Annotated in this window: 77 protein-coding genes, 2 tRNA genes, 3 rRNA genes and 1 pseudogene (1 of these 83 running past the window's edge); 35 read left to right on the top strand and 48 right to left on the bottom strand. The window is 59.7% G+C overall.

Annotated features, from left to right (window positions below; all coding sequences use genetic code 11):
- Together DKK74_RS00415 and DKK74_RS00410 are read right to left on the bottom strand one after the other, a co-directional pair.
- A protein-coding gene (locus tag DKK74_RS00415; RefSeq protein WP_110412289.1) for a dicarboxylate/amino acid:cation symporter crosses the window boundary here: on the bottom strand, nt 1-225 show its start. 1,110 nt of this gene lie to the left of the window's left edge; only the first 225 of its 1,335 coding nucleotides appear in the window; the start codon lies at nt 223-225; its stop codon lies off the left edge, out of view.
- A gap of 165 nt (nt 226-390) precedes the next feature.
- A complete protein-coding gene (locus tag DKK74_RS00410) occupies nt 391-672 on the bottom strand; it encodes a metal-sensitive transcriptional regulator (RefSeq protein ID WP_110412288.1) in 282 nt (93 codons plus the stop codon).
- A 119-nt stretch (nt 673-791) separates the two neighbouring features.
- Between DKK74_RS00410 and DKK74_RS00405 the strand changes: the two genes are divergently transcribed.
- Nucleotides 792-3,650 carry a heavy metal translocating P-type ATPase gene (locus DKK74_RS00405; RefSeq protein WP_110412287.1) on the top strand — a complete coding sequence of 953 codons (2,859 nt, stop codon included), beginning with the start codon at nt 792-794 and terminating at the stop codon, nt 3,648-3,650.
- Between the two features lie 21 nt (nt 3,651-3,671).
- On the opposite strand, the gene DKK74_RS00400 is transcribed toward DKK74_RS00405, so the two are convergent.
- From DKK74_RS00400 to DKK74_RS00380, 5 genes are all read right to left on the bottom strand, one after another.
- Nucleotides 3,672-4,763, bottom strand: coding sequence for an alpha/beta fold hydrolase (locus DKK74_RS00400; protein WP_110412286.1), 1,092 nt, complete (start codon nt 4,761-4,763; stop codon nt 3,672-3,674).
- 36 nt (nt 4,764-4,799) lie between these two features.
- Entirely contained in the window at nt 4,800-7,130 is a 2,331-nt protein-coding gene (locus DKK74_RS00395; protein WP_110412285.1) for a YhgE/Pip domain-containing protein, read from the bottom strand.
- Complete coding sequence (locus DKK74_RS00390) at nt 7,127-9,763, bottom strand: YhgE/Pip domain-containing protein (RefSeq protein ID WP_110412284.1); 2,637 nt, start codon at nt 9,761-9,763, stop codon at nt 7,127-7,129. Before DKK74_RS00390 ends, DKK74_RS00395 begins: the two co-directional genes overlap by 4 nt.
- Nucleotides 9,764-10,040: 277 nt before the next feature.
- Complete coding sequence (locus DKK74_RS00385) at nt 10,041-11,348, bottom strand: chloride channel protein (RefSeq protein WP_219997330.1); 1,308 nt, start codon at nt 11,346-11,348, stop codon at nt 10,041-10,043.
- A 57-nt stretch (nt 11,349-11,405) separates the two neighbouring features.
- Nucleotides 11,406-13,814 (bottom strand): S9 family peptidase, encoded by a 2,409-nt coding sequence (locus DKK74_RS00380; protein WP_110412283.1) that lies wholly within the window; start codon nt 13,812-13,814, stop codon nt 11,406-11,408.
- 342 nt (nt 13,815-14,156) lie between these two features.
- On the opposite strand from DKK74_RS00380, the gene DKK74_RS00375 reads away from it, so the two are divergent.
- From DKK74_RS00375 to pknB, 8 genes and pseudogenes are all read left to right on the top strand, one after another.
- Nucleotides 14,157-15,020 (top strand): InlB B-repeat-containing protein, encoded by an 864-nt coding sequence (locus DKK74_RS00375; protein WP_110412778.1) that lies wholly within the window; start codon nt 14,157-14,159, stop codon nt 15,018-15,020.
- 209 nt (nt 15,021-15,229) lie between these two features.
- Nucleotides 15,230-15,934 (top strand): FhaA domain-containing protein, encoded by a 705-nt coding sequence (locus DKK74_RS00370; protein ID WP_015021121.1) that lies wholly within the window; start codon nt 15,230-15,232, stop codon nt 15,932-15,934.
- A 33-nt stretch (nt 15,935-15,967) separates the two neighbouring features.
- Nucleotides 15,968-16,486, top strand: coding sequence for an FHA domain-containing protein FhaB/FipA (locus tag DKK74_RS00365; protein ID WP_110412282.1), 519 nt, complete (start codon nt 15,968-15,970; stop codon nt 16,484-16,486).
- Nucleotides 16,487-16,492: 6 nt separating this feature from the next.
- Nucleotides 16,493-18,061 (top strand): BofC C-terminal domain-containing protein, encoded by a 1,569-nt coding sequence (locus tag DKK74_RS00360; RefSeq protein ID WP_110412281.1) that lies wholly within the window; start codon nt 16,493-16,495, stop codon nt 18,059-18,061.
- A gap of 2 nt (nt 18,062-18,063) precedes the next feature.
- Nucleotides 18,064-19,587 carry an FtsW/RodA/SpoVE family cell cycle protein gene (locus DKK74_RS00355; RefSeq protein WP_110412280.1) on the top strand — a complete coding sequence of 508 codons (1,524 nt, stop codon included), beginning with the start codon at nt 18,064-18,066 and terminating at the stop codon, nt 19,585-19,587.
- The gene (locus DKK74_RS00350) at nt 19,584-21,047 is read left to right on the top strand and encodes a peptidoglycan D,D-transpeptidase FtsI family protein (RefSeq protein WP_110412279.1); all 1,464 of its coding nucleotides are present in this window, start codon (nt 19,584-19,586) and stop codon (nt 21,045-21,047) included. Before DKK74_RS00355 ends, DKK74_RS00350 begins: the two co-directional genes overlap by 4 nt.
- Nucleotides 21,044-21,874 (top strand): annotated as a pseudogene (locus DKK74_RS00345) (serine/threonine-protein kinase); the annotation flags it as partial. The gene DKK74_RS00350 and the pseudogene DKK74_RS00345, both read left to right, overlap by 4 nt.
- A gap of 158 nt (nt 21,875-22,032) precedes the next feature.
- The gene (gene pknB / locus DKK74_RS00340) at nt 22,033-24,192 is read left to right on the top strand and encodes a Stk1 family PASTA domain-containing Ser/Thr kinase (RefSeq protein ID WP_110412277.1); all 2,160 of its coding nucleotides are present in this window, start codon (nt 22,033-22,035) and stop codon (nt 24,190-24,192) included.
- Between the two features lie 90 nt (nt 24,193-24,282).
- Here the strand turns inward: pknB and DKK74_RS00335 are convergent, their stop codons facing one another.
- From DKK74_RS00335 to DKK74_RS00310, 6 genes are all read right to left on the bottom strand, one after another.
- Nucleotides 24,283-25,485: an MFS transporter gene (locus DKK74_RS00335; protein ID WP_110412276.1), complete on the bottom strand. Its 1,203-nt coding sequence runs from the start codon at nt 25,483-25,485 to the stop codon at nt 24,283-24,285.
- Nucleotides 25,475-26,494 carry an ADP-ribosylglycohydrolase family protein gene (locus tag DKK74_RS00330; RefSeq protein ID WP_181414836.1) on the bottom strand — a complete coding sequence of 340 codons (1,020 nt, stop codon included), beginning with the start codon at nt 26,492-26,494 and terminating at the stop codon, nt 25,475-25,477. Before DKK74_RS00330 ends, DKK74_RS00335 begins: the two co-directional genes overlap by 11 nt.
- A 32-nt stretch (nt 26,495-26,526) precedes the next feature.
- Entirely contained in the window at nt 26,527-27,462 is a 936-nt protein-coding gene (locus tag DKK74_RS00325; protein ID WP_181414835.1) for a carbohydrate kinase family protein, read from the bottom strand.
- Between the two features lie 121 nt (nt 27,463-27,583).
- Nucleotides 27,584-28,582 (bottom strand): LacI family DNA-binding transcriptional regulator, encoded by a 999-nt coding sequence (locus DKK74_RS00320; RefSeq protein WP_110412273.1) that lies wholly within the window; start codon nt 28,580-28,582, stop codon nt 27,584-27,586.
- Nucleotides 28,583-28,917: 335 nt separating this feature from the next.
- A complete protein-coding gene (locus DKK74_RS00315) occupies nt 28,918-30,033 on the bottom strand; it encodes a class E sortase (RefSeq protein ID WP_110412272.1) in 1,116 nt (371 codons plus the stop codon).
- Nucleotides 30,034-30,789 carry a DUF881 domain-containing protein gene (locus DKK74_RS00310; protein ID WP_110412777.1) on the bottom strand — a complete coding sequence of 252 codons (756 nt, stop codon included), beginning with the start codon at nt 30,787-30,789 and terminating at the stop codon, nt 30,034-30,036. It lies immediately after the preceding gene.
- Between the two features lie 90 nt (nt 30,790-30,879).
- Between DKK74_RS00310 and crgA the strand changes: the two genes are divergently transcribed.
- Nucleotides 30,880-31,326 carry a cell division protein CrgA gene (gene crgA, locus DKK74_RS00305; protein WP_110412271.1) on the top strand — a complete coding sequence of 149 codons (447 nt, stop codon included), beginning with the start codon at nt 30,880-30,882 and terminating at the stop codon, nt 31,324-31,326.
- A gap of 367 nt (nt 31,327-31,693) precedes the next feature.
- Here crgA and DKK74_RS00300 read toward each other — a convergent pair whose 3' ends face one another.
- Complete coding sequence (locus tag DKK74_RS00300) at nt 31,694-32,455, bottom strand: rhomboid family intramembrane serine protease (protein ID WP_110412270.1); 762 nt, start codon at nt 32,453-32,455, stop codon at nt 31,694-31,696.
- Nucleotides 32,456-32,609: 154 nt separating this feature from the next.
- Here DKK74_RS00300 and DKK74_RS00295 point away from each other — a divergent pair, with 154 nt between their 5' ends.
- Both DKK74_RS00295 and DKK74_RS00290 read left to right on the top strand, forming a co-directional pair.
- The gene (locus tag DKK74_RS00295) at nt 32,610-32,840 is read left to right on the top strand and encodes a hypothetical protein (protein WP_046322139.1); all 231 of its coding nucleotides are present in this window, start codon (nt 32,610-32,612) and stop codon (nt 32,838-32,840) included.
- Nucleotides 32,841-32,973: 133 nt separating this feature from the next.
- A complete protein-coding gene (locus tag DKK74_RS00290; RefSeq protein ID WP_110412269.1) occupies nt 32,974-33,393 on the top strand; it encodes a sterol carrier family protein in 420 nt (139 codons plus the stop codon).
- A gap of 27 nt (nt 33,394-33,420) precedes the next feature.
- Here the strand turns inward: DKK74_RS00290 and DKK74_RS00285 are convergent, their stop codons facing one another.
- Nucleotides 33,421-33,804, bottom strand: coding sequence for a DUF3073 domain-containing protein (locus DKK74_RS00285; RefSeq protein WP_110412268.1), 384 nt, complete (start codon nt 33,802-33,804; stop codon nt 33,421-33,423).
- Nucleotides 33,805-33,957: 153 nt separating this feature from the next.
- On the opposite strand from DKK74_RS00285, the gene trpS reads away from it, so the two are divergent.
- Nucleotides 33,958-35,043 (top strand): tryptophan--tRNA ligase, encoded by a 1,086-nt coding sequence (trpS, locus tag DKK74_RS00280; RefSeq protein ID WP_110412267.1) that lies wholly within the window; start codon nt 33,958-33,960, stop codon nt 35,041-35,043.
- Here trpS and DKK74_RS00275 read toward each other — a convergent pair.
- On the bottom strand, nt 35,040-36,872 hold the full coding sequence (locus tag DKK74_RS00275; RefSeq protein ID WP_110412266.1) for a threonine/serine ThrE exporter family protein: 1,833 nt from the start codon (nt 36,870-36,872) through the stop codon (nt 35,040-35,042). The genes trpS and DKK74_RS00275 overlap by 4 nt on opposite strands.
- A gap of 192 nt (nt 36,873-37,064) precedes the next feature.
- Here DKK74_RS00275 and DKK74_RS00270 point away from each other — a divergent pair, with 192 nt between their 5' ends.
- Entirely contained in the window at nt 37,065-39,824 is a 2,760-nt protein-coding gene (locus tag DKK74_RS00270) for a phosphoenolpyruvate carboxylase (RefSeq protein ID WP_110412265.1), read from the top strand.
- A gap of 279 nt (nt 39,825-40,103) precedes the next feature.
- Nucleotides 40,104-43,637 (top strand): RCC1 domain-containing protein, encoded by a 3,534-nt coding sequence (locus DKK74_RS00265; protein WP_110412264.1) that lies wholly within the window; start codon nt 40,104-40,106, stop codon nt 43,635-43,637.
- 516 nt (nt 43,638-44,153) lie between these two features.
- On the opposite strand, the gene DKK74_RS00260 is transcribed toward DKK74_RS00265, so the two are convergent.
- Genes DKK74_RS00260 through DKK74_RS00240 form a run of 5 tightly spaced genes read right to left on the bottom strand, consistent with a single transcriptional unit; the run spans nt 44,154 to nt 51,136 of the window.
- Nucleotides 44,154-45,791, bottom strand: coding sequence for a glycoside hydrolase family 36 protein (locus DKK74_RS00260; protein WP_110412263.1), 1,638 nt, complete (start codon nt 45,789-45,791; stop codon nt 44,154-44,156).
- 45 nt (nt 45,792-45,836) lie between these two features.
- The gene (locus tag DKK74_RS00255) at nt 45,837-47,957 is read right to left on the bottom strand and encodes an alpha-galactosidase (protein ID WP_110412262.1); all 2,121 of its coding nucleotides are present in this window, start codon (nt 47,955-47,957) and stop codon (nt 45,837-45,839) included.
- 45 nt (nt 47,958-48,002) lie between these two features.
- Nucleotides 48,003-48,866: a carbohydrate ABC transporter permease gene (locus tag DKK74_RS00250; protein ID WP_110412261.1), complete on the bottom strand. Its 864-nt coding sequence runs from the start codon at nt 48,864-48,866 to the stop codon at nt 48,003-48,005.
- Between the two features lies 1 nt (nt 48,867).
- The gene (locus DKK74_RS00245; protein ID WP_110412776.1) at nt 48,868-49,848 is read right to left on the bottom strand and encodes a carbohydrate ABC transporter permease; all 981 of its coding nucleotides are present in this window, start codon (nt 49,846-49,848) and stop codon (nt 48,868-48,870) included.
- A 34-nt stretch (nt 49,849-49,882) separates the two neighbouring features.
- Nucleotides 49,883-51,136, bottom strand: coding sequence for an ABC transporter substrate-binding protein (locus DKK74_RS00240; protein ID WP_110412260.1), 1,254 nt, complete (start codon nt 51,134-51,136; stop codon nt 49,883-49,885).
- A 310-nt stretch (nt 51,137-51,446) separates the two neighbouring features.
- On the opposite strand from DKK74_RS00240, the gene DKK74_RS00235 reads away from it, so the two are divergent.
- On the top strand, nt 51,447-52,460 hold the full coding sequence (locus DKK74_RS00235; RefSeq protein WP_110412259.1) for a LacI family DNA-binding transcriptional regulator: 1,014 nt from the start codon (nt 51,447-51,449) through the stop codon (nt 52,458-52,460).
- 157 nt (nt 52,461-52,617) lie between these two features.
- Here DKK74_RS00235 and DKK74_RS00230 read toward each other — a convergent pair whose 3' ends face one another.
- Nucleotides 52,618-54,369: an FAD-dependent oxidoreductase gene (locus tag DKK74_RS00230; RefSeq protein ID WP_110412258.1), complete on the bottom strand. Its 1,752-nt coding sequence runs from the start codon at nt 54,367-54,369 to the stop codon at nt 52,618-52,620.
- Between the two features lie 120 nt (nt 54,370-54,489).
- Nucleotides 54,490-55,053, bottom strand: a complete 564-nt coding sequence (locus DKK74_RS00225; protein WP_046322122.1) for a peroxiredoxin — start codon at nt 55,051-55,053, stop codon at nt 54,490-54,492.
- 158 nt (nt 55,054-55,211) lie between these two features.
- Here DKK74_RS00225 and DKK74_RS00220 point away from each other — a divergent pair, with 158 nt between their 5' ends.
- The 3 genes from DKK74_RS00220 (at nt 55,212) to DKK74_RS00210 (ending at nt 59,106) form a co-directional block, all read left to right on the top strand.
- Entirely contained in the window at nt 55,212-56,558 is a 1,347-nt protein-coding gene (locus DKK74_RS00220; protein ID WP_110412257.1) for a hemolysin family protein, read from the top strand.
- A 194-nt stretch (nt 56,559-56,752) separates the two neighbouring features.
- Nucleotides 56,753-57,232: a Dps family protein gene (locus tag DKK74_RS00215; protein WP_110412256.1), complete on the top strand. Its 480-nt coding sequence runs from the start codon at nt 56,753-56,755 to the stop codon at nt 57,230-57,232.
- A 227-nt stretch (nt 57,233-57,459) separates the two neighbouring features.
- Nucleotides 57,460-59,106, top strand: coding sequence for a Na+/H+ antiporter NhaA (locus DKK74_RS00210; protein ID WP_181414834.1), 1,647 nt, complete (start codon nt 57,460-57,462; stop codon nt 59,104-59,106).
- A 91-nt stretch (nt 59,107-59,197) separates the two neighbouring features.
- Here the strand turns inward: DKK74_RS00210 and DKK74_RS00205 are convergent, their stop codons facing one another.
- Both DKK74_RS00205 and DKK74_RS00200 read right to left on the bottom strand, forming a co-directional pair.
- Entirely contained in the window at nt 59,198-59,965 is a 768-nt protein-coding gene (locus DKK74_RS00205) for an SDR family oxidoreductase (RefSeq protein WP_110412254.1), read from the bottom strand.
- Between the two features lie 480 nt (nt 59,966-60,445).
- Nucleotides 60,446-61,054 (bottom strand): M48 family metallopeptidase, encoded by a 609-nt coding sequence (locus DKK74_RS00200; protein ID WP_181414833.1) that lies wholly within the window; start codon nt 61,052-61,054, stop codon nt 60,446-60,448.
- Nucleotides 61,055-61,158: 104 nt separating this feature from the next.
- Here DKK74_RS00200 and DKK74_RS00195 point away from each other — a divergent pair.
- Nucleotides 61,159-61,232 (top strand) — tRNA-Ile (locus DKK74_RS00195).
- A 37-nt stretch (nt 61,233-61,269) separates the two neighbouring features.
- Nucleotides 61,270-61,342, top strand: a tRNA-Ala gene (locus tag DKK74_RS00190).
- A 340-nt stretch (nt 61,343-61,682) separates the two neighbouring features.
- Here the strand turns inward: DKK74_RS00190 and DKK74_RS00185 are convergent.
- The 5 genes from DKK74_RS00185 to DKK74_RS00160 all read right to left on the bottom strand — a co-directional run bounded on the left by DKK74_RS00185 (nt 61,683) and on the right by DKK74_RS00160 (nt 68,358).
- Complete coding sequence (locus DKK74_RS00185; RefSeq protein ID WP_181414832.1) at nt 61,683-62,747, bottom strand: Abi family protein; 1,065 nt, start codon at nt 62,745-62,747, stop codon at nt 61,683-61,685.
- 783 nt (nt 62,748-63,530) lie between these two features.
- Nucleotides 63,531-63,866: a Na+/H+ antiporter NhaC family protein gene (locus DKK74_RS00175; RefSeq protein ID WP_258334430.1), complete on the bottom strand. Its 336-nt coding sequence runs from the start codon at nt 63,864-63,866 to the stop codon at nt 63,531-63,533.
- An 8-nt stretch (nt 63,867-63,874) separates the two neighbouring features.
- Nucleotides 63,875-64,003, bottom strand: coding sequence for a hypothetical protein (locus DKK74_RS08775; RefSeq protein WP_258334391.1), 129 nt, complete (start codon nt 64,001-64,003; stop codon nt 63,875-63,877).
- Between the two features lie 535 nt (nt 64,004-64,538).
- The gene (locus DKK74_RS00165; RefSeq protein WP_181414831.1) at nt 64,539-66,287 is read right to left on the bottom strand and encodes an amino acid ABC transporter ATP-binding/permease protein; all 1,749 of its coding nucleotides are present in this window, start codon (nt 66,285-66,287) and stop codon (nt 64,539-64,541) included.
- Entirely contained in the window at nt 66,271-68,358 is a 2,088-nt protein-coding gene (locus DKK74_RS00160; protein WP_110412248.1) for an ATP-binding cassette domain-containing protein, read from the bottom strand. The genes DKK74_RS00165 and DKK74_RS00160 overlap by 17 nt, the downstream gene beginning before the upstream one ends.
- 219 nt (nt 68,359-68,577) lie before the next feature.
- Between DKK74_RS00160 and DKK74_RS00155 the strand changes: the two genes are divergently transcribed.
- The 8 genes from DKK74_RS00155 (at nt 68,578) to DKK74_RS00120 (ending at nt 80,008) form a co-directional block, all read left to right on the top strand.
- Entirely contained in the window at nt 68,578-69,186 is a 609-nt protein-coding gene (locus DKK74_RS00155; protein WP_015021078.1) for an MptD family putative ECF transporter S component, read from the top strand.
- Entirely contained in the window at nt 69,183-69,881 is a 699-nt protein-coding gene (locus DKK74_RS00150; protein ID WP_110412247.1) for an energy-coupling factor transporter transmembrane component T, read from the top strand. The genes DKK74_RS00155 and DKK74_RS00150 overlap by 4 nt, the downstream gene beginning before the upstream one ends.
- On the top strand, nt 69,859-71,310 hold the full coding sequence (locus DKK74_RS00145; protein WP_181414830.1) for an ABC transporter ATP-binding protein: 1,452 nt from the start codon (nt 69,859-69,861) through the stop codon (nt 71,308-71,310). Before DKK74_RS00150 ends, DKK74_RS00145 begins: the two co-directional genes overlap by 23 nt.
- A gap of 164 nt (nt 71,311-71,474) precedes the next feature.
- A complete protein-coding gene (locus DKK74_RS00140; RefSeq protein WP_045923831.1) occupies nt 71,475-72,176 on the top strand; it encodes an ABC transporter ATP-binding protein in 702 nt (233 codons plus the stop codon).
- Nucleotides 72,177-72,178: 2 nt separating this feature from the next.
- Entirely contained in the window at nt 72,179-75,637 is a 3,459-nt protein-coding gene (locus DKK74_RS00135; RefSeq protein WP_110412245.1) for an FtsX-like permease family protein, read from the top strand.
- A gap of 103 nt (nt 75,638-75,740) precedes the next feature.
- Nucleotides 75,741-78,554 (top strand): ABC transporter ATP-binding protein/permease, encoded by a 2,814-nt coding sequence (locus tag DKK74_RS00130; RefSeq protein WP_110412244.1) that lies wholly within the window; start codon nt 75,741-75,743, stop codon nt 78,552-78,554.
- A gap of 101 nt (nt 78,555-78,655) precedes the next feature.
- Nucleotides 78,656-79,498: a formate/nitrite transporter family protein gene (locus DKK74_RS00125; protein WP_258334390.1), complete on the top strand. Its 843-nt coding sequence runs from the start codon at nt 78,656-78,658 to the stop codon at nt 79,496-79,498.
- Between the two features lie 123 nt (nt 79,499-79,621).
- A complete protein-coding gene (locus DKK74_RS00120) occupies nt 79,622-80,008 on the top strand; it encodes a nuclear transport factor 2 family protein (protein ID WP_258334389.1) in 387 nt (128 codons plus the stop codon).
- A 102-nt stretch (nt 80,009-80,110) separates the two neighbouring features.
- Here the strand turns inward: DKK74_RS00120 and DKK74_RS00115 are convergent, their stop codons facing one another.
- On the bottom strand, nt 80,111-81,445 hold the full coding sequence (locus DKK74_RS00115) for a gluconate:H+ symporter (RefSeq protein ID WP_110412241.1): 1,335 nt from the start codon (nt 81,443-81,445) through the stop codon (nt 80,111-80,113).
- 124 nt (nt 81,446-81,569) lie between these two features.
- The gene (locus DKK74_RS00110) at nt 81,570-82,349 is read right to left on the bottom strand and encodes a glucose 1-dehydrogenase (RefSeq protein WP_110412240.1); all 780 of its coding nucleotides are present in this window, start codon (nt 82,347-82,349) and stop codon (nt 81,570-81,572) included.
- 321 nt (nt 82,350-82,670) lie between these two features.
- Between DKK74_RS00110 and DKK74_RS00105 the strand changes: the two genes are divergently transcribed.
- On the top strand, nt 82,671-83,705 hold the full coding sequence (locus tag DKK74_RS00105; protein ID WP_110412239.1) for a LacI family DNA-binding transcriptional regulator: 1,035 nt from the start codon (nt 82,671-82,673) through the stop codon (nt 83,703-83,705).
- 155 nt (nt 83,706-83,860) lie between these two features.
- Here DKK74_RS00105 and rrf read toward each other — a convergent pair.
- From rrf to DKK74_RS00085, 5 genes are all read right to left on the bottom strand, one after another.
- Nucleotides 83,861-83,977, bottom strand: a 5S ribosomal RNA gene (gene rrf / locus DKK74_RS00100).
- A gap of 169 nt (nt 83,978-84,146) precedes the next feature.
- A 23S ribosomal RNA gene (locus DKK74_RS00095) occupies nt 84,147-87,217 on the bottom strand.
- A gap of 171 nt (nt 87,218-87,388) precedes the next feature.
- Nucleotides 87,389-87,610: a hypothetical protein gene (locus tag DKK74_RS08660; protein ID WP_146210516.1), complete on the bottom strand. Its 222-nt coding sequence runs from the start codon at nt 87,608-87,610 to the stop codon at nt 87,389-87,391.
- A gap of 11 nt (nt 87,611-87,621) precedes the next feature.
- Nucleotides 87,622-89,146: ribosomal RNA gene (locus tag DKK74_RS00090) — 16S ribosomal RNA — on the bottom strand.
- Together the 16S, 23S and 5S rRNA genes form the textbook arrangement of a ribosomal RNA operon.
- Before the next feature lie 526 nt (nt 89,147-89,672).
- Entirely contained in the window at nt 89,673-90,509 is an 837-nt protein-coding gene (locus tag DKK74_RS00085) for an alpha/beta fold hydrolase (RefSeq protein ID WP_181414829.1), read from the bottom strand.
- A 584-nt stretch (nt 90,510-91,093) separates the two neighbouring features.
- On the opposite strand from DKK74_RS00085, the gene DKK74_RS00080 reads away from it, so the two are divergent.
- From DKK74_RS00080 to DKK74_RS00065, 4 genes are all read left to right on the top strand, one after another.
- A complete protein-coding gene (locus DKK74_RS00080) occupies nt 91,094-94,081 on the top strand; it encodes a glycoside hydrolase family 3 protein (protein WP_110412237.1) in 2,988 nt (995 codons plus the stop codon).
- 244 nt (nt 94,082-94,325) lie between these two features.
- Entirely contained in the window at nt 94,326-96,755 is a 2,430-nt protein-coding gene (locus DKK74_RS00075; RefSeq protein WP_110412236.1) for a glycoside hydrolase family 3 C-terminal domain-containing protein, read from the top strand.
- On the top strand, nt 96,748-97,419 hold the full coding sequence (locus tag DKK74_RS00070; protein WP_219997329.1) for a hypothetical protein: 672 nt from the start codon (nt 96,748-96,750) through the stop codon (nt 97,417-97,419). The genes DKK74_RS00075 and DKK74_RS00070 overlap by 8 nt, the downstream gene beginning before the upstream one ends.
- A gap of 175 nt (nt 97,420-97,594) precedes the next feature.
- Entirely contained in the window at nt 97,595-98,644 is a 1,050-nt protein-coding gene (locus tag DKK74_RS00065) for a glycosyltransferase family 2 protein (RefSeq protein WP_110412235.1), read from the top strand.
- Here the strand turns inward: DKK74_RS00065 and DKK74_RS00060 are convergent.
- The 3 genes from DKK74_RS00060 to DKK74_RS00050 form a co-directional block, all read right to left on the bottom strand.
- A complete protein-coding gene (locus DKK74_RS00060) occupies nt 98,608-99,975 on the bottom strand; it encodes a sensor histidine kinase (RefSeq protein ID WP_110412234.1) in 1,368 nt (455 codons plus the stop codon). The two genes, DKK74_RS00065 and DKK74_RS00060, sit on opposite strands and share 37 nt — an antisense overlap.
- Nucleotides 99,972-100,682 (bottom strand): LytR/AlgR family response regulator transcription factor, encoded by a 711-nt coding sequence (locus DKK74_RS00055; protein ID WP_029678392.1) that lies wholly within the window; start codon nt 100,680-100,682, stop codon nt 99,972-99,974. Before DKK74_RS00055 ends, DKK74_RS00060 begins: the two co-directional genes overlap by 4 nt.
- A gap of 119 nt (nt 100,683-100,801) precedes the next feature.
- Nucleotides 100,802-102,160: an MFS transporter gene (locus DKK74_RS00050; protein WP_110412233.1), complete on the bottom strand. Its 1,359-nt coding sequence runs from the start codon at nt 102,158-102,160 to the stop codon at nt 100,802-100,804.
- 209 nt (nt 102,161-102,369) lie between these two features.
- Between DKK74_RS00050 and DKK74_RS00045 the strand changes: the two genes are divergently transcribed.
- On the top strand, nt 102,370-103,320 hold the full coding sequence (locus tag DKK74_RS00045) for a DMT family transporter (protein WP_110412232.1): 951 nt from the start codon (nt 102,370-102,372) through the stop codon (nt 103,318-103,320).
- Here the strand turns inward: DKK74_RS00045 and DKK74_RS00040 are convergent.
- From DKK74_RS00040 to dnaA, 8 genes are all read right to left on the bottom strand, one after another.
- On the bottom strand, nt 103,269-104,381 hold the full coding sequence (locus DKK74_RS00040) for a VanZ family protein (protein ID WP_110412231.1): 1,113 nt from the start codon (nt 104,379-104,381) through the stop codon (nt 103,269-103,271). The two genes, DKK74_RS00045 and DKK74_RS00040, sit on opposite strands and share 52 nt — an antisense overlap.
- Nucleotides 104,382-104,439: 58 nt before the next feature.
- The gene (locus DKK74_RS00035; protein ID WP_110412774.1) at nt 104,440-105,066 is read right to left on the bottom strand and encodes a DUF3566 domain-containing protein; all 627 of its coding nucleotides are present in this window, start codon (nt 105,064-105,066) and stop codon (nt 104,440-104,442) included.
- A 104-nt stretch (nt 105,067-105,170) separates the two neighbouring features.
- A complete protein-coding gene (gene gyrA / locus DKK74_RS00030; RefSeq protein ID WP_110412230.1) occupies nt 105,171-107,888 on the bottom strand; it encodes a DNA gyrase subunit A in 2,718 nt (905 codons plus the stop codon).
- Between the two features lie 46 nt (nt 107,889-107,934).
- A complete protein-coding gene (gene gyrB / locus DKK74_RS00025; protein ID WP_110412773.1) occupies nt 107,935-109,983 on the bottom strand; it encodes a DNA topoisomerase (ATP-hydrolyzing) subunit B in 2,049 nt (682 codons plus the stop codon).
- Between the two features lie 292 nt (nt 109,984-110,275).
- On the bottom strand, nt 110,276-110,773 hold the full coding sequence (locus DKK74_RS00020; protein ID WP_110412229.1) for a DUF721 domain-containing protein: 498 nt from the start codon (nt 110,771-110,773) through the stop codon (nt 110,276-110,278).
- Nucleotides 110,770-112,032, bottom strand: a complete 1,263-nt coding sequence (gene recF / locus DKK74_RS00015; protein WP_110412228.1) for a DNA replication/repair protein RecF — start codon at nt 112,030-112,032, stop codon at nt 110,770-110,772. Before recF ends, DKK74_RS00020 begins: the two co-directional genes overlap by 4 nt.
- Before the next feature lie 29 nt (nt 112,033-112,061).
- A complete protein-coding gene (gene dnaN, locus DKK74_RS00010) occupies nt 112,062-113,186 on the bottom strand; it encodes a DNA polymerase III subunit beta (protein WP_110412227.1) in 1,125 nt (374 codons plus the stop codon).
- A 414-nt stretch (nt 113,187-113,600) separates the two neighbouring features.
- Nucleotides 113,601-115,343 (bottom strand): chromosomal replication initiator protein DnaA (dnaA, locus tag DKK74_RS00005; RefSeq protein WP_110412226.1); only part of this gene is annotated, 1,743 nt, incomplete at its 5' end.

The raw sequence follows: 115,343 nt of genomic DNA, 5'->3' as shown, positions 1-115,343 counted from the left end.
GAGGGGCACCACGAGGGCCGATATGACCTCGGACCAGACGTTACCGAATGCCCCCACATAGGTCGTGTGACCTGAGAAGCCCACACCCACCAGGATTCCCAGCACCGTCGCTATGATGACCCGCCAACTGAAATTGACCTTGGTCCTCCTGCTCAGCAGGGCCAGCCCTGCAAAGAGAATGACGACCACTATCAGGGCCGCCCAATCCCAACCTGTTTCCGACATTGCCTCTCCCTCATCGAGCTCTCCTCCCCAGGGCCAAACGGCCTAGGGTTGGGGTTCAATCTAACAGGAAAGAGACGGAAGTCCAGCGATTCCCGGAAGAATGCCTATACCCGTTGCTTATGGACTGCTATTCCCGGGCGGATTAGGCCTGGCTGACGAGGGTTGCTAGGAGCGGACCAGGCGGGCAATGGCATCGGAAGCCTCCTGCATCTTCTCGTCGGCCTCCTCGCCTCCCTTTTCGGCAGCCTCACGGACGCAGTGGTTCATGTGGTCGTCCAACAGGGTCAGAGCCACCGACTTCAGGGCGCTGGTCGAGGCTGCGATCTGGGTGAGGATGTCGATGCAGTAGGTGTCCGACTCGACCATCTGCTCAATGGCCCTGACCTGGCCCTCGACACGCCGGAGTCTGGTGATGGTCCGCTTTTTGTCCTTGGCATATCCGGGCAAGGTTTACTCCATTCCTGTTCGCTCCATGGCCTTCATGGCGGAGCCGGGACCGACCCGTTCCCATGAAACCCATCTCGAAATTCACTATCAGTATACCCCTGGGGGGTATAGTGAGGCACATGAGCAGCATCCTGGTCCTCATCGCAGCCCTGGCCATCACGGCGGGCATCATCTGGTACTTCTTCGCGCCCAGAAAGGCCACCCAGGCCAAGGATGAGGGCGGCGTCCAGACCGTCCACATCACAGTCAAGGGCGGATACAGCCCTCAGCTGATCCAGGTTCAGGCCGGACGGCCGGTCAAGCTGGTCTTCGACCGCCAGGAGAGCGGGGAATGCTCCTCACACGTGGTCTTCAATGACTTCAATATCGACAAGACCTTGCCCGCCTTTCAAACGTCGACCATCCAGCTGACCCCTCCCAAGGCTGGCGACTATCCCTTCGCCTGCGGGATGAACATGCTCCACGGGATGCTCCGGGCCACCGATGGACCGACGACCGGCGGTGCCGAGGCACAATCCGAACAAGCACAAAGTAGCCAGTCACAAGACGAGCGTTCACAGGCCGAGGCCGCCGAATCCACCAAGTCCGCCCAGCCCAATGGCGGCAGCGACCAGGACGAGGCCGACCAGGAGCGCACAGCAGAAATCCGTGACCTGACCAGACGATTCATCGTAGCCCTGGTCTTCACGCTCCCGGTTTTCATCCCGGCCATGTTCGGCATGTTCCTGCCCATGCCCCACATTCTGATGAACCCCTGGGTCCAGCTGGTCCTGATATTGCCGGTTATGTTCTACTCGGGCTGGCCCATCCACCGCACCGGGTGGCTGGCCCTGGCACACCGGGCCCCGGAGATGAACTCCCTGGTCGCCCTGGGCACTGCCACAGCCTTCCTGTATTCACTGGTGGTCACCGTGGCCCCGCAACTCCTGCCTGAGGGAAGCCGCGAACCATATTACGAGGCCGTGGGCACCATCATTACCCTGATGATCCTCGGCCAGATCCTGGAGGCACGGGCCCGGCGCGGCACCGGCGATGCCATCCGCGCCCTTGTCGGGCTGAGGCCCAAGACCGCCACCGTGGTGAGGACCGGCCAGGACGGCAGGGAGGCCACCCAGGAGATCGCCGTCGACGATGTGGCCGTCGGAGACGTGATTCAGGTCCATCCGGGCGAGAAGCTGCCGGTGGACGGCCGGGTCATCTCCGGATCATCCTCAGTGGACGAATCCATGGTGACCGGCGAGCCCATGCCCGTCCTCAAGCAGGAGGGCGATTCCCTGGTCGGAGCCACCGTCAACGGCACAGGCTCCCTGCGCTACAAGGCCACCCAGGTTGGGCAGGACACGGTTCTGGCCCAGATCATCCGGCTGGTCAAGACGGCCCAGACCTCCAAGGCACCCATCCAGAAACTGGCCGACCGCATATCGTCCATCTTCATTCCCGGGGTCATCCTGGTGGCGCTCTGGACCTTCGTGGCCTGGTGGGCGTTCGGCCCCATACCCCGCGGCGTATATGGAATCGTGGCGGCGGTCTCCGTCCTGGTCATCGCCTGCCCCTGCGCCCTGGGCCTGGCCACCCCCCTGTCCGTGACGATCGGCACCGGACGTGGCGCCCGTGCCGGCGTGCTCTACCGGTCGGCGGAGGCCCTGCAGGGAGCGCATGACGTCGACACCATCGTCCTCGACAAGACCGGCACCATCACCCAGGGCCGACCTGAACTGGCTGATGTCCAGAGCGTGCAGGGGATGGATGAAGGCCTGCTGATCAAGGCGGCCGCGAGCGCCGAGAGCAATTCCGAGCACCCCCTGGCCCAGGCCATCGTCCAGGCTGCCAAGGACCGCAACCTGGAGCTGGTCCCGGCCAAGGACTTCGACTCGGTTACCGGCGCTGGCATCGATGCGACCTTCCCCTCCGGCTCCTTCGAGGCAGACAGAGGAACCCCGCATGTTCTTGTCGGCAACCGCAGACTGCTCGAGGGCAAGGGAATCGAACTTGAGAACGAAATAGCGGACCAGGCTGGCGCGCAATCCCTCTTGGACACTGCCCGTAGCTGGGAGGATCATGGCCGCACGACCATCTTCGTAGCCATCGACGGCAAGCTTGCCGGGGTCCTGGCAGTGACCGACCAGGTCAAAACCGGCTCCAAGCAGGCCATCCACGACATGAACGAGCGTGGCATCCAGACCATCATGTTGACCGGCGACAACCAGGGCACCGCCGAGCAGGTCGGGAGCCAGGTGGGAGTCACCCGGGTGGTGGCACAGATCCATCCCGAGGACAAGGCGAGCATCGTCAAGGCCCTTCAGACCCAGGGGCACAAGGTGGCCATGATCGGCGACGGCATCAACGACGCCCCAGCCCTGGCCCAGGCCGACCTGGGCATGGCCATCGGCACCGGAACGGACGTGGCCATCGAGTCCGCCGACGTGACCTTGGTCTCGGGCGACCTGAACGCGGCCGTCAAGGCCATCGACCTCTCAGCAGCGACCATGCGCAACATCCATCAGAACCTCTGGTTCGCCTTCGGGTACAACGGCCTGGGCATCCCCATCGCCGCCGGCGTGCTCTACCCCTTCATCGGCCTCCTGCTCAACCCCATGATCGCCGGCGCAGCCATGGCCTTCTCCTCCCTGTCAGTGGTGCTCAACGCCAACCGGCTTCGGCACACACCCCTGAAGGCCAGACCGATCAAGGAGACCAGGCCGATCGACATGGATGCCCTGACCAGGGACCTCAGTATTTCCAACCACCAAGAACACAACCAAGAGAAAGGAAATGAGATGGGACTCTTCCATCATCATGACGACATGCAGCAGGATCAGGCAGCGACGGACAAGGTCACCGACCCGGTCTGCGGCATGACCATCGACCCCAACACAGCTGCAGCCAAGCGCGACTACCAGGGCAAGACCTACTACTTCTGCTCTCAGAACTGCGTCGATACCTTCGACGCCGACCCGGAGAAGGTGCTCAACAAGTAGGATCGTGCGTTCTTCGTCTGATCAGCGGTCGTCAGCGAGCTGCCAGGGCTGGTCAAGAAAGTCGAAGATGCGCTCCAAGTAAGGCCTCAGAACCTTGTCGGGCATCTGGTAGAGCTCGTGCATGCTGCCCGGGACACGCACCAGCGTAGCCTGGCAGCCACCCTGCTGGACCTGGTCGACAAAACGGTTCTGGGGTATCGGCAGTACAAATCGGTCAGGCTGTGCTTGGAAAAGCAGCAGAGGGGTCTCCACCCGACTGCACCTGTCGGGTCGCAGTATGGCCCGGCTCATCTCCAGGCTCTCCCTGACCCAGCCGAAGGTGGCGGCGCTGGTCTGGTAGTGCAGCTCCTTGGCTCGCAACTTATGGGTCCAGGACACCCGAGCCTGGCTGCCGTTGGGGTACTTGCCCATGTCCAATTCGGGACGAAACGGTCCGAATCCCGGGACCATGCTGCGAGAGCGGCCCATCATGCAGGCTGCATTGGCTGCAGTCCAGGCCACCGAGGGCATGAATCCGGTCCGCGGTGCAATCATCGGCGATGACAGGACCGCCTTATCAATAAGAGAGGGGAAGGTTTCCAGCATCCTCGCAGCTATACCGCCGCCCATGGAATGGGCATAGAGCACCATGGGCTTGTCCTGGGCATATTGCTGGCCCACCTGCGAGCAGAAGGCAGCTAGATCCGCCACATACCGATGCCAATGATCCACCCAGATCAGACTGGGATCGTTCACGCCCCGGCCGGAGAAACCGTGCCCCCAATGCTCGGGAATGCAGACGGAGTACCCCTGCATAAGGAAGTACCAGGCCATCTCTTGATACTTGTCGGCGAATTCCGAAAAACCGAAGGAGATGATTACAGCCCCGCGCACGCGAGCTGATCCAGACTCCACCGCACCCTGACGGAAAAGCGTCCTGTCATAGCAGACGTAATGCAGAAGCCGGGAAGGATCCACCCCGCTGAGATGGGCCTTGTCCAACAAGGTTCCCCCGTCCTCGCCGCCGTCATGGGAGATCATCCATCCGTCACTGCGACAGGAGGCCAGGTCAGGAAGGACGCGATCCTCCATGATTTGGTCGTAGCGGCGCTCCTCAACCAGTTGGACGCTCATGCTCTCACCCTATACCACCTTCTGTTGGACTCGGCCCTACATGAGCCGCGTGCTCTCAAGGTTTCTGACGATCCAGTCATTGAGGCGGATGACAGGCTTGCGCAGGACCAGCCCCAACAGCAACGAAGGCACAAGGAAGAGAGCCAGGATGGCCATCTCCCGCCAGAACTCCATACCGTAGGCTCCGGCAACAGCCGACTGCATGGCCCCGATGGCGTGGACGAAAGGCAGGAAGGGATAGACCCCTTGGAAGAAGCCGGGCAGAGTCTCCATGGGGAAGGTGCCGCCCGAGCCGGCCACCTGCATGACCAGGAGGATGACAGCAATAGCCTTGCCGATGTCACCGAAGGAGACGACCAAGGTGTAGATCAGATTCATGAAGACGAATGAGGCGAATACCGCCACCAGCACGAACATCAGCGGATGGACGCACTGGACTTTCAAATAGAAGAGATCTCCCAGGGCGATGAGGCAGCCCTGGAGGATGGCCAGCAAGGCGAAGACCGCGAATCTGCCGAAGTACTCCTGGTAGAGCTGCAGGCCAAAGCGACGGGCATTGCCCGGTGACTCGGGGCGGAAAGCTCCCCAGGAGCGGCGGCCCTCGGAATCCTCATCCAAGTCATCGGCCCTCTTCCAGGCATCCTGTAGGGAGTCCAAGTGCAGGACGAAGGCCTTCTTCTTGTCTGACAGGGCCACCTTCATCATGGCTGCCAAAATGGTGGCACCCACCCAGATGGAAAGGATGGTGTAGAAGGGGGTCATCGCCGACCCGTAGTTCATGACGGGGAAGACCGCATGCCGATGGATGCCGACCGGCGAGGACAGAAGTGCGGCCAGGGTTTCGGAATCCCCACTCAGCAGGGATTTGGCCTCCTGGGTGTCTTTGCCCTGCGAAGCCTGGGTCAGGTGTCCCCCCAGGTCATTCAGCCGCTTGGATGCCTGGTCCAGACGCTGAGAGATCTCACCCAGTTGGTCCTTGGCCTGGCTGATGTCATTGGTCATAGGTCCCGTCAGCCCAGAGGCGCCCTTGACGGTCCCATCCAGGCCCGTCAGCAGCCGATCGGTCGAGGTGACCACGGTGTCCATGGAGGAAGCCAGATCGTCCAGGCGAGGCTTCAGATCCTTACGGTATTGGTTGCGGACCTGATCCACCGAGGCGCGGGCCTGGGCGATTCTGTTCTTCAGATCCTGCCGCTGCCCGCCCAGCTTGTCCTTGCCTTCCTTGGCTGTCTGAGAGGCCTGGCTGATCCGGTCTGCCAGGTCGCGCTGGGCTGCCTGGGCTGCGCGCATTCCGGCCTGGGCCTGATCGATGGCGGTCAGAAGAGCCTGGCGCTGCTCCGCTGTCAGATTGGAGTCGGATTCCACAGTGCTGCGCAAATCCTCCAGGCTGGCGATCATCCGGTCGTAGTCGGCCGCCGAGTCTCTGATCCGTTGGCTCAGATCGCTCAGCTGACTGCTGACGGCATCGCTCTGCTGGCCCACCTTGTCGAAGGCATCGTCGATCTTGGAACCGATGGTGTCATAGGCGCCCGAGGCCTGGTCAAGGGCCGCGTCGACCGCCTGGGCCGACCCGGAGAGGGACTTGCCCAGATCCTTGGACCCCTTGGTTCCCTGGTTCAGGGCCTTCCTGGCATCGGCCATGGCGGAGTCGGATCGGCCCAGGATCCTGCCGGTGGAGTCAATCATCTTTCCGGAGGAGTCCAGAAGGCCCGCATAGGCATTCACCTGGCTGGAGGCGGTGGTCAGCCGCTGTGACATCTGGTCGATGTGGCTGGTCGTCCTGGCCAGATAATCCTGAACCTGGGAGCTCTGGGAGTAGGTGAAGACCTGGCTGGCCAGGTCAATCCCCACCTGACCCACGGTCTTGACGAAGGTCTTGTCGATGGTCGTGGCCACAGTGTCGGCCCCTTGTTCGGTGACATGGGGAGCAATGGCGTTCTTCTTCTCATTCAGGTAGTACTCAAGGTTGGCGTGCTTCACATCCTGCGAGAAGAGGGTCATCATGTCCGCACTGAAATCCTTGGGGATGACGATGGCAGCGTAGTACTCGCCTGAGCGCACCCCGTCCAGGGCCTGGTCGCGGTTGACGAACCTCCAATCCAGCTGGTCGTTGGCCCGCAGAGTACTGGTGACCGTCTCTCCCACGTTGATTTTGATCGGGATCAGGTCGGACTTGTACCCCTTGTCGGTGTTGGCCACGGCCACCTTGATGGCCTTGGTGTTCTTGTAAGGGTCCCAGCTGGCGGCGATGTTGAACCAGGCATAGAGGGCCGGGACGATGATCAGTCCCATCAGGACGATGATAGCGATGACGTTGCTGGTGGCATCAGCCAGGTCCTTGCGCAGAATCCTCCAGATGTTCCTCATCGGCGGTCACCATCCTCGGGAGCGTCCTCCTCATCGCGATTCAGGACTGATTCGCGCACGGCCGTAGTCAACCTGGTCATGGCCGAAGGACCCTGCCTGCGCGGACGAATCAGGTTATGGAAGTCCATGCCGGGACGTTCGGTCAGGCCCAACTGCTGCACATAGCTGTCGCAGATGTACTCGACGATGATCAGATAGGCGTCGATCAGAATGATGGATGCGATGCAGGCGATCAGCATGACGATCTTGGCCTCGGTGCTGAAGAGCAGGATAAGGAAGAGGACCGGCAGCAGGACCAAGGCCAGACCAGCCCGGATCAGCGTTGGATAGAGGGCCAGGAAACGATGCGCCCGCCGCCTTATGACGGCACGGTAGTCGCCCTCGCCCAGGATGGAGCGGGCCAGGCTGTCCAGGCTCAGACGACGGTCAGCAGAATGGTTCTGCTCGGTCAGCATCAGATCGGTTGCACCGAGCCGCCGGTCGAAGAGGGCATTCAGGTTGAGTAGGTACCGCCGCACCACCAGTCCGATCAGCAAGGCCGCCGGCAGGTACCAGAAAACGTGGAGCATGTCCTGCCAATAGTGGTTGCCGTACATGCCGCCGATGGTCTCACGCATGGCATTGATCCCATAGGTGAAGGGCAGCCAGGGGTTCAGATTGCGGAAGAAGTCAGGCATCATCTCGATGGGATACATGCCCGAGGACCCAGGTATCTGCAGGATGACCAGAACCACAGCCAGTGCCTTGCCGATGTGTCTGAAGGAGGCGGCCAGTGCATAGATGATGTTGATATAGACGAAGGAGGCGAAGACCCCGGCCAGGACGAACAGGGCCGGCTGATGGCATTGGATGCCCAGCATCAGGTCGCCCACTGTAGCGATCAGTGCCTGGAAGAAGCCGACGAAGACCAGTAGAAGCCAGCGGCCCAGGTAGGCCTGGGTAGCGGTGCACTTGCGGATGCCCTCCTTGTCAACCTCCAGCTTGTAGATGGCTATCAGGATGAACCCGCCCACCCAGAGGGCCAGATTGGTATAGAAGGGCGCCACGGATGACCCATAGTTGCTGACCGGATAAACCGTGTGCGAGGCCAGCTCCACCGGCGAGGCCATGGCCTTCCCGAAGGATTCCGGGCTCAACCCTAGGGTCTGGGACATCCGGTTCCAGGCAGCCGAGGACCCCAGAGCAGCCACATCGGTCCGAACCCTCTCCAGGTCGGACCTAACCGAGACCAGAGAGGTCCTGGTAGTAGACAGGGTCGACTGGGCCTGGCCAATGGTGGAATCCAGCTGATCCAGCAGGGTGTCGGTCTGGGCGGCCGTGGTGGACAGACTACTCAGGGCGCCCTGAAGCGAGCCATTGGAGGCGTTGAGGTTGTCCAGCCCGGTAAGGAGGTTGGGCATGGTGGCCCCCGTCAGGCTTTGGCTGGCCGCAGTTAGGGCCTTGATGCCTATGTCGCCGGTGTCGGTCATGGCCGAGCTCAGGTCCGATGCGGCCTGCTTGCCCGAGTCCAGAGCTGTCGAGGAGTTCTTCTTGAAAGCATCCAGGGATGCCTTCTGCTGCTGGTTGGTCTTTTTCAGATCGTCGATCTGCCGCTGGATGATCTCGTAGGCCGGATCCCCAGGATGCAGTCCGGACTGGTCAAGGCCCGACTGGAGCCGGTCCACGGCCTTCCCGTTGGCGTCGACCAGCTGGCCCAGGCCGGAATTGACCCGGTCCACCTTGTCCTGGGTGGCGTTCAGATCGGCGGTGATCCCGCCCGCCACCGTATTCACATCAGTGGCCGCACTGGACAGTCGCACTGACCCGTCCGCCAGGGCCTGGTTCAGGGCAGAGGAGAAGCGAAGGCTGTCGTCGCGGGTCCTGGTCATGTGGTCCTGGGCCTTGCTCAGGGTGGCCTGGGTGGCAGAAATCTGACTCTGCAGGTTCTTGATGTCTTTTTTGGAGCCGGCCACGGTCTGCCGAGCCTGGCCCATGGTGGAACCGATTCGGCCAAGCTGGCTGTCCGTACGATCCAGCTGGCCGATGATGTCCCCCAGGTCGCCCACCACCTGGCTGCGGCTCTGCTCGGCCGCACCCTGTGCATCGCCAGCGGTCTGCAAGACCTTCCCTGCCAGCGCATCACTGACGGCCGAGACGAAGACCGCGTTGATCTCCTGGTCGATGGTGGATGCGCCGGTGTCGGTCACCTTGGGGGCGATGGCGTTCTTCTTCTCATTGACGTAATAGTTCAGAGCAGGCCTGTTCCCGGTCCCCTCGACGATGCCGACCAGGTCGGCGCTGAACCGTTCAGGGATGATGATGGCCGCATAGCACTGGCCCGAGTGGACCTCGTCGATGGCCCTCTGGTCATCATCCATGAACTTCCAGCCCAGGCTTTTATTGCCGCGCAGCTCCTGAATGACTGATCTACCGGCGTTGATCCTGCCGGTTTCCGCGGATTGTGCCCCTCGATCCATGCTGACAACCGCCACAGGGAGGTTCTTGACATTGCTGTAGGGATCCCAGAGGGCCATGATGTTGAACCAGGCATAGAGGGAGGGCAGCACGGCCACGCCGATGGTCACAACCAAGGCCACGGGATTGCGCAGTATCCGCCAGAGATCTCGCCTGAAGATGGCCAACACGGTCTTCACCGCCAGGCACCTCCTTCTTGTCTGTCCGGGGGATCACGGCACTGGCCTGCTCCACTCGGATTGGCTGCATCCTCCCGGGACCTACGTCCGGCCCGAGTATAGCCACCCTTCCTTACTGGCCCAGACCGGTCAGCTGATCGTGAATGCCCATGCAAGCCTGGAGGCAGTAGAGCAGACATACGACCAATAGTGGTTTCATCGTATATGAGTAAGAACAGAATCTTTCGGCATCACGCAAGGCCGGACTGTCAGGACGACAAGGGCTCTCGACGACGGTTTATGCCTTGACCACGAACAGATGTGAGACCGCCATCGACAGGGCAACGGCAAGACCCATGGGCATGAAGGCCATGACCGGCAGGTGGCATACCTCCATCAGCATGGCCATGGCCATGAGCGGAGCTTGCTGGGAGGCGGCCAGCAGGGAGGCGGCGCCAATAACGGCACACTGCCAGACCGGCAGGCCAGGCAGAAGGTAAGCCAGCGATAGGCCCAATACAGCGCCCGTAGCGGATCCCAAAGCTATGGAAGGTGTCAGAGTACCGCCGAAGGCCCCGGCACGGATGGTGGCTGTGGTCAGCAGAGCCTTGACCAGAGCGAAGAGGACCAAGAGGGCTAGTGACTGAGCCAGCTGGAGCCCAGAGAATCCGACAGGCAGGCGTTGATCCATGCCCATCTGGGCCAGAGCCCGGCCATTGCCCATCACCTGTGGGACGACCAAGGCGACCAGGCCAGTCAGCAGGGCTACCCCCGTCAGCTGCCAAATGGCGGCAGGGCCAGTGGTTCTATGGGCCTCTGCCCAGGAGGTCATCCGCCGGAATCCAGCCCCCAGCAGTCCCATGACCGGTCCGATCAGCAAGACTACCGCCATAAGCCAAGGCCGGAAGGGCTCGGAGCCGACCTTATAGTAAGGGGCAAACCCCTTGATGGATCCTCCGACCAGAGTAGCCAGAGCCGACATGGCCAGATTGACCGTCACCACTTCGGCATCCACCCGCCGCAGCAGCACCTCAATGCCGAAGAAGGCACCAGTCAGCGGCGCAATGTAAATGCCGGCGAATCCCGCACCAGCAGCCGAAGCGACCAGCAGCGGACCGTCCTGGTCACGTAGCCCCAGCCGCCGTCCCATCCTGGTCCAGAGACCGCCCAGTAGAGCCCCGGCCTCGCGAGGGGCCACCTCCCTGCCGATGGAGCCCCCAGCAGCCACAAAGAAAATCTGGGTGAGCACATGAACCACGGTCTGCCCCGGGGGCATAGGCGCGCCCTTGACGGCCTGGCCGACCGATGGAACCAGCCTGGTCCTCGTCCGCAGCCAGGCCCAGACCAGACCAGCCACCAGTCCGGCGAGGGTCACCGAGGCCAGCCTTCTGATCGGCGGCACCGCATCAGCCGTGGGTGCCCCTGGAGTCTCAGCGAAATCTAACAGGCCGACCTGGGTCAGCTCAAAAAATCTAGCCAGCAACCCCGAAGAAAGTCCGACCAGCAGGCCCAGGCAGAGCACCGAGACCGCCAGACCCCAGCTGCGGGAAAGCTGGAATCCGCGGTTGGGCCCTGGAGCCTGGTCAGGCTTTCGTTGGATATGCACAACCCCAATCTAGCGGAAGCAACCGCCAGTAGAGCGTTAGCCCAAGCAGCCTATCTGTCAGTCAGTCTTGTTCTTGAGAGCGTCCCGCAGGAAGTCCCGCTGCAGAATAAGCAGGTTCTCGGCCACGGTCTCATCGTTGGTCATGTGGGTGATGCCGGTCAGCGGCAGGACCGTATGGGGACGTCCAGCCGCCATCAGAGCGCCGGAGAGCCTCAGGGTGTTGGCCACGGAGACGTTGTCATCGGCGAACCCATGGATCAGCATCAGCGGACGACGCAGCGAGGGGGCATCATCGATGATCCCGTTACGGCGGTAGACGGCCGGATCCATGCCCAGATAGCGCTCGGTGTAGTGGGTGTCGTAAAGAGTCCAGTCCGTGGGCGGGGCACCCGCGCAGGCCGCATGGATTCGGTCGGGAGCCCGCAGAACCGATAGGGCCGACAGGAAGCCGCCATAGGACCAGCCGATCATGGCCACATGCCCCAGGTCGGCCTCAGGAGCGAAGTCCGGCAGGGCCTCCAGAACCTCGAGTTGGTCGTCCAGCGTCACCTGGGCCATGTCCTCAAAAATGGCCCGATCCCAGACAGGACCACGACCAGGCGTGCCCCGGCCGTCGGCGGTCAGGACCAGGAAGCCCTGATCGGCCCACCACTGGGACTCCCAGTAGTAGGACTGGTTGAAGACCACCTGCTGGGCACCTGGCCCGCCGTAGGGCTTGAGCAGGACGGGCAGGCTGTCAGCGCTGGCGTAGGGGCTGGATTCAGAGGGTCTGACGATGGCTGCGAACAGCTCGTGCTGCCCCATGCGCACGAAGTCCACGTTGGGGGTGAACCCGGGATCGCTACTGGTGTCGGCCAGGACAGCGCTCATAGCCCCCTGGCTATTGATATGACCTGTATCCACGGCCCGACGATCAGGACGATCCTGATGCTCCGGCCGTACGGGTTCGCCAGTCTGCCTAGCGCTGCTGTCCGGGCGAGCTTCGCCCACCAGACCCAGTCCTTCAGCACCCAGGCGGTCCAGATCCCCATCAGCCCCCAGATAGCAGTGCCGCACCTGTCCCTGCGCCGAAGCCATGGTCCGGCCGCTGACTACAATGCCGTGTCCGGCTCGCGAGGCGGACCACACTCCGGGCAGACGGTTGAGCACATGGATGGAACCGTCATAGCTCAGGCGCATCAGATCGAAGCTGCGGGGGTCGGTGGAGACCACCGCCAGCACATCGCGATCCTCCACAGACAGCACCTGCCGAACCTGGCAGCCCGCTGGAGAGAAGACCTTTCCATCAAGACGCAGCCGCGTGGTGTCGGTTTCTGTGTCGATAAAGGCATCCACCAGCCCGCCCTGGGGCTGGTAAGCCGGCAGCCCGGGCACCAGGTCGATCCACTGGTCGTTGTCATGCTTTTGCAGCACCCTGGTGGCCACCTTGGGTGCCGCCTCGGGATCAAGCAAGGTCATATTCTGCCCCGGCTCCAAACCCTGACGGGCATCCGGCACCTGCACATCCAGGATTCTGTCCTCAGTCTGTCGACGGTTCTGAACCAGCAGCAGGGGCCGATGCCCCTCCTGCCAGCGGACCACGGCCAGGTACTCGAAGGCCCGATGGTCCCAGTCCACCTCGCCCACCCAGGGGTCGGCGTCATCCTGGCCCAGGAGGACCAGGCTCAGCCCGACGCGAGCATTGGCAGTCAGAGCCTGGGGATACCGCCGGGCGCGCGGTCCGACCTGGGGATTGGCCGGATCGCTGATGTACCAGATCGGCTCATCGGAGGAATCAGTGTGCTCGACCAGCAGGGCCCGGGAATCCGGCGACCACCAGAACCCCTGGTAACGGTCCATCTCCTCGCCGGCCACGAACTCGGCCAGCCCCAGCTTCATCCGATCATCAGTGCCAGGGCGCAAGGCGAGAACAGCCCGTTCTCGGTCTTGTCCGGCATCCTGCCCAATGGAGACCACCATTAGCCGGTCACCAGTCGTATAGGCCACCATAGTACCGTCCGGGCTGATGGCGGGATTAAGCGCAGCCGAATCACCGTCTTCCAAGCTCAGGGCCCGTGTGGAGGCGGTGAGACCATCAGTGGCTATCAGCGACAGCCAGAGCCGGCCACCCAAGGCAAAGACCACCCGGTCCCCGGCAGCATCCACGCTGTAATCAACAATGCCCTCGCCGCCTTCTCGCGAGCGCTCCCTGCGAGCCAGCTCGGCGGCTGGCACCTGTTCCTGATCCGCATCCTCCAGCAGAGTCCTAGGGTCAGCCAGGAGCACCTCATGGTGTCGGCCTTCCTGGTCAAAGACAGACAGCCAGAGCCCAGTCACCAGGTCCTCAGGCCCGTCGGAGCGCAGGAAGACGGCTCGTGAACCGTCCCCCACCGCCAGGGCCGACCGTGGCGCACCCAACGTAAACCGCAGGGTCCGGGCCTTGGCCCGCGGATATGCCTCCATCGCCCGATCCACCTCTTCGGCCATGCTCGCTCCTCGAATATCTCTGACATGATCCCCATGACCATGCGTCTGCCACGATGATAAGCGCCCAAGAGCCAAAGGGGAATTCGATTAGTCTCAACTACTGCTGCTGTTCCAACGAGCTTCAACCACTGATTATTCTTATACAGCAATATTTTATCCTACTTAATAACTTGGTTTTTGAACGATTATCAGTCAATGACTATTTCTTGCGATAAAGTTTTACTGTGTCATCGCCAAAGGCTTGGCCGATGACGCCAGTTCCTCGTAGTGAGGTGTGTCAAGGCAGGACGCTTCGAGCTGTTACCCGAGGAACAAAAACAACAGAGAAAATAGAGGTAACCAATGAATATCATGGTTCGTTTTAAACGCGCATGCGCAGTGCTCGCCGCTGGCGCCACACTGGCAGGAGGATTGGCATTGCTGCCAACCGTGGCCCAGGCTGTGGAAGGTAACAAAGAGCCGGAGACCAAGGCCGCTCCCTACACAATCACATTCGTTAGCGATTGGACTTCGACCACAGGAGAGACACGACAGACCGACGCAAACGGCAAGTTGGATTCCGAGTCAATCCCCAAGGCAGTACTGCCTGACTACATGAAAGAGTTGCAGACTGAAGAGAAGCCTTGGAAGGCTGCCGGATGGACCTATCCCGCTATGGCCTCCGACGAAGTGGACTTCAACAACCCTTTCACCGCCGACACCACTGTCTACGCGCGTTGGGACCAGCCAAACATCGTCACTTTCCTTAGCAAGGATCCACGTGACGACAACAGCAAGCCTGTTGAGCAGAAGCTGCAGACGGAAGATGGCCACAAGCTGGTTGCACAGCCTGGTAACCCAGCCATCTACCCCGGCTACACTTTTGATGGATGGTTTGCTGCTGAAGGCGGCAAAGCTTTCGACCCCACGACCATCTTTTCCGAAGATACTACTTTCGTAGCCAGGTACACTAAGGCGGCCGCTCCCACCCAGCCTGTTAAGCCTGGTCAGACAACTCCGGTTGACGACACCAAGAAGCCTGCCAAGGACAATGACAAGGCTCCCGCCAAGGATCCAGCCAAGGATCCTGCCAAGAAGAACACCGAGAGCGACAACAACAATCTGGCCAAGACCGGCGCTGACACCGTGGCTCCTCTGGCCATCGCCGCTGGGCTCTGCTTGGCTGCCGGCATCACTCTGGGACTGCGTCGCAAGCTGGCTCTGTGAGTCGGCAGGCTTCGGCCTGACCCATTGATGATCGAAGTTCAAAGGCCCCTGGTCCATTGTGGCCACGGGCCTTATTCATACTTGCTCATACCTTGCAGTCGCGGGTCGTTTGAACCTCTTCATTGGAGAAATTGCAAGCATCCGACCGCTCATTACCCCCTTCCGGCAGGGTCACGTACTATGAAAGGGTTATATGGAAAGGGATGACTATGAGCGTTCTCGATCGTTTCGAGAAGAGCGTGGAAGGCGCCGTTAACGGTGTCTTCTCGAAGTTCGGCTCCAAGGACCTACAGCCCGTCGACCTGTCGAGCGCCCTCGAGCGTGAGATAGACTCACAGGCCATGCCCGTCGGTCGCGACCGCACCGTGGCGCCCAACGAGTATCGATTCAGACTATCCACACCAGACTTTGACCGCATCGAGCAGTGGGGTTCGGAGGCTCTGGCCAACGAGCTGGCAGACAACCTGACCAAGTACGCCGAAAGCCAGCACTATGCCTTCGTCGGCCCGGTCGTGGTCATCTTCGAGGAGGACCTCAACCTGAACAAGGGTGACTTCCACCTATCTGCTGAGTCGGTCCAGGGCAACGCGGCGCCCGTCACCACTCCCGAAGAGTCCAAGGACTGCCCGGTGCTGGAGATCAACGGCCGCCAGTACCTGCTGACCGCCCCCATCACCACCATCGGCCGCGGATCCTCCTGCGACATCGTCATCGACGATGCAGGCATCTCCCGCCGACATCTCCAGATCGAGATCACCGACAAGGGCGTGGTAGCCCGCGATCTGGGGTCCACCAACGGCACCTATGTAGAGGGACATCAGGTTCCCGCGGCCACTCTGCTGGACGGCAATACCATCACCATCGGCCGTACCCGCATCCTCTACTGGGCATCGTCGCAGGAACAGGATTCGTAAGTCGCCCAGACCTTGAAGTAAGGTCGAATCATTATGCTGACTGAACTGACATTCGCCATCCTCAAATACGGATTCCTGGCTCTGCTATGGGTATTCGTCTGGCTGGCCATCCGTTCACTCCGCAAAGACATCGAGACCTTCAGTCCCAAGACTTCTCATACCCGTCGACGCAGTGAACGCGCAGCCCAGCGCAAGCTGCCGGCGGCCGCCAAATCCGTGCCTATCCCCCCAGTCAGCAAGACAGAGCCTGCAAACGACGATCCCTCCCTGCTTGTGGTCATCGACGGACCTCTGGCCGGCTCCTCCACTCCGCTGTCCGGACGTCCCATCACTCTGGGCCGCTCTTCCTCGAACACCTTGGTGCTGGACGACGAGTTCGTCTCCGGCCATCATGCGCGGGTCTACCAGGACCCTGCATCGGGGCGATGGGCCATCGAAGATCTTGGGTCCACCAACGGCACCGTCGTCTCGGGGCAGAAAATCACAGCGCCGACAATCCTACCGGCGGAGGTTCCTGTACGCATCGGAGCCACCACCTTCGAGTTGAGGTAGCCGCCCATGACCAGGAACGATGCGAGCCAAAAGCTGTTCCTCTACTCCACGGCGGTTTCAGACGTGGGGTACGTGCGCAGCAACAACCAGGATTCCGCTTTCGCCGGCGAGCGCCTGGTGGCCATGTGCGACGGCATGGGCGGCCACGCAGGCGGGGATACGGCCTCGACCATAGCCATCCGATCCCTGGCCCACATCGAACGTGACGACCGGGAACAGGACGTGCAGTCCCTGGCTCGGATGATGGAGACCTCAGTCATCGCAGCCCATGACGCCATCGTGGGCAAGGCCAAGCGCGAACACCGGCTCTCAGGCATGGGCACCACGGTCACCGCCCTGGCTCTGGCCGACGACTCCTGGGTGCTGGCCCATATCGGGGACTCCCGAGGCTACCTCCTGCGGGAGGGCAAGCTGATCCGGATGACCCAGGACCACTCCTACGTGCAGCACCTGATCGACACCGGCCGCATCTCCCCGGCCGAGGCCCGCAACCATCCTCAGCGCAACGTGGTCATGCGGGTCCTGGGAGACTTCGACATCGACCCCCGCCCGGACATCTCCATTTCCAAGGCTCTGCCCGCAGACCGTTGGATGATCTGCTCGGACGGTCTCTGCGGCGTTCTGGAGGACTCGACCATCGCCGAGGTGCTGTCCTCGGTCTCGGACCAGGCGGAGTGCGCCCAGCAGCTGGTCACCTTCGCCCTCAAGGCTGGCAGCACCGACAACGTGACCGTGGTCATCGCCGACGCCACACTGGCCCTGGACGCCGATGCCTTCGACCTGCCCCATCAGACTCCTCTGATCGGTGGCGCGGCCAGCTCCAACCTGGAGGCCCTGGCCGACATCCTGGATGAGCCCGTAGCAGCTGCACCGCGCCTGCGCGACGAGTCCCGGGAGTCTCCCGCCAAGCGGGCCGCCGACCTGGCTCAGGATCGGGATGCCAGCAAGCAGGAGGACGAGGATGATGACGGCCGCACCGCCCAGCCCTCGGCTGCCCGCGAGGAGAGCGGCGAACGGCATGTGCCCGACACCAGCGAGATCCCCATCGTCCACAAGAAGGACGGCTCAGACTCTGCCGATCCCTACGATCCAGACGTGGCCGATGCCATCCACAAGGAGCACCTGGAGCAGCGCAAGCGCCAGCGCTCCCGGCATCGGCGGATTCGGCTGATCCTGGCCGGCATCATCACCCTGGTAATTCTTGCCCTGGCCGGAGGCACGGCGGCTGCCTACCGCTGGAGCCAGGAACAGTACTACCTGGGCACGGACCAGGGCCGTGTGGTTATCTTCCAGGGCGTGCCCACCAAGGCTTTCGCCCTTTCGCTGTCCCACCCGGTGCAGACCACGGACATCGCCGTCAAGGGGCTTCCCCAGTCCTGGCGTGACCAACTGGAAGAGGGCATCACCGTCTCCAGCATGGACGACGCCAAGGAGCACGCCCGTCTGATCCGGAAGGAGGCCGGCGACCTCAAACGCGAGCAGGCCAAGGAAACCAAGGACGAGTCCGGCCAGGCGACGACTTCCCCCTCAGCCTCGCCCTCACCGTCGAAAACCGACCAGAGCGGGCGGCAGTAATCATGATCATCACCCGTCTGCGCCGCATAGGCCTTCTGCTCTTCTCCCTGCTGGTGGGGTTCATCGGATTCTTCCAGATGTTCGCCCGTGCGGCGGGCCGCTTCCCCGGTGACTACGCAGCCCTGCTGGCAGTCACCGCCGCCCTCTTCATCGCCCTCTGGGTCCTGCTGGAGATTTTCCTGCCTTACGGTAGCCAGGCCATCCTGCCCAGCATCGTCATCCTGAGTTCCTTGGGCATTACCCTGATCACCCGTATAGATTTGCGCAACGCCCGGATCGGCCAGCCCACACGCGTGGGCTTCACCCAGCTGATCTGGCTGTGTCTGGCCCTGGTCCTGTGCGGGCTGCTGGTGGTACTGCTCAGGGACTATAGGCTGCTGCGCCGCTTCTCCTATGTGAGCATGGTGGTGGGCCTGGTCCTACTCCTATCGCCCATGCTTCCCGGCATCGGCCGCGAGATCGGTGGCGCCCGCATCTGGATAGGCATAGGGTCACACACCCTGCAACCCGGCGAATTCGCTAAGCTCTTCCTGGCCTTCTTCTTCGCCGCTTACCTGTTCGACCACCGAGACCAGCTGGCCGTGGGCGGCAAGAAGTTCCTGGGCATGCGGATGCCCCGGATCAAGGACTTTGGCCCCATCATCATCGTCTGGCTGATTTCGCTGGCCGTCCTGGTCATCCAGCATGACCTGGGCACCTCGTTGATGTACTTCGCCATGTTCGTCTCCATGCTCTATGTGGCCACCGGCCGCACCAGCTGGATCGCCATAGGCGCGGTCTTCTTCGTCATCGGGGCTGTGGCCGCCTCTATGATCTTCGCACATGTGGGTGCCCGTGTGGATGCCTGGCTGCACCCCTTCAGCGACGCTGAGTTCGGCAAGGCCTTCGGCGGGTCCGGCCAGCTGGTGCGCGGCATCTTCGGTCTGGCTGCCGGCGGACTGACCGGCACCGGCCTGGGCCAGGGACGCCCCTGGATCACTCCCCTGGCCAACTCCGATTTCATCTATACGTCCGTGGGCGAGGAGCTGGGGCTGAGCGGCCTGCTTGTGGTCCTGGCCCTCTACCTGGTCATCGTGGCCTCGGGCATGATCACGGCCATGAAGATCAAGGATGGCTTCGGCAAGCTCCTGGCCTCCGGTCTGGTCTTCACCATGGCCTTCCAGGTCTTCACCGTGGTGGGCGGCATCACCCTGGTCATCCCCCTGACCGGACTGACCATGCCCTACATGGCGGCAGGCGGCTCCAGTCTGGTGGCCAACTGCATCCTGGCAGTCCTGCTGATCATCATCTCCAACGCGGCCAACAAGCCTGCGCCGGAGGTCAGCTCGGACACCTTCAAGTATGAGGCCCTGGCCGTCCTGCGCCAGCAGGAAACCAGCAAGCGCAGCGGACAGGACGACTCGGACTCTGAAGAGTCCCACAGTCGTCATGCCGAGCCGGACGAGCCGACCGATCAGGATGAGGAGGCCGACCTGCCAGCCACCGGCCGCATCCCCGTCCGCCAGGTCCGAGGAGGTGGACAGTGAACAAGGCCCTGCGCCAACTCTTCAACGCCGTCATCGTCCTCTTCGTCATCCTGGGGCTTTCCAGCTCCATCATCATGGTGATCAGGGCAGGGAGCCTTAACTCGGACTCCCGCAATCTGCGCGCCCTCTACCATGAGTACGCGGCACCCAGAGGGGCCATCCTGACCTCGGACGGCGCCGTCATGGCCCAGTCCGACCCCATCAACGACTCCTTCCAGTACCAACGGCACTACCACAAGGGTGCCGTCTACTCGCCCATCACCGGTTACTACTCCATCACAAGCCCAGCAGACCGGGGAATCGAGGCTTCACGCGACCGTCTGCTGAGCGGCCAATCGGACAGCCTGTGGATGGACCGGCTCAAGTCCCTCTTCACTGGAACCCAGAACAAGGGTGCCTCCATCGAGACCTCCATCAATCCAAAGATGCAAGAGGCCGCCTACGACATGCTGGGCAACCTGTCCGGATCGGTGGTGGCTATCGAGCCCTCCACTGGCCGCATCCTGACCATGGTCAGCACGCCAAGCTACAACCCCGACGACCTGACCGCCCACGACAGCGGTGATGCCTCCCAGGCCTACCAGAAGCTGGCCTCCCGTTCTGACAACCCCATGCTCAACCGGGCCACCTCACAACTGTATCCGCCCGGATCCACCTTCAAGGTGGTCGTGGCAGCGGCCGCCCTAGAGTCCGGCCAGTACCACCCCGACAGCCAGTTACCGGCCGGGGCCTCATACACCCTGCCCGGCACCAACTACAACCTGACCAACGCCACAACCACGGGCAACGGAGCCAACGGCCGGATCAGCTTGGAAAATGCCCTAGCATACTCCTCCAATACAGCCTTCGCCCAGCTGGGAGTTAGCCTGGGCGGCAAGACGCTAGCCGAGCAGGCACGCAAATTCGGCTACGGCTCCACCATCACCCTGGATGGAACCAACTCCACAGGCCGACCCATGAAGGCTGTGGCCTCCAAGTTCCCCGAGGACCAGTCCCAGGACCGGCTCGCTCTGGCCTCCATCGGCCAGGGAGACACCCTGTCCACCCCCATGCAGGCGGCCATGACCGCCGCCGCCGTGGCCAACGGTGGCAAGCTCATGCAGCCGACCCTGGTTGATCGGGTGCGCTCCAGCGATCTGAGCGTCATCAGCGAGACCACGCCCTCGGTTTACTCGCAGGCCTTCTCCTCGGACACCGCCAAGGCCCTAACCACCATGATGGAAGCAGTGACCACCAAAAGCTACCCCAATCTGGCTATCCCCGGCATGCAGGTGGCGGCCAAGTCCGGCACAGCTCAGATCGGTGCAGGCAATACGGCAAATGACGGGTGGATGGTAGGATTCGCCCCGGCCGATAACCCCAAGGTGGCTGTTGCCGTCGTGGTGCATGGCGTCTCCTCCTATGGCATGGAGATTGCCGGGCCGATCATGAAACGCGTCATGCAGGAGGCTGCCAAGTGAAACTAGTACAGGGACAGCTCATCCATCGACGGTACCGTCTGGACCGCCGCCTGGCCCAAGGGGGCATGGGCGAGGTCTGGAAGGGCTACGACATCGAATTGGGCCGCGTGGTGGCCATCAAGGCCCTACGCGAGGACCTGACCAACGAGGAGTCCAAGTTGCTGCGGCTACGGGCCGAGGCGCACAATTCCGCCAACCTGGCCCACCCCAACATCGCCGCCCTCTTCGAGTACTACGAGCACGATGGCATCGGATTCCTGATCATGGAATACGTGCCCAGCCAATCCCTGGCAGACATTTACCGGGACCGGGGCGCCCTGGATCCCATCGAGCTGCTGCCTATCCTGATCCAGACGGCCCGGGGGCTCTACGTGGCCCACTCACACGGGGTCATCCACCGGGATGTCAAGCCGGCCAACATCATGGTCTCCGACACCGGCGAGGTCAAGATCACCGACTTCGGGGTCTCCTACTCCACCAACCAGGGGCAGATCACCCAGGACGGCATGGTGGTAGGCACGGCCCAGTACATCTCGCCCGAGCAGGCCCAGGGCCTCCAGGCCACGCCCCAGTCCGACATCTACTCCCTGGGCGTGGTGGCCTACGAGGGGCTCTGCGGGCACCGGCCCTTCACCGGCGCCACCCCGGTGGACATCGCTGCAGCACACGTCAACGACCCTGTGCCGCCGCTGCCCGACTCGGTGGACAACCAACTCATGAACTTCGTCATGTCCATGCTGGCCAAGGACCCGCGAGACCGCCCGGCGAATGCCCTGGTGGTCTCGCACACGCTGGCCAAAATCGAGCAGCGGCTGCTGGACCAGCAGTTGGGCGAGACGGAGGTCATCGACCCGCGCGCACCCATGCCTCGACGCATCGTGAGCAGGCCATACGCGGTAAAAGACATCTTCAGGCCCTTCTGGGGGCACTATGGAGAAGGAAGCGCACAGCGCGGCCTTGAAGCGACGAACGGAGGGGATACCCTATGAGCATCACACTGCCGCCGTCCCTAGCGGACGGACGCTACCGTCTGGGACAGCTGATCGGACGCGGTGGCATGGCCGAGGTCCACAAGGCTGTGGACACGCGTCTGGGAAGGACGGTCGCGGTCAAGATCATGCGGTCCGATCTGGCCAACGACGAAGTCTTCCTATCGCGGTTCCGGCGGGAGGCTCACTCGGTCGCCCTGCTCAACAACCCCAACATCGTCTCCATCTACGACTCGGGCGAAGAGATACTGACCGACGACCAGGGCAACCATGAGCGGGTGCCCTACCTGGTCATGGAGTACGTTAAGGGCCAGACCCTGAGGTCCATCCTCAAGGAGAACGGCGCCCTGAGTCAGCGCGACAGCGAGCAGGTCATGCTGGGCATGCTGAGCGCCCTGGACTACTCCCACCACATGGGCGTCATCCACCGGGACATCAAGCCCGGCAACATCATGATCTCGGAGCAGGGCATCGTCAAGGTCATGGACTTCGGCATCGCCCGGGCCATGGACGATTCAGCCGCCACGATGACCCAGTCCCAGGGCGTAGTGGGCACGGCCCAGTACCTGAGCCCTGAGCAGGCCCGTGGCGAGAGCGTGGACATGCGCTCCGACCTCTACTCGGCCGGCTGCGTCCTCTACGAGATGCTGACCGGGCGGCCGCCCTTCAACGGGGATTCAGCCGTAGCCATCGCCTATCAGCACGTCACCGAGGTGGCCACCCCACCTAGCACCATCGTGCCCGGCCTGCCGAAGATGTGGGATTCCATCTGCGCCAAGGCCATGGCCAAGGACCGCCAGAACCGGTATGCCACGGCTTCAGCCTTCAAGAGCGACATCCTGGCCTTCATGAATGGCGGAACCCCGGTGGCTGCCGCCTTCAACCCGCTGACCGACCTGGCCAACGTCAAAGCCCGCAAGGATGCCGAGCAGGGCACCGAAACGGCCACCATGCCGCTGACCGAAGAAGAGACGGCCGCCACCCAGGCCTTCAACCCTGTTCAGAACCCGCTCAACCCGGCTGCTGCCACCGATCTCGCCACAGCTGAGCGCACGGCCACCAAGGCGGCTCAGCAGAAGTCCAAACGGCGCAAGAAGATCATCATCAGTGCCATCGTGGCGGCCTTGCTTCTGGTGGCCGCCGGACTTGGCGTGGCCTACATGAGCCGAAACCGCCATCCGATGGCCGAAGTGCCCACCATCAACGCACAGATGTCGCGAATTCTTGCCCGTGAGAAGGTCACCGCGGCAGGCTTCCACTACCAGGAGAAGGAGGACCACGATTCGGCCGAGCCCAAGGGGACTTTCACCAAGCAGAGCCCCAAGGGCGGAAGCATGGCTCCCAAGGGCTCCACAGTAACCGTCTGGTTCTCCTCCGGGCCCAAGGATACGGCCATTCCCGACGTCAAGGGCATGAACCAGCAGGAGGCTCGCAGAACCCTGGAGAAGGCCGGATTCAAGGCCTCACCCGCCGCCTCGGTAGAAGACAGCCAAGATGTGCCCAAGGACCATGTGACCCGAACGGATCCCGCCGCCGGCCAGAGCGTGGCCAAAGGAACCAGCATCCTGCTCTACATCTCCTCGGGCATGACCAAGGTGCCTGATCTGTCTGGCAAGACCAAGGACGACGCAACCAAGACTCTGCAGAATCTGCACTTCAACATCACCATCCGCGAGCAGGCCTCCAACACCGTGGCCAAGGATATGGTCATCAGCACCGATCCGGCTGCCGGGTCCTCCATCCAGCAGGGAGCCATGATCACAGTCACCGTCAGCAACGGTATGCAGCTGGGCAACTACGCCGGCATGACCCTGGGCGAGGCCAAGCGCAACCTGGGCCAGGGGGTCAACATCAAGGTTAATGGACCCAACAACGACAACGCCGTGGTCACCGGCCAGGATCCCACATCAGGTTCCTCCTTCGACAAGTCCAAGGACACCATCACCCTGACCACGGCCATCAGCGTCCCGCCCTTCTCCCAGGGCGAGACCCTGGGCAGCTATCGGCAGAAGCTGACTAACAGCGGCGTCAGCGCCGATAGGATCACTTCCGTCGGCAAGGACACGGACAAGGTGACTGCTGTAAGCCCGGGAGCCGGCAGCAAGGTGGACGACAACACCCCCATCACGGTGACCACCGTCAGCTCCACAAACTGACTCGAAGATGAAATCATGATGGGGTCCCTTCCCAAAGGAAAAGGGACCCCATCACTTTCCAAGCTGCAGTTGGAAAATGACTTCTGAATCTCAGACTGATGCTCTACGCCGGTGATGAGCCAACAGGTAGAAAAATGCAAAACCAATTGACACCGCTGCCAATAAGAATGCTCCTACCGTTATTGGCAGGCGTAGGGATTCAGTGTGGAACAACACCGCAACCAGCAGAAGGAAATAATGCGGCAGGTATCCACCTAACCCGCCTAGAACAACTTGGAATCCAGATACGAGTGCCGCATTCTCATTGTTTGCACAGTCAGCTATTTTCATGTAGAAGGACGACGACATAGTACCCAGCCCGATTCCAACAACTACAGCGCTGGCATACATCAAGGGCAAAGTATGTGCCAGGGATATGAGCAAGGTTCCTACGGCCAGCGCGCCTGTGCAGAATGTGATTGTATAATCTTTCAATGCTTTCTGAATAAATCCAAAGGATAGAGCTGCAAACATAGCGGTGAATGTAGCAGTTGATAGCACTGTCGCTGCTGTAGCGGCGTTCCCGAGGTGTTCAGTAACGATAATGCTTGACAAATTCAACTGGTAAACCGTTTGGACAATCATGCAAATGCAATAAAAAATCACAAATACATATAACCTATTGGGAAGATTTTTGATAGCGACCCGCAGAGGTGTTTGCTCTTGAATTGGCTTGGTTTTGGGCTCAGGCAAGAACAAAAGCAAGAGAGCAAAACTGAGCAATATCAGCAGATATGCGCCCCAGCTGATGCGGACAGAAACTCCTACAAGAAGACCGACGATCATCTGCAACAAAATAAGTGCCACATTTTTCACGACTTCCCCTACACCAAACATATAGGCGCGGCGCTCGCTAGGAAATAAGTCAATAATCAACGCATTGCCCAGCGGGAACAGCAGACCTAAACCGAAGCCGAGAAACATGCGGGCTATGATCATGGCATTAAAAGACAGGAGAAACATAGGTGCAATTCCCGAACAAACAATCAGCATAAAAGAAACTGATAAAACCTGGCGATACTTGAAACGGCGCCCTGTCAGCAGTCCTGAAAAAATCGAGGCTGGAATAGACCATAGATTAGGTATGGTGATGAGCGAAGCTATTCTTTCGTGCGATATACCTGGATACAAGGTCTGTAGATCATGCAGAGCCGGGTCCATCACATTCGCTGCGATACAAGCAAAGTAGATCTGCAAAACTCCTATGGCAATGGCGATGGTTCTCGCCTTGCCAGAAAACTTATCAACTAGCATGAGATGCCTTCCGAGTCTCTTTGACCAATTCAGCCATACGACGAGCAAGATCGTCAAAGTCAATATCGTTGGCTGCTATAAGGGTTTGTTGGTCGACCTGTGCCAGGTCAAAATGATTGGCCCCGCAGATAGCACCGCAGATAGCACCAATCGTGTCTGTGTCGCCACCGATATTAGCCGCAATCTGCACGCATGGCTTCAATTTTCCAGAGCATTTTCGGACAATAGCCAATACCGCCGGGACCGTTTCAATAGTCTGCATGCCTGTACCCATAAAGCTGTATAAACAATCCAGGAAGCGATCTTCGTTTTCTTCTTGGGCCAGTTGCCAACCAAAATGTATGCGAGCCATTAAATCAGGACCCGGACGAGGAACACCGAAAGCTTCTGCAGCGGCAGCCGCCTGCTTTATCAGCTCATAGAGCTCATCCCAATCGATCACCGGATGATCAAAACAGTAACTAACCGTTGCAGCGATAACCGAAGCCCCTTGTATAGCAATTTGGGTATTATGCGTGGGCATACAGATTTCTGCAACCTGTTGAACCATATCGTCCAAATCCAGATAGGAGTGGACCAAACCGATTGGCGCAATTTTCATAGCTGCGCCATTAGTGGTTCCAGTAGTACCAGCCTCAGTTATCGAAACACCGCTCTCGATAGCCTTTAGAGCCCGCACAGTACTGGGGCCTACGACATATTGACTTTTGTCGTCATGCTCCAACCAGCGCATTAACCGTTGAACAAAATCTTTTGCTTGTACTCGTCCGTGCCCTAGCAAAAGGGACTCACAAACAAACACCGTATGTTGAGTATCGTCAGTTACTTCACCTGCTGCTAGCCGCCGGTATATAGCTGCCTCGTCAACAGGACTTGGCAGAAATGTAGTCACTCTGCCAAATTGGCGGGCGATGCCTTTACGTGTGTAATTTTCGGTTGGCATACCCATGGCATCGCCATAAGCGACAGCCAGCAGAGTATGCTTGGTTCTTTCAAAAATGGAATCCATAGACCCACGTCTTTCAAAGTCACTCGCTTGCATTACTGCCTGTGCTTCTCCATGAAACCGTGCAACTGTTCGGCAGTAGGGGATGCCTGCGCACCGAAATCCATGCAGGTATAGGCTGCACACGCAGTCGAGTACTGTAAGGATTCCAGTAAGGGTTGCTGGTGAATCAAATAGGCCACCATAAAAGAACCGATGAAAGAGTCCCCGGCTCCAGTAGTATCGGAAGCATCAATAGAGAGAGCTGGAACGATTATTTTCTTATCATCCTGATCCCAGGCAACCAAGCCGTCACTACCCAAGGTCAGGATGATGAGACCGTGGAAATATTGCCTTATATAGGCTGCCTGATCATCTACATTACCGCTGCCGCTCAGTGCTTTAATCGCTTCTTGACAAGGGGCGAATACTGTAACATATTGCAGGATTTCAGTCAAAAAAGTCCTGTCGACACCACGGGAAAGAATACTGTCCAAATCTTCCTGATAGTTCAGCACAACTTTTTTGCCTGCTTTATATGCCTCCCGAGCCGCAGTCATGCTCATAGGCGCTGGGTTAAGGTCCAGATATACAATATCTGCCTCTTCTATCAGCGATAGGTCTGCTTGCCCCTCAGTCAATGCAGGAAGACGTTTTTCAGCAGAGACTACCAGCATCTTTTCACCGTGAGGGTCAACATATATTAGGCAAGAAGGCGCTTCATATTGCCCATCCTTCCTGTAAACACCCCTGCTATCAATACCGCAACGATGTAAATTATCCATAATCCAATCGCTATCGGCATCCTTGGCGATCTGCGTGACTATCCCTGTAGCAGCACCAAGCTTGGCCGCTTGTACGAGCACATTTGTACCGCTCCCACCTTGCATACGTTCAGATTTGGTTACAGTACAGAAGCTGTCACGAATAGGTAGATGATCCACATGCGCAATCGTGTCAACGGCAATACTACAAATTCCGAGAATATTCATTTTTCTATTCCTAGCTATATTGAGCCTCATAAAAGGCATTAATCCATCAACGAAGTTTTAAAAAACATGAATATGCTCCCCCGATGGCGCATGTTTAGACAACTGTCGTTAGAGAAAATACTCAGCGATTTATAACGCTGATAGATTCACGATCTATAAACTTTGCATCCACAAAGGCACTGTTAACTGACGTACCTTTCATTCGTTTTAGCAGCATCTTTACCGCCATCGAGCCAAGCTCCTGCTCATCCTGACGAATAACCGAAATGCGAGGAGAAAAAGCCCTGAACACTTTTGAATCGTCAAAAGATACCAATGAAAGGTCAACACCGACGCGAACGTGCATTTCCCGGCTTTGTTCCAATATAGTGACTGCATCATCAGCGTCACCACACAGAACAGCTGTTACACCTACTCTGAGCATCCTCTTAATTACCGGCGCGCAAGCGGTCTGATTAAAACCTGTTGACTCAACGAACAGATTATCATCGCCCACTATTGGACCAGCAATCTTACGGAAAAGCTGTTCTCTTTCCTGAAGAGGATGGGAGCGCAGTATCTCTCCCGAAATATAGCCGATCTGACGATGGCCACGCTCGTACAACGTTTTTACAGCGGTCTCCATGGCTGATCTAACATTGACCCGTGCCATAGCGACATCTTGCCGCCAAGGATATTTCCCGATGAATACAAGAGGAAAATCCTTATCGATCATACGTTCGATGACTTCAGATCGCTCCATGCTCGGAACAACCAAAGCACCATCGAAACGCTGCTGCAGCATACTTTGCAAGTATGCATTGAGGTTTTGTTTGTCCCTCGAAAAACTCCCAATAAACGTTGAGTACCCAGAAGCCAGGAATTCATTCTGGACGAAATAAACCAGATTAGCATAAAAAGGGTTACGTATATCATGCACGATGAGCCCTACCACATTCGAATCAACAGCACGAATTGATCTCGCTCTCGAATCGGGAACATAATCTAATTCTTTAATTGAACGTTGAACTTGGTCATACGTCTGATGAGACACTGGACCTGTCCCGTTCAGAGCTCTAGACACCGTGGAGACGGATACGCCGGCTCTCGCCGCTACATCGCGTATCGTCACGAAACCCATGCCAACCCCTGTCAGTCGTCACAGAACCCTTGTTTTCTGCTTACTTATTATTTATGTCATCGTAGACACCTGCCTCACCTAAGTAATAGTAAAAACGTTACCAGCCAATGATAAAGCGCATTCATTTTTATTTGTGGTAACGATTCCTTACATTAATAATACGCTTTCTTCGTGTCAAATCATTATTGAGCCAAATGCCGGCCTCGCATTTATCAGCTGGCTTTCAACAGAATCAGAGAAACCTTCTCATGATCTCTGTTAGGCAACAAATAAGCGGCAGGGCCGCAGGATCACGTCGGATTCTGCAGCCCCGCCGCGCTTCCATGCCAGCTAGGTCAGAATGTGGAGTAGTTGGACATCTGTCTGAGCCAGGGCACGTTGCTAGCCAGCCATGGGAAGCCCCATTCCATCAAGGCGCAGGCCAGAGCCAGAAGGAGCAGAATCAGCAGAAGCCAGCGAATCGGAGCTATGCCGGACTGGTGCCGCAGTAGCCAGCCATAGAGGCTGATCATGGGCTGGGGCTTCTCGCCCTTGCGAATCTGCCGCAACAAGGGGTAACGCCATGCAACCAGGGCCGCCAGGTAGATGATCAGATAGGCTGCTACCAAAACCAAGAGGACCGGCTGCAGGGAACCCAGCCTGGCCATAACTGAGCCCTTGTCGTCTGCAAAGGCCACATTGCTGCCTCGGTCGCCAAGCAGTTCCTTAGGCACTCCGTCGGACACCTTGGCCCAGTAGCCGAATTCGCCCCAGCTGATCCAGCGGTGGGTGGCCGTGGTGTACTTGGGCTCGCAAGTGGTCAGTGTAATCATGCGCCGATCAGGAGCATCATTGGGCGAATAAGGGTTGGGGGCGATAACGTTGACCTCGGTGGGAGCGACAATCTTGTAGCGGGTGTAGTGGTAGACGTACCAGTAATCCTTGGTGCGCAGAACGATGGCATCGCCCACTCGCAGCTGGTCCACATGGCCCAGCGGCTCACCATAGCCAGCGCGGTGTCCGGCAATAGCCACGTTGCCCAGCTCACCAGGCATCTGCGTATTGGGGTAGTGTCCCAGTCCCGCGTAGGCCAGCTCTCGGGGCGACGTGCCCTGAACCACGTTGCGCTCCCAATGCTGCCCAAAACGAGGAATGTAGATCTGGGCCATCAGATCGCCCTCGGAGGCGTGTTCGGGCTGTACCGGCGGCATTCCGCTCTGAGGCTTGGCCACCTTTCGGGTATCTCCCGATCCCGGGTCGCTCCAAGCGGTCGAGGTCCGGGTCTCCAGCTGCTGATGCTCGGACTGCACGCCGGTCCACCAGAGCTGCCAAACCACGTAGAGGGCACAGATGACGGCCAGCGTAATCAGCAGCTCCCCCACGATTTCAGCTATGCCAGCCGGCCAGTTTCGTCGCTTATCGGCAGGTTTATCAACCGATGTCCTGTCGTTCTCCGAGTCTTCTGTCGTCATTTACCGTGCCTTCTCATCTAGAGATGCATACTGGAGTGGCTGCAGGACAGCCGTCGTCTCGGGGAATCTCAGATTGCCCAAAGACTCGACATTCCATCCCAGACCTACCGTATTCACGTACTCCTTGTAAATCCGGATGGATGGCGAAGCATTCAGGGACTTGGTCATCCGATCGACTGGTCCTATGGCCGAAATCTTATATGGCGGCGAGTACTTTCGACCGTGCAGCAGCAGCACATTGCCCACGCATCGCACGGCCGTGGTGGGCAGAACACGCTGGTCCTGGATCCTCATGGACTCGGCTCCCCCGGCCCAGAGCGCGTTGACCACACTCTCCACATCCTGCTGGTGGATGACGTAATCATTGATGTTGGCCGTCGACCCGTCGGACCCTACCTTCTGCTGCCAGAGCGGGGAATCATCGAGGGTTACCGTCAGTCCCGGCCCCTGGACGGCCTTGAGCACCGTGCCCGATCCAGGGTCCTCGCGGGCCTGGTTCGAGTTGCTCTTGTCGTCGTCGGTGAGGGTCTTCAACGCGTTGATCTGCGAGCTCATGTCATTGATGTCCTTGCGCAGCTCAGCAGCCTTGTTCTCGCGCTCTTCCACCAGCCCGGCCGTATCCGAGGTGACCGTGACCGTCCTATTGACACGGATGTTGGTGGTCAGCATGTACCCGACCAAGGCAAGCACCACAGCCACGGACAATGTGCCGACCAGGGACCTGCGCGCGCCGTGCCGTCCCGTCCGTCTGGTCATAGGCATACCTTCATCCTCGTCTGCGATAGTATTACGTTCGAGTCTAACCGCTACTATGGCTTAGTAGATCTAATGAAGGAGAATAACCTCATGGCAGAGCATCAACTCCATGATGACGAGGACGAGGCGGTGGACGAGGCCAAGAAGACCGAGGCCGAGGCCGAGAACAAGACCGCTGGCACTGGCGAGGATGCAGAGGACGAGGAGTACGGCCTGTCCATGGACAAGGTGGAGGCCGTGCTCAACCAGAGCGTTGACAAAAAGCACATGACTCCGCAGATGCGCCGCATTGTTCAGCGCCAGGAAGAAAACACCCGCCGCGTGGAAGACACCATCAAGAGCACCAAGGCCAATCCGCGCTGGTTTGTACCCCTCTTCGTCACGCTGATGGTAGTGGGCCTGATCTGGATCGTGGTCTACTACATCGCATCCACCAGGGGCAATGTCTTCCCAATCCCCGGCATCGGCAACTGGAACCTGGCCGTAGGCTTCGGCATCCTGCTGGTCGGCTTCCTCATGACCATGTGGTGGCACTGATCCAGCTGTTTTTATTCTTCAGGAACCCTGCAACCGTCCAGGCACGAATGTGGGGTTCTTTGCATACCCATCCACACCTGAGCGTCAGACATGTGTGGATTCAACCCCCCCCCCAGCTCCACCTATTTCATCCACCGCTTCTAGACTCAAACCACAGTTATCCACAATCGCCCGGCTTTATCGTGGACAGCCTAAGACACCTGTCCACAACCCTACTGCTGATTGGGTTCTGTGCTTACTTATCCACTTTTTACCGATATATATACACCAGTTCTAGTTACTTATTCCCAGTTTATCCACACGATTGTCAACAAATGTGGATAGGTGACATCCATGTCATTTGACCAGAGCAGACAGCTGTTGATTGTCAGCGCATGGGGTTGAACATGTTGCAGCCCAGAGCCAGCAGGACCAGGACCACCAGGAAGATCAGCGTGGGCAGCAACCAGGAGAGCAGGCCATGCACCCGCGAGCCGGGCCGGCCCACGTGCAGCAGGGCCAGCATGAAGAGGCCGCCGACTATGAAACCGCCAACATGGTCCTGCCAGGCAATGCCGGGCACGAACAGCGGCATGCAGAAGTTGATGGCCATCCAGACCACCATGGAGATGATGTCGATCCCCAAACGACGATAGACCACCAGAATGGCGGCGAAGAGTCCAAAGAGCGCGCCCGAGGCCCCGATGGCCGATGTGCCCCAGCCATTGGGCGCCAGGACCGCATAGACTATCAGCCCCAGGTCTCCGCCCAGGCCGCTGATCATATAGAGTGCCAGGAAACGCACATGTCCTATCAGATTTTCCAGCACCGGCCCCACAACCCAAAGGGTGATCATGTTGAAGAGGATATGCGAGACATTGGTGGCGTGCAGAAATATGTTGGTCACAAACATCCAGGGCTCATGAACGGCAGTAATCGGCACGAAGGCCCAGTAGCCCAGCAAAAGCCGCTGGTAGCGAAGCGGAGCCAGCAGATACAGGGCCATCTGGATGACCCAGGCCACTATGCAGATCAGGGTCATGGCTATGGTTACCACCGGAGCCTGGTCGCCCCAGTGCCGCCGGATCCATCCCAGCGGTCCCCGACCGTTCCCTCCGCCTGTGAAACTGGTGCCCGTGCCATTGACCATGAACCATACCTTACCTGACCGTCCGGCCCGGGGTGTGCGGTTTCCGTGCCGCAATGGCACCGATGCGCCCCACAGTTCACCGCTTTCTACTAGGATGTTGACTAGGTCGGTCGAAGTGGGCAGGACCGACGAAAGTCGTCGAAAGGAGCCAAACATGGAGAATTCATCTTCAAACGGCTGGAAGTTCTTTGCTCTGCTCTTCGGCACGCTGCTGGCCGGCGTTGTCGCTCTGTTCGTATACAAGCAGCAGAACCCGGATTACGATCCCTGGGAGGAGCCTTGGGAGAACAGCTCATCGCCAGTCGACCTGGGCCTGGCCAAGGATGAGGAGGACAAGGGGTCTGAGGATCCCGAGGCCCCTCTGCAAGCGGGCGCACAGGCCTGACCGTTCCGGTCGGGAAGGAATCCGACCCAGCGTCAAGGACGTGAGGGCAACGGGTTCCTTTTTTCATGCCTGATTTCGGCTTGGCCACAGCCTGCTGGACACGCCTGTTAGGGCGGCGCGTCACAATGGAACCATGAGTGCCATACGGGAAGCAGACATGAAAGAAGGCCGCCGGGATTTTCTGGCCTGGCGCGATGCGGCCAAGGAGGCTGCAGGCAATCTAGGCCCGGAGGGCAACCGTCTAACAGTGGCCCCGCAAACCGATAGGCGCAGCAAGGCCATGGCTGTCCGCTATTCTCTGCACATGCTGGAGATCAAGGCCCCCGGTCCCGGCGTGGAGGTTAGGGTAGCCCCTTGGGGAGCTATCAAGATTCTGGACGGGCCGGCATCCGACCCACATAACCTGACTCCGCCCGACGTAATCGAACTGGACCCGGATGTCTGGCTGCGGCTGGCCGCTGGCATCACCAACTGGAGTGAAGAAGCCGCCGCCGGGCATATCAGTGCCGTGGGCGAGCGCGACGATCTGCACGAACTGCTGCCACTGGTATGACCAATAGTCGGCTGCCTCTGCAGCTAGCTACTTGCTCGACGACCCCTTGGCTGCGGTCTTCTGATCCTTATGGTGTTTGAGCGCGCTGGGCACGGGAATGGGTATGCGCTTGTGCGGCTTGGGCGTAGCCGGCATCTCCCCAGAGGTGGCTTTGGCAGCAGCCTCGGCGGCCCACCGGGCGTAATCGTCCAGATCATCGTCCGGGGAATCCTCGGGGTCCTGGCCCCCCGATTTGTGCGAATCCGGTTTGGAGTACTCCTCTTCAACCATTTTGAAGGGATCTTTGCCCCTGGTTCCGGGTTCCTTGCTGCTGAGCTCTTTGGCCAGCTCGTCGTAATCCGTGTCCGTTGTCAGATATTTGAGCTTCCGGGCTATTTTCGTCTGCTTAGCCTTCTGACGTCCGCGGCCCATCCGACCCCCTTCGCCAGGTAACGTGCACTTAGGCAACTTGAATGTGAATTTGCATCATTTATGAGAGTACCACCTACGCATCTTGTCGGCTCGGACTTTTACCATAAAAGCAATTCCCAGAAGGACATTCGGCACGACGACGAGGGTGGGACCATGCAGGAAGAAGTCACAGCGGCAGGCAACGAGATCAGCGACAGCTTTAGAGCCGCCAAGCATCGGTCTGACCAGGTGCTGGCTGAACTGGACAAGAATCCTGGCCGCTACACCATGCTGACCGGCGACCGTCCGACCGGCAGGCTTCACCTGGGCCATTATTTCGGCTCCATCCGCGAGCGCGTCCAAATGCAGAATCGCGGCGTGCACACCAACATCGTCATTGCTGACTACCAGGTCATCACCGACCGGGACACCACCGAGCACATCCGCGACAACGTGCTCAACCTGGTGCTCGACTATCTGGCTGCGGGCATCGACCCCAAGAAGACCATGATCTTCACCCATTCGTCCACCCCTGCAGAGAATCAGCTGCTGCTGCCCTTCCTCTCCCTGGTGACCGAGGCCGAGCTCCACCGCAACCCCACCGTCAAGGCCGAGATGGAGGCCAGCGGCCACGCCCTGACCGGTCTGCTGCTGACCTACCCGGTCCACCAGGCCTGCGACATACTCTTCTGCAAGGCCAACGTGGTCCCTATCGGCAAGGACAACCTGCCGCATGTTGAGCTGACCCGGACCATCGCCCGCCGCTTCGACGAGCGCTACCCCGGCCAGGCGCCGGTCTTCCCCGAGCCTGATGCCATCCTGTCTGACACCCCTGAGATTCCTGGTCTTGATGGACGCAAGATGAGCAAGTCCTATGGCAACTCCATCATGCTGGGCGCCACCGCAGAGGAGACGGCCAAGCTGATCCGCAAGTCGCCCACCGACTCCGAGCGAAAGATCACGTTCGACCCTGTGAACCGCCCCCAGGTCTCGGCCCTGCTGACCACGGCCGGCCTGGTGACCGACCGGAAGCCCGAGGAGATCGCCGAAGAGATCGGCGATGCCGGCTCAGGCGCCCTCAAGGCCTACGTGACCAAGTCAGTCAATGAGTTCCTGGCACCCCACCGCGAGCGCCGTGCAGAGCTGGCCAAGGACATGGACACCGTGCGCGACATCCTGGTCGAGGGCAACAAGCGGGCCAACCAGATAGCCGAGGAGACCCTTGATCAGGTCCGCTCGGCCATGGGCATGCGCTACTAGACGTCGTACCGCCAGGAGCGGTCGGTCAGCACCCGGGCCGTGACCAGGCCGATGGGCAGGCAGATGATGACCATGAAGGCCCGGAAGGCCCAGTCCAGGGCGTTGAGCGTATTGAACTGCCCCAGGTAGAACATGGCCCGGTACATATACAGGCCGGGCACCATGATGACGATGGAGGGCACGGTCAGGCTGATTCGTGGGTAGCCCAGGTGGGGCGGCAGCAGGCCGTGACGGACCGAGGAGCGCCAAACCGTGGCCAGCATGCCGGCCAGGAAGGCACCCAGAAAGGCGGCCATCTCCGGGGGGACATGAAGCAGGTCCTGCATCTCCAAGCGCATAGTGTCGGTCAGAGCGCCGATGACGGCGGCCACCAGGGCCATACGCTGGGGCGAGTTGAAGAGGACCGAGAAGCCCCAGACCCCGCAGAAGGCTGCAATCATGCGCAGTCCGGCCATCAGCCAGGGACTCAGGTTCATGGGTTCAAAGCCCTGGGGGTTGAGCATGACCATCCGCGCCACGGCCCAGCCACCCAGCGTGGCCACCAGGATGATCGAGAAAGCGTAGGTGATGCGCTGCACCCCCGAAGGAAAGTCCAGCTTGGCGATATCCAGGCCGCCGGTGACTAGAGGGAAACCGGGAATGACGAAGAGAATGGCGCCGATGTAAGCCGTGTCGTGCCTGAGGGCCACCGGGTCGAAGATACCCACCAGTCTCAGCGTGCCGACGCAGGCCAGTGCGGCGATGATGACTGCAACCCCGGTAGCGAAGAACTGGTTGATCCGCCTACCCAGCATCTGACGACGCACCCACTGGCCTATGCCAGCGCCGATGAAGGCTCCGGCCATGTCGTAGGGGCCGCCACCCAGCAGGAAGACGAAGGCAGCGCAGGCCACAGCCGAGGCGAAGCCCGAGAAGAGGGGCGAGTAGAGGGGTTTGCGTCGCTCGATCAGGTCCAGGCGCTCATGCGCCTGCCGGACCGTGATGCCGCCCGCCGCCTGCGGCTCCGGGGAGGCAGGCCGCTCAGCCTCAGACTCGCGGCCTTGGCTGGTTGCAGAACCAGCAGCACTCGAATTCGAATCCTTGGCCACGGTGTCAGCCGAAGCGGAAGCCGCCTTGGAATCTTTGGAATCTTCCGAGCGAGGCGTGGAGCCTACGGTGCCCAGACCAGCGGCCGTCCTGGTGTCTATGGCCGCCGCATCGATCCGGCTCTGGCTGATCTCGTCTTCGTTGTGTACGGCGGTGGCCACTGCGTCCTTGAGTGCCTTGGCCGCATCCTGGTCCTGGGCCAACACCTCCTTGACCGCCTTGCGGGCCGCCGCATAGACGTTCGGCTCGTCCAGGTTGTCCACCAGCTCCCGGGAGACCACCGTCATGGTGTGGTAGGTCCCCGCCTGCCCGCACTTGACGCTAAGCCAGTCCGCAAAGTGCTCCAGCAGCCAGATCCGCTCGGTGTTGACACCGGTGGTGGGCAGGTCCACCACCTCGGTAATCCGAGAAACGCCATCCGTGCAGGTGGCCTCGATGTCCGTCAGGTTCACGTCGGCCCGCACATGCACGCCCATGGGGTAGGCGATCCTGTGCATCATCTCGCGCACGCGGAAGCTTCCCGTGCCGGCCCCTAGCTCCAGCATGCCCACCCGCACGATCAGGCTGGTCTTGGCCGCGATGCAGGCCTCGACGATGGGCTTGTCGTAATCGCGTTCAATGTCCTCCATGTCCAGCGGAATGGAGTGGGTGTGGTACTTGCTGACCCGTTTGACCTCGGCTGCGGTCCTGCCGCGATAGCCATCCTGGGAATTCCTGCTCTTGAATTTCACACCCACATTCATACTCCATCCGGGTCACGTACCGCGGCACCGCCGCATGGGACCATGAAACGTATTCGACCCGAAAGCGTCCTAGAATAGGCCGCGAGCCATCGAACCGAAGGCTGTGGGCCTGCAACGCCGATCACCAATAACCGCGGAGGAGCCGTGGAATGGTCGAAGACCGGGCAACCTGCGGCTCGATAAGGAGGACTGATGACAGACAGTAATCAGCAAATCACGGCTGCCGATGCGACCTTGGTCACGTCCGGCACCGGGACCAAGGGGCCTGAGGAACGCAAGCTGCCTCAATCGTTGGATGAGGACATGGCCTTGTGCCTGCGGCTGCTCAGGGATGTGTTGGGGGAATTCGATCAACAGCTGCTCAAGCGCTTCGACTCCCTGCGCGAGGACGTGATGACGGCCAGCGCCGAGCACTTCAACCGCCACCCCTCGGATCCCGTGCCTGATGAGGACGGCCTGTCCAAGGCCGTGGCCCTGATCGACGACACCTCAGTCAAGGATTCCCAGCTGCTGGCCCGTGCTTTGACCACCTACTTCCATCTGGCCAACCTCTGCGAGGAGAACTACCGGGTGAAGGTCTTGCATGAGCGCGAGGGCAAGGTGAACCTTGAGGTCAAAGGCACCGACCCCATCAACGAGATGACCAGCGCCTACAGCCAGCTCCTTCAGGAGATGGGTCCGGCCAAGGCCTCGGAGCTGCTGGAGAAGCTGGAGTTCCACCCCGTCTTCACCGCACACCCGACCGAGGCGCGGCGCAAGGCCGTGGAGGGCAAGATCCGGCGCATTGCCAATCTACTGGCCGTTCGCCGCGGTTTGGGCGGTTCCGAGCTGGAGGAGAACGAGCGTCTGCTGCACAACGAGATCGACGCCCTCTTCCGCACTTCGCCCATTGCAGCCAAGAAGCCTACACCCGTCGAAGAGGCCAACACCATTTTGGACATCTTCGACGCTACGCTCTTCGAGACCATTCCCAAGGTCTACCGCCGCTTCGACGACTGGATGCTGGGCAAGAAGGCCGGCATGGTCAAGCCCGTCTGCCCCGCCTTCTTCCACCCGGGCAGCTGGATCGGCTCCGACCGCGACGGCAACCCCAATGTGACCGCCAAGGTCTCGCGCAAGGTGGCGCGCAAGTTCTCGGACCACATGCTCAAGGCCCTGGTCAAGGCCACCACCACCGTGGGCCGCAACATGACCATGGAGGTGACCACCACGCCCCCCAGCCCTGAGCTGAGGAGCCTGTGGAGCCACCAGAAGGAGATGAGCGAGCGCCTGACCGATCGGGCCACCACCATCTCGCACAACGAGCTGCACCGGGCCGTGGTCCTGGTCATCGCCGACCGTCTGCAGGCCACCATCCAGCGTGATGCCGACCTCATGTATGCCGACTGCGACGACTTCATCGCCGACCTGCGCGTAGTCCAGGACTCCCTGGCCAAGGCGGGCGCGGCCCGTCAGGCCTACGGCCCCTTGCAGGATCTGATCTGGCAGGCCCAGACCTTCGGCTTCCACATGGTGGAGATGGAGTTCCGCCAGCACTCCCTGGTCCACGCCCGCGCCCTGGAGGACATCCGCGAGCACGGCCTGCACGGCGAGCGCGGCGAGCTGCAGCCCATGACCCACGAGGTGCTCGACACCTTCCGGGCTCTGGGAGCCATCCAGAAGCGCAACGGCCAGAAGGCTGCTCGCCGCTACATCATCTCCTTCACCAAGTCAGCGCAGAACGTCAAGGACGTCTACGAGCTCAACCGGCTGGCCTTCGAGCATGCCGAGGATGTGCCCGTCATCGACGTGATCCCCCTGTTCGAACAGCTGGAGGACCTGCAGAACTCGGTGGACGTGCTGGAGGAGATCATCAAGATCCCCGAGGTCCAGGCCCGGCTCAAGGAGACCGGCAACAAGATGGAAGTCATGCTGGGCTACTCCGACTCCTCCAAGGATGCCGGCCCCGTCTCGGCGACCCTGGCCCTGCACTCCGCCCAGGAGCGCATCGCCAAGTGGGCCGAGAGCCATGACATCGACCTGACCCTCTTCCACGGACGCGGCGGCGCCGTAGGCCGTGGCGGCGGCCCTGCAAACCGTGCCGTGCTGGCCCAGCCTGTGGGCTCGGTCAACTGCCGGTTCAAGCTGACCGAACAGGGCGAGGTCATCTTCGCCCGCTACGGCAACCCGGTCCTGGCCATCCGCCACATCGAGTCCGTGGCGGCGGCCACACTGCTCCAGTCCGCGCCCAGCGTGGAGGAGCGCAACACCACCATGACCGAGAAGTACGCGGACATGGCCGACAAACTGGATCAGGCAGCCCACGAGCGCTTCCTGGATCTGCTGCACACGCCGGACTTCGCCCCCTGGTTCTCCATCGTGACGCCTCTGAACGAGATCGGCCTGCTGCCCATCGGCTCCCGGCCGGCCAAGCGCGGCCTGGGCGCCAAGTCCTTGGACGATCTGCGGACCATACCCTGGGTCTTCTCTTGGGCGCAGGCCCGAATCAACCTGGCCGCCTGGTACGGCCTGGGCACCGCCTGCGAGAAGTTCGGCGACCTGGAGACCCTGCGTCAGGCCTACGAGGAGTGGCCGCTCTTCAGCACCTTCATCGACAACATCGAGATGAGCCTGGCCAAGACCGACGAGCGCATCGCCAAGATGTACCTCTCCCTGGGCGACCGGGACGACCTGAGCCAGAAGGTCCTCTCGGAGATGGAGCTGACCCGCAAGTGGGTTCTGCAGATCGTGGGCGACGAGTGGCCCCTGCAGCACCGCCACGTGCTGGGCCAGGCCATCCGGATCCGCTCTCCCTATGTGGATGCCCTGTCGGTGACCCAGGTGCGCGCCCTGCGGGCCCTGCGTCGTCGCAACGACAAGGAGGAGCTCAGCAAGAGCCAACAGGCTGACTTCATCTACCTGATCCTCTGCACCGTTTCGGGTGTCGCCGCCGGCCTGCAGAACACCGGCTGATCCCCGCTTGGCAAGTTTAAGGGTCCAGCCTCCCGCAGATAGCAGGAGGCTGGACCCTGTAGTATTCGAGTGCTCCTGATGCGGCTGTATGTCATTTGTTGGCTGGGTGGTAGGGTAAAAAGTGAGGGGCATCGAGAAGACGGCTAGCTTCCACCATTAGCTCCTGCAATCCGATGCAGGGCCAGCGTTGGCAGGTAGAAGGGCTTTCCGATAGGAAGAGCCTTGTCTGGGCAAGCGGCGTTTGCTCTATTTGGTGTTTGGTGAAGGGGTTTTGGTTTCATGCGTCTGGTTTCCCGGCTGCGTCGCATCATGGCGATGATGATCGTCCTGCTGGGGCTGCTGGCAGGCCTGGGTATCGCATCCGCCCAAGACGACGCTCCTGTCCCCTCCGGGGGAGGGGGTCTTCAAACCCCTCGCGTAGCTGAAGGGGCCTCCGCCACTCTCCCCGGCAGCGCAACAGACACTCCCCTTTCCTCGCCCTCGCCGATACAAGCCGCCACGCCATTAAGCCCCACGCCTAGCACCCCGTCATCGACGACGGGCACACCCGACAGCGCAGGCTCCGCTACAGCCAAGTCGGCCGACAAGACGGAGGATCAGGCTTCGCACATGGTGCGTTTCGACCCGGCCGACGGCAGCAAGCCCACACAAACAACCGTGAAAACCGGCACCCTCGCCGCTGCCCCGCAAGAGAATCCTCAGCGTCAAGGCTTCCGGTTCGACGGGTGGACTCATGACGGCCAGCCTTTCGACTTGCAGACTCCCATCCTCCAGGACACGACCCTGAAAGCCCAGTGGTCGAAGACCACGGACTGGACGCTGAGCCCGGACCACGGGCCCGCCTCCGGCGCCCGCCTGGCCATCAGCCCGCCCGACAGGCAGGAGCCCTGCTACGTCAGCATCCAAACCGCAGGCGGCCAGACTATTGGCCTGACCGGGGACGGCCGCCTCCACGCCTGGACGCAGGAGGGCACGCCCAAGCAGGCTCCCGCCCCTGTTCAGGCTCCTGAAGGGTTCCGCTACCTGCAGGCCGCAGCCGGCAGCCATTGGCAGGCCGTCTTGGGATCCGACCAGCACATCTACACCCGGACCAGCCAGCAGTCGACGCCCACGATCCTCGACACCGGCCAGGACACCAGGTTCACCAGCATCAGCATCAACGACGACCGGCTCCTGGCCGTGGACCAGCAGGGACAAGCCCACGCCTATCAGACGAGCAATGCCGACAGCCAGGACCTGAACTCGAAATTCACCAAGCAGACCACGGCCAGCCTGCCCGGAAAGGCGCAGGCCGTTTCCGCCGTCGCCTCCGGCAGCCGGATCCTCATCGTGGACGCTGACGGGCAGGCCTGGACCTGGGAGACGGCCGATACCGGAAACGCCAAGCCCGCACGCATCAAGCAGGACCCGGGCACGCGCACCGTCCAGGCCCAAGCCCTCAACCAGGGGTTCCTCCTCCTGGACGCGGACGGGCAAACCCGGTACCTGGCCGATGGCAAGAACAGCCCCACAGCGGTCAGCCTGCCGGAAAGCATGAAAGCCGACTCGATCACAGCCAATGATAGCCAGGCCGTCATCACCGACACGGAGGGCCACATTTGGGCCTGGGAGCCAGGCGAAACACCCACCCAGGCGGACGACGGAAGCCAGCCGTACACGCAGGCCGCCGAGGTCGGCAACAGGATCACCGCCATCAGCAGGCAGGGCAACATGTTCACGTGGAGCCTGGACCCTCAAAGCCATCCAGACAAGCCAGCCAGCATCAACACCACCACAGCGCCCAACCTGGAATCAGCCAGCATGGACGGACAGCCGCTCAAACTCACCAGGAGCAACGACTCATGGCGGGCGGACATGCCCGCCAGCAAGCCGGGACCAACCACTATTCTCATCACCGGCAGGCAGGACGGCCAGCCCTTCACCAAAAACCTCAACTACACCATCGACCAGACCCTGACCAGAAACGACCAACAAGACACCACCCACCAGGTCACATTCAATACAGCCAAGGGAAGCCGGGCACCCGAACCCCAACAGGTATCCTACCCGTACGGCAGGGTGAAGCGGCCCTCCCCCGACCCGGTGCGAGAAGGCTACCTGTTCGACGGATGGTTCATCGGGGAAATCGCCTACGACTTCAGCAAGCCCGTCACCCAGAACCTCACCCTCACCGCCAAATGGACGCCCAAAAACCGGAACAACACGTGGAGCATAAGCCCCAGCCAGGGCAGCCAGCTGGGCGGCAACTCCACCACCATCACCCCGCCAAACACCAGCCGAGGCATAAGATTCAGCCAAGTCAGCACATCAACATACGACGGTAGTACCATGTACTTTTCTTTGGCGGTGGGCAGCGACGGCAACGCCTACGCCTGGGGAGACAACACGTTTGGCGAGCTCGGCGACGGAACAAACACTCACCGGTATACGCCGGTCATGGTCAGGAAGCCTGCAGACGCGCCCGCGGACTTCACCTACATGCAGGTCAGCGGCGGAAGCTATCAGTCCCTGGCCCTGGGCAGCGACGGCAACGCCTACGGCTGGGGAGACAACTCCTATGGCGAGCTCGGCGACGGGACATACGAGCAAAGAAGAACGCCGGTCAAGGCGAGGAAACCTGCAGACGCGCCCGCGGACTTCACCTACGTGCAAGTCAGCACCGGAAGTCGGCATTCGCTGGCCCTGGGCAGCGACGGCAACGTCTACGCATGGGGAAGCAACGGCAGTGGCCGGCTCGGCGACGGGAAGTACACCTCCTTTAATCAGAATACGCCGGTCAAGGTGAATAGACCTGCAGACGCGCCCGCAGACATCACCTACGTGCAGGTCAGCGCCGGAAACCTGCATTCGCTGGCCGTGGGCAGCGACGGCAACGCCTACGCCTGGGGAGACAACGGCAGTGGCCGGCTCGGCGACGGGACGGAAACTAAGAAGAATACGCCGGTCAAGGTGAAGAAACCTGCAGACGCGCCCGCAGACTTCACCTACACACAGGTCAGCACCGGAGGCTATCATTCCCTGGCCGTGGGCAGCGACGGCAACGCCTACGCCTGGGGAGACAACGGCAGTGGCCAGCTCGGCGACGGGACGGAAACTAAGAAGAATACGCCGGTCAAGGTGAAGAAACCTGCAGACGCGCCCGCAGACTTCACCTACGTGCAAGTCAACGCCGGAGGCTATCATTCCCTGGCCGTGGGCAGCGACGGATACGCCTACGCCTGGGGAGACAACACCTCTGGTCAGCTCGGCAACGATGGCACGAGCAATCTTTCTTCCCCTGTGCGGGTGTTCGCCTCTGCGCAATCCACGAGCTCAAGCGGCCCCTGGCTGAAGGCTGTACAGGTCAGCTGCGGAGCCAATCATTCACTGGCAGCGGGCAGCGACGGAAACGTCCACGCCTGGGGAGGCAACACCGATGGTCAGCTCGGCAATGACAGCATCTCCAGATGGAGTTATAGCCCTGTTCCTGTACCGCCGGTGTTCAGTCAGCAACCGGTGATCACCGGCGTCAGATTCGACACCAGTTCCAGCACAAACCTGATCCCTCGTTATGGCAACACTGTCACCGTATTCGCACCTGCACACGTGCCGGGCACGATCACGGTCAGCGTGGACTACACGATGGGCAACGCACCCCAGCAGCCGGACACCTCCCTCCGGTACGAGTACACGCCTGCAGGCGTGCTCCCCAAAGCCGGCGGGGAGGGCATCCTGCTGACCCTGGCCACCGGCATGACGGGCATGGGCGGGGTCCTGGCATCCCGCCGCCACCGGAGGGAAACACATAGTCTGTCATACGCTTCGCACGAGTAAGACCGGACAGGGGGCGTATCAATCCCCCCCCCCGCCCCCGGCCCACAAAGGGGAGCAGGGAGGCCAGTGTCACTTATGGCTCAATCTCTAAGGGAGCTGACACTCCTCCCGCGCCCCTACCACACTTCTTCAGGCAGAATCACGAGGGCAGGCGTGCACGCCCCGTCCCGCCTGGGAGGGGAGGGAAACACGGCTGGACCAACCACAGGCAGAAACCCACAGCCAGCCCAGCCGTTGTTTTACTCATCCCGTCAACCATGAGTTCCGCCAACACCGGATCAGGCTGTCATAGTCATTGCGCGATGATAAGGTTGTATCACTGTACAAAGACGCGGAAACGAAAGAGATGCACCGTCTGCTGGGGAGACAGTCGGTAGAGTTCTTGGGAGGCTCTGTAAATGGCGTTATCGAATATTCCCCACTGTACTTCGCACGAGTAAGGTCGGGTTCCCATCACTGCAATCCGGCGAATTGGCGGCTGTGCCCATCCCAACCGAGCACGGCCGTCATCTACTTCTAAATGGCGGAAAGATACCCGTCGTAGCGCTCGGGCATTTCCGAGAACTCCAGACCAGCCGGCTGATACCAGGAGTATCTGTGGGTGCCGCCATCATCAGTCCAGATCTCAGGGCAGTCATTGACCAGCCAGTCCGAGGGAATGGCATGGGCGCCGCCGGTCGATGCTAGGGCCAGCGCCTGCCTGAGCTGGTCCTCCTGGTCGGCGGTCAGGCTGCCGGGACGGGCCGAGAAGAAGAGCGGAGTGCCGGTCCGCGCCAAGAGGTCCATCCACTGACGGTTGAGCTCCCAGTCGATTGCGTCGGATATGCCCACGCAGTCGGCGTCGGTGGCGTAGAAGCTTCCGTTCTGGGGCAGGCGGAAGGCCAGGGTGTTGACCCCGATCTGTCTGGTCCGCTCCCACTGCAGGCCGCTGGTGTCGTCGCCGGTCCGGTTGATCTGCATGAAGCCGACGCCCAGGTGACCGACCACATTGCATCCCTGGACCAGCATCCCGGTCTTGGTGGCCTGCTCGAAGATGGCCCGGTAGAGCTGCTTGACCACCTGGGCGCTGGTCAGGCTCCGGTCGTAGAAGTGCCAGCCGTCCGGGCTGGGCCAGGGATTCATCTGGAAACCCCACCTGCCCAGCAGGTCGAAAGTGCTGAAATCATGCTTGACCAGCTGGTAGCCCCACTCCCCCAGCTGGGCGATGTCCTGGCGGATGTAGTCCAGGGCCTGCGGGTTTGAGGGGTCCAGGCATCCGTTGTGCGGGAGCCTGAACTGGTCGGTAATGGTCTCGTCCTCGTTGAGGAGCGGACGATACCAGATGCCGGGTTTGATGCCCATAGCCTTGATCTGGTCGGCCAGGGCGCCCATGTCGCCGAACTTCTCGTTGCCACGCCGCCAGGGGCCGCCGTTGTAGTCCTCAAGCCGGTGGTGGTCCTGCCAGCCGTCGTCCACAACCATGGTGGGGCGGTTGGCGTTGCCCTGAGTCAGGTCGGCCAGATACTCGGCATCGGCAAGAATCCGGGAACGGCTGGAGTCCCCGTAGGCGTAGTACCAGTTGTTGCTCCCGTAGACCGGCTCAGGGGGCATAAGGCCATTGCGGCTGATCCGGGAGCAGAAGTCACTGGCCACAGCAAAGACCGGGGCGCCAGACCGCTCCTGGAGCGGATATTGCAGGCAAATGATGGTGGCCACTTCAAGCTCCCGCCCGTCCAGCACCAGGCCAGTGCCGCCGTTGCGCAGGTCCAGGAAGAGGGTGATGCCGGCCGTATCGACCTGCCAGAAGCAGAAAGCGTTGGCCCCGGTGGCCACCCCGTACCCCTCGGCCTGCTCCTGACCTGCCGCCAGGAAGTACCAGGGCATGAACCGGTTGGCACGCATGGTCTGAAAACCCATCCGTCCGTAGCCACGCTCCCAGGCATCGCCCAGGTAGAGGTCGTCGGAGGACATGGGTCTGGTCCAGCGCAGGGCCAGGGACCGGATGGGGGTGAAGCCAGCGGTCAGGCTGACCGTCAGCGCAGATCCGCCCTTGAGGCTGACCTTCGCGTCGGGGGCTATGCTGAAGGGCCTGCCTGCGGGCGCAGTCTCCCTGTCGGCATCGGTGGTCAGCGTGATCCAGTCCGGCTCTCCCAGGCTAAGGCTGGTTGGGTTCATGATTCAGTGCTCCTTCATCCCTGTGGTGTGGCTGATGGCGGCGGGTCAGACCCGGACCAAGTCGATCAGGCGGATGGTCTCGGGCTGGCAGCGGGGTATGCGGATGCCCACGCGCTCCAGATAGGTGCCGGTGACCTCGGCGGTGCCCAGCGGACCCGTCGGATCCAAATGCTCCAGCGAGGCTCTGGGCTTGGCAGGGCCGGTCCAGACCAGCCGGTATCGGGCCTTGGGGTCCAGGCCGGGAATACGTAGATAAACACCACGATTATGCAGGGATTCGTCCAACTGGACGTGGGCCAGGATGGCGCGGCTGCGGTCGGGGGCCACCACGCCATGAGCCAGGACCGAGGGGTCAGCCAGGTCCAGGCGGACCACGCGGCCGGAGTGGAGGAAGCCCCGGTTGGCCTTGTACCAGGTGATCCATTCCTTGAGCCGCTCCAGATCTTTCTCGCTGGCCTGGCGGATGTCCCACTCGATGCCCATGGAACCAAAGACGGCCGTGGCGGCCCGGAAATCCAGGCTGTAGGTTCTACCAGTCTGCTGGGAGGAGGGCTGGGAGATGTGGGCGCCGATGTACTCAGGGGCCACGGTCTGCTCGGTCCAGCGCTGGATCAGCTGCCTGCTCAGGGCATCGGTCATGTCGGAGTTCCAGAAGCGGCGGATCTTCTCGATCACGCCCAGGTCGATGCGGCCGCCGCCCGAGGCGCAGGACTCCCACTCCACCTTGGGGAAGCGAGCGCGGAGGGTATCCAGCAGGCGGTAGTAGGCCAGGGTCTGCTCATGGATGGCCGGCGCGCCACCGTGGACCTGGGAGCCAGCCTCAAGCAGATCGCGGTTGTGGTCCCACTTGACGTAGTCGATTTGGCAGGACTCCAGGACCTTGGTCATCGCCTCCAGCACGTGGTTGAAGGCCTGGGGGTTGGTCAGGTCCAGGACCAGCTGGTTGCGCTGCAGCTCCGGGTTTCTGGAGGATGCCCTCATCACCCACTCAGGATGGTCGCGGAAGGCGTCCGAATTCGGGTTGATCATCTCCGGCTCGAACCAGAGGCCGAACTGCATCCCCAATTTATGGACATAATTAGCTAAAGGCTTCAGGCCCTGTGGCCAAACCGCAGGGTCCACCCACCAGTCGCCCAGACCTGCCGTGTCGTCCCGGCGCAGGTGGAACCAGCCGTCGTCCAGAACAAGGCGTTCTACCCCGATGCGGGCAGCGCGGTCGGCCAGGTCGCGCAGGGTGTCGAAGTCATGCTTGAAACCGATGGCCTCCCAGACGTTCAGGATGACCGGCTGCTCGCGGGGATGCTCGGGCAGGGTTCGCTCCCAGGCATGCAGGCTGTTCATGATCGGATCCATGCCATGGTCGGAGGCCGTGGCCACAATCCAGGGCGTGCTGTACTCCTGGCCCTGGCTCAAAACCACCTCGCCGGGCAGGAGGAGTTCGCCAGCGCTGACACCGGCCGGGGTGGCGCTGTTCCGGTCCACCCGGAGCACGGTGTTCCCGCTCCAGGCCGGCTGGACGCAGAGCACCCTGCCATGATAGAAGTTAAACCCTGGAATGCCCACCATGACCACGGGCCCCTCGAAACCGGTACGGCCCCAGCGGAACTCACGCACCCAGGCCCCGTCGACCAGGTCATGGCGCTGGGGGCTGCGCTCACGTTCGTGCCTGCCGGCGAAGTCCAGAATCTGGGTCTGCTGGTCGTCCAGGGGCAGGCGGACCTCCAGACCCTCCAGCAGGAAAGAATCGGCACCCAGGTTGCGCAGGGTGTGGCGAATCCGCAGGGAACCGCCGGCCATGGCCTCCACCCTGGTCTCCAGCGCAAGCTGGGCATCCTCGTCACGGGCCTTGATGGTCAGCGAGTTGTCGGTCTGCTCGGGCTGGCCTTCCACCAGGAATCGAGGCGACCATGAGCGCCCGGCTTGGATACCCTCGGGGTCTTGGGCGATCCGATGCCCGGTCAGGCCGGGATGCAGGTAGACTCCTGTAGCGTGCTCAAGCAGGAGGGAAGTATTGAGGTTGGCCACCTCCGCACCTCCGCAGCCGTCGAAACATGGTGCAGCCTGCACGCCCAGCACCTTCGGCAGATCCCCGCCAGGCCGTGGGGAGGCCAGTGCCAGACGAGTAGTTTCGGGCCCACCAAGGTCATTCCCCGGGAAGACAATCATGGGTGTCACCAACTCCTTTATTGCTTGATCGGTTTTCTACCTCAATTACTTAACCGAACCCGCGACCATGCCCGCAATGAAGTACTTCTGCAGGAACATGTACGCCACCACCATGGGCGCCGCGGCAATCAAAGCGGCCGCAGCAGCAATACCAAGGTTATTGGTATTTACAGAGAAGAAGGAAGCAACACGAGGAGCGATGGTCTGAGATTGAGGGTCAGTCAGAATATAACTCGATAGTGCAAATTCATTCCAAACAGCCGAACCTGTCATGATGACGACAGTGGCCGTCACAGGCTTAAGCATTGGCAGTATCAGTCTGTTAAACACCTGAAGGTGATTGGCTCCATCAAGTGCGCCAGCCTCATCAATAGCCGGGGGGATGGCTTTAATAAAAGCCGTATAGAGGAAAACCGAAAGAGGCAGTTTTTCAGCCGTCAACACTATTACGATGCCCCAATAATTATTGATTCCTCCAATCTGCACCAAGAAGGTGTACAAGGGCACAAGAATGCTCATGGGCGGAATCATCATCATGGAAAGAATGAAGGCAGAAATGAACTTATTCCACTTGGTCATTCTGCGAGCCAGAGGATAAGCAGCAGCTGCTCCAAGCACGCAGACCAGGAAAGTCGAACACACAGTCACAACTGCGCTGTTGAACACCGCCTTCAGAATTCCACCCTCATTGACAGCCTGAGTCCAGTTGCTCCATGCCAGATCATGCGTCCTCATCACCAGAGATGGAGACATGTCATCAGAGGGCTTCAACGACGTTGTGATTGCTAGATAGAACGGAAGCAGCTGGCAGATACAGACAATAATCAGAAAGAGATAAATCGCCCATCTCCCACGCTGGTAGTCCGAAGGGCTATATGACATCTGCTTCGTTTGCTTACCTCTTGCCATATCAGGCCTCCCAATCAAGCTTGGCCAAGCCTTTATTGACCAGCCAGGTCACCAGCGCAATCAAGACAAACAGGAATACGCCGATTGCAGAGGCATACCCAGCCGTCTGATTATCGAAGTACATGGTTCCTATGTACGTTGATATGGAGTTGGTTGCATAACCTGGGCCCCCACCCGTCAAAACCTTGACAAGGTCATAGAGCTTCAATCCTCCAATTAGATTGAGAACGACGCTCGTCGTAAAGGAGGGAGCCAAAAGAGGCAGGGTAATGTTCCAGAACTTCTTCCACCCATATGCACCGTCGACCTCTGCAGCTTCGACCACTTCCTGATCCATGGTCTGCAGACCAGCCAAATAGATAATCATCGAAATACCGACGTATTGCATCGAATTAACGAAAACTACAATGGCTACTGCAAAAGCGGCATTGTTGAACCAGGGTATCTTCTGTACGCCGAATACACCCAGTATGGCGTTCAGTGCCCCCTGCTGATACTGGAAGACAAAGTAGTACATGATGCCCATGATCACCGATGCAACCAGTGCAGGAAGATAGATGATAGCCCGCATCAGCGTACGGCCCTTGATCCTGGTATTCAGCAACAGAGCTAGGCCCAAACCCAGAATCTGCTGAATCACTGTAGATCCAATACCGTAAATAAAGGTGTTGATGATGATCTGCATAAAATTCGTATCCGTAAACATGGACTTGTAATTTGCCAAGCCAACGAAGGATTTCGCTTCGTTATACCCATCCCAGTTCGTTAGCGACAGGCCAATACCCGAAATCAACGGATAGATGATGAACACCACCAGCAGGATTACAGCCGGCAGATAGAACAGATTGATTGAAGAACCCTTGAACCTTCTGCGCTTATGGACCACCGTCTGCACACTTCCACTCGTACTGTCGCCACCAGCCGAATCACGCAAACGATCCGGCTGGCCTCGCAACGCATTTATTTCATCTTTATCGGTCATCATCAAGCTCCCGAAGAAACTCTTGTGGTAGTGACTATTTCTTGGTCTTCAGATTTTCAAAGGCCGTCTTTGCCTGATCGGCAGCATCCTTGGGAGTCAATTGACCTGTGATAATGCCGTCAGTGGACTTGGACATGGTGCTGTACATGCCGGGAAGATACTTGCGGTCAAAGAAGGGAACCGTAGCTGTCTTCTTATCTTTCATCCAGTAGTCATAAGAGGTCTGGAACTGTCCCAAAGCAGATTTGACACCGGTCAAAGCCGAATTGTTCATGCTGACATTGACCAGCTCCTGAAGATTCTCGGGCTCTGCAAGAAAGTCAATGAACTTCAAGGCCGCTTCCTTGTTCTTGCTCGTCTTGGAGACTCCGAATGTCAGCATGTCCTCGCCCGTTGAGAAGTAAGGCTTGCCCGTAGCGGAAGGTATGGGCATCATACCTAGCTTGACATTGGGATTGTATGACTCTATCAACTGTGCATTCCCGTTCGAACGGAAGTAGAAACCAGCCTTATCGGAAGCCATCAGACGCGCGATGTCATCTGGGGTCGCGGAAGTGTAGTCAACATTAAAGTAACCGTTCTTGGTCCACTGGCTGACCATTTCAGCATACTTCTGGTAGATGGAAGGATCGAATTTTCCGCCCTTGAGCTCCTTAAGCTGAGCGTCGGTATACATACCGGGAAGGATATAGTCTGCAATATCGCCGACGGCACCCATGTCCTTTGGAGTGCTGACTATAGGCGTCATACCGGCTGCCTTCAGTTTTTCGCAGGCATCCTTGAACGCATCCCAGGAATCAATGCTCTTGGTGTCGATACCGGCCTTCTTCATAACCGTATCGTTGTACATGATTCCAGAAACCTGTATATCCGCAGGCAGAGCATAGAATTTCCCATCGGAAGTCTTGTAGACTTCATTGCCTAACGGCTTCAGCCTCTTTGCCCAGGGACGATTCTGCATCGGCTCAAGGAAGTTGCCATAACGATCCCTCGACCATCCATGGGTGGCCCAGATATCCGGCGGGTTGTGCCCAGCCAAACGCACTCTAATGTCGTTCTGATTGTTATTCGTTCCCGGGTTCGCCTTAATGGTGATACCGGGGTTAGCTTTTTCAAACTTTTTGGTTAGCTTTTGAATGACCTTAAGTTGTGGCGTGCCCGTAGACTGCATGGTCATGAACTCCAAGGTCTTTGTACCACCCGAGGATGAAGATGATCCGCATGCCCCCAAAGGTGCGAGGGCCAAGACGCAACTGATACCCAAAGCAATTACTTTGCCGTTCTTCATCAACCACTCCTTTGTAGGTTGTCATCTACCCGAATCACTTAAAGCAAACCCTCGCAATAGGTGTTCCGGTAATCTCTCAGTATATTCGAGTAGATTCTCTTGTCAAATGATCTAGGTTTTATCCGATAATCATGACTTCTCAAATAACGCACAACCTTTTGTTTTAAAAGCATTGGGCCTACACCTGTCGGACCATGCTTGGCCTCTTCCTGCCCTTTGGGCGTCGTTGCTGATTGGAATATACTCGAGTAACATAAGAATTGAATACACTGTAATTCAAAGTGTTTTCATGCTTAAAAAGGGGCGGACAATGGCAGAGGTTCCTACGCACGAACAACGTCGAAAGCGGGCCACCAGAGCTGATGTTGCACGGCTGGCGGGGGTTTCGACTGCTGTGGTCAGCTATGTCTTCAACAACGGGCCAAGAAGGGTTGCGCCGGCAACTTCAGAAAAGGTGCGGCGCGCGGCCAAGCTGCTTGATTACCGCCCCAACACCACTGCCCGCGCACTGCGTACCGGGTTTTCAAAGATGATGGCCGTCATCGTCCCGGACTCCTCCAACCCTTTCAGCGCCGGCATTTACAACGAGCTGCAATCAGCCGCATCCCGCCACGGGTATTCCTTGATGTTCATGAACGTCAAAGGGGACCCGGACCTGGAAGAGGATGCAATCAGCAAACTGATCGAACGCAATGTTGATGCCATTTTCCTTTCAACCTCGCGCACCTACGACCAGATCAGCATGGCGCCCCTTGACCAGAGCCGATTCATCTTTATGGATCAGCCTCGGAGGGTCATGAACGCCAAGAGCGTTTCAACTGACTTCTATTCCTCCGCCATAACGGCCACCGAACATCTGATAGGACATAAGTTCTGCAGCGTGGACATGCTCTACGGCGGCCCGGAGGAGGATCGAACCGATGATCGCGTGCGAGGTTGGTATGCAGCCCATCAGAACAACAATCTGCCTGCTGGCCGCATTATTCGGTCCTACTTCACTCGCGAGGGAGGGTATAGGGCGACGCTCAGGCTTCTGGACAGCGACCACCAGCCCGAGGCCATTTTCGCCGGTTCCGACATGGAGGCCATGGGTGCTCTTCGGGCTCTTCATGAGCGCGGGCTGCGCATTCCCGAGGACGTGGCCATCGTCTCCTTCGACGGCACCGTCGACTCCCTCTACACCTGGCCGCAACTGACCACCATGCAGCAGGACACCCAGAAAATCGCCGCCTGTGCCATGAATGCGGCCTTGGATCCGGACCAGGTCCCTGACGTACAACTGATCAAGGCGGATCTGGTCATCCGTCACTCCTGCGGCTGCTGATACGGCAAACTAATCAAACCGTATAAGGTCCGGACAATATCCATAGTTTTTCATCAATGCAGACCTGCAACATATATCAGAAAAGGCGCTGGCATCATCGCCACAAAGGCAGTGACACCAGCGCCTTCTCAGACTCTGTTCAGGCTCGAACCCAGGGTCAGGCCCCGATCAGGTCCAGCATTTCAGGAACGGACTTCTTGCCGAACTCCACGGTCTCCTGGCCATCCTTGCGGATCACGATGCAGGGGACGCTCATGACCTGGTACTGGTCCTTGAGCTCGGGGAAGTGGGCCAGGTCGTAGGCCTCGGCGCGCACCTTGCCGTTCTGGGCCGCCACGCGCTGGGCGGACAGGACCGTGGTCGGGCACATGGTGCAGGTCAGGGAGACCAGCATCATCACGTCCACCTGGTCCTTGATGGCATCGATACGGTCCGAGGTGGGCTGATCCACCTGCTGGCCGGGGCCCGCCGCATTGTAGAGGGCCAGGACGAAGGAGTTGAACTCGTGGCCGCTGGGCACGCCATGGAAGGCCAACCCGGTCGGATGGGAGACGCCCTGATCGTCCAACCGGCAGATGCGCACACTGGGGCGGGCATCAGGCAGGTCGCCGGCGGGATCGTAATCCTTGCCGTCTTCCTCCGTGCGGGAGTCGACCCTGGAGGTCAGCTTGCCATCGGAGAGCCCGACCAGCTCGTCCACGAAGGCTTCCAGCTCCTTGGAGACCTGGCTGCCGTCCAGATCCAGGGCCAACTCCAGCTTTCCGGTCATCTTGCCGAAGACCATGTCCAGCTGCTTGCGGATGTCCGGCCCGAAGAAGCCGGAGGTCTTGGCCGGGGCCTGGTCGTGCTCCTGGGCCACAGGCGCGGGCGAGGTGCCCGAGGCCAGGGCGGAGTTCTCGGCCTGCCGCTCGGAGCGGGCGTAGGGGGAATCCTCGGGACGCGGCGGCACCAGGCCGGTCTTGTCCGACATGTTGGAGGCGTAGCGCTCCAGCTCCACGGCGGCCACAGCCCCATCGGAGGTGGCGGTGATGACCTGGCGCAGGTTCTTGACCCGCAGATCCCCGGCGGCGTAGATGCCCGGCACCGAGGTCTCCAGGTAGTCGTGGGTCAGCACGTAGCCGTGGTCATCCAGATCCACAACGCCCTTGAGCATACCGGTCTGGGGCACGTAGCCGGCAAAGACGAAGACGCCGAAGGTGCCGCCGTCCTGGGGCTTCCAAGTGGTGGTCTGCCCGCTCTTTCGGTCCAAAATGGTGGCCTCGACCAGCCCGCCGGGGCCAGCGGAGACCCCCTTGAGCTCAGTGGAGTAGTGAATCTCGATCTTGTCGTTGTCCCGGGCCTCGTCAGCCACGGCGGCGTCGCAGGTGAAGTCCTCCTCGCGCACCAGCAGGGTCACCTTGGTGGCGTACTTGGTCAGGAAGACCGACTCTTCAGCTGCCGCGAACCCACCGCCTACCACCAGGACCTCGCGCCCGGTGAAGAACTCGCCGTCGCAGGTGGCGCAGTAGGCCACGCCGCGGCCCGCGTACTCCTGCTCGCCCTGGAAGCCTATCTTGCGGGGGCTGGCGCCTGTGGCGATCAGGATGCCGAAGGTGCGCAGGTCGCCCCGGGAGGTGTGGACCACCTTGATGTCGCCCTGGGCCTCGATGCCAGTGGCCTCGGCGCTCATGAACTCGGCTCCGAAGTTCTGGGCCTGCTGGCGCATGGTCTCGGTCAGCTTGCGGCCGTCGGTGCTGGCCACGCCCGGGTAGTTGACCACGTCGGCCGTGATGGTGATCTGGCCGCCGAAGTCCTCTTTCTCCAGGATCAATGTGCGATACCGCGCCCGGGCCAGATAGAGTCCTGCGCTCAGGCCTGCAGGGCCGCCGCCGATGACGACCACGTCATAAAGATTCTTGTCTTCCGTCATGAATGCCTCTTCCGAAGGAATGCACGGATGTGCTGTTTTGGATGCTGGTCGTGAATACAGAAAAGGGAACCCGCCCTGGTCGCTTCCGATCGGCGAGTTCCCGATGTTGGCAGCTGCGGATCAGAGCTGGCCGACCAGATCCAGGCTGGGCTCGATGGTGTCCTCGCCGGGCTCCCACTTGGCAGGGCAGACCTGATCGCCGTGCTCGTAGACGAACTGGGAGGCCTGGACGCGGCGCAGCAGCTCGTCGGCGTTGCGGCCCACATTGGAGGAGATGACCTCGTAGGCCACGACCTTGCCCTCAGGAGTCAGAATGAAGTCGCCACGCTCGGCCTTGCCCTCGGCCTCGTTGTAGGTCTGCAGGTCCTTGGCCAGGGTTGCGGTCGGATCGGCCAGCATGGGGTACTGGACCTTGGCGATCTTGTCGTTGGCCTCGTGCCAGGCCTTGTGGACGAACTCGGTGTCGCAGGAGACGGAGTAGATCTCGCAGCCGATCTTCTTGAAGTCCTCGTACTTGCTGGCCAGATCCTCCAGCTCGGTGGGGCAGACGAAGCTGAAGTCCGCAGGGTAGAAGAAGAGCAGGGACCAGTGGCCCAGCAGATCCTTCTTTGAGACCGGGAAGGTCTTGTTATCCTGGTAGGCCTGCGTGGTGAACTCAGTCAATTCGTGCTGAAGCTGTGACATGAAAAAAATCCTTTCGGGAGCATTGGGAACGTCGGCCTGAAGCCGAACCTGTCTCCGTATTTCATGCTAGTCAGGAAGCACTGTATGGGGAAGACGGAGGTTCGCCGCTGGGGTGTGACATAGGGCACATGGGGCGCCCATACCCTAGCATTGGAGGCATGGCATTATGGCTGAACATCCTGCTCATTCTCTTCTTCCTCCTGCTCGGTTCCGTCTTCTCTGGGACTGAACTGGCGCTGGTCTCCCTGCGAGGCTCGCAGCTGGAGCAAATGGAGCAGCAGGACGCGCGCGGCGCCCGGGTGGCCCGCATTGCCCGCGACCCCAATACCTTTCTTTCCGCCGTGCAGATCGGCGTGACGCTGACGGGCTTCCTCTCTGCCTCCTTCGGCGCATCGTCAATCGCCCCCTACGTGGTGCCCGTCCTGACCGGGTGGGGCGTGCACGAGGGTCTAGCCGGCACCTTGACCACGGTGATCCTGACCCTGATCATCTCCTACTGCTCAATCGTCATCTCCGAGTTGGTGCCCAAGCGGATCGCCATGCAGCGCACCGAGGCCATCGCCAGGGCCGTCGTTCCGGCCATCGACGTCTTCACTACCCTGTGCAGACCGCTGATCTGGCTGATAGGCAAGAACACCGACCTCATCGTGCGCATCCTGGGCTTCGACCCCCAGCAGACCGACACCGAGGTCAGCGACGACGAGCTGCGGATGCTGGTCTCCTCCAACACCAACCTGAGCAAGGACGAGCGGATGATTCTGGGCGATGTCTTCGATGCCTCAGAGACCAGCGTGGCCGAGGTCATGCGCCCCAGGGCCGACGTGGTCTTTATCGCCGGGGACATGCCGCTGCAGGAGGCGGTCGAATTCGTGCACGACGAGCCCTACTCGCGCTACCCGGTGACCGGACGCGACTTCGACGATGTGCTGGGCTTCGTCCACGTTCGCGATCTGATGGACGTGCGCAATCCCCAGGCCAAGACCGTGGCCGACGTGACCAGGCCCGGCATCGCCCTGCCCGGCACCTCCAAGCTCCTGCCCAGCCTGGAGAAGCTGCGCAAGAAGGGCATCCACCTGGCCGTGGTCATCGACGAGTACGGTGGCACCGACGGCATCGTCACCCTGGAGGACATGACCGAGGAGCTGGTGGGCGACATCCGCGACGAGTACGACCTGCCCGAGGAGCAGAACCCAGCCCATCCCCAGGCAACCGCCTTCGTCAACGGAGTTGCCACGGTCGACGGTGGCATGACCATCGAGGACTTCGCGGACCTGACCGGAATCGAGCTGGAGGATGGCCCCTACGAGACCCTGGCTGGCTACTTCCTGGCCCAGACCGGACGGATGGGGCAGGTGGGCGACGTAATCCACTCCGACGACGGGTATGACATGGTGGTGACCAAGGTGGACGGGCGGCGCATCGAGACCATCGAGGTCAGGCGACGCCAGGAGGCCGAGGACCAGGCTGGCGATGATGATAAAGACGATATTGTGACCGAAGCCTAGCTGTCTCATCCAGCCGGTGACCGCTCCCACGCCAGTCAAGGAAAAATGACTGTCAGCGTAGCCGATGGTCCGTGAATGATTTCACTGGTTGATTCCCGCAAAATCCAAGCGTTTCCTTGCTTTTTCCTCTAGTCTGGAGATACAAGGTCGGGCTGACCCGACCACAGGCATAATTTCATATTTAAGGAGTGGTTATGGCATTGAACTTCACTGTACCAGGACTCGACGAAGCGACCAGCGAGAAGGTCGTCGCCATCCTGCAGAGCCGTCTGAGCCAGGAACAGGAGACCGCCCTGATCCTCAAGCACGCCCATTGGAACATGAAGGGCAAGGAATTCATCGGCATTCACGAGATGATGGACCCCGAGGTCGATTCGGTGCTGAACATGGCCGACGAGACCGCAGAGCGCATCGCCACCTTGGGCGGTTCCCCCGCCGGACGGCCCGACGACATCATGAAGAACCGCGACTGGGATGGCATCACCATGACCGGCCGCCAGGATGCCCTGGACTACCTGAAGGCCCTGGATACCTACTACACCACCTTCATCAAGCGCGACCGCGAGGCCATCAAGGAGCTGGACGACCTGGACGTCATCAGCTCCAACATCGTGCAGGACCATGTGCAGGAGCTGGAGCACTTCCAGTGGTTCATGCGCAGCCACCTGTTCTGAGTTTGTTGAGTTGCTGAGTTCTGAGAGCTCGTCACCGCTCCGATAAGCGGTATGCCAGCGGCCCTGCATCGTGAAAGGTGCAGGGCCGCTGGCATTTTCTCTGACCGAGATAGACTGCTGTGCTTCAGGATAGAATTGGAACTTGGGAGACGGCCGGATGCCGCCTCATGCCGGGAAGACTGGTCGGCCATGGAAGACTGAACCCTATCCGCCCGACCAGGAGCATCATGCCGCTCACGCCTGCATTCCCAGCATTCTCTGTCAATCCACGTCGTCAGGATTACGACGATTCGAATTCGCAACAGAATCTCAAACCTTTCCATCCCAGGCTGTCGGATTCCCGGTCATCAGACCCCCAACCGAATCCCGGACCGTCGGATTTCAAATCATCGAATGCCCAACCATCAAATCCGCAGCGTGGGCGGGGTGGATCTGACAGGGACCGGCACAACCGACTCCACCCTTCAAACTTCTTCGCCTCCCTGTCATCCTTGGCTGAAAACGATCGGATCACCGGGCTATTCATGATGGCCTGCGCCCTGGCCGGGCTGATCCTGGCCAATCTTCCAGAGACCGGGCCGGGTCTGAACGCTCTTGCCGCTTGGATTCCTCTGGACCTGCCCGGTGGACTGAACCTCTCCCTCAAGGACTGGATACAGGACGGGCTGCTGACCATATTCTTCCTGACCATGGGTCTTGACCTGCGCCAGGAGGCTGCCACAGGCACTCTGCGCGACCACAAACAGGTCCTGCTACCCATGCTGGCCGCTTTGGGCGGCGTAGCCGTGCCGATTCTGATCTACTGCCTACTCAACCTGGGCTCCCCTGCCGGGTTGCGTGGCTGGGCTGTCCCAACGGCCACCGATGTAGCCTTCTCCCTGGCGGCTCTGCAACTGCTCCTGCCCAAGGCCGGGCCCGCCCTGCAGGCCTTTTTGATGACGCTGGCCATCTTCGACGATCTGATCGGCGTCCTGCTGATCGCCTTGGGCTACTCCAGCTTGGGACAACCGAGCTGGCTGCTTGCCTGCCTGGCCGGCCTTGTGGTCTGGGCCTTGCTGGTCCGAGTGGTGAGCCGTTCCGCTCAGATTTGGCGACCCCTGGTACCTCTCTGCTTGTTGGGCGCCCTTGGGGGCGGTCTGCTGACTTGGTACAGCCTCTTCAAGACTGGAATCCACCCGGTGCTGGCGGGAGTTGCAATGGGGCTATTGACTCCTGTCGCCAGGTCGAAGGCGGCTGAAGCGGAAGCACCAGAAGCGGAAGAGTCTTCGGTCAGTACCGCGCCGAATTTAACTGAGCCAACCGAGCATAGGCCAACCGATACAAAACCATCCGGTACCGAGCCGACCGAGACCCATCCACCAGTGACCAGTCAAGCCAATACCAAACCAGCTGGGTTTGAACCAACTGAGATTGAGCCAAACCACAACCCGACGCTATCACCGGCTGAACGGCTGGACCACTTCCTGACCCCTTTGAGCGCCCTGGTGGTCCTGCCCGTGTTCGCCTTTTTCTCGCTGTCCATCTCCCTGGATCAGCTGGGACCCGGACTGCTGACGGACCGGGTCTTTTGGGGCGCCACTCTGGGACTGGCCTTGGGCAAGCCCCTGGGGATTATAACCATGCTGGTCCTGGCAGGTCATCTGGGACTGCGACGACCTGCCGGCTCCACGACCGGGAACTTGATCGGCCTCTGCCAGCTCTGCGGGATCGGCTTCACCATGTCCTTCCTGATCGCCAACCTGGCTTTCGCCGGATCCCCGCACCTGGAATCAGCCTTGCTGGGCGTGCTGGCGGGGTCAATCCTGTCCGTGCTCATCGTGGCCGTCGGCACCATTCCCGGTCGACTGCGGTCCGCCAGGCACGTCTCATCCTGACTGCAGGACTCATCCCTCTGCCAGACTCAGCCCGTGCCAGAATCATCCCATGCCAGTCTTCGTTTCCTACGGAATCGCCCCCCAACCAGACTCAGCTGCGGCGGTAGAGCTTGGTGTAGGAGCCCTCGGCCCGGGGACGTACCACGATTTGGTCGATGTCCACAGTGTCGGGCTGCTCCAGGGCCCAGGTGACGCATCCGGCGATGTCGTCGGCGGTCAGCGGGTCGGGCACCCCGGCGTAGACCGCGTCAGCCCGGTCGCTGTCCCCACCGAACCGCTTCAACGAGAACTCGTCAGTGTGGACCAGTCCCGGGGCGATGTCTACCACGCGCACTGGCTGACCGATCAGCTCCAGCCGCAGAATACGGGCCATGACCCGTTCCGCCGCCTTGGAGGCGCAGTATCCGCCACCGCCCTCGTAGGGTTCGATGCCTGCCGTCGAGGAGATGACCAGGACCGTGCCCTCCGACTCTTTCAGGGCCGGGAGCAGCTTCTGTATGACCCGCAGGGTACCGATGACGTTCAGCTCATACATGCCGCGCCAATCGTCCAGGCTGGAGGTGGCCACCGGGTCCTTGCCGAAGGCCGCGCCGGCGCAGTTGACCAGAGCTTTGACCGGCCCGCCCTTGAGCACAGCATCGACGGCAGCCTGGGTGGAGTCCTCGTCGGTCACGTCGCAGACCTCATAGGTAAAGTTTTGACCCAGCTGGTCGGCCAAAGCCTTGAGATTGTCTTCGCGTCGGGCCAGGCCGACCACCTTCCAGCCCTTGTCCACCAAGGCACGCGCACTGGCCTGGCCGATGCCGCTGGAGGCGCCGGTCACCACGGCGCGCTTGATTGTCTTCTTGGATTCCGTCATTGCAACTGCTCCTTCATGATCTATTGTCCCGGATCGGCTCCACACGCGCCTCCGAGTCGCAGGGAGCCTGCCTAACTGCTGCAGGATCGCCCCTCTTCTTTAACGCTAGCGCACCAGCATGGGTTGCGGCAGTCTTCCTTTGGTCTTGGATGACAAATGTGGTGCATTACACCAGACTTGAGTAGGGCCAGAACGAATCAAAGGCAGATTTAGGTTGAGTCAGAACAGAGCAAAGTGAGATCGGGCTGAATCAGACCATATAGTCGGTCTAGATCGGGATAGACAAGACGATCAAAAACCGATTCAACTTCGCACCAGATGGCCTAGCGAGGGTTTGGTCACGAAATCTTCAGCACGGATGATGCCGCAGGTTCGTAATTTACAAGCTCCCCGTCCACAAGTTCAGCACTCATGAGGATTTTACGGCTCCGGAAGTCATGAATCTCGAAGTCATGACATCAGACGTCTAAGCTTCGTGAGTCACAAAGCCAGATAGCGGTTGAGTCGACGACGGCGCTCGGTCCAGTCGGGCATATAGCGATCCATTCGCGCGCGGAAGCCGGGGCCGTGACCGTGCTCGTAGAGGTGAGTCAGCTCGTGAACCAGCACGTACTCCAGCAGGTCAGGATCCAGCCAGGCCAGGTCGGTGTTGAGCCGGATGCTGTCAGTGGCAGGGGTGCAGGAGCCCCAGCGGGTTTTCATCTTCCGCAGACTGATGCGCTCAGGCCGACGGCCCACCACAGGGACCCACCGATCAAGCAGGGTCGGCAGCCTCTCCTGGAGAATTCTCTGGGCTTCAGCCTCGGATCGGTCCGGCGACAGCTGACCATCGGCTCCGGGTTGGGCGTAGACATCGCGCGAACGGGCCAGACGTTCTCTAGTGGTTGCGATCCAGCGGCGCTTGCCGTCGATAAAGGCGCGAATCCGGTCATCGCTAAGCGTCAGAGGCGCCGTCACTTCCAGATGGCCGTCAGGCGGTTTGACCCGCAGATAGACGTTGGCAATCCGCTTTCTGATGACCAGAACAGTCTCGCCACCGACCTCCAGCCGCTCCGACCGGACTGGTTCCGCACGCCGTTTCCGCCTCATGACCCCCATTCTTCCGCCAAGACGCGACGCGACGCCGCCGAGATTGACTTGAGGGGACACTATGGTAAGCTATCCATTTGTGTGATTCTTCGGTCACACGGCATGGGCCTGTAGCTCAGCTGGTTAGAGCGCATCCCTGATAAGGATGAGGTCGGAGGTTCAAGTCCTCCCAGGCCCACGCATTCTTGCGCGGTTGAAGTTCTTTTCACATTTACGGGGCTATGGCGCAGCTGGTAGCGCATCTGCTTTGCAAGCAGAGGGTCGCCGGTTCGAATCCGGCTAGCTCCACAGATAGGGATTCCCGAGGCTTTCGAGGTTTTTTACATCATTTTTGGCAAATATCGACTATCCAACTACGACTACTACAGCGTGGATGACACTGATCCAGTGGGGTGGACACTCTAGCAGCTGAAGCTCATACAACCGAATGTATGACCACACCCCGCCGAATCATTCTATGTAAAGAGAACTTTCAGCAATACTGCCAGCAGGAACAGAGAAATTAATTATAAAAGCCTGCAATCACTATTGAGTTACACAGTCGGTTTCAACACTGATGAAGAAGGAAATGGTCAAAACTCTTGCTCTCCGATAAAATAACTACCTTAAACCGGTAACTGAGTAGGATTCACTTAACTGAAAAAGGCTGAGGGATAAAATGCAATCTTCCGCTTTGATGCGGCTGGTCACTTTCAGCTTTAATGTATTCCGAGAACGCTCGCGAAATACGAATAATGCATGCAAGAGTATTCCTTAAGTGGATGCACTCCGAATTCCCCTGATAATACTGCTCGTAATTCTTGCATATTCTTTGTTCTAGATCTAACATCAATTTTGCTGCTATGCGTCGTATGGGCATACTGTTACAGACTATAAGAAACATGCACAAGAAACTTGAATAGTCATAGACAAGTTGCGACTTCTTAATCGTACTCGGAATAGGCGCCGGGGGGTTATCCATTTGGAACAAATCGCACAAACATCCATCAACAAACTCAGTCTGAGGCACATGGCCCTGCTTGTTTGTCCTATCCACATCCAACAGTAACGGGGCACTATGCGATACCGCATTTCGCAACCTACGGAAGTTGCCAAAAAATTTTGTAGCATTGTCTCTCAGATGTAATGACTCCAGATACTTCATGTATGAATCAATCAAATCACCCAGATTGAAGCATTCCCATAAGTTCCATATTTCTGGGTCAGGGAAATATTTGCGAACCATAGCATCTGAATAAGGAGAATATTTAAGCTTAATTCCTGTCTTGCCAGGCCTGCCATCGTGCTGATTTCGATAGCCAGTCTTTTCATCAAATACAAAGCGATCATTTGGATCAACCAACTTTGCAATTCGTCTGCCGTCAAGCTCAGAATTTGACATCAATAAATTATTGAATCGCACTTTCAAATCATGTTCCGCGTTTGCTACCAAATATTCCAGTGCCATCCTGAGTTCATAGTCAATGACAGCTAAATCCTTGAGCACAGCGAAATCGAGATTCTTATACTTCCCGTCATCGTGCTTGTTGAAATTAGAAGCATATCGCTTAATCCGAAATAGGTAGGTGTTCGCAGATAGGTATGCTTTAGCAGATTCCTCATTGCAGATATCGAATACGATGCCATCGTTTCGCAAATTAGCAATTTGAAAATCGAGGCTTTTAGCCAGACACGTGCGCTTTGAAATGTCCACATTGGCCCCCGCAGCTAAACTAATGGGGCATCCGCTTCGAAAAGCGCTGCCCCATTAGTGAAGAGCTGGCCAATGTGACCAACCCCCTTTTGACTTTGTACCTACAATGTTAATTACATATAAGCATCTGTCAATTTATTTCGTGCGTGTTGAAAATATAGTTTTGACGCAGACAAAGGCTAGATTTTTCTGTTTTTCCAAGGACTTATCAGGTGCTGCTGAGTCTGTTTTCTGAAGTTATGGATACCGAGTAATTTTCATAATATTTAAAACTTATCGGTTATCGTTTCAACATAACAGCGGCAACAAAGTACGCAATATAAAGATAAAATTACTAAACATCTAGTCTTTGCTGTTCACGGAGATCAGAGTAGTTATATAAGTGCTGCTTTCATAGTCAAACTTACTGATTCTGCACTCGATAGAAACATAGAAACCTGCATTAACACCGTTAAGCTCGGCGAGCATGGTCTTCTGCTCATCCGGTGTCAGCTTGCGGATGCCGATTCCTGTGTATCCCCAGATGGTGGCGAAGATCACGCCAGTCCAACAGAGGATTGCCCAAGGCATTAGGAGAGCGTAGGTACGCCCAAGGTAGCCGCCATATTGGTGCCAGCAGCAGTCAAGGGCAGGATCGGCTCGAATATGGTACCCGAATCCTCTATGCCTCGCCCGAGATTGCAAGGATGCGAGCCTCAGCAGCTCGCCAGGCAGCAGGAGGGAGACCTGGCCGTTGTAGGGGTGGATATTAGTCAGGATGCCGGTCAGCAGGGTGACGACAATCTATGAGCCAGTGCTCTTTCTGATCTTTAGCAGAGACTCCACAATCTTGTTCAAAGCCCCGGAGGCCGAAAGCACCCATGCGAAGGGCAGGGTACAGAACGCAATCAGGAGGGTCATCATGCTCTCCATGCCTCCCCTGTTCAGCAGACTGGTGACATCCTTGGCTGCGGGACCCAAGTTGAAACCCTTGGGAAGCACAGAGGTGTCGAATCGGTTGCCGATGGCGTTGAATGCGTTTGCGAAGGAGAAATGCTGGATGACGACGGCATTGAACATGGCCACCACCGACGAGAGCAGCATGACCGGAATAGTTGGCTTCCTCCACGCTGACCCAATCAGGATGCTCAGGAGAGGTATAAAAGCAGCATGAGCACGTTCCAGGTGATGGCCTGTGAAAGCGTGTTGTTCGTCTCAGCGGCCTTGTCAAAGCCGCTGCCACCTGTGGACTGGACCCCATGGCCCGCCACGAACATAATTATCGCTGACACTAAACAGGGAGGGGAACGTGGTCCACAACAGGTGCTTCATATGTGTGAACACATTCCCATAGGGGATGGCAGCAGCCAGGTTAGTCTCCAGACAGAGGGACAGCTTGTCTCCGAAACAGGCGCTGCTGACCAAAGCTAACATCCACCTATTAATTAGTTATGTGAATCAGTAAAGCGATAACTTTACTTATGCACTAAAAGACCTCGACTTTATCAAACGGAATCGTCCGCCTTTCAGCTGTTCTAAGACAGCTAAGCTCCGTGAACCTCACTTATGCGAAACCTTGTCGAAATACCACCACCCCGAATGAGAGCAGACTCCTATTTGGCTGAACCACTTTTCTCAGAACTGACTCCAATCGGGCTTCCCATTTGCACAGTCGGTAGACGGAATCGCTGCCGGAATCACCCGTTGAAATGGACCAGCGCCGGATCAAATTACGTCGATAACACTACGAGCAGCAATTCGAAGTGACACTATGAATTGCACCTCGAATTGCACCTCTTCTCTATGAAATGTTCAGGCGGGGATAAGCTTGCCGTTTTGCAGCGTCAGCAGACGGTCAACCCTGGCAAGGACCGAGGGACGATGGGAGACGATCAGACAGGTACGGTCGCCTTTCCGCTCAATCAGCCTGGTCAGAACTCTGCCCTCCAAGAGAGCATCCATATTGCTGGTGGGCTCATCCAAAAGCATGAATGGCGCCGAGCTCAAAAAGGCGCGAGCCAGAGCCACCCTTTGCCGCTGTCCCTCGGACAGGTCCGAGCCGTTGTCAGCAAGCAGATGATCCAAGCCGTCGGGTAGCTGGTCGATCAGATCATCCAGGCAGGCATCATGAGCCGCCTGCTCAATATCCTCTCTGCTGGCATCGGGCCGGGCCAGAGCGATGTTATCCGCCAATGTGAGGCTGAATATATAAGTGTCCTGGCTCACCAGAGTCTGCTGGGCACGCAGATCAGCGGTGCGGATGGTCTCGATCGGCAGGTCGGAAACGGTCAGATCCCCGCCGCTTCGCTCCTGGAACCGCATCAGCAGGTCGATCAAGGTGGACTTGCCAACCCCGTTGGCGCCTTGGATGCCAATCAACTCGCCAGGTTTGATGGAAAGATCCAGATTATCCAAAACCGCGATTCGACCGCCATGTTTACCTGGGTCAGTCTTGCCCGTGTCAGTCTTGACAGCGTAGGAGAAGGAAACCACCTTGGCCTCCTCTCCAGTGAACTCCGCCAGGTGATTCCCATGACCGGATTCCACCTCGCGCACAGGCGGCTCCTTGTCCAAAAGCGAGAAGACCCGCCGAGCAGCAGCCAGAGTAGGCTGCAGGCCAGCTCCGAGCCGAGCCACAGGTATCAAGGGAGCAAAGGAAGAGAGGAAACCGACCAGTCCGATCATTCCCCGTGCAGGATCCACCAACCCTGCCGAACCTAAGTGGCAGGCCATCAGAGTGAAGACTCCAGCGCAGATCAGAGTGACCACGTTGGTGACCAGATCGTTGGCAATAGTCCGCCCAGAGGTGCGGCCCCGCGCATCCAACATCTGGCCCGTAGCGGCTCCCACCCGACGGCGAGTGTTCTCTAGAGCGCCCAACCCCGCCAGCTCTGTGCGGCCCTGCAGGGTCTCCAGAAGAAGGGAATGCAGGTTGGCTTGGGCCGTCCGCTCCTTCATGGCCATCTTGAAAGTGGGCCGTGCGCTCAGGATAGGAATGAGCAGACCGACGATCAGATAGGAGACCAAGGCTGCCAGGCCCATCCAGGGCGAGAGCCAGGTGAACAGGGCCAAATTGGCCAGAGAGGTCACCAGGGCGATGGCGATGGGCGAAAGCGTATGGGCGTAGAAAATCTCCAGCAGCTCGATGTCGTTGGTGATCACCGTCACCATGTCCCCGCGCGCCTGATCGCGCAGGCCGGCCGGGGCCAGGGATCGCATCTTGTCGAAGACCGTCGTGCGAATGTCACGGAGCATGCTGAAGGCCATCTCGTGGTTGTAGTACTGCTCCCCATAGGCCATGACCCCCCGGCTGAGAGCAGTCAGAACCGCCACCAGGGCCCAGACGACCCACTGGCCATTCAACGGGGGCCAGTCTGTAACCAGGCCAATCAGGGCCGCTGCAGCTGCCATCATGCTCCAGACCGCGAAGAGGTGGCCCAGGCTGCCGCAGAGGATGGCCTTGCCCTCCGTACCGGCCAGAGGCTTCATCAGCCGGGCCATACGGCGCATCATCGTCAGATTGCCGGTCGTCTGCTGCATGTCGTCACTCCCCGTCCTCATACTGGGCCTGCTCCTTCCACTGGGCCGCAAATCCGCCCCCGGCATCCATCAAATCACGGAAGCCGCCGCTTTCCGCCAGACGGCCCCCCTGCAAGAAGAGGATGGAATCGGCATTGCGAACCCCGGCCAGGCGGTGGGTGATGGTCAGGACCAGGGACTCCTTGCCCAACGCATCCATCAAAGCAGCCAGAGTGGCATCATGCTCGCGATCCACGGCGCTGGTGGCCTCGTCGAAGATATAAAACGGAGATCGCCGCAGGAGCCCACGGGCAATGGACAGGCGCTGCCGCTGCCCTCCGGATAGGTTGCCTCCCTCGGGGTCGATAGGGGCGTCCAGTCCGCCCTTGCTCTGGACAAGACTGGTCAGGCCGACCTGGTCCAGCGCATCCTGCAGCTCCCAATCCGAGTAGCCCAGTCCGGCCGGGTCCAGATTCGACCTGATGGTCCCGGTGAAGAAGTGATCGGTTCCCCGAACCACGGTCTGTAGGCCGACCAGATCCTCGCGCGACAGGTCGCTGATCTGGCGCCCGCCAATGGACAGCTCTCCGGCATACCCCTGAAGGCGCCCGGACAGCAGGCCCGCCAAGGTGCTCTTGCCGGAGCCCGAAGCGCCGACCAAGCCCACATGTCCCTTGGCAGGCAAGTCGAAGTTCAGATCGGTCAGGGCCTGGAAGCCGTCAGGATAGGTGTAGGTCAAATCGCGAGCGCTGATGCCCAGCGAATCATCGCCAGACATATCCGTCTGATCTGCCTGCTGCGAGCTCGATCGCGCCGAACCAGTATTCTGCCTCATCGCATTGGCAGAACCCGATGCAAGGATTTGAACAGCACCCAAAACAGGTTTCGACGCAGATGTCCGTGCAGGCATTTGGACAGCATCCGAAACAGGTTCCAAAGCAGATTCCGATGCAGGCTGCAAAGCAGGCTTCGAGGCGGATTCCGAGTCCGACTGCCGAACTGCTTCCTCAGATGCTTCGAGACTCGTTTCTGGATCCACTTCCTTGGATGCTTCCGGAATCGTTGCCGGAGCAACTTCCGACGCCACTTTCTTACGTAACTCGGGAGCCGTCCCTGGAGCCGCCGACTTCTCGTCGCCCCCCTGCCGCGCCTGAAGGATATCGTCAATGGCCTTGCCCTGCTTGATGGCGACCATGCCGGAATGCATCATGTAGACCAGCTGGCGCTCAGGTGCAAAGAGCCGGACTCCAGCCAAAGCGACGACCAGGCAGGACAGCACTCGAGCGGGCCCGCCCTGCCCGATCAGGACCGTCGCTGCAACCGCCAGGATGAGGCTGGTGTAGATGACCACGTCGGCCTTGATCAGCGAGCGCAGCTGGCCGCCAAGGACCCCCATGGTTATCCGGCGGAACCCTTCGGACTCCTCGGCCAGATCGTCGGCCTGCCGCTGGTCTGCACCGAATATCTTCAAGGTGTTGAGCCCCCTCAGGGCATGCTCAAAGTGGACCCCGACCTTGTCGTACTTGCGCAGTTGACCCAGCTGAATCTTGATGTTCTCGCCCATAGTGGGCTTGGAAGCCAGGGGCAGGGCCACCATACCGATCACGACGATCCCCGCAGCCAGCGGGCTGACAGGCAGGAGGACGGCCAGGGCCACGACCAGCATCAGCGCGGTCTGGACCAGGGCCGGAATGTAGGCCGTGAAGTAGGAGACGACCGACTTGATCCCCTCGGTCGAAAGTCTGGCCAGGGTCTGCGCCGGAACGCCCAGGTCGTCCTCCTGCTTGTTGGGGTCGAACACGGATAGGTACAGAGCCTGGGAGAGCGCCTTGCCCATCCCATCAGTCAGCCTGGCGCTGACGGACTTGGCGACCGCCTGGGTCAGGAACCGAACCAGGATCAGCCCGCCTATCAAGACCGCCAGAGGCCCGGGCCGATTAGGCACCCAGGCAAGGGCATGAGGAACAGCCAGGCCAAGAGAGCGGCCCACGGCCGCGATGGCCACCGGCAGGAGGAGAATCTCCGCCAGCGCGCCGATCGTCTGCAGGAGGGCCAACATAAGGCTGGCGCCCATCCTGGCTCCCGGTAGATGAAGTAGTCGCTTGCTGATCATGCCTGTCCTCCGTGCCGCCTTTCTGATACGCCCCTCTCAGTGGACACTAACAAAATCCTCGCGCGCCAGGCAATACCCTGATTGTGAAGCACTGGCAAGAGACATAAAAAAATATCATTTACTTTCCCTCCCGGCCCTCCTAAACTTGACGGCACAACCTGAAATCGGCGGATATGGCCTAGGGCCGAGCGACCGCCACCCGGATGGGAGCGATCCTTTATGAAAGCACTGAAGACAAAAGACCTGGTCAACGTCGGCATTTTCACGGCCCTCTACTTCGTCAGCATGGCGGTGGGCAACTTCATCACCGTCTTCCTGGCTGGCCTGGTCATGCCCGGTCTGTCCTCCCTCTTCATCCCCGCTGTGGTGGGGCTGGTCTCCGGCCCGGTCTACATGCTGATGATCCGCCGGGTGCCCAGGTTCGGGGCCATCACCATCGTCGGCGTCATCATGGGCCTCTTCCTACTGGTCTTCGGTCACTTCGCCCTCTCCTTCATCCCCTACGCCTTCTGCGGCCTGCTGGCCGATCTGGTTCAGTCCTCCCTCAGGGAGAGCCGTCCCAACCTGGCCCGATATCTGAGCTACGTCATCCTCACCTTCGGCTGCACCGGCCCCGTCCTACCCCTCTGGTTCATGAAGGACGCCTACGTGGCCAGCCTGGTCCGCCGCGGCAAGAGCCAGGAGTACATCGACGGGGTCTTCGCGCCCATCACCGGAGCCACCTTCCTGGTCTGCATTCTGGCCACCCTGGTCGGCGCCCTGCTCGGTGCATGGATAGGCGCTAGGATCGTCGACCGGCATTTCAACCGGATACCCGCCAAGCAATGAGGCCCATCTCCATCTACACCAGATTCCTGCTGGTCATCTTCGCCAACGCCCTGATCTTCGTCACCCTCCCCACTCCGCTGGTCCTGGCCATCAACATCTACTTCTGCAGCTTCCAGGTCATCGTGGGCAGAGTGAGGAAGGGCCAGGCCTGGCTTATGGTCTGTCTGGTCTTCGCTCTGGGCGCCTCCCTGGCCATGGTCTTCCCCGAGAATCTGCCGGGGCATTACCTGCTCTTTCTCTTCGTCGGCGTGGGCAGGATCCTCCCCCTGGTGTTGGTGGCGGCCTTCATGATGGGCACCACCAAGGTCTCGGAGCTGGTCTACCTGCTGCGCAAGATCCACGCCCCCCAGTGGCTGGTCATCCCCGTCAGCGTCCTCTTCCGTTTCTTCCCGACCGTCAGGCACGACTATGCCCAGATCAGACGGGCCATGAAGTTCAGGGGGATCGCGGTCACCACCGGGGACATGGTACGGCATCCGATGCGAACCATGGAGTACATCTACGTCCCCCTGCTCAATAACGCCACCAATGTGGCCTCCGATCTGACCTCGGCCGCCCTGACCAGGGGGATCGGCGACCCCGGGCCCAAGACCTCCATCCAACGGATTGCCTTCACCGGACTGGATGCGCTCATGTGCGCCCTGGGTCTGGTCCTTATGGGATGTGGAGCCTATGTTGCAATGTTCCAGGCTTAGCTTCACCTACGAGGGCGCCAGCCAGCCTTCACTCAAGGCGGTTTCCTGCCGGATGGGCCAAGGACGGCTTACCGTGGTCACCGGGCCAAGCGGTTGCGGCAAGACCACCCTGTCCAGGGTCATCAACGGCCTGATTCCCGAACTCTACGAGGGCAAGCTGGAGGGAGAGTGCCTGATCGGTGGCGAGCCCACCACGGCCCGGCCCATCTACCGGCTTTCGGAGCAGGTGGGGTCGGTCTTCCAGAACCCCAAGACGCAGTTCTTCACCACCGATGTCCGCAGCGAGCTGGCCTTCCCCCTGGAGAACACCGGGGTCCAGCCGGAGGCCATCCGGGAGCGTATAGACCAGTTGGCTGACCTCTTCGGCATCGCCCCGCTCATGGACCGGGACATCTTCTCCCTGTCGGGGGGCGAGAAGCAGATGATCGCCATCGCTTCCTCCTGCATGATGGACCCGGAGATCCTGGTCCTGGACGAGCCCTCCGGCAACCTGGACGTCGAAGCAGTGGCCGGCCTGGCGCAGATCCTGGGCCGCTTGAAGGACCGGGGCCTGACCATGGTCCTGATCGAGCACCGCCTCTACTACCTGGACGGCCTGGCCGACGACTTCCTGGTCATGAAGGACGGCAGGCTGGCGGAGCATCTGACTCCAGCCGCTATGAGGGAGCTGGATGGCCCGAGTCGTCAGGCCATGGGGCTACGAGCCTTGACCCTGGATGCGGGCCAGGACGCAAGCGCCCCAGCCAGGGTCATCAGCGAGAAGACCCCCGACCTGCTGCGGGTCAGAAACCTGACCTATGCCTACCATCACGACCAGCCTCCTGCCCTGGATGTGGACGACCTGACCCTGTCCAGCGAGGACATCACCGGCATCATCGGCCGCAACGGAGCCGGCAAGAGCACCTTCGCCTCGGTCCTGACCGGTCTGCTCAAGCCTGGCGATAGATCGGAGATCAGTCTGAACGGGACCAGGCAGACCAGCAGAGAGCGCGTCGAGGACTCCTATATGGTCTTCCAGGATGTCAACTACCAGCTCTTCAGCGAGACCGTGGAGGGCGAGATGCTCCTTGGAGCCAGGCGGACCGACCTCTTCGAGGAGGTGGCACGAAAGCTGGACCTGGAGCGGCTCCTGGGCCGACACCCCAACACCCTCTCCGGCGGGGAAAAGCAACGGGTGGCCATCGCGGCCGCCATACTGTCGGGCAAGCGCCTGGTGGTTCTGGACGAACCCACCAGCGGCCTGGACCTGCTCCACATGAACCAGGTGACCGGGATGATCCGCTACATGCGCTCCCTGGGGGTCATGGTGATCGTCATCTCGCACGACCAGGAGTTCCTGGCCCAGACCTGCCAGCGGTTCATCACCTTCCGCCAGGGCAGACCGGTCAGGGACAGCCGCAAACTGGGCAACCTCCTGCAAGCCCTCTGAACCTCCGAGCCCTTGCAGGGTCGGCGAACATGACGCCTCCCGGCAGGCGGTTCTCCTGTGCTCCGGACCTCACAAACGTATACAGTAGTGGGGAAAAGAGCATCGGGAGGGCGTCCCTTGCGTCGGACGACCCCGCCGCACAGCCAGGGTTACGAGAGGGCATGATGGGCTATATCGACGTCATCGGAGAGACGAAACGGTATGTGACCGGCGAGACGACCATCGTGGCCAACAATGAGGTCACCTTCTCCATCGAGAAGGGCGAACTGGTGGTCATCCTCGGCGCCTCTGGAGCTGGCAAGTCGACCGTGCTGAACATCCTGGGCGGCATGGACACCTGCAACGAGGGCCAGGTGATCGTGGACGGGAAGGACATCGCCGGCTATGACGCCCGACAGCTGACCACCTACCGTCGCTACGATGTGGGTTTCGTCTTCCAGTTCTACAATCTGGTGGCCAACCTGACCGCCAGGGAGAACGTGGAACTGGCATCGGAGATCGTGGACGATGCCGCTGACCCGGTCCAGACCTTGGTCGACGTGGGCCTGGGCGACCGGATCGACAACTTCCCCGCCCAGCTTTCCGGCGGCGAGCAGCAGCGGGTGGCCATCGCCCGGGCTGTGGCCAAGAACCCCAAGATCCTGCTCTGCGACGAACCCACCGGAGCCTTGGACTACCGGACCGGCAAGCAGGTGCTGCGCATCCTGCAGGACCAGTGCCGCAAGAAGGGCGCCACCGTGGTCATCGTCACCCACAACGCGGCCATCGCCCCCATCGCCGACAGGGTCATCCGCATGCACGACGCGCGGGTCCAGGCCGTGCAGACCAATGACAGCCCCGAAGACATCGAAAACGTGGAGTGGTGAGGATGCAGCCCGTCAGGAAGGTGCTCTGGCACGACATCCGGGTCTCCCTGCGCAAGTCCCTGGGGCGGTTCATCTCCATCGTCTGCCTGGTGGCGCTGGGCTCCTTCGCCCTGGTCGGGCTGAGCGTGACCGGGCCGGACATGCGGCAGGCCGGCAACGCCTACCTGTCCGACCACCATCTGGCCGACCTGATGGTCATCAGCAGCTATGGGCTGGACCAGGAGGACCGGAACGCAATCGACACCGCCCCGGGCAACTCAGGAATCGAATACGGGTATCTGAAGGACGTGGTGCTCAAGGGCACCGACAAGAGCCTGCGCATCTACTCCGCCCCCGACCGGATCTCCACCTATGAGCTGGTCGATGGATCCATGCCCACCAGACCTGACCAGATAGCGGTCGACACGGCCCTGGGTGAGAGCCACCCCATCGGCAGCAGCATCCAGGTGGATGAGAAGGCCGACCAGCTGGGCAGGAAGGTCTTGAGGCACCACAAGCTGCGCGTGGTGGGCACGGTCAGGTCGACCGAGATCCTGAGCAAGGTCAACATGGGCCCCTCCACAGCCGGCTCCGGGTCCCTGGACTCCTACGCTGTGGCCACGCCCAAGGCCTTCGACTCGGACGAGTACATGATCGCCCGCCTGACCTTCAAGGACCTGGACCGGATTCAGGACCACTATTCCGACCAGTACATCCAGGCCCTGCAGACCCACAAGGACGATCTGAACAGGATTCTGTCGGGGCGCCCAACAGCGAGGCTGAACGCCATCAAGGCTCCTTTGCAGAAGCAGCTGGACCAGGGACAGGACCAGGTGGACCAGTCCAGAAACGAACTCGAGGGGAACCGGCAGCAGCTGGACCAGGCCAGGAAGGATCTGGACCAGGGTGCCCAGAGCATCCAGTCCGCCAAGAACCAACTGGCTGCAAAGACGGTGCAGGCCCAGGCGGTCATCGACCAAGGGCAGCAGGAGGTGGATCTGAGTTCGGCCGAACTGGCTCGAAAGCAGAAGCAATACCAGTCCTCCGCCAGCCAGGTGGCCCAGGGCAGACATCAGGCCGACCAGGGGCAGCAGGCCATCGACCAGGGACAGGCCGAGCTTGATGGTTCCCGCCAGCAGCTGGAAGGCGGCAAGGCCCAGGCCGATCAGGCTGTAGCCCAGGCCCAAGCGACTCAGACACAATGCAGACAGGGCATCGCACAGGTCACCGGCCTCATTCAGACCATCGACGCCCAACTGGCCACACCCGGGCTGACCCCCCAGCAGCAGGAGGACCTCAACCACAAGAAGGCCGGGCTCCAGGCACAGCTGACCGAACTCAACCGGCAATCACCGCAGATCGATGCCCTGGTGACCAAGGCCAAGACGGGCCGCGATGCCTTCATGACCAACCAATACACCCCCGGCATGGCCCAGGTGGCAGCCAACCAGCAGACCCTGGACGCAAAGCGCCGGGAGCTGACCCAGGCCAGAGCCAAGGTGAACGAAGGCGAGCGCCAACTGGCCCAGGGCAAGGCCCAGCTTGACCAGGCCTCCGCGCAGCTGACTCAGGGCAGGGCCAAACTGGCCCAGGCCCGGCGGCAGCTGGCCGGCAGCCACGCCTCGGCCCAGGGGCAGATCGATCAGGCCCAGGCCACCCTGGACCAGAAAACCGCGGAATACCAGACCAAACTGGACAAGTTCAAGAGGGAGAGCCCAGACGCCCAGAAGAGGATCGACGACTCCCAGAAGAAGCTGAACAAGGCGGCTGACCAGCTGAGCCGACTGGAAAAGCCGGTCTACGCCCTGGACTCACGCCGTGAAGCGCCCGGCTCCGAGGGCTACAAGGTCTATGCCTCCGTATCCTTCATCGTGGACTCGCTAGCCAAGGTCTTCCCCTACTTCATGTATCTGGTGGCCGCCCTGGTCACCTTCACCACCATGACGCGCTTTGTGGACGAGGAGCGAATCAACGCCGGAACACTCAAAGCCCTGGGCTACAGGGATCAGGATGTCATGGCCAAGTTCCTGGTCTACGGCGGAGCAGCTTCCGCCCTGGGCGCGCTCCTGGGCATCATCGCCGGCCACACCCTCCTGCCCTGGATCGTCTACCAGGCCTATGCCCACGCCTTCGACATGCCGCCCATCCACTACGGCTTCCACCTGCCCATCACCCTCTTGGCCTGCCTGCTGGCCTTCCTGAGCGCCGTGGTTCCAGCCTTCCTGAGCGCCTGGCGGGAGCTGCGCGAGAAGCCGTCGGCGCTGCTCCTGCCAAAGCCGCCCAGCGCCGGATCAAAGATCTTCCTGGAGCGCATCCCCCTGATCTGGAACCGGCTCAACTTCACCCACAAGGTCACCGCCCGGAACATCTTCCGCTACAAGCAGCGGATGCTGATGACCATCTTCGGGGTCTGCGGATCGGTGGCCCTCCTGATGGCCGGGTTCGGTGTGCAGGGATCTATCTCGGCCATCAACGAGCATCAGTTCGGCCAGGTGATCCGCTACGACCTGATCGCCGCCGAGAACAGCCAGGCCACATCCGATCAACGTCAATCCATCAAAAAGCGGCTGGAAAAGCCCGATGTGAGCCGTTCCCTGAACGTGCGTTACGAGGAGATGAGCAAGACGGCCGGCCACAACGCCGACAAGCAGTCCATCACCATGATCGCGCCGGCCAACGCCGAGCACCTGGACGACTTCATCCGCATAAACACCCGGTCTGGGCACAAGCCCCTGAACCTCAAGGGCGACGGTGTGATCCTCTCCGAGCGAATCGCTCAGCTGACAGGGACCAAGACCGGCGACAGAATCACCCTGCAGGATTCAGGTGGCAGGAACAGAACCATGCGGGTGGATGGCATCTGCGAGATGTACCTGGGGCACTTCGTCTTCATGAGCCCATCGGCCTACAGGACCGTCTTCCACCAGGACTTCTCGCCCAACGCCCACCTGGTCACCTTCAAGGACTCCAGCGCGGAGAACACCAGAAGGCAGGCCGCCTCCTTCATACGTATCGACGGGATCCAGGGGGTGGTGCAGAACACAACCCTGATGAGCCAGATCGACACCGTGGTCAAATCCTTGAACATGATCATGCAGGTGCTGATCATCGTGGCCACCCTGCTGGCCCTGGTCATCCTCTACAACCTGACCAACCTGAACGTTGAGGAGCGCATCCGTGAACTGAGCACCATCAAGGTGCTGGGCTTCTACGACCGCGAGGTGACCATGTACATCTACCGGGAGACCATCCTCCTATCGGCCATCGGCGTCCTGGCCGGGTATGGGTTCGGGGCCTGGCTGCACCACTACATCATCACCACCGTTCCACCGGACAACGTCCTCTTTGACCCCTCCATCAGCTGGGTGGCCTTCGTCGTGCCCCTGGTCATGATCACGGTCATCACGGCCGGCCTGGGCTGGATGGTCAACAACAAGCTCAAGCATGTGGACATGCTCGAGGCTCTTAAGTCGGTGGACTAGGCCATATCGGCATTTACCCATGCTGATGGCGTAAGCTGGCACTCCAAGAGTCCATAAGTCCATGCCATCGAGCCATTGAGAATCCAGAAAGCGGAGGACGACGGTGCTGCAGATCGAACACATCTCCAAACAGTACAAAACAGGGGACTTCGTCCAGCAGGCCTTGAATGATGTCAGCGTCAACCTGCGCGACAACGAATTCGTGGCCATCCTGGGCCCCTCCGGCTCCGGCAAGACCACCCTGCTCAACATCATCGGCGGGCTGGACCGCTATGACCAGGGCGACCTGATCATCAACGGCACCTCCACCAAAAAGTACAAGGACCGGGACTGGGACTCCTACCGCAACCACACCGTGGGCTTCGTCTTTCAGAGTTACAACCTGATCCCCCACCAGAGCATCCTGTCCAACGTTGAGCTGGCCCTGACCATCTCGGGCGTACACCGGCAGGAGCGGCGGGAGCGGGCCAGGAAGGCCCTGGAGCAGGTGGGGCTGGGTCAGCATGTGAACAAGCGGCCCAACCAGCTCTCTGGCGGGCAGATGCAGCGGGTGGCCATCGCCAGGGCCCTGGTCAACAACCCCCGCATCCTCCTGGCCGACGAGCCCACCGGAGCCCTGGACTCCGAGACCTCCATCCAGATCATGGACCTGCTCAAGGAGGTGGCCCAGGACCGGCTGGTGGTCATGGTCACCCACAACCCGGAGCTGGCCCACCAGTACGCCACCAGAATCGTAGAGCTGCACGACGGCTCCGTGATCAGCGACTCCGACCCCCTGCCCGACGACCAGGTACCCATCCGCCGGGCCCGCCACCGCACCTTCGGCAAGGCCTCCATGGGGTTGCTGACATCCTTGTCGTTGAGTTTCAACAATCTTCGGACCAAGAAAGCCAGGACTGCACTCACAGCCTTCGCCGGATCCATCGGCATCATCGGCATCGCCCTGATCCTGTCGGTATCCACCGGGGTCAACCGCTACATCGACAGGGTGCAGCGGGAGACCATGACCTCCTACCCCATCACCATTCAGGAGCAGTCCTTCGACCTGAACAAGATAGTGGACTCCGCCCAGGAATCCCAGAAGGAGGCCAAGGCCCACAAGGATCTCAAGGCCATCCAGCCGGACGACTCCAGCATCAAGGGGGCCTCCAGCCTGACCAGCAGCATCACCCAGAACAATCTGACAGACTTCAAAAAATACTTGGATAATCCCAAGAGCGAGATCCATCAATACGTGGGTTCCGTAGGCATCCAGTACTCCTACGCCACCAAGTTCGCGGTCTTCGGGCACGACCCGGACGGTAAGCTGGTCTCTGCGGACAAGGTGACCATGAGCGGGCAGGACGAAGCCAGCTCCACCGCCAGCCAGATGGCCACGGCCAACACCGACAGCGACATGGGCGACATCCAGTCCATGCAGATGTCCTACCTGACCGGCAAGACCGAGAAGAACAAGGCTCCGGAGATCTTCGGCGAAATCATGCCGGGGGCCGATGCCAAGACTACCATCAGCAAGGTGGTGACCGACAACTACCAGGTGGTGAACGGCACCTGGCCCAAGGCCAAGGATCAGGTGGTCCTGGTGCTGGACAAGAACAACCAGATGCCCGTCACCAGCCTCTACAAGCTGGGCATCCTCCCCTCCAGCCAATACACCGATATGATGAACAAACTCAACAGCGGGCAGGAGGTCAAGGTCGACACCAAGCCCATCGAATACGCCAAGGCCATGGACCAGAAGCTTTCCCTGGTGCCCGCTGCGAACCAGTATGCCAAGGGGACCGACGGCCACTACCATTACATCGGCGACAGCACCGACCAGATGTCCAAGGCCGCCGACCAGGGTCTGCAGCTGCACATAGTCGGCATCGTTCGCCCCAACCAGGGGGCCAAGGCCACGCCACTCAAGGTCGGCGTCGGCTATACCCGCCAGCTGACCGATTACCTGATTGACCAGGCCAAGACCAGCCCCATCGTCACCGACCAGGAGGCTGACCAGGGCCACAGCGTCCTCAACGGGATGGCCTTCGCCCCTGCCGACGATGCCGCCAAGGCCAACGATGCCAAGGCCTACATCGCATCCTTGGGCGTCAGCCAGAAGGCCAGCATGGCCCAGGAGATCATGAAAGGCTCGGCAGCCATGGCCGGCCAGGAGGCCCAGGGCCGGGCAGGGGCCGCTGCAAGAGCCCAAGGTTCTGCAGGAGCATCCGCTGAGCAACAGACGGCCCAGGCCTTCGACCAGTACATCGCCACCGCCCCGCAGGACGCCCTGGTCGCCATCTACAACCAGTACGTCTCCACCGGCACCTACGCCGACAACCTGAGCGACTTCGGCCTGATCTCCCGAGACGCCCCCTCCCGCATCAGCATCTACACGGACAGCTTCGAGAACAAGAATTCTGTGGGTGATGCCATCAAGCACTACAACGACAAGGCCGCGGAGAAGAACAGGATCGTCTATACCGACTACGTGGGCCTGATGATGAATTCAGTCACCACCATCATCAACGTCATCACCTACGTGCTGATAGCCTTCGTCGGAGTCTCGCTGGTGGTTTCCTCCATCATGATCGGCATCATCACCTACATATCGGTTCTGGAACGCACCAAGGAGATCGGCATCCTGCGCGCCATGGGCGCCTCCAAGCGGAATGTATCCAACGTCTTCAATGCCGAAACCGGCCTGATCGGACTTCTGGCGGGCCTGCTGGGGGTGGGCATCACCCTGCTGCTGATCATCCCGGCCAACAGCATCATGCACCACTTCATGGGCACCACCGAGGTGAACGCGGCCCTGCCTGCTTCAGGCGGGATAGCCTTGGTCATTCTGAGCGTGGTCCTGACCCTGATTGGCGGCCTGATCCCCTCACGGAAGGCAGCCAAGCAGGATCCTGCCACCGCCCTGCGCACCGAGTGACACTGGCAAAGAAGTGAATTCCCGCACAGTCGGGCCCTAAGGCCGGCCTTCCCCCGCTCGGGAATGCCATAATGAACCCCGTGAATGAGCAACCCAATCAGATGACAGATCAACAAAACAGACAACCCCTCTTCCCCGGACGGGCCTTCATCAGCACCGTCCTGGACGTGGTCGAGAGCAAGAAGACCATGAGCGGCGCCCTGACCGGCAAGTACATGCAACGAGCGACCATGGCTGGCCTCTTTGTGGGTATCTTCTTCACGGCTTTCTTCGTCATCATGGGTCAGGCCGGCCAAAACCCCGCCGACCACGGTCTGATCATGGCAGGCCGGGTCCTGGCGGCGACCACCTTCGGCTGGGCCCTGGTCCTGATCTACTACACCAACTCCGAACTGCTGACCTCCAACATGATGGTGGTCACCATAGGCGCCTATCACAAGCGCCTGGGCTGGCTGGCCTCCCTGCGGATCCTGGTCCTCTGCCTTCTGGGCAACCTGGCCGGAGCCCTGATCGTGGCCGTCATCCTGCGCTTCTCATCCATCGTCAGCGGTCCGACCCTGGACCAGATGCTGGCGGCCTCGGCCACCAAGACCGGCTACGTCTCCGCCGGCCCCATGGGCTTCGCCGACCTGTTCGTGCGCGGCATCCTGTGCAACTTCTGCATCAACATCGCCATGCTCATGGTCTACAACGGCAAGCTTTCCAACGACTTCACCAAGTGCATCATCATGGTCGTGGCCGTCTTCGTCTTCGCCTTCTGCGGGTTCGAGCACTCGATAGCGGATTCGGCCCTCTTCCTCATCCTGGGCGTCTTCGGGCGGGTCAACGCCTGGAAGGCGATCCTGGTGGTCCTGGTGGCCATGCTGGGCAACTACATAGGCGGCGGCATCCTGATCGGTCTGAACTTCGCCACCATGAACGACGAGCGCCACTTCAAGGCCTGATAGCCTTCCCGTCAGTCACCATCCACCTGCTCATCGTGATTTCAGACGCGCTTACGAGCCTGAGCAAAGACACCTGTCATGAAGAAACTCAAAAACCTATATACAGGCAGAAAGCGAAGGTTCATGATGAGCGAAAGTGAGACGGCAGCCAACAAGTCCCTTGTGCAGGAATTCTACAACCAGGTCTTCAGCCAGGGAGATATCAGCAACCTCGACAGGTTCATGCGGGACGACTACATCCAGCACAACCCAACACGTGCCGATGGGAAGTCAGGATTCCTGGAGTTCATCAAGGGCTTTCTGTCCCTGGGCCCGCAAATTGACATCATCAGACTGAACGGCGAGGACGACATGGTCTATGTCTTCTTCAAGTGCACATTGAAGAACGGCCATGTCAACAAGGTCTGCGATATCTACCGGCTGCAGGATGACCAGCTGGCCGAGCCCTGGGATATCATCGAGCACAACGTAGAAGGCGTGAAGTCACGCAACGACAACGGCCTCTTCTGACCCCAAATTCGAGGAGGGACAACTCCTACAGCATCACTTGCCGTAGGAGTTGTCCCTCCCCCATTTCTTTAGCGGAGACTATACCTCGTTCCCCAAGGTCCCTCAGACCACCAGCGAAAGCAGGAGGACTGCAGCAAGGCCGGTCACAGAAAGAACCGTGGTCACCGTGGTCCAGGACATGAATGTCTCCTTCAGACTGAGTCCGAAGTACTCCTTGATCATCCAGAAGCCTGCGTCGTTGACGTGATCGGCCACGACGGACCCTGCCCCTACAGCCAGAACCATCAGGGCCGGATTGACGGGAGACATGGCCATCAGAGGTGCAACCAGACCGGCGGCCGTCAGCGAAGCCACTGTAGCGGAACCCAAGCATACCCGGAGAACCGCTGCTACCAGCCAGGCCGCGATCAGCGGCGGCATGTTGATGTGAGCGAACAGGGTGGAAATGTAATCGGAGATGCCGCCATCCACCAGAACCTGCTTGAAAGCGCCACCACCACCAAGGATGAGCAGCATCATGGCGATTTGCTTGACCGATTCCGCCATGGACCCGGCAATCTCAGGCATTTTCTTGCCTCGGGCATATCCCATGGACCACACTGCAAAGATCAAAGAGAGCAACATGGCGATGTCAGGGGCGCCGATGAACTCGATGACCTTGGTGACAAGTGCGCCCTTGGGCAGAATGAAGGAACAGATCGTGGCCACCGCGATCAGAACGACCGGCATCATGGAGGTCAAAACGCTGATCCAGAATCCGGGCGTGTCCTTCTCTTCGAACTCCTTGAAGTCGCCCAAGACGGCTACATCAATGTTTTCGTGGTACATCGATGGGCAAACACGGTGGAGGAAGGAGTTGAAAAGGGGGCCGGCAACGATGATCGTGGGAATGGAAACAATAATGCCGTAGATCAGGACCTGGCCCATACTGGCGCCTAGAGTCGCGGTGATGGCCGTGGGCGCAGGGTGAGGTGGCAGGAATGCGTGAGTCACATTCAGAGTGGCTGCCATGGGAATACCCAGATACATGAGTGGCATGTCCAATTCCCGCGCGATGACGAAGATAATTGGCAGAAGAACCACCAAACCCACCTCGAAGAAGAGCGCCAGTCCGATTACGAAGGATGCCAGCACCACGGCTATCTGGATGCGTTTGCGCCCAAAATGTCTGATCAGAGTCATAGCTATGCGATGGCCGCCGCCGGAGTCAGAGACGAGTTTGCCCAGCATAGAGCCGAATCCAAAGATGATGGCAAGATGACCTAATTGACCCCCGATACCATTCTCAATGGTAGTAGGAATCTTATCCGGAGGAATCTGCAGAACCAGAGCTGCCAATATGGATGTGATGATCAGGGAGACGAAGGTGTTGAGCTTGACCTTGACTATAAGGAATATAAGCACTGCTACGGCGCAGGCAACTATGAGAAGCTTCATTGGATCCTCTTTTGTGAGTGGTTTCAGATATCATGCTCAGAATTCCCGATCTACATCGATCGGAGGATGAAGAGAAGAGCCGACACCCCGGCCGACAGCTTGAGCCGAGGATATGGCATTGCAATTAACGCAGAAGGTAACCGCCGTCTACAGGTATCATGACTCCGGTCATGTAGTCTGAAGCCTTGGAGCAGAGGAAGACCATGGCACCCTTGAGTTCCGAGGGCTGTCCCCAGCGCCCTGCGGGAATATGATCCCTGATCTCTACGCTGCGAACAGGGTCTTCCTGGAGGGCTTTGGTCATGGGAGTGTCAATATAGCCCGGAGCTATTCCGTTGACCTGAACGTTGTAGGGTGCCAAGGCATCTGCATAAGCCCGCGTAAGCCCCATGACCGCATGCTTGCTGGCGGCGTAGGGGAAGATATATTTCCCCGCTCGGTAAGACTGCATCGAACCGATATTGATAATCTTGCCTGAACGCTGCTTCATCATCACCTTGGCCACCGCATGTGACAGGTAGTACAGGGCGTTCAAGTTGAGGTCAATGACGGCCCGCCAATCCTCGTCGGGGAACTCATCTAATGGGTGGCGACGCTGCATACCGGCATTGTTGATAAGGACATCGATCCTGCCGAACTCCTTCATCGCCGTCTCCACCACCTTATCGGCGGCGCCCTCCTGCGTAATGTCCTGCTTCAGGAGGACCAGACGACGCCCCTGGGCCTGGACGAATTCCCTGATCTTGTCCCAGTTTTTCTCCGTGCTCGAAACGACCATGACATCGGCTCCAACCTGGGTCACAGCCTGTGTATAGTACTCACCCAGGCCACTAGCACCGCCCGTAATGACGACCACCTTGCCTGTCAGGGCGAAGCTCTGTAACGAGAAATCATCGTCCACCATCGACAACATCCTTTCGCTGAACACTTAGCACCTTGTCTTGGTAGCGCTTACCTCCGCTGCGTTGGTTAAGGCCTCAGTGTTTTTTATTGGTTTATCGATATCACTTGCATTGAAAACGGCAACGTTTTATGAGGTTTATCGATTAACCTTAGGTATACATGGTTTGCCCCATTATGTCAATCCGGTCCGCTCCGTAACCTCTCTAGTCACATTGTCGGAGTAATCCAAAACCCGGGCTACATAGTGAGGTAAAACGAATAAGGACCAGTGCCCCCGCTACGTATACAAGGCTGGATAAGGGCGCGAATCTCAGGAGGATGCATGAGTAAGGCGACGATAGCGGATATTGCTCGTGAGGCCGGAGTCTCAGTCACCACTGTTTCGCGTTTCATCAACGGCAACTACCGGAAGATGAGTCCTGCCACCAGACTACGCATCCAGGCAACAGTGAATCGGCTCGATTACACGCCCCGGGCTTCGGCAAGGCAGCTAAGACGAGGACAGAGCATGATCGTCGGCGTTATCGTCGGTGATATCTCCAATGTTTTCTCCTCGCTTCTTTTCAAGGGAATCTACAACGTCCTGCAGCCTTCCGGTTACGACATCATGCTGATGAACTCCAACAATTCAGTCGACCAGGAAAAGGATGAAATTGAGAGACTGCTATCCCAGCAAGTAGACGGTTTGATTATCCAGCCTAATGCCTGCTATTTTGAAGCCTACAAGTCTATTTCAACTGCTCATCTACCCCTGGTCATGGTTGACAGACTAACCGGGGATCAACCCCACCAGATCAGCCAGGTAGCCAGCGACAATTTTGACTCATGCTTCTCCCTTGGTTCCAAGCTCTTGTCCGGACCCTATCGGAAAGTAGTAGTTCTGAGCCGAGTGCTGAGCCAGGTATCCGCCCAGACCATACGCGCAGAAGGGTTTGAACGGGCATCCCAAGCCTTGAAGAAGAAATATGTCAGAATAGAGATGGGTGATCATGACGGATCATGGTTGTCCAAACAAATCAGGAAAGAAATCGCCGACATGGCAGAGGATGGCAGCACCGGCAAGACTCTCCTGGTTTCTTTGATGGGCCCGCTCCTCTTCGAAACACTCGCCTCTCTCCGGGAACTCGGACTCGTTTTCCCTAGAGACTTGGGCCTGGTAAGTTTCGACGACTGGGACTGGTCACAATACGTGGAAAACGGTATCTACCTGCTTGAACAGGATCCTAAAGCAATGGGTGAGCAGGCCGCTTCCAATCTCTGCCTGCAGATGAAAGAGGCAAAGGCCGGCCGCGACCCTTATGGGGTTAGCAAAAGTTATAGCCTGCCAGTCAAGAATGTTCCAGCTCCCTCTGTCTAAGAACGTAGATCAGAGTTTACCTGTACAGGAGTCAAGGTCTCCTAGGCCAGGTCCGCCTGTAATACCGTTCGGCTTAATCTAGCCAATTTGAAGTTCATCTCTTTAAGAAAAAAGGCCTCGGGCGCTTATGCGTCTCGAGGCCTTTCAATGTGTTGTGGCGGCGGTGTGCTACTCTCCCACACTCTTCCGGGTGCAGTACCATTGCCGTGCTGGGTCTTAGCTTCCGGGTTCGGAATGGGACCGGGCGTCTCCCCCAGGCCATGACCGCCGCGAATCTTCAATTCTTCCGATCCCGTGGGGGGTCGGGGTTTCCTGGCGGTTTGGGGACCGGATGGTGGACGCGTGTTCCGTGTGCTTCGATCGCCTGTGGCCGTCCGTGCATATTGCCGCAGGTCGTATCCGCAGTAAGGGTTGATGCCGCCACCCCTCCAGGGGGTGGGTGTTGTGTTGTCTTCGACCATTAGTGCCGGTCGGCTCCGCCCCTTGCGGGGTGTCCACGTCCGGTCTATCGACCATGTGTTCTGCATGGGGTCTTCAGAAGCCCTGAGGCTTCATGGAATCCTTATCTTGGAGGGGGCTTCCCGCTTAGATGCTTTCAGCGGTTATCCCATCCGAACGTAGCCAACCGGCCGTGCCGCTGGCGCGACAACCGGCATACCAGAGGTTCGTCCACCCAGGTCCTCTCGTACTATGGGCAGGGCTCCTCAAGATTCCAACGAGCGCAGAGGATAGAGACCAAACTGTCTCACGACGTTCTGAACCCAGCTCGCGTGCCGCTTTAATCGGCGAACGGCCGAACCCTTGGGACCTGCTCCAGCCCCAGGATGCGACGAGCCGACATCGAGGTGCCAAACCATCCCGTCGATATGGACTCTTGGGGATGATCAGCCTGTTATCCCCGGGGTACCTTTTATCCGTTGCGCGATGCCGCGTCCGTACGCCGGCACCGGATCACTATCTCCGACTTTCGTCCCTGCTCGACCCGTCGTTCTCGCAGTCAAGCTCCCTTGTGCGATTGCACTCAACACCCGATTGCCAACCGGGCTGAGGGAACCCTTGGGCGCCTCCGTTACTCTTTGGGAGGCAACCGCCCCAGTTAAACTACCCGCCAGGCACTGTCCCTGGCCGGGATGACCGGCCGAGGTTAGAGGCCAGATGAGGACAGAGCGGTATTTCACATTACGGCTCCACGGATGCTGGCGCACCCGCTTCGAAGCCTCCCGCCTATGCTACACAGTCCGCACCTAACGCCAATACCAAGGTATAGTAAAGGTCCCGGGGTCTTTTCGTCCTTCTGCGCTTAACGAGCATCTTTACTCGTACTGCAATTTCGCCGAGCTCCTGGTCGAGACAGTGGGGAAGTCGTTACGCCATTCGTGCAGGTCGGAACTTACCCGACAAGGAATTTCGCTACCTTAGGATGGTTATAGTTACCACCGCCGTTTACCGGGGCTTGAATTCACCGCTGCCCCCTCCGAAGAGGGATGACGGATCCTCTTAACCTTCCGGCACCGGGCAGGCGTCAGTGCATATACAGCGACTTACGTCTTCGCATGCACCTGTGTTTTTGGTAAACAGTCGCTACCCCCTGGTCTGTGCCGCCCCCGCCGGCTCCGCGCGTGAAGCGCCTCACCGGCAGGGGCCTCCCTTATACCGAAGGCACGGGAGTGATTTGCCGAGTTCCTTGACCAGGATTCGCTCGATCGCTTTGGTATACTCTACCTGACCACCAGTGTCGGTTTAGGGTACGGGCGGCGCCACTCCTCACGCCGAAGCTTTTCTCGACGGAACGGCACACCGGATTCGGGGCACAAGACCCCCCATCATCACACCTCGCGCTCATGCCGGGCGGATTTGCCTGCCCGACGCGCCGCATGCTTGACCACGGATAACCACCACCGCGGCCCGGCTCCCGTTCCGTGTCACTCCCGCGCTACCCGCCACGCATCCACACGCCGGTCCCATGCCATCGGACGGTCCGAAGACCACCACCCGACACAGGTAAGGGCACGCTTCCACGTCTTGGATTGGACGGCTTGACGCCGGTAGGAGAATATCGACTCCTTCATCCATTCGACTACGCCTGTCGGCCTCGCCTTAGGACCCGACTCACCCGGGGACGACGAACGTGGCCCCGGAACCCTTGGTCATCCAGCGGGCGGGATTCTCACCCGCCTCTCGCTACTCATGTCTGCATTCTCACTTCCACGCGGTCCACGGCCGGCTCACGCCGCCGCTTCACCCCACGCGGAACGCTCTCCTACCCAGCACAGCAAACTGCGCTGCCGCGTCTTCGGTGGCGTGCTTGAGCCCCGCTACATTATCGGCGCGGAACCACTAGACCAGTGAGCTGTTACGCACTCTTTCAAGGATGGCTGCTTCTGAGCCAACCTCCTGGCTGTCTATGCGACTCCACATCCTTTCCCACTTAGCACGCGCTTAGGGACCTTAGACGACGATCTGGGCTGTCTCCCTCTCGACGACGGAGCTTATCCCCCGCCGACTCACTGCCGCGATACACCTCACACGTATTCGGAGTTTGGCTGCTGTCGGTACCCGATACGGGCCCTCAAGCATCCAGTAGCTCTACCCCATGGAGGCACTCACGCGACGCTGCACCGAAATGCATTTCGGAGAGAACCAGCTATCACGGAATTTGATTGGCCTTTCACCCCTAGCCCCAGGTCATCGGCCCGGTTTTCAACCCAGGTCCGTTCGGTCCTCCACGCGGTCTTACCCGCGCTTCAACCTGCCCAGGGCTAGATCATCCCGCTTCGGGTCCAGGACACGCGACTGGAAACGCCCTTATCGGACTCGCTTTCGCTACGGCTGCCCCACACGGGTTAGCCTCGCCACGCACCACTGACTCGCAGACTCATTTTTCGATAGGCACGCCGTCACCCCGAAAGGCTCCGACGGATTGTAGGCACACGGTTTCAGAAACTCTTTCACTCCCCTCCCGGGGTGCTTTTCACCTTTCCCTCACGGTACTCGTACGCTATCGGTCAGACAGGAATATTCAGGCTTACCCCACGGTCGGGGCCGATTCACACGGGATTCCACGAGTCCCGCGCTACTTGGGAACAAGAACCGGCAGGCGGCGCGCCTTCGGCTACGGGGCCATCACCCTCTACGGCCGGGAATTCAATCCCGTTCGCCTCACACGCCGCTTTATCACTGCCGCCGGGCCCGTCGGAGCCCGGACGCCAAGTCCCACAACACCCATGCCGCAACCCCCGACGGGTCTCACACGGCACCGGTTTGGCCATCATCCGCTTTCGCTCGCCACTACTCACGGAATATCCTTTCCTGCAGGTACTGAGATGTTTCACTTCCCTGCGTACCCCCCGCACGAATGCGGTGCCGGCCCATAACAGCCGGCGGGTTACCCCATTCGGACACCCTCGGATCAAAGCCCTGTCGGCGGCTCCCCGAGGCCTATCGCGGCCCCACGCGTCCTTCATCGGTCCTGTCTGCCAAGGCATCCACCATGCGCCCTTGCCGACAACACGACCACAGGCCATGCCACGACAACAACAACTGCGAACTGCCAGACGACAAATCATCACACTAAACGATCACAAAACGATCGACCCGAACCCACTCACATGGGCCCGGACGAAACAATACAGCAGACAGCCAGCACAACAGCCAGCCATCCGCTCGCGTCCACTATCCAGTTCTCAAACCACCAGCACACCATCAGGACCCGCCACAGGGCAAAACCCCACGCAGGACCCGACGGGCATCAGGAACACCACCCACAAGGGTGGCGGTCCGGGAACCCAACAGCGCATCCATGCCACAGCCTCAAGACCGTTCCACGCCAGCACGCCCACGCCAGCCAGCCATCCGGCCGACCCGCAGGCACGACCCCCACGCAGACCACGCAGGGGAATTTCCATAATCTCCGTAGAAAGGAGGTGATCCAGCCGCACCTTCCGGTACGGCTACCTTGTTACGACTTAGTCCCAATCGCGGACCTCACCTTAGACGGCTCCCCCCCTCACGGGTTGGGCCACCGGCTTCGGGTGCTGCCCACTTTCATGACTTGACGGGCGGTGTGTACAAGGCCCGGGAACGCATTCACCGCGGCGTTGCTGATCCGCGATTACTAGCGACTCCGCCTTCACGGAGCCGGGTTGCAGGCTCCGATCCGAACTGAGACCGGTTTTCAGGGATCCGCTCCATGTCACCATGTCGCATCCCGCTGTACCGGCCATTGTAGCATGCGTGAAGCCCTGGACGTAAGGGGCATGATGATCTGACGTCATCCCCACCTTCCTCCGGGTTAACCCCGGCGGTCCCCCGTGAGTTCCCACCATAACGTGCTGGCAACACGAGGCGAGGGTTGCGCTCGTTGCGGGACTTGACCCAACATCTCACGACACGAGCTGACGACGACCATGCACCACCTGTGAACCGGCCCCGAAGGGAAGCCACGTCTCCGCGGCCGTCCGGCACATGTCAAGCCCAGGTAAGGTTCTTCGCGTTGCATCGAATTAATCCGCATGCTCCGCCGCTTGTGCGGGCCCCCGTCAATTTCTTTGAGTTTTAGCCTTGCGGCCGTACTCCCCAGGCGGGATGCTTAACGCGTTAGCTCCGACACGGAACCCGTGGAACGGGCCCCACATCCAGCATCCACCGTTTACGGCGTGGACTACCAGGGTATCTAATCCTGTTCGCTCCCCACGCTTTCGCTCCTCAGCGTCAGTGACGGCCCAGAGACCTGCCTTCGCCATCGGTGTTCTTCCCGATATCTACACATTCCACCGTTACACCGGGAATTCCAGTCTCCCCTACCGCACTCCAGTCCGCCCGTACCCGGCGCCGATCCACCGTTAAGCGATGGACTTTCACACCAGACGCGACGAACCGCCTACGAGCTCTTTACGCCCAATAAATCCGGATAACGCTTGCACCCTACGTATTACCGCGGCTGCTGGCACGTAGTTAGCCGGTGCTTATTCGAAAGGTACACTCACTCTCGCTTGCTCCCAATCAAAAGCGGTTTACAACCCGAAGGCCGTCATCCCGCACGCGGCGTCGCTGCATCAGGCTTGCGCCCATTGTGCAATATTCCCCACTGCTGCCTCCCGTAGGAGTCTGGGCCGTATCTCAGTCCCAATGTGGCCGGTCGCCCTCTCAGGCCGGCTACCCGTCGAAGCCTTGGCAGGCCATCACCCCGCCAACAAGCTGATAGGACGCGACCCCATCCCATGCCGGTAAACCCTTTCCCACACCATCATGCGACGGTGCGGAGCATCCGGCATTACCACCCGTTTCCAGGAGCTATTCCGAAGCATGGGGCAGGTTGGTCACGCATTACTCACCCGTTCGCCACTCTCACCAGGCAGCAAGCTGCCCGGATCCCGTTCGACTTGCATGTGTTAAGCACGCCGCCAGCGTTCATCCTGAGCCAGAATCAAACCCTCCACAAAAAACCATGAAGAAGGCCGAAACAGCCCACATCAATAATTGACGGGCCAGCTTCCATAAGGAGGAAACCAACCCACGAAAAACCCCGACACCAATTACACGCTCCCACGAAACCCCACAACAGAGGAAGGCATCGGACTGGCAATCAAAAAGCTATAAGTAGCACAAACACGCTCTTGAGTTCTCAAACCACCACCACACCAACAGTTCCAAGCCCTCCGAAGAGTTCTCATCACTGCCGGGCAGCAAGAAGTAAACTTACACGAACTTAGGTCGTCCTGCAAATTGGCATAGAAAGATATCGGAGGATCCCAATGATTCCGGGGATTCTACGGCGTGTCGATTTTCATCGACATAGACCCCGTTTCATCGACCTTCGTCTATCCAGGAACCCCGCACACTCTTCAGCGAGGCTCAAACCAATATCTTCAATGACTTATATTAGTAGATTTAGTACCTTGCAGGATGTATTTCCACCATGCGGATGAGCCCGAATGGTGAGGTAGCTGTTCCTTCATTAATCATGCGCTACAGGCAGATGGCTTTAACCGTTGCCGCGAAGCGTTCTGGCTCATCCCATTGTGGGCAGTGCCCGGACCGGTTAAAGCGGATAAACCGATGCGGGCTCTTTAACCCATCTGCAAACCGCTCAACCAGACTGCCCGGCAGATGACGGTCATACTTGCCACTGATGAAATATACCGGCGCCCCGAAGGAGGTCTGCCCGCTGAAATCGACCTGCTCCAGCTCTGCGTCCAATCGAGCGCGAGATTGAGCTACCCCCTTGGCGTGGTTGAGCAGACGCGACCAGTTGTAGTAAGGCGAGCGCACGTAGGTCATGATCCGCCCCAGGGACTCGAACAGCATGGCAGCCCCTCCACGAGACAGCAGCTCATTGATCATCAGCACCATGTCAGCAGCTCCGCTCTCCCTGCTGACGACCGAACCGAGCCGGGGACCCAAATTCTGTTGCCCCCAATGCCGTCTGAGCCGAAGAGCGGCGCGCATGCTGACAACCTGTCCAAGGCCGATATAGCAGCGAATAAGAGAGGGATACCACTTCACCATCTCCAGCCCTAGGACGCTCCCCCAGGAATGGCCGACGATGATAAGGGAATCCTGTCGGTAGGTTCGAAGAAGCTCTAGCACGAACTGGTGAATATCTTCGACCATCGAATCAATGGTCACCACCTCGTCAGGCGCGAAAGGATGGTAGGACAGTCCGCTGCCTCGCTGATCCAGATTGATGAAGCGGAAATCACGCTCCAAGGCCGCGTTGTAGCGCATGGTCAGCGGAATGCAGGCATCGCCCGGACCACCATGGAGGTAAAGGATAATAGGGGCACGGCGAGGGGCTGGATTCATTGAGAAAACCAAACGCGTGCCATTGATTTGCGTCCTATATAGGCGAGAACGGCTGTGAACCATGTCGGCACGACTAGTCATAGAGTTATTTTATCCGCATTTGTATCTGTACCTTTATATCTTGTATATCTTGCCTTATGACCGCACTGGCACCCCCTCCCCAGAGGTATAGAACCGGGAACATTCAATTGCGGTAGAACCCGTTTCTTTAAGAGTTGTCCGTCATCATCGCAGTCCAGGACGACTCCGTCCCGGCAGTTTGGTCGTTCGCTGCAAAAGAAAACTGCTTCACACGTGCCCTGCCAAGCCGAACCAAACAAGGAAAGGTCTTCACCACATACACCGATACAGGTCATAAATCGATTCAAGTTATGCGGCAAATTCGGCAATTCGCGCATGTGCAGCCACAGAAACAGGTCATAAATGTTTAACTGAAACCGTGGCATAAAGGCGTGTCGATGCAGCTGAAGGTCGCTCGCCCACCCTGGAGACGGATCACAGTTCAAATGCTCCGTCTACTTCGTGACCGGTCCATAGTCGTGACCGGGTGAAGCTTCGGCAGAGAACAGAGGGAAGTAGCGAACATGCTCAATATTAATCTGAGCGATGTGGTCGCCGTACTCAAGTCGCTGATTCCGCAGTTGACGGTCATTGGCGTCTTTCTGATACTGGCACTGCTGATTACAATCACGGTGAACAAGCACACCGTCAAAAACGTAGCCAACCGGAAGATGATCCACTCCCAGTCCTGGCTGGTAACCTTTGTGGCCGTCGTCGTAGCTCTGACGACCATGCTTCTGGGACCCTTATCCAACCTGATCACCAAGTCCACTAGCAAACATGAGCTCCAGCCCGCAACGGTGACCGCGGCCAGGAATTTGGCCAAGAATATCCAACGTGAGTCGATCACCCTGCTGCAGAACACCGATCATGCGTTACCTCTAGAAGAACAGAAGGTCAACGTCTTCGGCTGGGCCTCGACCAACCCCGTCTATGGCGGCACAGGCTCAGGATCCATGTCGGCTGATAATCCCACCACCAGCCTGCTTGACGGTCTTCACCAGTCAGGCTTGAAGACTAACACCGAACTGTCCGATTTCTACAGGCACTACCGTGCCGACCGACCAACAGTAGGCATGTTCGCCCAAGATTGGACACTGCCGGAACCAGACGCTACAAAATACACCAAGAAGCTCATAGACGATGCAGCGCACTTCTCTGATACTGCCATCGTGGTCATTGGCAGAGTCGGTGGGGAAGGTGCCGATCTTCCGATCAACATGAAAGCCAAGGGCATCACTTACCATGACAACGATAAATCTGCACCAGATTTCAAAAATGGTCAGAGCTTCTTGGAGTTGTCCAAGCCCGAGCAGGACATGATCGCCAAGGTTACTGGCACTTTTAACAAAGTCGTTCTGGTCTACAACGGCGCTAATGCGTTCAACCTGAACTTTGTGGGTCAATATCCCCAGATCAAGTCCGTCCTCTGGTGCCCGCCCCCAGGGCAAGCTGGATTCACCGCTTTGGGTGAAGTAATCAAGGGCACAACCAACCCTTCGGGAAGAACCTCTGACACTTTCGTGCGTGATCTAAGCGCAACACCGACTTATCATAATTTCGGTTCATTCACATATACCAACATGGATGACCACCAGGCTACCTACACCGGGTTCACTGGCAAACCGCAGACCGTTACTCCCACTTTCGTCAACTACAACGAGGGCATCTATGTCGGGTACAGGTTCTGGGAAACAGCTGCCAAAGAGGGCCTGATCAACTACGACCAGATGGTCCAGTACCCCTTCGGATATGGCTTGTCGTACACAAGCTTCACTCAGCATATGAGCCCCATCAAACATGACAATGGGAAAATCTCTTTCGATGTGACAGTAACCAACGAAGGTGCGACGAGCGGCCGTGACGCAGTCGAAGTCTACTTCGATCCGCCATACACCGATGGCGGCATCGAGAAAGCAAGCGCAAACCTGATCTCTTTCAAAAAGACCAAGGTCCTAAAGCCTGGAGAGAGTCAGACCATTCCTATCTCCTTCAAGGATGAGGATATGGCCTCTTATGATGCCAACCAGGAGAGGGCCTACGTACTTGATCAGGGGAACTACGAAATCTCGATACGCTCTGATTCCCACCGGCCAATTATGTCGGACACTATCACAATCAATAAATCCGTCATCTACAACCAGAGTAATCCACGTTCAGTCGATAAGGTCGCGGCAACTAATCATTTCGGCGACTTGAAAGGCAACGTGATTTACCTGTCGCGCGCTGGTCATTTTGCCAATTATGCAGAAGCCACAGCAGCGCCGAAGAGCACAGACATGCCTGAGCAAGCAAAGGCCAGGTTCCTGAATAATGACAACTATCATCCCAAGAAGCTAGATAAGGCCGATGACGCAATGCCCACAATGGGAGCCCGCAATGGCATCAGGCTTTATCAGCTGCGCAACAAGTCCTATGACGACCCCATGTGGGAAAAGCTATTGGACCAGCTCAGCGTCAAGGACATGGATAACCTGATCGCTATGAGCGGGTATGGGACACAACCAGTCAAAGGCATCGGCAAGATCGAGCTAACTGATGCCGACGGACCTGCTGCGCTGAACAACAACTTCACTAAGGTCGGCTCTCTTGGCTTCCCATCTTCAACTTCCATGGCCTGTACCTGGAATCCAGATCTGGCATCTGAATATGGCAAGATGATTGGCACTATGGCCCATGACATGGATGTTTCCGGCTGGTATGCACCCGCTTTCAACATCCATCGCAGCGCTTTTGCCGGCAGAAATTTCGAATATTTCTCAGAAGACCCGCAAATCAACGCTGTCTTAGGTTCCAACGAGGTCGCAGGAGCCAAATCCAAGGGTGTCTATTCCTTCATGAAGCACTTCGCTCTAAACGAGCAGGAGACCAACCGCCTCAACATGCTAGCTACCTGGATCAATGAACAAACCATTCGTGAGATCTACCTGAAGCCCTTCCAAACGGCTGTGGTTAAAGGCGGCGCTCAGGCTGCAATGAGCTCACTCAACTACATCGGAACCACCTATGCCGGAGCCTATGCACCGTTGATGAAGGATGTGCTGCGCGGCGAATGGGGATTCCGCGGAATGGTGCTGACCGACTACTTCGGCGTCTATGGTTATCAGAACGCCGATCAACTGATCCGCAACGGGAACGATGCCATGCTGGCTACCACAGACGTGACCAACCACGTCAAGGACAAGAGCGCCACTTCGGTCAAGGCCATGCGCCAGGCCAGCCATAACATCCTCTACACAGTCGTGCACGGATACAAGTACGCCAACGGTGACCCCAAGGTGCAGACCCCGGCCTGGCAGATTGCCCTCTATGTGGCACTGGTTGTGCTGGCCCTAATCTTCCTGGCCCTGGAGTACCTGGCCTTCAGAAGGTTCAAGGCACGGCGCAGCGCTGTCAACGTGGGCACCCTGAGCGATCTGGCAGACGACGCCCGGCAGACCCGCGCTCAGGATCCGGCCAGCATGGAGTCCACGCCATCCGAAAACAGCTCTGACCAAGGGCCGACGGCCTGATCCTCCATCTCTATTGATTTGCTCCTCGGCAGACGGACCTATGCACCGTCCGCCGGGGAGCGGATTGACACACCCGTTGACATCCAGGCGGCATTCATGCCAGGAAAACAACAGGTTATGCAACCCGCTCGAGCAGGCCTCGGCAGTCGGGGAATAATGAAATTCAGTACCAATCCGAGGCCAATCGTGGAAGCAACGAGGGTTCCCGCCGCAGGATCAACCCCCGTCATAGAGAGGGAACACTATGGAAGTCAAGGATTTGACAGTTCTGGAACGGGCATCGCTGCTCTCCGGAAAATCCACCTGGGCAACCCGTGCCTTGAAGAGGGCGGGCATCCCGAGCATGGTCCTGAGCGACGGGCCGCATGGCCTGCGCCGCCAGACCGGATCAGGGGACAACCTAGGCATGGGCAAATCCAAGCCCGCCACCTGCTTCCCCACAGCCGGCACCGTGGCCTGCTCATGGGACCCGGAGCTGGCCAAGACCATGGGCCAGGCGCTGGGTAGCGAGGCCAGAAGCCTGGGCGTCAACATGGTCCTGGGCCCGGGCATGAACATCAAGCGCAACCCCCTGTGCGGCAGGAACTTTGAATACTATTCCGAAGACCCCCAGGTGGCCGGTCGTATGGCTGCAGGCCTGATCGAAGGCATCCAGTCCCAGGGCGTGGCCGCCACCCCCAAGCACTTCGCCATGAACAGCCAGGAGCTGCGCCGCCAGGCATCCGATTCCGTGGTGGACGAGCGTACCATGCGCGAACTCTACCTGACCGGATTCGAGATCGCCGTGCGCCAGGCCCATCCCTGGGCCATCATGACCTCATATAACATGGTTAACGGCACCTATGCCAATGAGAACCCCCACCTGCTCAAGGACATCCTGCGCAAGGAGTGGGGCTTCGACGGCATGGTGGTCTCGGATTGGGGCGGCTCCAACAGTGCGGTCGCCGCAGCCGCCAATGGTTCCTCCTTGGAGATGCCCCAGGCCGGATACGACTCCGTGCGACAGGTTGCCAAGGCCGTGCAGGAGGGCCGCCTGGACGAAGCCGACCTGAACGCCCGGGCCGAAGAGGTGGCACGGCTGGCCAAGCTGACCTACCACTCTGGCATGGATCCCGATGGGAACCTGACCGCGGACCAGATACGGGACCACCATCAGGTGGCACGGAGCATCGCCGAGGGATCCGCCGTCCTTCTGGTCAACCGGGAGGGACGCCTGCCACTGGCCGCCGGCACCCGGGTCGCCCTGGTCGGGGATATGGCCGAAACCGCAAGGTTCCAAGGATCCGGATCCTCAAAGGTCAACGCAGCCAAGCAGGAGAGCATGCTGGACCTGCTCAGGCAGGGCAACGGCGACGGCCTGGAGCTGGCCTCCTACAGCCAGGGCTACGAACGCCATGGCGAGAAGAACCAATCTTTGATCGACCAGGCCGTGGCTGCGGCTGGCCAGGCTGACGTGATCGTCGCCTGCGTGGGCCTGGATGAGCGCAGTGAATCCGAGGGCCTGGACCGTTCCCACATGGACATTCCCGGCAACCAGGTCGACCTGATCAAGGCGCTGGGCGCGACGGACAAGCCCCTGGTGGTCGTCCTGGTGGCGGGCTCCCCCGTCACCACCGACTGGATCGACCAGTGCGATGCCGTTCTCTATATAGGACTGTCCGGGCAGGCTGGAGCCTCAGCCACCCTGAACATCCTGACCGGCCGGGTCAACCCATCCGGCCACCTGGCGGAAACCTGGCCCAAGTCCTATGCCGACTGCCCCAGCGCCGACTGGTACCCCGATCCAGCGCACGAGTCCATCTACCGGGAGGGTCCCTTCGTCGGCTACCGCTACTATCTGACCGCCGAGGTGGAGGAACGCTTCCCCTTCGGCTACGGCCTGTCTTACGCACACTTCGCCTACGCCGATCTGTCCGTGGACGACAAGGGAGTCACCTTCACCCTGACCAACGATTCGGACAGGCAAGGAGCCACCGTTGCCCAGCTCTACGTCCAGGCGCCCAAGGGTGGCGTGCTCAGACCAGTCCGCGAGCTGAAAGGCTTCAAGAAGGTCAGCCTGGAAGCTGGCCAATCAACCCGTGTCCGCATCGACTTCGATCAAACGACCTTCCGGCACTTCGACACGGCCAGCAACTCCTGGCAGGTCGAGTCCGGCGACTGGACCATCATGATCGGATCCGACGCCCGCAGTATGGATCTGAGCGAGCAGCTGACCGTCCATGGCACCGTCGACCCGCAGAGTCCCGACCCTGCACTGGGAGCCTACCTGACCGGTCGGGTCAAGGAGGTCGATGACGACGCTGTGACAGCCCTCTTCGGCCACTCGGTGGTCCGACAGGGCGCCGTCAGCACCTTCGGCGTCAACGATCCGCTCTCATCCTGGAAGGACTCAAGAAGCGCCCTGGCCAGGTTCGTGGCCAACTTCCTGGCCAAAAGCGAGAGTCGCCACGAAGCCAAGACCGGCAACCCCGACCTGAACACCCTCTTCCTGCTCAACATGCCTCCCAGGGCCATGGCCAAGATGACCAACGGGCTGATTGACACGGCCATGGTCGAGGCCATCGTCCGCATCCCCAATGGCCACCTATGGCGTGGACTGGGCGGATTCATCGCCGGATTCTTCAGGAACATGTCAGCCAACCGCAGGACCGGAAAGGAGCTCAATCATGAGTGATCAGCACAGCCAGCAGGCCGAACAGCCGGCCCAGGGGAAGGCGACAACGGCCTCGCAGTGGGCGATTGTCCGCTGGTGGCGGCGGTTCAGCGACCGGCACACCACCCTTGCCCAGTTCATCGTCTTCTTCATCCTGTCCAACGGGGTCACCGTACTGCAGCTGGTGCTCATGCCCGTGCTCAAGGCCATCTTCAACGGCACCTCCCTGGTCGGCACCAACTTCCAGATCTGGCGCATGGGGACCGTCGGCGGCAAGCCCTACTACCTGTTCGACTACGCGGCCGGATCCATCGGCCACGGCGGCGGGGGCGGCCTGGCCTACTTCCTCGCGGTGGAGATCACCCTGCTGATCGCCCAGGTCATCAACTTCTTCCTCCAGCGCAACATCACCTTCAAGTCCAACTCCTCGGTCTGGAAGGCGGCCTTCTGGTACCTGGTGGCCTATGTGATCATCACCATCATCGCGGCGGCGCTGCAGGGCTGGTACAAGGACCCCATCTACGGCTTCTTCCAGCACACCCTGAACTGGGGCAGCCTGGGGACCACCGTTGCTGATCTGGTCACCATGATCATCAACTCGGCCATCTCCTTCTGGGTCTTCTTCCCCATCTTCAAGGTCATCTTCCGTCAGGAGCCCACCGAATCGAAAGCGAGCGCCCAGTAAAATTCCAGCCCCACTCCTCTGGCTGTCAATGAACCGGCATGCATCGGCAGCCAGAGGGGCGGGGCCTTTTCCTCAAACCCATCATGTACAGTGGTCGCATACAACGGCCGCCGACGGGATTACGGCAACCCCGCCGACATGCCCGCCGACCCATTCTTTTGCGAAGTGATTGTTCATGACAGCTGACCGACCGGCCTCCACAAGCCCGCCCGTTCTCACCTTCATCGTCCCCGCCTATAACATGGCCCAGCATCTGCCGACCTGCCTTGACTCCCTCCTGAGCCGGGAGAGTGACGACCTGGAGATCATCGTGGTCGATGACGGATCCACCGATACCACAGCGCAGGTGGTGCAGTCATACCAAGCACGCCACCCGCACACTGTCTGCCTGATCCGCCAGACCAACAAGGGCCACGGCGGCGCAGTCAACACAGGTCTGGCAGCCGCCCGGGGCCGCTATGTCAAGGTGGTCGACGCCGATGACTGGGTGGACCCGACCTCCCTGGGCCTGGTCCTGGACCAGCTGCGCGACCAGTCGCGACGGACGAATCCGGTGGACATGGTAGTCACCAACTACGTCTACGAAAAGGAAGGCCGTAGACATAAGCGGGTCATCAACTTTCGCAGTGTCATGGACCCGGGGCAGGTGCTGGACTGGAACCATTTGCGGCGGTTCGGATTGGCCCAGTACATGATCATGCACGCCCTGATCCTGCGCACCGAGGTACTCCGCCAGGCCCGCACCCGCCTGCCCGAGCACACTTATTACGTGGACTTCATTTACTCTTATCAGCCCCTGCCATGGGTGCACACCCTACTCTACTTGGACACTAATTTCTACCGTTACCACACCGGCCGTCAGGGCCAGTCAGTACAGACCTCAATCATGATCGCCCGGGTCTCACAACTGTTGCTGGTCAACGGGCTCATGGCCGACTCCACGCCTGATCCGGGGACGGTTCCCCGGGGACTTTATCGTTATATGATCCACTATCTGTCCATCAACTGCGTGGTGACCTCGGTCTTTCTGATCCTCTCCCGTAAGCCCAGTAATTATCGGAACAAGGACATGCTCTGGAGGAGGCTGGAGCACCGCTCCCCTGTCATCGCCTCCGACGTGCGTTCCACCCTGCTCTGCCGGATGATCAACATGCCGGGCAGGCCGGGCCGCTTGGCCATTCGCCTAGGTTACAAGGCCGCCGAGGCCGCCATGGGCTTCAACTGATCGCCCTCCCTTGGCAGGAGTACGTAGAGGCTGAACCAGTGATGCTCGGTGTGCAGGGTTATCTCGCCCTGGTAGCGGTGGGCTATGTGCCGGATGGACTTGACACCATAACCATGCAGGCCATCGTCGGTCCTGGTCTTGGTGGTGGCCAACTCGCCATTGCCTTTCCAATTCAGAGGCGAGACGAAGTAGTTTTCGATGCGAATTACCACGAATTGCCCTCGAGCATATAGAGCCACTTTGATCAGGCGGCGGTCGGGTTCCTTGACCTTTCTCAAAGCCTCAATAGCATTGTCCAAGGCGTTGCCGAAGAGGGTGGAAACATCCATGGGCGCCATCCCCTCCAAGAGCGAGCCGTCGGCCACCATGGTAAGGGTGATCCCTTCTTCCGAGCATATGCGCTCCTTGGTCGACATAACCACGTCCAGGATAGGGTTGCCGGTGTGCTGCTGTGACCCGTACCGTCCGACCGCAGCCTCCAGCTCTTCGAAGTCTTGGGACTTGCGCTCAGGGTCCATCTGCGAGCGCAGGGCCGCAATCTGATGCTTGAGGTCATGGGCAAGCCTACCCATGGCCTCCAGATTTTCCTTGGATCGTATATACTCCCGGTGCTGGCTGTATTCCCGGGCATTGATGGAGGCCAGCTCGGCGCTGGTATGACTCTCCCGCAGCTGTTCCTGCTGGGCGTAGAGCATGGCGAACCCACACAGGTCCACCAGGGTGCGGATATAGAAGATCTCCAGACCGACCCGACCCGAGAAGGGGGTGTTGGTAGAGACGAAGCTCAGGTTGGACATGGCGAAGGTAACCACCGCAATGACTGCGGCGATGAAGACGCTGCGTCCTGGCACCGAAGGCTGGGCATCGGCGAAGTTGCGCCTCTCCGCCACCCAGGCCAGCAGCCCTACGCCACCGTAGATCAGCACCAGCAGGATCAGGGAGGCCGGGTCATACAGGCCGTGGCCGGCAGGCCGCATGAAGGAATCCAGCTGCCAGTGCAGAGAGGCGACCAACTCAGCAAGAACGAAGGCACGGGCCAGCAGATAGGCCCCATCCAGCACACCCAACCCTGAAGCCAGCATGATGATGGCGTACATGCAGGCCACAGCCAGACACATGCTGATGACCCAGAAGGCGATAGGCAGGGTGCCGGCCCAGTACTGGACCCCGATGAGCACGGCCAGACCGGGCAGAAGCACAGCTACCATTCTTAGGCGTGATGTCCTCACTCCGATGGCCAACAGATAGACCAGGCAACCCAGCCACTCGCTGATGGCCGTATAGAGTCGGGGGATGTCGGGCAGGGCATTGAGGATGTGGGTGGTGGTCATGACCGACCTGCCACGTAGGCGGTTAGAGCCGTCATGAAGGACTTCTTACGGGGTCTGCTGACCCGCAGCCGCTGACCGGTGGACATGATGCAGTCCTGGTCTTCCATGCCCGTCACGTGGGCCAGGTTGACCAGGTAGCAGGAGTTGGAGCGGAAGAATCCCCGCTGGTCCAGCTGTCCCTCCAGACTCTTCAATGTACTGTTCGTGGTCAGCGAGGAATCCAAGGTGTGGATGACGCTGCTATGGCGGACGGATTCAATGAAAACAATGTCCTTGAGGGGAATCCGGGTGGATCGCGCACCCTCGGTAATCAGGATGGACAGATCCACGCGGCCGCGCACCTGGGCGATGGACCGGTCCAGCTCCTGGGAGAAGGCAAACCAGGGCAGGGGCTTGAGCAGGTAGGAGAGTGCGCCCACCTCATAGCCGTTGATGGCGTATTGGGGGGCGGAAGTGATGAAGACGATGACCACAGACTCGTCTCGGGCGCGCACCCTGCGGGCCACCTCAATCCCGTCCATGGGGGTCATCTGAATGTCCAGAAGAAGGATGTCATACACGGGTCGATAACCGTCTGCAAAGGCCTTGCCATCGGTAAAGACGCTGACCGTCAGCTCTTCATGACGTTCCTTGCGGTAGCGACTCAGGTAATTGACCATGGTTCGACAGCTGATGGAATCGTCATCCACCACTGCGATTCTGATCATCCTGGCGCACACTCCTTAACCCGTCGACCAAGGACCCATGGCCGCCGTTATCACCGTTCTTCCATGATATCGGAGATGTCCGCATGGCAGACTCCGCTTGCCCGAAGCCGAACTTGGGCTCAGTGAGTCTCGACCACTCGTGCGGTCTTGTAACGCTCGGCTCGGGTCAGAATCAGGAAGCAGATGATGCCCAGCAGAGCGGATACGGCAATGATGCCAAAGCCCACGTTCCAGCCGGACTTGCCCACAAGCGAGCCGATTCCATAGGAGGCAGTGGCTTCTCCGAATATATAGCCGAACAGGCCTACGAATCCGGTGGTACTGCCAATGGCAAAGCGTGGCGCCAGATCAATGGTCAGTGCGGCGATCAGCATCTGTGGCCCGTAGACGAAGATGCCCATCAGGGCTATCTCCAAGTCAATGGCCCAAAGGTCGCTGGACGCCCAGTAACCCAGGAAGACGACCCCCAGCAGGGCCATTAAGCCCGCCGCCATGCCGGCACGCTTGCCGTGGAAGAAGTGGTCACTCATCCAGCCGATCAGAATGGTCCCCGGGATGGCCGCATACTCGAAGAGTGCGAAGCTGGAGCGCGCCTGGGCAAGAGAGAATCCCTTGGCTTCGTTCAGGTAGATGGGGATCCAGTTGAGCACGCCGTAGCGCAGAATGTAGACGAAGGCATTGGACAAGGCCAGGACCCAAATGTAGGGGTTGGAGGCCACATACCGCAGGAAAATCTGCACAATGGACAGGTCGGAATGGGTCTGCAGCTTGGCGGCATCAATTTTCTCGCCCTCATATTCCTCGGCCTTGTACTCCTGGATGGGCGGCAGGCCTACTGACTCAGGGGTATCGGCTCCCAGCAACACAACCAGCAGGGCCATGATCAGCGAGATGATCGAGGGGACGAAGAAGATGCTCTTCCACATGTGGGGTCCGAAAGCGGCCAAGGCCACGCCCACAATAGGCGCCACAGTGCCCGAGCCCAGATTGTGGGAAGTGTTCCACATAGACACGAAGGAGCCGCGCTCTTTCTCAGCCCACCAGTTGGACAGCGACTTGTGGGCAGCAGGCGCCCCCATGCCCTGGAAAATGCCTAGCAGGACCATGAGCACCATCATGACCCCCTTGCTGGCCGTAGCCCCGAAGATCAGGTTGAGCAGGGCGGACAGGACCAGTCCGGTGGCGATGTAGTAGCGGGGGTTGGATTTGTCGGAGAGCATGCCCATGACGAACTTGCTGATGCCGTAGGAGACGGCCAGGCAAAGCGTAATCAGTCCGATGTCCGCCGTAGTGAAGCCATAGTTGCGCTTAAGGTAGGGGGAGGCCACGGAAAAGTTGGAGCGGATGATGTAGTACCCTGCATATCCTAGGTAGATGCTGAAGAATACCCGTATACGATAGGAACGATAAGTCGCAGGAATCTTCTTTTCGGGAACCTTCACCTTGGCAGGAGGAGCTGGTTTGAGAAAAGCAAACATAGTTTGAACTACTCTCCTTTTCCTTTTGCAATCAATCGGTCTGCACGCCCATGTGCACAGACTGGACACCGGGACTGCTCAGTCCAGACGCCACATTCCAGTATAGGACGCCTTGGTGGAACAAGTCGGCATTGGACTCAATAGTCGGATGGTATACACGTCTTGCGAATCAATTCTCACTTGTGGACGGGCACGGTTAGAGTCGAAACATGCCTACCTTCGCACCCTCTTCGTCCTGGAAACCCTCCACCTGGCTGGCCCGCCTGATGCTGCTGATGGCAGCCGCTGCCTGGGGAGCTGGATACACCTTCGAAAAGGTTGCCATGGAGACCCTGACCGTGCGCTGGCTGATGGGTATTCGCATCCTCTGTGCCATCGTCATCATGACGCCCTTTTTGCTGCCACGGCTACGCCGAACCGGGGCCATACATACTCTGGTACCGGGGCTGATTCTAGGGGTCAGCTACTGGGCGGCCTTCAGTCTGCAGATGATGGGACTGACCACCATCGCTCCGGGCCGCAACTCCTTCCTGACAGCCACCTACTGCATTTTTGTGCCCTTCCTGGTCTGGATCATGGCACGTCGACGGCCGGCCCTGCGCCACTTCGTCGCGGCCGCTATCTGCATCCTGGGCGTGGCTCTGATCTCACTGCCGGCTCATGGCGGGGGACAGGGGCTGTCTTTGAGTACCGGTGACCTGCTGACTCTGGCCGGCGCGCTACTCTATGGAGTCAACCTGGTAATTACCGGTTTTTTGACCAAGGAGTTCGACGCCCCCACGCTGACCTATCTGGAACTGCTCTTCGGCGGCATCCTTTTTTTGGTCTGTGCGCTGATCTTCGATCCCTTGCCCAGCGCTGCCGACTTCACGCCATCGACCATAGGCTCCATGGTTTATCTGACACTGATTTCGACACTCATGGCCCAGAACTTCCAGAACATCGCCTTTTCAAGGGTCCCCGCCGCTCAGGGTTCGCTGATCCTGTGCTCGGAGAGCCTGTTCGGCATGCTGGTCTCGGTCTTGGTCCTGCACGAGGAGCTGACAGCCACCCATCTGTTGGGCTTCGCCATCATCTTCGCCGCCATCATCCTGTCCGAGGTCAGGATTCACCCCCGCCGGTCGTCGGCGGATTCCTCAGCACCTGAGTCCTCTCGGTAGGCTGTCCCAGGCAAGAGGTCATAGGGCATCTGCCGCTTGATCAGATAGAAGACCAACAGGAGCAGAGCCAGGATGCGTGTTGCAATCTGAACATTGCCGGTCCATGGGCCGAAGACAGCCAGGATGACCGCGGTTCTGAACAGATAGAAGAAGAAGCGGGACCAGCCATGCCGCTGCTTGGTCTCGACGGTCATGTGGGTGAAGGTGGCGCCCAGCGTCCGTCCCCGGCGGGGTAGGGGGATGAGCAGTTCGAAGATCAGCAGCATGGCCAGATCAACTACGGTTCCAAACACGTCCAAAGCTGATGGTGCGATCAGCAGCCCGCCAAAGCGGTAGTGGCCATCCAGCTGGTAGGTGCCCAGGCGATGGACCGCATAGGTTACGCCCATCCCCAAAGACATGGACAGGATGGTGGCCAGGAGCAGATCCAAAGCCATGGAGACGGCACGGTGTATGAACCCGGGGTTGGTGACCAGCTGAGCGGCGTCAGCTTGACGGGTTGGAACGAGTTTGTTGGCCGCCATGGCCACCAGGTAGCCGATTACGGCGCCTGAAGTGTTCCAAATCAGATCGTCCACGTCGAAGAGACGGTAGGCACAGCCCACGATGCCGAAGACCCCGGTCAGCTGGGCCGTTTCAATGAAGAAGGAGACCAGGAGGGCGACCGGCAGGGCCAGGATAAAGCGCCAACGGAAGACCCGCCCCATGATGAAACCCAAGGGCAGGAAGAAAGCCACATTGAGCAGGATCTGCAGCATGGCCATCCGACCGCCTGTGCTTAGATCGGTCAAGAACTGCAGGGGGTTGAGTTGGGGGTTCAGATGATGGGTGGCGCAGAAGGCGGCACGGTCGTCGGGCATGGGCCAGAGGGTGAAGAAGACCAAGGCCAGCAGGTATAAGACGGTCAGGTAGGCCGCCATGGCTGCTGTCAGCCGGAGCCGGTGATAGCGGTTGTAGATCAGGGCAAGAATGGGCAGGGTCAGAATCAGCGAGGCCAGGGGCCAAAAGACCAGAGATATGCCAAAGGAGCCGCTGAAGTAGTCCAAGTATGTCGAGAGCACAAATCCAGTCTAAATCGCTCTCGGGCCTATCGACCGATTGACGGCGCCGACGAGGAGCTCAGTCGTCGCCCAAGGTCACGTGGATGCCACCTACCAAGGAACTGACCAAGTTGTAGAGGAAGGCGAAAATGGTGACCAGAACCACTACTATGACAATCTCGAAAATGGAGAAGATGGTCACCGAACTCAGGACCGTCCCCAGACTCAGCACCTGGCCCAGATCGAAACCGCCCGCGTCCAGGCCTGTCTTGGAAATGACTTGAGTCAGATTGTCAAAGAGCCCCATGGCGTTGAGCAGGAACCAGAGCAGGGCAGCAGCCACCACTTGAATGATGCCCCCGGCGATAGCCAACAGGAAGGTGACCTTGGCCACCGACCAGGGCTCCAGCCGGGTCAGAGACAGCTGCATGCGCCGGGCCCGAGGCACACGAGGACGCACTGCCGAAGCCGAAGCCGCAGGCCGGGCAGGACGGGATGAGGATACTTTGACCGGACCGGCAACCGAAGCTGTGGTTCTTGCGGAACGTCCCGATGCCGTCCTGCTAGCTGCAGGAGCCGGGGGAGCGGCCGCTGATGATCGACGAGACTCGCCCTTTGCGGATTCATCAGCCTTGGTCTTCCCCTTTTGGGGCTTACCAGCACCCTGCTTGCCGGCCTTGACCTGCTTCTGATCATCCTGGCTCATCGGCACTCCTTGATCCTTGCGTTCAATGGCCCGCGCATACCGCCGCTTGGCCTGCATGACTTCTTACGAGGCTACCAGTCTTGTCAGACTGGTAGCGGACCAACTCAGTCCTCCTGGGTCAGGCTCTGGCCGTCGCCGGTTCCGGTGGTGGCGATGGGCTGATCCTTGGCTGCCAGGGGAGTGGCGGGAGCCAGATCGGTCTGACCGGCATCCTCTTCCTGGTCGTCACGCTCAGCATTGCGGGCGATGGAGAGAATCTCATCACCCTTGTCGGGCTTGGCCAGGGTAACTCCCTGGGTGTTGCGACCGGTCCGCTTGACCTCGGCCACATCGGAGCGGATGACCTTGCCGGACTTCATGATGGCCATGATCTGGTCGTCCTCATTAACCACCAGGGCGCCGACCAGGGATCCCCGGCCCTCCACCATGGCGATGGCCTTGACACCGTAGCCGTTGCGACCCTGCAGGCGGTACTCACTCAGAGCGGTCCGCTTGGCAAAACCCTCATCAGTGACCACCAGCAGGTCATCCTCGGAATCCTTGGCGATCACGTCCATGCTCAGCAGTTCGTCGCCTGGGCGGAACCGCATGCCCTGGACGCCAGCGGTCTGTCGTCCCATGGGCCGCAGGGTGGAGTCGTCGGCCGAGAAGCGCACGCTCATGCCCTTGCGGGAGACCAGGATGATTTCGTCGTCGGCATTGCAGAGAGCGGCACCCACCAATTCATCGCTCTGGGGCACCTCCTGTCCCTCCTCGTCGGAGACGCTACCCAGCTCCATCAGTCGTACGGCAATCAGACCGCCCTGGCGAGGCGAATCATACTCAGCCAGGCGGGTCTTCTTGACCCGTCCTGTCCGGGTGGCCAGAACCAGATAGTCGGCATCGTCATAGCCGTGCAGGGAAAGGACCTGTTCGATCCGCTCGCCTTGGCCCAGCTGGAGCAGGTTGGCCACATGCTGTCCCTTGGAGTCACGAGAGCCCTCGGGCAGCTCATAGGCCTTGAGCCGGTACACCCGGCCTTTGTTGGTGAAGAAGAGCAGCCAGTTATGGGTGCTGGTCAGGAAGAAGTGGTCCACCACATCGTCCTCGCGCAGCCTGGCTCCGCGGATGCCCTTGCCGCCGCGGTGCTGAGCACGGTACTCGTCAGCCTTGGTCCGCTTGACGAAACCGGAATGGGTGACGGTGACCACCACCTGCTCATCGGCAATCAGGTCCTCCACGTTCATCTCGCCCGAGTAGGGAACGATCCGGGTACGCCGCTCGTCGCCGTACTTGTCGACGATCTCGTCCAACTCGTCGCCCACGATGGTGCGCTGGCGTTCGGGGTGGGCCAGGATGTCGTTGTAGTCGGCGATCTTGCGCATGAGATCCTCGTGCTCGTCCAGGATCTTCTGCCGTTCCAGGGCAGCCAGACGGCGCAGCTGCATGGCCAGGATGGCATCGGCCTGGACCTCGTCCACGTCCAGCAGCTCCATCAGGCCGGTGCGGGCCGTCTCCACGTCCTTGGAGGCTCGAATCAGGGCGATGACCTGGTCGATCATATCCAAGGCCTTCAGATACCCCTGCAGGATGTGGTCGCGATCCTCGGCCTCACGCTTCAGATAGCGGGTGCGACGCTCGACCACGTCCAGCTGGTGGTCCACCCAGTGGCGGATGAAGGCATCCAGGCTCAGAGTCCTGGGGACACCATCCACCAGGGCCAGCATGTTGGCCCCGAAGGTCTGCTGAAGCTGGGTGTGCTTGTAAAGGTTGTTGAGGACCACCTTGGGCACGGCATCGCGTTTGAGCACCAGAACCAGGCGCTGGCCGGTGCGGCCCGAGGTCTCGTCGCGCATGTCGGCGATGCCCTGGATCTTGCCATCGCGCACGGCCTCGCGGATGGAGGAGGCCAGGCGGTCGGGGTTGACCTGGTAGGGCAGCTCGGTGACCACCAGGCACATCCTTCCGCGAATTTCCTCGGTGTTGACCACGGCCCGCATGGTAATCAGGCCGCGACCGGTCCGGTAGGCCTGCTCGATGCCTTTGTGCCCCAGAATAGTGGCGCCGGTGGGGAAGTCAGGCCCCTTGATGATGGCGATCAGGGCGTTGAGCAGCTCCTCCTTGGAGGCCTCGGGATGCTCCAGGGCCCAGTGCACACCCTTGGACACCTCACGCAGGTTGTGCGGAGGAATGTTGGTGGCCATGCCCACGGCGATGCCGGCTGATCCGTTGACCAGCAGGTTGGGGAAGCGGGAGGGCAGAACCGTGGGTTCCTGGGTCTTGCCGTCGTAGTTGGGAATGAAGTCGACCGTGTCCTTGTCGATGTCGCGCACCATCTCCATGGCCAAGGGGGCCATGCGGCACTCGGTGTACCTCATGGCGGCCGCCGGGTCGTCGCCGGGGGAGCCGAAGTTGCCCTGGCCGTCCACCAACGGGTAGCGCATGGACCAGGACTGGGCCAGGCGCACGATGGTGTCGTAGATGGCCGCATCGCCGTGGGGGTGGTACTTGCCCATGACGTCGCCTACAACACGCGAGCACTTGTTGTAGCCGCGGTCGGGTCGGTATCCGCCGTCATACATGGCGTAGATGACCCTGCGGTGGACTGGCTTCATGCCGTCGCGGACATCGGGCAAGGCCCGCTCCACGATCACTGACAGGGCATAGGACAGGTAGGATTCCCGCATCTCCTGCTGGAGGTCAATGGGCTGAATCCGCTCGCCCTTCAGGAGGCCGTAATCGGTGTTGTCCATCTCCTGGGGGCTGAGCGGCTCTCGAGACCCGTCAGGCAGGTTGAGGCCGTCCTGGTCCGGGCTGTTGTCGTTGTTGTTATCGTCTGCCAAAATCGATCCTTAGCTCAAATGTTGAAAGGGGGAAGGCGTCCGCATCTCAGGCGTCGATGAAGCGGGCGTCGTGGGCGTTGCGCTGGATGAACAGACGCCGGGGTTCGACCTCGTCGCCCATGAGCATGGTGAAGGTCTCGTCGGCCTGCTCAGCGTCATCGATGCGTATCTTCTTGAGGATGCGGTGTTCCGGATCCATGGTGGTCTCCCAGAGCTCCTGGTAGCTCATCTCGCCCAGACCCTTGTAGCGCTGGATGCCTTCGCCCTTGGGCAGCTGCCGGCCGGAGGCCTTGCCCTCGGCCAGGACCCTATCGCGCTCGGCATCGGTGTAGACGAAGCTGTGGGGCCCCTTGGTCCACTTGAGCCGGTAGAGAGGTGGCATGGCCACGTAGACGTAGCCGGCCTCGATCATGGGCCGCATGTAGCGGAAGAAGAGGGTCAGGTTCAGGGTGGCGATGTGGGCGCCGTCCACATCGGCGTCGGCCATGATGATGACCTTGTGGTAGCGCACCTTGTCGATGTTGAAGTCCTCGCCGTATCCGCCGCCCACGGCCGTGATCAGGGATTCGATGGTGTCAGACTTCATCATGCGGTCCAGGCTGGCCCGCTCTGTGTTGAGGATCTTGCCGCGCAGGGGCAGGATGGCCTGGGTCATGGGGTTGCGCCCCTGGATGGCCGAGCCGCCTGCGGAGTCGCCCTCCACGATGAACAGCTCGCACTCCTCGGGGTCGCTGGACTGGCAGTCCTTGAGCTTGTCGGGCATCCCGGCGGTCTCGAAAATGGACTTGCGACGGGTGTTCTCGCGGGCCTTCTTGGCTGCGATCCGGGCCCGGGAGGCCTCCATGGCCTTCTGGATGATGGACTTGGCCTCGCCTGGGTGGGCGTCGAACCAGTCGCTCAGCCTCTCGGTCATGACCCTCTGAACGAAGGTCTTGGCCTCGGAGTTGCCCAGCTTGGTCTTGGTCTGGCCCTCGAACTGGGGATTGGTCAGCTTGACGGAGACCACGGCGGTCAACCCCTCGCGCACGTCATCGCCAGAGAGGTTGTCGTCCTTGTCCTTGAGGATGTTCTTGTCCCGGGCGTAGCGGTTGATCATGCTGGTCAGGGCCGCGCGGAACCCTTCCTCGTGGGTGCCGCCCTCGGTGGTCGCGATGGTGTTGGCGAAGGTGTGGACCGACTCCGAATAGGCGGTGGTCCACTGCATGGCCACTTCGGCTGAGATGCCCAGCTTCAGGTCCTCGGCCTCGAAGTCGATGACCTCGGCCTCCACAGGCGTGGCCTTCCTGACCTTGACCAGGTAGTCCACATAGTCCTTGATGCCGTTGGCGTACTGGTAGCTGACGGATTGGCCCTTCTGCTCCGGGGTCTGCTCCTCGCCCGCCACCTCGTCGCCGGCCTGGTCATTGGGGCGCAGGTCGGTCAGAGTGATCCGCAGGCCCTTGTTGAGGAAAGCCATCTGCTGGAAACGGCTGCGCAGGGTCTCGAAGTCATAGACCGTGGTCTCGAAGATTTTGGGATCGGCCCAGAAGGTCACCGAGGTCCCGGTGCTCTCATCCGGCCCCATGGCTTGGTCCTTGGACAGGGGAGCGGTGGGCTTCTGGTTGCGGAAGTTCTGATGCCAGTGGTAGCCCTGACGACGCACCTGGACGTCGATTCTGGTGGACAGGGCGTTGACCACGGAGATGCCCACGCCGTGCAGACCGCCCGAGACCGCGTAACCGCCGCCTCCGAACTTGCCGCCGGCATGCAGCTTGGTCATCACCACCTCGACGCCGCTCTTGCCCTCGCCCGGCACCTCGTCGACAGGAATGCCACGGCCGTTGTCGTCCACGCGGATGCCGTTGTCGGGCAGGATGGTGACTTCAATATGGTCGGCGTACCCGGCCAGGGCCTCGTCGACCGAGTTGTCGACGATCTCGTAGACCAGGTGATGCAGGCCCCTGGGGCCCGTCGAGCCGATGTACATGCCGGGACGAACGCGGACCGCCTCCAGCCCCTCCAGCACCTTCAGATCGCTGGCGTCATAATGCTCAGGGGAGAGCGAGTCATCCAGCTGTGCGTCGTCCAGCTGATCCAGCTGATCCTGGCCCGTCATGCCGTCATCCTGAGGCTTGTCCTCCTCATGCTCCCGGCCCTCTTGCGGGGTCCGGGACGGGTCAGTGTTGAGATCTGCCACGGATAGTCCTTTCTGCACCCCCATCGTCGGCCACTGACGACAAAGCAGCTTCCGTTCGTGGTCGAGCGGGGGATCGAGTCATGGTCACCAGGTTCCAAATCGTCCATAAAGGGGCCTTGGAAGCGTTTGACCCTATAACCCATAGATTACCAGCGCTATGGGACTTTAGGCTTACAGAAAGCTGGCAAGACGGTATTCGCAGATTATGGGCTCACCCATAGGTGTCACGCACACCTCGGCCGGGCGGATCGAACCGCGATCGGCGGAAGCTGTAGTTGTGGGGGCCGGTCACCCGGATCTGTTTGACCGGCATGCCCAGCCGCTTGGCAATGGTCGCTTTGAGCTGGGGAACCAGGTAGGTCAGCTGAGTGGCCCATACCGTGGTCTGCGCCTGGATGATCAGCACGCCCTCCTGGTAGGAGACCACTCTCGAATGGGCGGCGATGCCGGGTCCAACTACACCGTCCCACTGGTTGCGCAACTGAGCAACCTTCAGATGACTGGTCCACCCGCTCCCAGCAGCAAGGCTGGTCACCACACCTCCCAGTTTGGCTGGGTCGCGGCCCGGCTTGCCGAATGCATACCAGGCCTTACGGGAGTTGTCCTCCCGCTGCCGACGAGTGGCCGCCCGTCGCGTGCAGCCCTCGAAGACCAGGGCCGGCAATCGACGCTGATCCAGGTGCAGAGTCTCAACCATGGGGGCCTTCATGACAGGTCGTTCCCCTCCGGCCCATCCGGCATATCCGAGTCCTCATGAGCCGCCCCTCTGGTTCGACGCAGGTCCTGCATGGCACTGGCAATGGCCGGATCCTGGGCAGCCGGATCAGATGGCTGCACAGGCCTCAGCCGGGACACATCCACCAGCCTGGCACCCTGCAGGGAGGGAATATCGCTGTCGGCGGCCACGGTGATCAGCACCTGGCTCTGCTGACGGGCAAAATCCAGAATCTGATCCCTACGGCCCCGATCCAATTGGGCGAAGACATCATCCAAAATGACGATGGGCTCCAGGGCGCGACGATCCTTGACCACCTGCAGCAGAGCCAGCCGCAAAGCCAGGGCCAGGGTCCACATCTCACCGTTGGAGGCGAACTCCCGAGCAGGCATGCCGTTGAGGGTGAAGACCAAATCATCGCGCTGAGGACCGATCAGATTAGTGCCACGGGCCACTTCTCCTGGGTAAATCCGCTGAAAGTGACGACTGACGGCTTCGGCGACCTCTGGAACGGTCTGCCTATCGGGTCCGATTTCCTCCAGGGATGGCTGGTAAGTCAATCGAGCATCCTGATCAGGGCCTGCAAGCCGACCATACAAATCGCTGAAGGGCTGGTCCAGAGCCTCTACCAGAGCCGCTCGTCGTCGGCTCAGATCCAGCCCGGTGCGAATAAACTGCCCAGTCCAGACCTCAAGGCCGGAAAGGGCGGCGTCACGCCCATCACCCGAGGGATCATAGCCCGCCTGGGAGAGCTGCTTGAGCAGGGCTGCGCGCTGCTTGGCCACATGACGAAAATCCTGCCGAACCTGGAAGTAGTCGACATCGAGCTGGCTGCCGGCCTGGTCCAGCACGGCCCGCCTGGCCGCCGGCTCTCCGGAGACCATCAGCTGATCCTCAGGGCTGAAGGTCACACAGGGTACCCGGCCCACCAGGTCACGCTGATAGAGGGAAGGCCCGCCGTTGATTCTTCCCCGGTTGGCTCCCTTGGCGGCAATGGTCAGCTCATAGTCGGTAGCGGTCCCGTCCTGCTCCAGCCTGGCCCTTATGGTGGCCTTGGACTGCCCACGTTCTACCAGGGGTAGTGAAGATGAAGTCCTATGGCTGCCGCCGGTGGACAGGACCTCGACGGCCTCGACCAGGTTGGTCTTGCCCAGACCGTTGCGCCCCTCCAGAATGGTCACTCCAGGCTCCAGATCGAGGACACAATGCTCCCAGGAACGGAAGTGATCCAGAACCAGACGGGAGATGTGCACGACGATCGTTCCTCGAACCTACCCGGATGTCAGTTGTTGAAACGCATGGGCACCAGCAGGTAACGGTAATCCATGGACTCCTCGGAATCCTGCTCCTGCTGGCCGTTGAATTCCACAGCCTTGACTGCCGAAGTCATCTTGATGCGGACAAAGGGCTCGGCGATGGCACCCAGCCCGTCAATCAGATAGTTCGGATTGAAGGCCACCGTGATGTCTTCCCCGTCCAGATCCGCCTGCAGAACCTCATGTGCCTGTGCTTCGTCAGCCGTGCCGGCACTCAGGGTCACCTCGTTGCCGGAGAAGACCATACGGATGGGGGCGTTGCGTTCGGCTACCAGGGCCACACGCTTGATGGCATCGATCAGATCCTGCCGGGCGATGACCGCCTGAATTGGATACTCGTCCGAAAAGAGACGATCCACAGCCGGGAATTCCCCATCGATCAGCTGGGTGGTGGATATTTTGCCAGCGTTTTCCACGCCCATGATGGTGGGGTTGTCAGCCTCGTAATCCATGGTCACGTTCTGGTGCTCGTCCAAAGAACGGGCGATGTCTCGCAGCAGGGAGCCGCGGATCAGCATGGAGGTGGAAAAATCGGCGTCACGAGGAGTCCAGGTGAAGCTCGAACGGGACAGTCTGAAACGGTCGGTGGCGGTCATGACCACCTTGTCCCCGGTGATCTCGGTCTTGACGCTGGTCAGGACCGGCCGGCTCTCTTCCCGGGAAACAGCGACGATGGACTGGGAGATGGACTGGATAAAGGTCTCAGCATCCACCTGGCCCATAGGCTCAGGAACGGCAGGGAGGTCGGGATACTCGCTGTCAGGCATCAGTTGCAGAGAAAAAGTGGATTTGCCCGAGGTGATGGTCATCTTGGATCCCTCGGTTGACAGATAGGTTTTCTCTGATGGTAGTGATTTGGTGATGTCCGCTAGCAGTTTGCCTAGGACCAGGGCTGTTCCGGATTCATCGATGCCTGCCTCGATGTGGTTTCTTGCCGAAACTTCGTAATCGAAAGCAGAGAGTTTCAATGTTCCGTCAGAGGCTTCCATCCTGATGCCTGCCAGAATCGGCGAGGCCGGTCGGGAAGGAATGATGCGGGTGGTCCAGGCCACTGCATCCGAGAGTGCGGATGAATTCACTTCTACTTTCATGGGAGCCTTCTTGTCGATGAATGAACTGGACTCATTCTATCGAATAGCCCAGGTGATGTGTTTGGAGTAAGCAGATGTGCTTGAGTGTGAAGGTTACTATTGCATAAATATACATAGAGTCATCGTAATAAGCTCGGTGGATGGTGTGGATAAGTCCCGAAATCCTTGCAATGAGGTGGATAGACCTTAATCAGACGATGTGGATAAGAGGTGAAAGCGCTGTGAATAAGAAGCCAAGTTATCCACAGGACCGTAGTTTTGCTAGGTTATCCACAAAAGAGTCGTAGTTGTTCGCTGAAAGTGCACCACTTATCCTCGGAAAATCGGTGCGTTATTCCCAAGGTTTGCCTACATCCGGGGATAAGTAGGTGGATATCTTTTTCTGTCGATCCACAACAATGTCTGCGTGTCGCATCAATTTTGAGGCTGCTTGAGCCGGACCGTCAGCTCCATGACATAGTTGTAAATCTCTCGCTTTTCCTGCATCTCGTTGGAGATACGGGTGTAGGCATGCATGACTGTAGTGTGGTCGCGGCCGCCGAAGACCTCTCCGATGTCCACCAAGGACATACTGGTCATTTCCCGGGCCAGATACATGGCGATCTGTCGAGCTAGGGCGATGTTCTTGGTGCGCGTGCGGCCGACGATATCGTCGAAGGTCAGATGGAAGTACTTGGCTACTTGGGAAATGATGTCAGTGGGCTTAATCTCTACATCAGTAGAGAAGAAGTCCTGCAAGGTCTGTTCAGCCAGGGCCGTAGTGACCGGCTGATTATTGAGGCTGGCCACTGCCGTGACACGGGTCAGGGCCCCCTCAAGCTCTCGTATGTTCTCGGTGAAACGTTCCGCGATCAGGTCCAAGACCTCGTTGGGGATGCTGACTCCGTTCATGGAAGCCATCATTCTCAGGATGGCCACCCGGGTCTCCCGATCTGGCGGCTTGACGTCCACAGTCAGACCCGAGTCGAAGCGCGAGATCAGCCGCGATTCGAAACCCTTCAGATTCTTGGGGGCCACGTCCGAGGCGATGACGATGCGCTTGTTGGCGTCATGCAGGGCATTAAAGGTGTGGAAGAACTGATCCAGGGTAGCTTCCTTGCCCCCTAGAAATTGGATGTCATCGATGAGGAGCACATCCACCTGCCGGTAGCGGCGGTTGAATTCAGCGATCTGGCCTGACCCTTGAGTGGAGTTCTGCAGGGCATCGATGAACTCATTGGTGAATTCCTCCGAGTTGACGTATCGGACCTTGAGCGAGGGATCCTTGACCAGGGCATAGTTGCCGATAGCGTTGAGCAGATGGGTCTTGCCCAGGCCCGAGCTGCCGTAGATGCACAAGGGGTTGAAGTCCTGACCTGATCCTTCAGCCACAGCCAGGGCCACGGTTCGTGCAAAGCGGTTGGAGTCACCTGGGACGAAGGTGTCGAAGGTGGCGTTCTTGTTCAGGTGGGTCTGTGGATCGCGCTCCACCCGGTTCTGGCTCATGGGGAAGCGGGGCACGGTGAAGGCGGGCCGGGATGCGGTCCTCTCTGTCTCACTCTGCTGGTCGGCATCAGCGCCTGCCGTTGGTCTCATAGTGGGGGAGGGCTCGGACAGTTCGGCCTGCATATCCAAGGTCATGGGTACATAGGTGCCTTCATGGAAGTCGTTGACGGAAACAATCGGAGACTTGGGGGTTTCAGCAGCCTCGGTCCGCCAGTCCGAACGGGTCTCCGAGCTGGGGGCTCGATCGGCGCTGCTCTGACGCCGGTAGTCGCCGTAGGGATCCTCGGCAGGCCTGGGAACCTGACGGAACTCGCCGCTGCCCGGGGCGGAGCTGGCCATGGCGGAAGCGCGTTGGTCGTTCTGCTGATTGGCAGCCTTCTGCTTGGCCATCTGCTCCGGATAGACGATCTTGATGGCCGGGAACATTTCCTGGTTGGTGACCAGCTGCAGTGCATTGAGGAGCGGCTGGCTGAGCGGTCCCTGCACAGCCTCCTGGGTGGCCTTGGAGGAGACCCGCAGAACGATGGTGGTGCCGAAGACCGCCTCTGGGGTGATGTCCTCAAGCCAGCCCTTGTCCCTGGAGGTCAGTGAGCTGCTGTAGCGGAGCACCTGCAGGACCGAATCCCAGATTCTCTTGGCCTGGGCAGCGGCATCCAGCGGATCCTGCGCCAT

The organism is Bifidobacterium asteroides (assembly GCF_003202755.1).
Taxonomy (GTDB): domain Bacteria; phylum Actinomycetota; class Actinomycetes; order Actinomycetales; family Bifidobacteriaceae; genus Bombiscardovia; species Bombiscardovia asteroides_F.
Note: the sequence above shows the minus strand (reverse complement) of the source record. Positions and strands in the feature narration are given on the sequence as shown.

What these genes read in the sequence shown, in the direction of transcription:
- DKK74_RS00405 (WP_110412287.1), top strand. Translation starts at nt 792, where the DNA reads ATGAGCAGCATCCTGGTCCTCATCGCAGCCCTGGCCATCACGGCGGGC.
- DKK74_RS00400 (WP_110412286.1), bottom strand. Translation starts at nt 4,763, where the DNA reads ATGAGCGTCCAACTGGTTGAGGAGCGCCGCTACGACCAAATCATGGAG.
- DKK74_RS00395 (WP_110412285.1), bottom strand. Translation starts at nt 7,130, where the DNA reads ATGAGGAACATCTGGAGGATTCTGCGCAAGGACCTGGCTGATGCCACC.
- DKK74_RS00380 (WP_110412283.1), bottom strand. Translation starts at nt 13,814, where the DNA reads ATGGCCGAAGAGGTGGATCGGGCGATGGAGGCATATCCGCGGGCCAAG.
- DKK74_RS00375 (WP_110412778.1), top strand. Translation starts at nt 14,157, where the DNA reads ATGAATATCATGGTTCGTTTTAAACGCGCATGCGCAGTGCTCGCCGCT.
- DKK74_RS00370 (WP_015021121.1), top strand. Translation starts at nt 15,230, where the DNA reads ATGAGCGTTCTCGATCGTTTCGAGAAGAGCGTGGAAGGCGCCGTTAAC.
- DKK74_RS00365 (WP_110412282.1), top strand. Translation starts at nt 15,968, where the DNA reads ATGCTGACTGAACTGACATTCGCCATCCTCAAATACGGATTCCTGGCT.
- DKK74_RS00360 (WP_110412281.1), top strand. Translation starts at nt 16,493, where the DNA reads ATGACCAGGAACGATGCGAGCCAAAAGCTGTTCCTCTACTCCACGGCG.
- DKK74_RS00355 (WP_110412280.1), top strand. Translation starts at nt 18,064, where the DNA reads ATGATCATCACCCGTCTGCGCCGCATAGGCCTTCTGCTCTTCTCCCTG.
- pknB (WP_110412277.1), top strand. Translation starts at nt 22,033, where the DNA reads ATGAGCATCACACTGCCGCCGTCCCTAGCGGACGGACGCTACCGTCTG.
- DKK74_RS00335 (WP_110412276.1), bottom strand. Translation starts at nt 25,485, where the DNA reads ATGCTAGTTGATAAGTTTTCTGGCAAGGCGAGAACCATCGCCATTGCC.
- DKK74_RS00330 (WP_181414836.1), bottom strand. Translation starts at nt 26,494, where the DNA reads ATGGATTCCATTTTTGAAAGAACCAAGCATACTCTGCTGGCTGTCGCT.
- DKK74_RS00325 (WP_181414835.1), bottom strand. Translation starts at nt 27,462, where the DNA reads ATGAATATTCTCGGAATTTGTAGTATTGCCGTTGACACGATTGCGCAT.
- DKK74_RS00320 (WP_110412273.1), bottom strand. Translation starts at nt 28,582, where the DNA reads ATGGGTTTCGTGACGATACGCGATGTAGCGGCGAGAGCCGGCGTATCC.
- DKK74_RS00315 (WP_110412272.1), bottom strand. Translation starts at nt 30,033, where the DNA reads ATGACGACAGAAGACTCGGAGAACGACAGGACATCGGTTGATAAACCT.
- DKK74_RS00310 (WP_110412777.1), bottom strand. Translation starts at nt 30,789, where the DNA reads ATGACCAGACGGACGGGACGGCACGGCGCGCGCAGGTCCCTGGTCGGC.
- crgA (WP_110412271.1), top strand. Translation starts at nt 30,880, where the DNA reads ATGGCAGAGCATCAACTCCATGATGACGAGGACGAGGCGGTGGACGAG.
- DKK74_RS00300 (WP_110412270.1), bottom strand. Translation starts at nt 32,455, where the DNA reads ATGGTCAATGGCACGGGCACCAGTTTCACAGGCGGAGGGAACGGTCGG.
- DKK74_RS00295 (WP_046322139.1), top strand. Translation starts at nt 32,610, where the DNA reads ATGGAGAATTCATCTTCAAACGGCTGGAAGTTCTTTGCTCTGCTCTTC.
- DKK74_RS00290 (WP_110412269.1), top strand. Translation starts at nt 32,974, where the DNA reads ATGAGTGCCATACGGGAAGCAGACATGAAAGAAGGCCGCCGGGATTTT.
- DKK74_RS00285 (WP_110412268.1), bottom strand. Translation starts at nt 33,804, where the DNA reads ATGGGCCGCGGACGTCAGAAGGCTAAGCAGACGAAAATAGCCCGGAAG.
- trpS (WP_110412267.1), top strand. Translation starts at nt 33,958, where the DNA reads ATGCAGGAAGAAGTCACAGCGGCAGGCAACGAGATCAGCGACAGCTTT.
- DKK74_RS00275 (WP_110412266.1), bottom strand. Translation starts at nt 36,872, where the DNA reads ATGAATGTGGGTGTGAAATTCAAGAGCAGGAATTCCCAGGATGGCTAT.
- DKK74_RS00270 (WP_110412265.1), top strand. Translation starts at nt 37,065, where the DNA reads ATGACAGACAGTAATCAGCAAATCACGGCTGCCGATGCGACCTTGGTC.
- DKK74_RS00265 (WP_110412264.1), top strand. Translation starts at nt 40,104, where the DNA reads ATGCGTCTGGTTTCCCGGCTGCGTCGCATCATGGCGATGATGATCGTC.
- DKK74_RS00260 (WP_110412263.1), bottom strand. Translation starts at nt 45,791, where the DNA reads ATGAACCCAACCAGCCTTAGCCTGGGAGAGCCGGACTGGATCACGCTG.
- DKK74_RS00255 (WP_110412262.1), bottom strand. Translation starts at nt 47,957, where the DNA reads ATGATTGTCTTCCCGGGGAATGACCTTGGTGGGCCCGAAACTACTCGT.
- DKK74_RS00250 (WP_110412261.1), bottom strand. Translation starts at nt 48,866, where the DNA reads ATGGCAAGAGGTAAGCAAACGAAGCAGATGTCATATAGCCCTTCGGAC.
- DKK74_RS00245 (WP_110412776.1), bottom strand. Translation starts at nt 49,848, where the DNA reads ATGACCGATAAAGATGAAATAAATGCGTTGCGAGGCCAGCCGGATCGT.
- DKK74_RS00240 (WP_110412260.1), bottom strand. Translation starts at nt 51,136, where the DNA reads ATGAAGAACGGCAAAGTAATTGCTTTGGGTATCAGTTGCGTCTTGGCC.
- DKK74_RS00235 (WP_110412259.1), top strand. Translation starts at nt 51,447, where the DNA reads ATGGCAGAGGTTCCTACGCACGAACAACGTCGAAAGCGGGCCACCAGA.
- DKK74_RS00230 (WP_110412258.1), bottom strand. Translation starts at nt 54,369, where the DNA reads ATGACGGAAGACAAGAATCTTTATGACGTGGTCGTCATCGGCGGCGGC.
- DKK74_RS00225 (WP_046322122.1), bottom strand. Translation starts at nt 55,053, where the DNA reads ATGTCACAGCTTCAGCACGAATTGACTGAGTTCACCACGCAGGCCTAC.
- DKK74_RS00220 (WP_110412257.1), top strand. Translation starts at nt 55,212, where the DNA reads ATGGCATTATGGCTGAACATCCTGCTCATTCTCTTCTTCCTCCTGCTC.
- DKK74_RS00215 (WP_110412256.1), top strand. Translation starts at nt 56,753, where the DNA reads ATGGCATTGAACTTCACTGTACCAGGACTCGACGAAGCGACCAGCGAG.
- DKK74_RS00210 (WP_181414834.1), top strand. Translation starts at nt 57,460, where the DNA reads ATGCCGCTCACGCCTGCATTCCCAGCATTCTCTGTCAATCCACGTCGT.
- DKK74_RS00205 (WP_110412254.1), bottom strand. Translation starts at nt 59,965, where the DNA reads ATGACGGAATCCAAGAAGACAATCAAGCGCGCCGTGGTGACCGGCGCC.
- DKK74_RS00200 (WP_181414833.1), bottom strand. Translation starts at nt 61,054, where the DNA reads ATGAGGCGGAAACGGCGTGCGGAACCAGTCCGGTCGGAGCGGCTGGAG.
- DKK74_RS08775 (WP_258334391.1), bottom strand. Translation starts at nt 64,003, where the DNA reads ATGTTCGTGGCGGGCCATGGGGTCCAGTCCACAGGTGGCAGCGGCTTT.
- DKK74_RS00165 (WP_181414831.1), bottom strand. Translation starts at nt 66,287, where the DNA reads ATGAGGACGGGGAGTGACGACATGCAGCAGACGACCGGCAATCTGACG.
- DKK74_RS00160 (WP_110412248.1), bottom strand. Translation starts at nt 68,358, where the DNA reads ATGATCAGCAAGCGACTACTTCATCTACCGGGAGCCAGGATGGGCGCC.
- DKK74_RS00155 (WP_015021078.1), top strand. Translation starts at nt 68,578, where the DNA reads ATGAAAGCACTGAAGACAAAAGACCTGGTCAACGTCGGCATTTTCACG.
- DKK74_RS00150 (WP_110412247.1), top strand. Translation starts at nt 69,183, where the DNA reads ATGAGGCCCATCTCCATCTACACCAGATTCCTGCTGGTCATCTTCGCC.
- DKK74_RS00145 (WP_181414830.1), top strand. Translation starts at nt 69,859, where the DNA reads ATGTTGCAATGTTCCAGGCTTAGCTTCACCTACGAGGGCGCCAGCCAG.
- DKK74_RS00140 (WP_045923831.1), top strand. Translation starts at nt 71,475, where the DNA reads ATGGGCTATATCGACGTCATCGGAGAGACGAAACGGTATGTGACCGGC.
- DKK74_RS00135 (WP_110412245.1), top strand. Translation starts at nt 72,179, where the DNA reads ATGCAGCCCGTCAGGAAGGTGCTCTGGCACGACATCCGGGTCTCCCTG.
- DKK74_RS00125 (WP_258334390.1), top strand. Translation starts at nt 78,656, where the DNA reads ATGACAGATCAACAAAACAGACAACCCCTCTTCCCCGGACGGGCCTTC.
- DKK74_RS00120 (WP_258334389.1), top strand. Translation starts at nt 79,622, where the DNA reads ATGATGAGCGAAAGTGAGACGGCAGCCAACAAGTCCCTTGTGCAGGAA.
- DKK74_RS00115 (WP_110412241.1), bottom strand. Translation starts at nt 81,445, where the DNA reads ATGAAGCTTCTCATAGTTGCCTGCGCCGTAGCAGTGCTTATATTCCTT.
- DKK74_RS00110 (WP_110412240.1), bottom strand. Translation starts at nt 82,349, where the DNA reads ATGGTGGACGATGATTTCTCGTTACAGAGCTTCGCCCTGACAGGCAAG.
- DKK74_RS00105 (WP_110412239.1), top strand. Translation starts at nt 82,671, where the DNA reads ATGAGTAAGGCGACGATAGCGGATATTGCTCGTGAGGCCGGAGTCTCA.
- DKK74_RS08660 (WP_146210516.1), bottom strand. Translation starts at nt 87,610, where the DNA reads ATGGAAATTCCCCTGCGTGGTCTGCGTGGGGGTCGTGCCTGCGGGTCG.
- DKK74_RS00085 (WP_181414829.1), bottom strand. Translation starts at nt 90,509, where the DNA reads ATGAATCCAGCCCCTCGCCGTGCCCCTATTATCCTTTACCTCCATGGT.
- DKK74_RS00080 (WP_110412237.1), top strand. Translation starts at nt 91,094, where the DNA reads ATGCTCAATATTAATCTGAGCGATGTGGTCGCCGTACTCAAGTCGCTG.
- DKK74_RS00075 (WP_110412236.1), top strand. Translation starts at nt 94,326, where the DNA reads ATGGAAGTCAAGGATTTGACAGTTCTGGAACGGGCATCGCTGCTCTCC.
- DKK74_RS00070 (WP_219997329.1), top strand. Translation starts at nt 96,748, where the DNA reads ATGAGTGATCAGCACAGCCAGCAGGCCGAACAGCCGGCCCAGGGGAAG.
- DKK74_RS00065 (WP_110412235.1), top strand. Translation starts at nt 97,595, where the DNA reads ATGACAGCTGACCGACCGGCCTCCACAAGCCCGCCCGTTCTCACCTTC.
- DKK74_RS00060 (WP_110412234.1), bottom strand. Translation starts at nt 99,975, where the DNA reads ATGACCACCACCCACATCCTCAATGCCCTGCCCGACATCCCCCGACTC.
- DKK74_RS00055 (WP_029678392.1), bottom strand. Translation starts at nt 100,682, where the DNA reads ATGATCAGAATCGCAGTGGTGGATGACGATTCCATCAGCTGTCGAACC.
- DKK74_RS00050 (WP_110412233.1), bottom strand. Translation starts at nt 102,160, where the DNA reads ATGTTTGCTTTTCTCAAACCAGCTCCTCCTGCCAAGGTGAAGGTTCCC.
- DKK74_RS00045 (WP_110412232.1), top strand. Translation starts at nt 102,370, where the DNA reads ATGCCTACCTTCGCACCCTCTTCGTCCTGGAAACCCTCCACCTGGCTG.
- DKK74_RS00035 (WP_110412774.1), bottom strand. Translation starts at nt 105,066, where the DNA reads ATGAGCCAGGATGATCAGAAGCAGGTCAAGGCCGGCAAGCAGGGTGCT.
- gyrB (WP_110412773.1), bottom strand. Translation starts at nt 109,983, where the DNA reads ATGACGGGCCAGGATCAGCTGGATCAGCTGGACGACGCACAGCTGGAT.
- DKK74_RS00020 (WP_110412229.1), bottom strand. Translation starts at nt 110,773, where the DNA reads ATGAAGGCCCCCATGGTTGAGACTCTGCACCTGGATCAGCGTCGATTG.
- dnaN (WP_110412227.1), bottom strand. Translation starts at nt 113,186, where the DNA reads ATGAAAGTAGAAGTGAATTCATCCGCACTCTCGGATGCAGTGGCCTGG.